This window comes from Plantibacter sp. LMC-P-059a, assembly GCF_030209505.1.
In the GTDB taxonomy this organism is placed as follows: Bacteria; Actinomycetota; Actinomycetes; order Actinomycetales; family Microbacteriaceae; genus Plantibacter.
In genome coordinates this window covers 112,481-227,823 of record NZ_JARVRZ010000002.1, presented here as the reverse complement: position 1 = coordinate 227,823, position 115,343 = coordinate 112,481, and the positions used below count along the sequence as shown (strand labels likewise).

Below are 115,343 nucleotides of genomic sequence, written 5' to 3'. Positions count from 1 at the left end.
GTGGCGCGTCGCCGCCCGTCCGCGAGCGTGGAGTCGGACACGCCGAGGCGTTCCTGAGTTAGGGAATGAAGAAGGATGTCGGAAGGGTCAGGAACTCGGGCCGGGGTTGGTGACGTCCGCGACACGCTCCGCCTCGCGCTCGGCGGCGGCGTCGCGTTCGGTCTCCGAACCGGGGTTCGTGATGTCTGCCTCACCGCTCGCCGCGGGGTCGTCAGCTTGGACGTCCGGGCCGGGGTTCGTCGTCGACGCCACGCGCTCGGCCGCCGTGTCGTCGATGGCCTCGTCGTGCGGACCCGGGTTGTTGATGTCGGCGTTCTGGTCACTCATGGGGTGCTCCTTCCGAGATCCGCCTGGGACGGACTCTGTCTCGCGCGTCGTCGCGCTGATCCGCTCTCACGGTAGGTCCGTGGGCGGGTGGGTGCAAGGGGTGGTGCCGCCCGCTCAGGCGCGGGTGGCGAAGGCGTCCACGCCGGTGAGTTCGGCGGAGAGCGCCCAGAGTCGGGCGGCCTCGTCCGGGTCGGTCGCGTGGTCGGCGACACCGGAGGCCGGGGACACGGCGGTGTCTGCCGGACCGGCGATGTCGCAGTCCTCGCAGAACACTCCGCCGAGGCCGTCGAGGGACGGAGAGGTCGCCGCCCAAACCTCGGTCGCCGCACCCTGCTCCGGAGACTTGAACCCGGAGACGAGGAGCTTGCCGTCGGCGTCGACCCAGCCGAGCGCCATCATCTCCTCGCGCGGCAGGTGACGCTGCAGCGGCGTCAGGATGCCGCCCGGGTGGACCGAGAACGCGCGGACGCCCTCCTCGGCGCCGAACGCGTCGAGCTGGACCGCGAAGAGCGCGTTGGCGGTCTTCGCCTGCCCGTACGCCTCCCACTTGTCGTAACCGTGCTCGAACTGGACGTCGTCCCAGCGGATGCCCGAGCGCTTGTGGCCACTCGAGGACAGCGCGACGACGCGCGATGAGCCGCCCTTCACGATGGCGGGCCAGAGGCGGTTGACGAGGGCGAAGTGGCCGAGGTGGTTCGTCGCGAACTGGAGTTCCCAGCCGGGGCCGACGCGCGTCTCGGGAGCGGCCATGACGCCGGCGTTGGTGATGACCAGGTCGATGCCACGACCGCTCGCCAGGAAGCGCTCAGCGAAGGCCTCGACGCTCGCGAGGTCCGCGAGGTCGAGTTCGTCCACCTCCACCCCGTCGATGCCGGCGAGTTCCTCACGGGCGGTGTCCGGGCGTCGTGCGGGGACGATCACGTGGGCACCGGCGTCGACCAGTGCGCGGACGGCCTCGCGACCGATGCCGGAGTAGCCGCCGGTGACGACGGCGAGCTTGCCGGAGAGGTCGATGCCCTCGAGCACCTCCGCCGCGGTGCTCGAGTGGCCGAAGCCGGAGCCGATGGGATGCTGCGGGGTGCGCGTGGGATTGGTCATGCCCTCACGCTACGACTCCGGCGACGACGGGGGAACCGGGTGGACCTGGGAACATGTGCAGGTACCGGCCCCGCTCAGCGGGTGGACAGGACGCGCACGGAGGGGAGCGGGTGACCGTGCAGCAGCGCGCGGAGCTCCTGCAGGCGTCGACGCGCGCCCCACATCGTGACCTTCTTCAGCGACTCCGAGACGATGCCGCCGCTCATCTTCGACTCACCGGACACGCGCTCGGTGAAGACGATGGGTGTCTCCACGACCCGCAGGCCGCGCTGCAGTGCCCGCCAGAGGAGTTCGACCTGGAAGCAGTATCCCTGGGATGCCACGTCGGCGAGGTCGATCCGGCGCAGCGCCTCGCTCCGGAACGCGCGGAACCCGCCCGTCGCATCGGCGACACCGATGCCGAGGGCCAGACGCGTGTAGAGGTTGCCGCCTCGGCTCAGCGCGAGCCGGTGGGCGGGCCAGTTCTCGACGACGCCACCAGGGACCCAGCGCGAGCCGAGGGCGAGGTCGTGCTCGTCGAGCAGCGCGATGAGTCTCGGGAGGTCCTCGGGGTGATGGGAACCGTCCGCGTCCATCTCGACGATGACCTCGTACCCGCGGGCGAGCGCCCAGGCGAACCCGGCGAGGTACGCGCCACCCAGCCCGTCCTTCACGGCCCGGTGGAACACGTGCACCTGTTGGTGCTGCGCGGCGAGCTGGTCGGCGAGGAAGCCGGTGCCGTCCGGCGACGAGTCGTCGACGACGAGGATGTCGACCCCCGGGACGGCCAGTGTCCGGTTGACGATCGGCTGCAGGTTGTCGAGTTCGTTGTAGGTGGGGATGACGACGAGGGAGCGGTTCACGTCGGTTCCTTTCGGGTCGGTTGGAGTGGTTCGGAGCGGAGCGGCCCCTCGACAGGCTCGGGGACCGGAGGAGGGGATCGGGGACCGGAGGAGGGCTTACGGGGTCTTGCCCACGAGCGAGGCGAAGACGACGTAGTTGTTGGCGTAGGTGTTCGCCGCGTCGTCGAAGGGGCCGTTGCAGGTGATGAGCCGGAGTTGCGCATCGGGCGTCGGTCCGTAGACCTCCTCGGTCGGGAAGGTCTTCTTCTCGACGTCGATCGCGCGGTCGACGGCGTAGGTGGCGGTCGAGCCGTCGGACATCGTCACCGTCACCTGGTCGCCCGCGACGAGCTGTTTGAGGTGGACGAAGACCGCCTCGCGGAGGGTCGTGTCGAGATGCCCGGCGATCACCGCCGGCCCCACCTGGCCGGGCAGGACGCCGGCGCGGTACCACCCGGCGTCCTCCCACTCGACGGGTGGCAGGAGCACACCGGACGCATCGCGGTCGAGCGGTTCGACCGCCGCGTCGACGCCGATCGCCGGGATCTGCACGCGGCTGACGCTCAGGGCGCTGACGTCGGCGGTCGGCGCCTGGGTCGCCGGGTCCTGTTTGGCCCCGGCGGCCCCGCGGTCGGTCGCCTCCGAGGAGGTGAGCGGCCCGTCTGCGGCGTTCGGCGACGACGGCGTCTGCCCGGAGTGCGTGGCGCCGCACGCCGAGAGGGCGAGCGCCGTGACGAGCGCTCCGGCGACGGCGAGGGCGTTGATCCTCGCGCGTGGTGCCCGGGTCATGAGCTGGCTCCGTTCGTGAGTGGCGGGCAGCCGTCGAGGTCGTCGGTCGTGAGCATCATGGGCGCGAGGGCGGCCCAGGCGGCACCGAAGTAGCTCGGCACCTCCTGCGCGAGTTCGTCGGCCGCTCGCAGGTCGTCCGCCGCCTCCGGCAGGTTGCCCACCGCGGCGCGCGCGGCGGCTCTGGCCTCCAGGGCGAGCGGGTGCTGGTCGGAGGTGAGCGGCGAACCACCGAGGTCGGTCTCCGCCCGCAGCTCCTTCGAGCGTGCGAGCGTCGAGACGAGTCGAGCGGCCGTCGCCTGGTCGGTGGGGACGCACGACTCGGCGTAGCGGATCGGGAGTCGGGCCGCGTCGTAGCCGTAGCGGACACTCTGTCCCGTCCCGGCGGCACCGGGCATCGCGTCGACCGTGCCGTCGGCGTGCACCTGCGCCCAGTCCGGTGGGAGCGGGCTCTCGTCGAGCAGGGCGGACGTGACCGCAGCGGAACCGGCCTGCAGCTCGGCCCAACGGGGATCGCCCGTCGCCGCGCCCAACACCGAGAAGGCGACGGGGGAGGCGTACGACGGGTTGTACGCGTAGGGTTCGGTCGCTGCGGCCCAGGTGCCGGGCAGCAGGATGCGACCCGCGGCGGTCTCGACGGTCATGCGGTCCGCGATCACCCCGGCGAGCTTGACGCCCGCGTCGGTGAAGCGCGGCTCGTCGAACCGCTTCCCGGCGATGACGAGGGCTCGGGCGGCATCGAGGTCGCCGTCGCTGGCTGGTTCCTCGTCGACGACCTTGCCGTCACTCCACCGCCAGGCGAGCAGTCCGTCCGGTCGCTGCAGGTTCGCCTCGGTCCAGTCCCAGATCCCGGTGAACGCCTGCTTGTCGCCGACGCCCGCGGCGATGAGCAGCCCGTAGGCCTGGCCCTCGCTCACGGTGTCGTCGCCCTGGTCGCGGCGCACGACCCGGCCGTCGTCCACCCAGTCCGCGAGGAACGCCTCGGCGGCCTGGGTGGCCGAGCGGTCCGTCGCGGTCGGCTGCGGACCGCTGCCGGCCTCGACGGTGCCGGGCGACGCCGCCGGCGGCCCTTGGTTCGCTGGGAACCCGGTGGCCAGCGAGGCGATCACGGCGGTGGCGGCGACCGCAGCGACCGCCGTCACCGCGATGCCGATCGTCTTCTTGGCGCTCATGCTCAGCTCGCCGCCGTCCCGATCTCCTGCACGAGCCGTACGAGCTTCGCGTCGAGGTCGTCGAACACGCTCTGCAGCGCCGACGAGTCCTTCGCGAGCCCGCCGCCACCGGTCTCGACCGGCCCCTCGGGCGCGTTCCCGGCGGCGGAGCTGTCGAGCACGGGCATCAGGGTGACGCCGCCGGCTGCGTTGTCGAGCACGAAGAGCGTGCTCACGGTGCCGGGTGCGAGGTTCACGGAGGCTTCGGCCGCCTGCTTGCCGCCGGTCAGTTTGAGATCCCACGGGCCGGCGGGGACGCTGGCGTAGTCGGTCGCCGTCCCGGTGGTGGCGCCCTTCGCGATGGGCATGCCGGTCGAGGTGCTGACGTCGACGCTCTTCACGTCGGTCGACGCCTGGATGAGCCTGATGCGCGCCGCACCCTCGGTCGGACCGGTGAGGTCGTCCTCGAAGACCTTCGTCTGGAGGTCCTTGTTGGGGCCGTAGGCGGCGACGGTCGCCGCCTCCCCGGCCGTGATGGTCACGTTGGTGCTGATGACCGGCTTCGTGCTGTCGGGGGACCCGGCGGGCACCATCGACACCACGTAGGTGCCGGCGGCGAGGTCGGTGTACGGCGAGACCTGTCCGTAGGCGACGTCGTCGAGTTCGAAGACGGCCGCGCCGCCGGAGAGTGCCGACAGCTTCACGTCGACGGACTTCGTGTCGGCGGAGAGGTGGCCGACGCGGATCCAGCCGCCGCCGGACGCGTCGGTCGTGGCGGCGTTCGCTGCGGTGGTGCCGAAGCCGATGAGTGCTGCCGTCGCGACGGCGGCGAGGCCGCTGAGGGCGATTCGCCTCGTGGTGGTGGTTCGCATGGTGGAACTCCTGTTCTTCGGGTGGTTCGGGGGTTCGGTCGGTTCGGGTGTCCGGCTGGAGCCGGAGCTCGGGTGGGTGGTCAGCGGACGACGTCGGGTTCGACGACGGAGTAGGTGACGCGGACGCCCGCCGCGGTCTGCTCGACCTGGTCGGCGGCGTACTCGCCCCGGATCGAGCGGATCGAGTCGGCCAGGCGGCTGTCGCCGGCCTCGTCACCGGTGCGGAGCACCATGGTCCGGCGCACGTCACCGGTCTCGCCGTCCAGCACCGGAGTGCTCTCGAGCCGGACCGGCGTCGTGGCGAGCACCTGTCCGAGGGCGAGCAGGGCGCGGGAGTCAAGCTGACCGTCGCTGAGCGTCTGCGCCGCCTTGGCCGAGACACTCAGCGCGGGGTTCTGGAGGAGCTGCGCACCGAGCGCCGCCCGAGCCGCCGTGCGTCCGGCAGCCCGCTCCGCTGCGGCGTCGAGCCCGTCGGCGTCGATGCGACGGACCTCGACGGCCTGCGTCCCGGAGCCGAAGGTCGCGACGAGTTCGGAGTTGTCGATCGCACCCTTCACCTCGGGGAACGTCGTCGGGAACGTGCGCATCGAGTCGGTGGTGACGATGTAGTCGGCGTCGCGCCAGCCGTTCGGCGACTTGGCCTGCACGGCGGAGTCGGTGTCCATCTTGTAGTACCAGATGACGTTGTCGCGGTCGAAGCCGCTCTCGACGAGGTCGACCCACATCGCGTCGTCGACGATCACCCGGGACTCCTGGGGCACGTTCGTCTGCACCCATTGCTGGGCCTGCCGGACGGGCTTGTCGAGGTCGGCGAGGAGGAAGCCGCGGAGCTGGGTCGCGGTGTTCGGGACGGCGACGACGGCTGCCGCGAGCACGGCGGCGATCCAGACGGCACCCGCCGCGCGTCCACCGGTGAGCCGACGGCGCGGTGCCCCGGCCTCGACCGCGGAGCGCCGACGGAGTCGACGGACGGCCACCCCGGTCACGCCCATGATGAGGATCGTCATGAACGGCAGCAGCATGATGACGTACGGCACGGGCAGGTACCCGCCCGGACGCAGCATGAACAGCCCGAGGAAGACGGTCATGGCCGCGATGACCCGCAGCCGCTTGACGAACAGTCCGGCGACGGCGGCGACCGCTCCGGCGACGAGGAGCGCCGCGTCCAACTGCCACCACATGCCGAGCGTCTTGGCCGACAGGCTTGCGGGGTCGAACAGCGAGCCGCTCGCGACGCGCGATCCGAGCTGGAAGAAGACGCCGCCGAGGAGGCTCACCCGGTCGGGGCCCGGGAAGAGTTCGCCCTTGATGGCGGCGAAGAGCACGTAGGTGAAGCCGATGACGACGACGATGGTCGCGGCGACCGGCAGCGTGTACCGCCGGGTCTCCTTGCGGGCCGCGCGCCACATGGTCCAGGCGAGGAAGGGCAGGGCGAGCAGGAAGGTCTCCTTGCTCAGCACGGCGATGCCGAACGCGGCGGCGGACCCGGCGAAGCCGACGAGCTGGTGCTTGCGGCTGGTGGCGAGGACGAGGGCGCCGAGGAGCCACGGCACCGCGACGTTGTCGAGGTAGACGGTGCGGTGGAACTGCACGGCGAGCGGCGAGATCGCGAACACCAGCGCGGCGACGGCGGCCATGGCCCGGCTGAGGTGCAGGCGTCGGGCGAGGACCCAGACGAGCACGACGGCGATCAGCGTCGCGACCAGCATGGCTTCACGCGCCGCGATCACGGCGATGTCGTAGCGGTCGAACGCACCGGTCAGCCCGGTGTACGCCGCGATCTGCAACCAGCCGAGCGGCGGGTGGTCGTACCAGTAGGTGTAGTGCGCGAGTTCACCGAGCTTCAGCACGCTCCATGCCTGGGCGGTGTACGTGCCCTCGTCGTCGATGCGCTGCGGGGATCCGCCCATATTCATCGCCTGCACGACGGCGGCGATGGCGAGCACGGGCAGGAGGAAGGCCAGGGTGCGACCGTGGCGCGACAGCCAGCGGCGCACGATGCCCGGGCCTCGTTGCGTCGGTGGCCCGGAGGCGAGCCAGCCGAGGCGCTCGCTCTCCAGGTGGAGTTGCGGACGGCCCGGGGCGGCCGGTCGTTCGAGGATGCCGGTCATCGGGTTGCTCCGTTCTGGAGGACGAGCTCGGGTGCGCGGTCGGGCAGATCGACGGCGACGGGTGCGGCTTCGGTCGCCTCGGCGACCTCGTCGCTGCGGTGGGCGCCGGTGTGCTCCGTCTTCTCCCAGGAGTGGTCGCCCTTCCACTCGCGGAAGACGGAGCGGACGGCTGCTGCGCCGAGGAAGATCTGGTACGGGAAGGTGCCGAGGATCAGCCGGGCGTAGTCGCGGAGGCGGACCTTCTGGCCGTAGAGGCGACCGAATTCGCCGAGCCCGGAGGCCTCCACCGCGAGGGTGACGATCGTCGGCGCGAGTGGGATGAAGGTGAGGAGCGCGATCGGGGCGGGCACCTTCGCGAAGAGCACCAGCAGGACCGAGACGGGGATGAGGAGTCCGGTCGCCGCCTGGAGGAACGGCATCGACAGCAGGTACCGGGCGAACATGCGCTGACGGAAGGTCGGCAGCTTCCGCCACTCGCCCTTCTTCAGCACCTGCAGGAAGCCCTGGTTCCAGCGCGTGCGCTGCTTGTACAGGGACTTCAGGGTGCCGGGCGTCTCCTCACGGGTGACGACCTCCGGGCTGTAGGCGACGACCACCGTCGCGCCGGCGCTCGAGAGCCGGACGCCGAGCTCGCAGTCCTCGGCGAGGCAACCGTCGTCCCACCCCTCCGACCAGTCGAGCCACGTCTTCTTCACGAACACGGTGTTCCCGCCGAGCGGGATGAAACGCGAGTTCGCGTGGAAGTGCAGGCGGGACCGGAACCAGAAGTAGTACTCGAGCACGTTCCGGAGCGACCACCAGCTGGACTGGAAGTTCATGAGCTGCACGCCGCCCTGCACGACGTCGGCGCCGCTCTCGGTGAAGCGGGAGTCGACGAGGGTGAGCAGGCGCGGATGCACCTCGTCCTCGGCGTCGAACACGCCCACGACGTCGCCACGGGCGATCTGCAGGGCCCGGTTGAGGGCCTTCGGCTTGTTCTTCGGCACGCTGTCGTCGACGACGACCTTGATCAGCTCGGGGTGCCGAGCGGCGGCCTCGCGGACGACGCGCTCGGTCCCCGGGTCGTCATGGCCGACGATCGCGATGATCTCGAAGTCGGGGTGGTCCTGTTCGGCGAGGCGGTCGAGCGTCTGGCCCATGACCTCCTCCTCGTGCCGGCCGGGGACGAGCAGGGTGAACGAGTGCTTCGCGGGCAGCGGGACCGCTGCGAAGCCCGTGTTCTTCAGGTGGCCGGTCGACCGCCAGGCGTGGAGCATCCAGTAGAGCGTGGTGACGGCGATGATCGTCAGCGCTGCGGCGAACAGCAGCAGGGTGCCGTAGCCGAGCCATTCGCCGACGCTCCAGGAGCCGGGATCGGCGACCGCCGTCGGGTCCACGAGGGTGCCGCGGTTCGGCAGTGGTTCCGCGGGTGCCGTGGGCTGCGGGGTGAGCAGGGGAGCGGGTTCGTCCGCACTGGCGAACGGGCGGGCGGACGCGTGGGTGAGCGCTCCGAGGAGCGGTGCGAGGACGGGTGCCATCAGGACAGGCCTCCAGAGGTCGGCAGAGCATGGGTCGGTGCGGATCGGCGAGTGGTCGTGGCTCGGACGGCCGGGGCGGGTGTCTCCGCGGCGGTCGGGTGCTCGGGCGTCGTCGGGGTCGCGGCGTGGTGCCTGCGGCTGCTCGCCGACCGGGCGGGCCGGAAGACGACGTACCGGTAGGCGAGGAACCGGAACACCATCCCGAGGACGAGCCCGACGCCGTTCCCGGCGATGTTGTCGGCGAGGGCGGTGGTGTAGCCGAGGATGTAGTGCGAGACGAACAGGCATCCCGCGGCGATCCCGAGGCCGAGGACGTTCATGAGGGCGAACAACGCCCCCTCCTTCCACACCCCGCGGCGGTGCTCGGTCCGGAACGTCAACGCCCGGTTGCCGAGCCACGCGACGATCGTGGCGACGGCGACGGAGATCACCTTCGCGCCGATCGGCTTGTCGTCGAGCACGGTGAACCGGAGCAGGTTGTACACACCGACGTCCACGACGAACGCGGTGCCGCCGACGAGGCCGAAGGTGACCAGCTGGGAGACGAGCTTCGGGAGACGCAACGGCTGGCGTGCACGGCGGGGACGCGCCCTGGGAGCGACGGATCGTTCGGGGAGGGACGACTTGCTCGGGTGCACGACGGAAGATTCGGGCTTCACGGTCATGCACGCCGTTCGGGCTCATCGCGAACCGTGGTTTGGTCGTGGACGCCGACGCCCAGAGCTTTGCCAGGTCCACGAAACAGGACCGAAATTCCTTGATTTTCCAGGGAAGTCGAGGTACTCGCGAGGCCTCGGGGGGGCAACACTCCGGCCCCCTGAATTGGGCTGTCGCCAGTCCGTCAACCGGCACGACGGCGATCACCCGTTCGCCTACGATGGGGACAACGCCCGTCGTGCTCGGGCGTCGTGCGGCCCGGATTCGCGGGCGCGCGGATGGCCGGCTCAGAGGGAGACATCTGTTGGGAAAGCTGATCTACGGGAGCTCGTCGCGGGAGCTCGAACTCGACGACCGGATGCTCGCGCACGTCAAGTCGATCGCCGTGATGAAACTGCGTCGCAATGAGTCCTTCACGATCTCCTGGCCCCGCTCGCTCGAGACCGGTGGTGGACGCGTGACGATCTGGGTGCACCCGTCGATCTCGCTGCAGTTCGAGTTCGACCAAGAGCAGCGTCCGGAACTCAACCGCAGCTGGCTCGAGTCGATGATGCAGGAGGCGAACAAGACGGGCGACCTGGCCATCGGTCGTGAGGTCCCCGAGGTCATGCCGACGAGACCGGCACCCGCGAGCGAGCCGCGGCCCCGGAAGTCCTCCGCGTGAGCGACCGGGTGATCGTCCTCACCGGGGCGAGCGACGGGATCGGCGCTGCAGCAGCGAAGGCCCTGACGGACGCCGGGGAACAGGTCGTCGTGGTCGGCCGGTCGCCTGAGAAGACCGCCGCCGTCGCCGAACGGGTCGGGGCGGCGTCGTTCATCTGCGACTTCGCCGAGCTGGCGCAGGTCCGCCTCCTCGCCGAACAGCTCCTCGAGCGCTACCCGCGCATCGACGTCCTCGCCAACAACGCCGGCGGCATCTTCGGTGCCGACCGTCGGGTCACGACGGACGGCCACGAGCAGACGTTCCAGATCAACTACCTGGCTCCGGCCCTCCTGACCCACCTGCTGCTCGACCGCCTCATCGAGTCGGACGCGACTGTCATCAACACCTCGAGCGTCGCCAACCGCCTCTTCGGGAAGCTGGACCTCGACGACCTCGACGCCGAGCGGTCCTACTCACCGACGCGCGCGTACGGCAACGCGAAGCTCGCGCAGATCCTCTTCACCAAGGAGCTCGACCGCCGCTACGGCACTCGAGGGCTGTCCGCAGCCGCGTTCCACCCGGGCGTCATCTCCACGAACTTCTCCAGCTCTCCGGACGGCGCGATGCGACTCCTGTACGCGACGCCGCTCGGCCGCCACCTCCTGAACACCCCCGAGGAGGGCGCCGACACCCTGTTCTGGTTGGCCGAGAGCCAGCCGGGCATCGACTGGAAGTCCGGCGGCTACTTCGTGAAGCGCAAGCCTGCGCGGGCCAACAAGCTCGCGTCCGACGTCGTCCTCGCGCGGCGACTCTGGGAGCGGACCGAGGAGATGCTCGCCGAGCACCACTGAGCTGACTTCTCGGCAGCCAGCTGCCCCAGCGGCTCGGCGTCCCGCCGACCGGCAGCCTAGGCTGGTGGGATGCGATGGAACGAGTGGACGGTGGGGCTCGCCGTCGCCGGGGTCCTCGCGATCGCCGCGGTGCTCATGCTCCTGATCCTCGGACCTGAAGCGCCGGTCGTGTGGGGGCTCGTCTCCGGCGTCCTGCTCGCCCTCGTCGTCGCCACCATGGCGTTCGTCAAGCGCGAGCGCTGACCGGCGCTCATACGCGAGGATGGACGCCATGACGACGAAGCGCATCCTGTTCATCGGCGGCAGCGGCATCATCTCCTCGGCGTCCGTCGCCAGAGCCGTGTCGCTCGGCCACCACGTGACGGTCCTGAACCGCGGTCTGTCCCACGTCCGCCCGCTCCCCGAGGAGGTCGAACTCCTCCGCGCGGACATCCGCGACACGGACGCCGTCACCGAGGTCCTCGGCTCCCGCGAGTTCGACGTCGTCGCGCAGTTCACGGCCTTCACGCCGGAGCACGTGCAGGCCGACATCGACCGGTTCGCCGGACGCATCGGTCAGTACGTGTTCATCAGCTCCGCCTCGGCGTACCAGAAGCCGCCACAGCGCCTTCCTGTGGTCGAGTCGACCCCGCTCCGCAACCCGTTCTCCCAGTACGCGCGCGACAAGATCTCCTGCGAGGACGTCCTCGTCCACGCCTACCGTGAGCAGGGGTTCCCGGCCACGATCGTGCGCCCCTCACACACCTACGACCGCACGCTCATCCCCACAATGGGCCGCCGCACGGACCTCGACCGCATGCGCGCCGGCAAACCTGTCGTCGTGCACGGCGACGGGACGACGCTCTGGACCATCACGCACACGGACGACTTCGCCGTCGGGTTCGTCGGGCTCCTCGGCCGCCGCGACGTGCTCGGTGAGGCCTTCCACATCACCGGTGACCACGCTCCGAGCTGGAACGACATCACCCGGTGGATCGCCGACGCGGCCGGGGTGGAGGCGCAGATCGTTCACGTCCCGTCCGACCTCATCGACGAGATCCACCCGGCACTCGGCCCGACGCTCCTCGGCGACAAGGCGTTCCCGATGATCTTCGACAACACCCGGATCCGGAGCCTCGTGCCCGAGTTCCGTCCGTCGATCCCGTTCTGGGACGGCGCGGCCGAGATGGTCGCGTTCCACGACGCGAACCCGCGGTGGCAGCCGGCCGACCCGGAGCTCGACGCCGCCTTCGACCGGATGGTCGCCGCCGTCGGTCACTGAGCCGCCACCGGTCGCTGAGCCGCCACCGGTCACTGAGCTTGTCGAAGTGCGCCCTTCGACAAGCTCAGGGACCGGGGTGGTCGCTCAGGGAACGGGGTGGTCGAAGCGCGGTCACTGAGCCTGTCGAAGTGTGGTTACTGAGCCGCCGTCGGTCACTGAGCCTGTCGAAGTGCTTCCGCAGCGCGGAGGTCCTTCCGGAGGATCTTGCCGGAGGCCGACTTCGGGATGACGTCGACGACCTCGACCCGGCGGATCTTCTTGTGCGGGGCGACGCGCTCCGCCACCCACGCCATGAGTGCCTCCCCGGAAACGTCTTGCCCGGCCTGCAGGACGATGAAGGCCTTCGGCACCTCCTGACCGTCCTCGTCGGAGACCCCGATGACGGCGGCGTCGGCGATCGCCGGATGGCCGAGCAGCAACGCCTCGAGCTCCGCGGGCGCCACCTGGTAGCCGTGGTACTTGATGAGCTCCTTCAACCGCTCGATGATCCGCACGGTGCCGTCGCCGCGGACGGTCGCGATGTCGCCGGTGTGGAGGAAGCCGTCATCCTCGAGCGTCGCGCGCGTGGCCTCCTCGTTGCCCAGGTACCCGAGCATGACGTTCGGCCCGGCGCACAGCAGCTCGCCGGGTGCGCTCTCCTCGTCCGAGCCTGCCGCGGGGTACTCGACCTCCACCCCGGTCTCCGGGTCGACGATCCGGCACTTCATGTTCGGCAGGCTCGTCCCGACGCTGTCGAGGGAGGCGCCCTCCGCCTGGAACGCGATCGCGTGACTCACCGGGCTGAGCTCGGTCATGCCGTACCCCTGCCGCAGGCGGCAGTCGAGGCGCTCCTCGACCGCCCGTCCGAGCGTCGCGTCCAACGGCGCCGCACCGGAGAAGATCGTGTGGACGCTCGACAGGTCGAACTCGTCGACGAGCGGGTGCTTCGCGAGCGCGACCGCGATCGGCGGGGCGATGAACACGTAGCTGCACCGGAAGTCCTGGATGATCCGGAGGAACTCCGCGAGGTCGAACCGCGGCATGGTGACGAGGGAGGCCCGGCACGCGAGCGCGAGGTTCAGCAGCACCGTCATGCCGTAGATGTGGAAGAACGGGAGGACCGCGAGGATCCGGTCGTCGGGCCGCATGCCCAGCTGAGGGATCGACTGCTGCACGTTGGCCACGAGGTTCCGGTGCGACAGCATCACCCCCTTCGGCCGCCCGGTCGTGCCGGACGAGTAGGGCAGCACCGCCACGTGCGTCGCGGGGTCGAACGAGACGTCCGGCGCGGGGAGGCGTCGGACGAGGAGGTCGGTGAGCGAGGCGTGCCCCTCGGCACCGTCGAGGACGACGACCCGGTCGGAGGGGATGTCGCAGGCGCCCGCCGCAGCCCAGGCCTGCGGCAGGAGGGCGGAGACGGTGAACAGCATCGTCGCTCCGGCGTCGCGGAGCTGCGCCTCGATCTCCTCCGCGTTGTAGAGGCCGTTCACCGTCGTCGCCGTCGCTCCGGCACGGAGGATCCCGTGGAACACGGTCGCGAACGCGGGGACGTTCGGGGCGTGGAGGGCGACGACGTCCCCGATGCCGATCCCGGCCGCCGCGAGGGCGCCTGCCAGCGCGTTGATCTGCGAGATGAGCTGCCGGTAACTCGTCTCGGCGCCGGTCGTGCCGTCCCGGAGGGCGATGCGATCGAGGTCGCTCGAGGCGATGCCGCCGAACAGGGTGTCGTAGACGCTCAGATCGGGGATCTCGACGTCGGGATGCGGGCTGGTGAACACGAGTGATCTCCTTCGAACACCGGTGATGGTGGAGTGAGTCTACTCACGCCAGGTGCTCGTTAGGCTGAGACCCGTGAACGCGCCCCGCCCCATCCTCGGTCTCCTCCTCGACGTCGACGGCCCCATCGCCAGTCCCATCACGCGGACGATCAACGTCCCGAGCATCGCGCAGGACCTCGCGACCCTCGCGAACGCCGGCATCCCGATCGCCTTCAACACCGGCCGCAGCGACGCCTTCCTCCGGGCGGTCGTCGTCCCGCCGCTGCTCGCCGCCGGGCTCGACGCCGACGTCCGGCTGTACGGCATCTGCGAGAAGGGCGCCGTCTGGTTCGGGTTCTCCGCGGCCGGTGTCGACGAGCTGCAGCTCGACGAGGAGGTGGCGATGCCCGACGGGTACGGGGCCGCCATCGAGCGCCTCGTCGACGAACGGTACGCGGAGACGGTCTTCTTCGACCACACGAAGCGCGCGATGGTCTCCGTCGAACAGCACGTGGAGGTGCCGGCGGCGGACTACGCGGTCGTACGCAAGCACTTCGACGACGACGCCCGAGCCGAGCTCGCCCGTCGCGGGTTCGGGGTCGACCACGCGCCCGGCCGCTACCCCGACGACGCCGGTCTTGTCCAGTACCGGATCGACCCGACCATCATCTCGACCGACATCGAGTCGGTGCGGCTCGGCAAGGACCTTGGGGCTCGGCGCGCGCTCGAGCTCCTCGAGGCCGACGGCGGTGCGCTCCCGCTCGCCTGGCGGACGGTCGGGGACTCCCGAAGCGACTACGCGATGGCCGACTGGCTCTTCGAACACGGCTACACGGTCGAACACGTCGACGTGCGGCCGGCCGACGGCGTCCCCGAGAAGCCGTACCCGATCCTGACCCACCCGACGCTCATCCACGACGAGGCCGGCGCGGCCTTCCTCGCCCGGTGGGTCGAAATGGTGCAGGGGACCGCGACGGACGACGCGGACGTGAGCTGACCATGGCCGACGGAGACCGCGCACCGAGGGGCCGTCACCACGGCCCGACGACGGAACGCGGCCTCGATCGCGTCGTCAACTTCAGTGACGCCGTCGTCGCGATCGCCATCACGCTCATCATCCTCCCGCTCGTCGATCTGGCGCAGGAGTACGGAGGCGGCCCCGTGGCCGCGTTCCTCGCGGAGAACTGGACGGGACTGGCTGCGGCCGGCCTGAGCTTCGTCGTCATCGCGAACTTCTGGCGCGACCACCACCGGATCTTCGAGCGCACCGTCGGCTACTCGAAGCGGCTCGTGTCGCTCAACTTCGTCTGGCTCGCCGGCATCGTCTTCCTGCCGCTGCCCACGGTGCTCCTCTTCGACTCATCGGGGGACGACCGCGGTGCCCCCATGCTGTACATCGCGACGATGCTCGTGTCGATGGTCGCGGTGCGACTGCAGCAGCTGGTGATCCAGCGGGACGGGCTGCTCAGTGAGGAGGCCGCGGCGATGCCGCCCCGCCCCTGGGCGCTCGTCTGGGCGCCGACCGGGCTCATGCTGCTCGCGTTCATCCTCGCGGCGACGGTACCCGGGCTCGGCACGCAGGCGCTGTTCCTGCTCCTACTGTCCATCCCGCTCGGCTGGGTCGGGGGTCGGCGGCACCGCGGCGGTGGCGGCGCCTGAGCGATCTCCGGTCCGTGAGCGTGTTCTGACCCCTGAGCCATTCCGGTCCCTGAGCCATCTCCGTTCCCTGAGCTTGTCGAAGGGCGGATCAGCGTGTGCCCTTCGACAGGCTCAGGGACCGGGGCCCTTCGACAGGCTCAGGGACCGGGGGCCGGGTCAGGTCTGGCAGTGGGGGCACCAGTAGGTGTCGCGGAGCGCGGTCGGGTCGGCACCGAGTTTGCCGCGCTGGATCCGGGTCCCACAGCGCAGACAGCGCTGGCCGTCGCGTCCGTACACCCACGTCTTCCGGCCGGGCCGCGTGTCGCCCGTCGTGACCCGGTTGCGGCGGTCGCGGTTCGCGTTGATGAGGCGGTAACCGAGCCGGACGGCGCCCGGGAGGTCGACCTCGGCGCTCGGTCTCGTGGGCAGCACGCCGCGGATGAAGCACAGCTCGTTGACGTACTCGTTGCCGAGCCCGGCCAGATTGCGCTGGTCGAGGAGGGCGACGTGGATCTCGCGGCCGTCGGCCTCGAGGTTCCGGATGGCGCGAGCCTCGTCCCAATCCGGACCGAGGAGATCGGGGCCCAGCCAGCCGAACCGCTCCTCGTCCTCGCGGGACGGGAAGACCTCGACGAGGCCGAGCTCGAAGCCGACGGTGACCCAATGCTCGGTCGACACGATCGCGCGGGCCTTCCACGCCGGGCGCCGCCAGTGCTCGCCCGGCTGGTAGACGTGCCACAGCCCCTCCATCTTCAGGTGGGTGTGGAGGGTGTGGTCGCCGATGTGGTGCAGGAGGTGCTTGCCGCGCGGGATGACGTCGTGGACCACCTCGCCGCGGAGGTCGACGGTCGCGAAGGCGGGGACGCGGAGGTCGAAGCCGGAGACGACCTCGCCGGCCAGCGCCTGTCGCAACCGATGCGCGGCCTGGAAGACCGTGTCACCCTCTGGCATGAACCGCTCCGTCCGTTCCGGCTACGGTGCCACCGGCACGGTGCCCGGCGCAACCCGTGGCGGCGACCAGCCACCCCGGTTCAGCCACGCCGGAGCCGCAACCCGCGTGGTGTCTCGACGAAACCGGCCTCGCGCAGGGCGTGGCCCGTCGGGGTGCCGAGGACGAAGGTACCGTTCACCTGTTCGATCCCGAGTTTCTCGATGCGCCCCGCCGTCACCGTCGACGCGAGGGACCGCGCGCCGGCGCGGAGCTGGTCCTCGTCCTCCGTGAACACCAGCGCGGTCTTGCCACCGCGTTCGAGGTAGTAGACGGGCGCACCGTCGACGAGGACGATGAGCGCGCCGGCCTTCCGCCCCGGCCGGTGCTTCACGCCGGTGACCTCCTGGCTGGGCCAGCCGAGTGCGGCGCCATACGGGTTCGCGGGGTCGGTCGCGGCGAGTGTCACAGCGGCGAGCGGCGGGTCGTCGTCGGTGCGGATGAAGCTCCGCAGTCGGTCGACCGTGCCCGAGGAGGCGAACTGGGCACCCCCGAGTCGCTCCACGAAGTACCCGCGTCGGCAACGGCCGTTCTCCTCGAACTGCTTCAACACCCGGTAGGCGAGGGCGAAGCCGCCGACGACGCCTTCGGCCACCACCGAACCCCGGGTGACGACGCCGTAGCGCTCCAGCAGGGTCTCGCCGGTCGCGACGGCCCGGATGGTGGCGTCCTGCTCGGCGAGCGGCAGGATCGACCACCGGCCTCCGAGGGTCTGGCTCGCGCGCGTGGACATCGATGGGCGCTGCAGGTTGCGTCCGCGGTACAGCTTCGCGCGCGGGGTCTGCCGCTGCACCCGGTGGGCCGAGGTACCGCCTCCGGACCCGACGAGCGTGCGCAGTGGGGAGAAGGTGTCGTTGGTCACCAGCCCTGCCCACACGAGCTCCCAGAGGGCGTCGACGAGGAGCTTGTCGTCCGTCGACCCGACCGATTCCGCGAGCTGCCGGAAGAAGTACGCGCCGCCGCCGCCGAGGGTCGCGAGCAGCTCCGTCTGCAGGGCGTCCGGCGTGTGCGGGGTGGGGGTCAGTGGCAGCGTGAGTGGCGCCGTATCGGCGAGGTGGAGGGCGACCCAGCCGTCGTTGCCGGGGATGGAGCCGCTGCCCGACCATACGACCTCGCCCGTCGCGGTGAGCTCGTCGAGCATGGCCGGGCTGTAGTCGGCGACCCGCGAGGGCAGGATGAGCGACTCCCAGGCCGAGGCCGGGATCGGCGCGCCGGCGAGCTGGTCGATGACGGTCGCGACGCCGTCGACGCCCCGGAGTGTCCCGCCGAGGTGCTGCCACACGGGCAGGAACCGGGCGAAGGCCTGCTGCTCGACGGGCTCGACCTCGTGGCGGAGCGCGGCGAGCGAGCGGATGCGCAGCTTGCGGAGGACGCCGGCGTCGCACCACTCGGTGGCGTCGGTCGGGCCGCGGTCGGCGTCGTCCCCCGTCTGCTGCCGGCCGGCGGGGAGGAACTCACCCTTGACCACGCGTCCGGCGTCGGCGAGTCGAGCGAGGGTGTGCTGGACCACGGCCGTGCCGAGCCCGAACCGCCTGGCCGCCTGCCCGGTGGTGAACGGCCCGTGGGTGCGGGCGTACCGGGCGAGGAGGTCGCCGAGGGGATCGGTGACCGGCTCGGTGAAGGCCACCGGGACACCGATCGGCAGGGGCGTCCCGAGGGCGTCGCGGAGACGGCCCGCGTCCTCGATGGCGGCGAAGCGTTCCTCCCCGGCGATCGGGACGCGGATGACGCGCTTCGTGCGTTCGAGCTCGGCGACGGCTGCGGCGGAGCGCGCCGGGTCGGGGACCCAGGCGTCCGGGTCGTCACCGCGGCTCGCCTCGCCGTCGGTCGACACGGCGACCCCGTCGAACATCGTGCGGGCCGCGATCTCGTCCACGGTGAGCGGACCAAGCATCCGCAGCGCGTCGGCGACACCCTCGACCCCCTTGAGTCGTCGCTCCGGGTCGAGTCGTTGCAGTTCGAGGGCGGTCTGCTCGATGACGCCGGGGTCGAGGAGTTCGCGGAGCTCCACCCGACCGAGCAACTCGCCGAGCATCGTGCTGTCGACCGCGAGAGCCGCAGCCCGGCGCTCGGCGAGCGGGCTGTCGCCCTCGTACATGAACGCGCCGACGTAGCCGAAGAGCAGGGACCGGGCGTAGGGCGACGGCTGATCGGTCGTGGTCTCGACGATGCGGATCGCGCGTGACTGCAGCTCGCGCGCGAGGTGGTCGAGAGCCGGGAGGTCGTAGACGTCCTGCAGGCACTCGCGCAGCGTCTCGAGGATGATCGGGAAGGTCGGGTACTGCTTCGCGACCTCGAGCAACTGGGCCGAGCGCTGGCGTTGCTGCCACAGCGGCGAGCGCTTCTGCGGCGAGTAGTTGGGGAGCAGGAGGGCACGCGCGGCGCACTCTCGGAACCGGGAGGCGAACAGGGCGGACCCGCCGACCTCCTGCGTCACGAGGGCGTCGAGCTCCTCCGGCTCGAAGACGAAGAGTTCGGCTCCCGGCGGCTCACTCTCGGTGTCGGGAAGCCGCACGATGATGCCGTCGTCGCTCGCCACCGCCGAGCCGTCGACGCCGAGCCGCTCCTGCACCCGGGCGCCGACCGCGAGCGCCCAGGGTGCGTGCACGCGGAGTCCGTAGGGGGAGTGGAGGATGACGCGCCAGTCACCGAGTTCGTCGCGTGAGCGCTCGACGACGAGCGTGGTGTCGTTCGGGACGACGCCCGTCGCTTCGCGCTGTTCACGGACGTAGGCGACGAGGTTGCTGATGGCCCGTTCGTCGAGTCCGGCAGCCTCCAAGCGCGGGGTCGAACCGGTTCCCGTGGTGTCGAGCTCGCGCACGAACGCGCCGATGGCACGACCGAGTTCGGCCGGGCGTCCGATGCCGTCTCCCTTCCAGAACGGCAGCCGCCCCGGCTGGCCGAACGCCGGGGTCACGAGCACGCGGTCGTGGGTGATCTCCTGGATGCGCCAGCTCGTCGCACCAAGGGCGAAGACGTCGCCCACGCGGGACTCGTAGACCATCTCCTCGTCGAGCTCTCCGACGCGAGCCCCGGCACCGGATTCGCCGACCATGAACACGCCGAAAAGGCCGCGGTCGGGGATGGTGCCACCACTCGTGACCGCGAGGCGCTGGGCCCCCGGTCGACCCGTCAGGACCCCGGCGTCACGATCCCAGACGATGCGCGGGCGCAGTTCCGCGAAGGCGTCGGAAGGGTAGCGCCCGGCCAGGAGGTCGAGGGTCGCCTCGAAGGCCGAACGGGGCAGGGAAGCGAACGGAGCGCTGCGCTTGACGGTCTCGAACCAGTCCTCCACGCCGAGCTCGTCGAGTGCGACCGCCGCGACCGTCTGCTGCGCGAGGATGTCGAGCGGGTTCGACGGGACCTCGATCGCCTCGATGAGCCCGGCCTCCATCCGCTCCGTCGCCACCGTGGTGCTGATGAGGTCGGCACGGTGCTTCGGGAACAGGACACCCCGAGAGACCTCGCCCACCTGGTGGCCGGCGCGTCCGACGCGCTGCAGACCGCTGGCGACGCTCGGCGGGGACTCCACCTGGATGACGAGGTCGACCTCGCCCATGTCGATGCCGAGCTCGAGGCTGGAGGTCGCGACGACGCACCGCAGCCGACCGGACTTCAAGTCCTCCTCGATGCCGGCGCGCTGCTCCTTCGAGACGGAGCCGTGGTGGGCTCGGGCGAGCAGCGGGATGTCGTCGTCGCTCGCCTCCGTGGCGGGGCGGGCCGCTGCGGCCGCCACACTCGCCGAGCCGCGGGTCTGGCCACTCTGCGCCATGAGCTGGGCGGGCGGGCGCCCGGCGCCCGGCGTCACGAGGGCGCTCTCGCTGAGCCGGGCCTCGTTGATCTCGTTGAGTCGGGCGGTGAGACGCTCGGCGAGCCGCCGTGAGTTGGCGAAGACGATCGTGGAGCGGTGGGCGAGCACGCGGTCGACGATGGCCTCCTCGACGTGCGGCCAGATGCTGCCGACGCGGTCCTCGCCGCCGCCGTCGCTGTTCGGGGTGTAGCCGGTGAAGCCGCCGCCACTGCCGTCGTCGTCGGCCTCGCCCGGTGTCCGCATGCCGGCGTCGGGATCGGTCATGTCGTCGACGGGGACCACGACCCGGAGGTCGAAGGTCTTGGCCGCGGGAGGCGAGACGATCTCCACGGGCGCGCGGCCGCCGAGGAACCGTGCGACCTCCTCGGCCGGGCGCACGGTTGCCGAGAGCCCGATGCGCTGGACGGGCTTGTCGAGCATGGCGTCGAGCCGCTCCAGCGAAACCGCGAGGTGCGCGCCGCGTTTCGTCGAGGCGACCGCGTGGATCTCGTCGATGATGACGGTGTCGACCGTGCGGAGGGTCTCGCGGGCCGCGCTCGTCAGCATGAGGAACAGCGACTCGGGCGTGGTGATGAGGATGTCGGGTGGCTCTTTGGCCATGGCGCGGCGGTCGGCCGACGGGGTGTCGCCCGAACGGACGCCGACGCTGATCGTCGGCGGTTCGGTGCCGAGGCGTCGTGCCGCCTGGGCGATGCCCACGAGCGGCGTGCGGAGGTTGCGCTCGACGTCGACCCCGAGCGCCTTCAGCGGGGAGATGTAGAGCACGCGGGTGCCGCGCGAGCGGTCGCGCTGGGCGGCGGCCGCCTCCGCCTCGTCGGCCTCGAGACCGCTGAGCGGCACGCCCGTCCGCCGCTTCGCCCCGTGTTCCGCGATCGCCTCGGACAGCAGGCGGTCGATCGACCACAGGAAGGCGGAGAGCGTCTTGCCCGATCCGGTCGGTGCCACGACGAGGGCGTTGGCACCCCGCGAGATCGCCTCCCACGCACCCGCCTGAGCCGGCGTGGGCGCGACGAACGCCCCCTCGAACCAGTCGCGTGTGGCGGGGGAGAAGCGCTCGAGCACCTCGGTCATGGGTTCCATCATCCAGCACACCACCGACACCGCGACCGGCATCGCGTCCGGTGGGCGGGGCCCCTATGATCGCGGTGTCGACCGGGGGACGCCGCGTCGAACCGCCGCCCGCCTGGATCGCCGTTCGGCTCCATGCGGTATGAAGGAGCTATGAGCGTTCGCACCCCAGATCCCAACCCGGAACCCGATCTCCCCGGCAATTCCAATCCGGGCTGGCTGTCGGACGTCGAACTCGAGGAGATCCGCCGCCGCCTCCCGCTGCTCTATGTGGAGGCCGTACCCGTCCGGGTCGACGGCTTCGGCGTCGTGACGGAGGTCGGCGTGCTGCTGCGGGCCACCGCTCTCGGCGAGATGACGCGCACGCTCGTCTCCGGTCGCGTCATGTACGGCGAGACCATCCGCGACGCGCTCTTCCGCCACCTCGAGAAGGACCTCGGTCCGATGGCGTTCCCGCTGCTCCCGGCGTCACCCGTGCCGTTCCAGGTGGCCGAGTACTTCCCGCTCCCCGGGCTTTCGCCGTACTCCGACGACCGGCAGCACGCCGTCGCGCTCGCGTACGTCGTGCCGGTGACGGGGACGTGCGAACCGCGGCAGGACGCCCTCGAACTCACGTGGATGACGCCCGAGGCGGCGTCGTCCGATGCGATCGCCGCCGAGATGGAGGGTGGCCGCGGCGCCCTGCTGCGCGCGGCCCTCGCCTCCGTCGGCCGGCTGCGCTAGCCCTTCGACAGGCTCAGGGACCGGGAGAGCGGTTCGGGGACCGGCCTTTCGACAGGCTCAGGGACCCGGGCTGGCTCAGTGCCGGGCGGGGTCAGCGGGTGAGGCGGACCTCGTCGATGGTCTCGCCGAGGAACGGCTCGGTGCGCGCCGCACCGTCGGCCTGGAACCCGTTGCGCTCGTAGAAGCGGTGCGCGCGCGGGTTGTCGGCGGCCACCCAGAGGTAGGCGGGCTGGCCGTCGGGGATCGCGGCGTCGAAGAGCTGCTGCCCGATGCCCGTGCCGTGCCAGGCGTCCAGCAGGTAGATGAAGTACAGCTCACGCTCGCGCGGCATGTCCTCGTCGCGGCCGGGGCCCGAACCCGAGAACCCGACGATCTCGCCGTCGACGAGCGCGGCGAAGTGCGTGTACTCGGGACCCTGCGCGGCCCAGTGGGTCCACAGCTCGGCCATACGGCGAGGGGAGAGGTTCGCGAGGGTGGCGGAGCTGATCAGGTGGTCGTAGGTCTCGTGCCAGGTGGTGGCGTGCACACGCCCCAAGGACTCGGCGTCGACGTCTCGGATCGGGCGGACGACTGCGGTGGCGTTCATGGTGGAACCGTATCCCGACAGCACCCGTCCGGCGAAATCGGGGCCGCGGGAACGGCGAAGCGCCGCCCACCCGGAGGTGGACGGCGCTTCGATCGAGCGGGTCGCTGCTAGTTGCTGCTGGACGCGCGACGGTTCGTTCGCGGACGCGAGGACTCCGCCGGAGCGCCCGAGTTCGCGGCGTAGCCGGTGCTGTAGTGGGTCCGGCTGCCACCGGTGGCTGCACCGGCACCGGCGCGGGCGCCACCGGAACGGCCGGCACCGGAGCGCTGACCACCCTGGCCACCCTGACCGCCGGCGGGACGACCGCCACGACGACCGCCGCCGCCCTGACCGCCCTCACGGGGTGCACCGTCGCGGCTCGCGCCGGCACGGGCGCCGTCGCGGTCGCGGTGACCGTTGCCGAGGCCGTTGCCGTCGCGTGCGGCGCGCTTGCGCTGCGCGTTGGCGCCCTGCGAGCGACCACCGCCGCCACCACCCTGCGGCTGCACGGCCGCGCGGGGCGCCGGCTTCACGTAGGCGGCGACGTCGCCGATGAGCTCGAGGACCGCCGGGGAGGTCGCGGTGACCGCCTGCGGGGTGACGTTGATCTCGGCCTTGCGGAGGAGCTTCTTGAGGTCGTCCATCTGGCCGGGGATCGCGAGGGTGACGACGTCACCGGCGCTGCCCGCACGAGCGGTGCGGCCCGAGCGGTGCAGGTACGCCTTGTGCTCGGTCGGCGGGTCGACGTGGATGACGAGCTCGACGTCGTCGACGTGCACACCGCGGGCGGCGACGTCGGTGGCGACGAGGACCTTGGCGGTCCCGGCGCTGAAGGCAGCGAGGTTGCGGTCGCGGGCCACCTGCGAGAGGTTGCCGTGCAGGTCGACGGCGGGGATACCGGAGTCGGTGAGCTGCTTCGCAAGCTTCTTCGCGTGGTGCTTCGTGCGCATGAAGAGGATGCGACGGCCGCTGCCGGAGGCGAGGGCCTGGATGAGGTCCTTCTTCGACTCGACCGAGGGGGTCGTGAAGACGTGGTGCGTCATGGCGGCGACGGGCGAGTTCGCCTCGTCCACCGAGTGGAGCACCTCGTTCTGGAGGAACTTGCGGACGAGCTTGTCCACGCCGTTGTCGAGCGTCGCCGAGAACAGCAGACGCTGTCCGCCGCGAGGCGTCTTGTCGAGGATGCGCGTGACGACCGGCAGGAAGCCGAGGTCGGCCATGTGGTCGGCCTCGTCGAGGACGGTGATCTCCACGGCGTCGAGGTTCACGAAGCCCTGCTTCATGAGGTCCTCGAGGCGGCCGGGGCAGGCGATGACGATGTCGACGCCGGCGCGGAGGGCCTCTTCCTGACGCTTCTGCGAGACGCCGCCGAAGATCGTGGTGGTCTTCAAGGAGTAGGCGTCCGCGAGCGGCTGCATGACCGCCGCGATCTGGGTGGCGAGCTCACGCGTCGGCGCGAGGACCAGGCCGAGCGGGCGACCCGGGCGGCGCTTGCCGCCGGCGAGTGCGCCGCCGAGCCGGGCGACCATCGGGATGCTGAACGCGAGCGTCTTGCCGGAGCCGGTCTTGCCGCGGCCGAGGACGTCGCGTCCGCCGAGGGTGTCGGGGAGCGTGTCGATCTGGATGGGGAACGCGCTCGTCTTGCCGTCCTTCGCGAGGGAGGCGACGAGTGGTGCCGGGACGCCGAGGGCGTCGAAGGTGATGGGGGCTGCTTCGGTCATGGGTGTGTGTCTCTTTCAGGCACGGCCACGAGCTTCGATGACGGCTGCCGGGCGCACAAGTGCTGCAGTGGCGGGCACGGCCGTCGTGATTCCTCACGGGCTGCATCGCTCACGCGAGTGATCGCATGGGTGATACGGCGTGCTTCCGTCGGCGTCGTCGCTGGTGGGAGGTGGCGAAGGCGCAGGATCGCGCATCCGTTCGCCGTATGAAGTGTCATCGACCCTGGCATGCACCGCTGGGATGCCATGTAGGGGAGAGAGGGAGCGTTCTACGACGCAAGCGAACCCCGCACCGGATGGTGCGATCGAACGCGAGTGGTCCAACCCTAGCGCATGAGGCTCCACGCTCGCTGAGTGGCGCTCGTTACGGCGGTGTTTCCATCTCCTGGGATCGGTCGTCGGCGCTTGACAGTCCGCTGGAGCGGGTGAGTAATGTGTCACCCACCACAAACCGGTATCGGTGTACTGTGTCACACGGTACAGAAAGGCCTGTCGCCCATGAGCTTCGACGAAGACGCCCGAACAGCGAGCGCCGCCGTGCGCGCGGATCGCGAGGCAGGTGCCGTCCACCCTCTTGCCGGACACCGTGTCCCCGTGGCCGCCGGCCGGGTCCGGTTGGGCGAGGGTGAACTCGGTGCGTGGCAGCGTCGGAACCGCCGGGCGACCGCGCCGCACGCGATCGAGCAGCTCCGACTCGCCGGCAACCTCGACAACCTCGCGAGGGTCGCCGATCCGGCCGACGCGACGGGCGCCTTCCGAGGCCGCTACCCGTTCCTCGACACCGACGTGTTCAAGACGCTCGAGGGGCTCGCCTACCTGCTCGCCGAGGACGGCGACGAGGACGAGGTCACCCGGACGGTCCGCGACTTCTACGAGGAGGCCGTCGCCGTCATCCAGGCGGCCCAGCGTGAGGACGGCTACCTCAACTCCTACTTCCAGGCGCCCGAGATCGACAAGGAGCCCTGGGAGGACCTGGCGTGGGGGCACGAGCTCTACAACCTCGGTCACCTCATCCAGGCCGCCGTCGCCGCCCAGCGGAGGCTCGGCGACGGGCGTCTGTTGGACGTCGCGCGAGCGTTCGCCGATCTCGCCGTCCGGCGGTTCGGACCGGACGGCGACCCGCAGGTGTGCGGGCACCCCGAGGTGGAGATGGCGCTCGTCGAGCTGTTCCGTGAGACGGGCGAGCGGTCCTACCTCGAGCTGGCGTCCGCCTTCGTCGACCGTCGCGGCCACGGCACCGTCGAACTCCGGGTCTTCCCGGCGGAGTACTTCCAGGACTCGGCGCCGCTCCGCGAACTGGACTCCGTGACCGGCCACGCCGTGCGGATGGCCTACCTGGCCGCCGGTGCCGCGGACGTCGCGCTCGAACAGGGCGACGACGGCCTCCTCGCAGCCCTGCAGCGTCTGTGGGACGACATGGTCGAGACGAAGCTCTACTTCACCGGCGGGCTCGGCAGCCGCCACTCCGACGAGGCGATCGGCGACCGCTACGAGCTGCCCTCCGAGCGCTCGTACAGCGAGACCTGCGCCGCCATCGCGGTCATGCAGTGGTCCTGGCGGATGTACCTCGCGACCGGTTCTTCGGCCGTGCTCGACACCTTCGAGACCGTCCTCTACAACGCCTACGCCGCCGGACTCTCGGCCGACGGCACCGCGTTCTTCTACGACAACCCGCTCCAGCGTCGCCCGGACCACCTCCAGCGTTCCGGGGCGGAGCCCGACGGCGGACTGCTCCGTCGCAGCTGGTTCGGCTGCCCGTGCTGCCCGCCGAACATCGTGCGCTGGACCGCCGAGCTCCAGGACCACCTCGCCGTGGTCACCCCGGTGGGGATCGAGCTCGCCCAGTACACCGCGGCGACCATCGAGACCGAGCGCTTCAGCTGCACGGTCGACACCGCGTACCCGTGGGACGGGTCGGTCGTCGTCACGGTCGACGCCGCCGAGGAAGCCGAGGTCGAGCTCGCCCTGCGGGTGCCCGGTTGGGCGACGGACGCCACGCTCCGTGTCGCCGGCGAGGCCGGGGACGCCCGACCGGTCGACGGCTGGATCCGTCTCAGCCGCCGGTGGACGGCGGGTGAGCGGGTCGAACTCGACCTCCCCATGCCGGTCAGGGCGCACGGCGCGCACCCTTCGGTCGACGCGCTCCGCGGATCACTGGCGTTCGCGCGCGGACCGGTCGTCTACTGCGCCGAGCAGGAGGACGGCACGACCGACCTCGACCTGCTCCGCCTCTCGCCGGCGGACGCCGATCGCGCCGTCGTCGAGCACCGTCGCATCCTCGAGACCGAGCGGATCGACGCGGTCGCGCTCCTCCTCCCGGCCATGGCGGACGCGCCGGCGCCGGCCGTGCTCTACCCGGCGCTCACCGGCGGCGGCTCGACGCCCGCCGGAGCGACGCCACCGCCCGCCGAGCCGATGCGCGAGACCACCGCGACCCTCATCCCCTACGCCCTGTGGGGCAACCGCGGACCCGGCGCCATGCGCGTGTGGTTCCGCGCCCGCTGACCTTCCTCGACCCGTTCCCCTCGCACCGCTCCACCCTCTCCATCCGCGGGCATCCGCCCGATCCACACGAAAGCAGAGCGTCATGAAGCAACGATTCTCCATCCCCGCCCTCGCGGCGGCGGCCGTCCTCCTCCTTGCGGGGTGTACCTCCGCGGGCTCGGGCTCGGCAGGTGAAGGCCCCTCCAGCACCCCGGTCAAGGGTGGCACCGTCGACGTCCTGCTGAACGCGGACTTCTCCCACCTCGACCCGGTCCAGGGCTTCGACGGCGGCGTGAACAACTTCTACCGCCTCATCTACCGCACGTTGACGACGCAGTCCACGGGTGAAGGGGCCAAGGGCACCGAGATGGTCCCCGACCTCGCGACCGACCTCGGCACCGTGAGCGACGACGGCCTCCAGTGGACCTTCACGCTCAAGGACGACCTCAAGTTCGAGGACGGAACGCCCATCACGAGCGCCGACGTCAAGTTCGGCGTCGAGCGCTCCTTCGACCCGGCCATCGCCGTCGGCTCGCCCTACGCCCGCCTCACCATCGCCGGCGCGGACACGTACGAGGGTCCGTACATCACCGGTGACCTGCCGTCCATCCAGACGCCGGACGACAAGACCATCGTCTTCACCCTCAAGGAACCCTTCGCCGACTTCGCGAGCGTCGTCGGGCAGAACAGCTTCGTCCCGTTCCCGGCCGACACCGAGCGGGTGACGACCACGAGCCTCGACAAGATGCCGATCTCCTCCGGCCCCTACAAGGTCGAGAGCTACGAGCGCGGTTCGCAACTGAAGCTCGTCCGCAACGACGAGTGGGACGCGAAGACGGACGACGTCCGCAAGGCCTACCCCGACGGCTTCGACTTCACCTTCGGGCTCGACGCCTCGACCATCGACGAGCGCATGATCGCCGGCCAGGGTGACGACGCGAACGCGATCGCCGGTTCCGTGCAGGCGGCCTCCATCTCCCGGATCCAGACGCCCGCGCTGAAGGCGCGCACCATCTCCGGCCTCCAGGGCTGCACCACGTACATGGGCCTGAACACCACGAAGCCCAACATGGACAACCCGCTGGTCCGCCAGGCCATCGCCTACGCCATCGACCGCGAGTCGGTGAAGGACGCCTCGGGCGGTTCGCAGCTCGCGGACATCGCGACCACCATGCTGCCGCCGACCGTCGCCGGTCAGACCGACTTCGACCTGTACCCCAGCAAGGACAACGCCGGCGACCCGGAGAAGGCCAAGGAACTCCTCGCCGAGGCAGGCCTCCCCGACGGCTTCTCCTTCACCCTCGACATCCGTAGCCAGCCCAAGATGCAGGCCCAGGCCGAGGCGGTGCAGCAGGCGCTCGCGAAGGCGGGCATCACGGTGAACTTCAACCTCATCGACACCTCGACCTACTACGAGGTCATCGGCACGACGTCGCAGCAGAACGACGCCGCCATCACCGGCTGGTGCCCGGACTGGGCCTCCGGCTCGACCTTCCTGCCGCCGCTGTTCGACGGCTCGCAGATCTTCCCGAAGGGCAACTCGAACATCGCCCAGCTGAACGACCCGGCCGTCAACGAGCGCATCGCCGAGATCCGCGCGATGACCGACACCGATGAGGCGAACGCCGCCTGGGGCGCCCTCGACGAGCAGATCCAGAAGCTCGTCCCGACCGTGCCGCTGCTCTTCGAGAAGACGGTCATGGTCGTCGGCGCCAACGTCGCCGGTGCGTACTCCCACGCCGGCTACTCCGGCGGTATCGACTACGTGTCCGTCGGCCTGTCCTCGGCCGGCAAGTAGTCGGAAGGCCGGTAGCCGCAGATGTCGTCGTCCGTTCCCAGTGAGCTGACCACCGTCGCCGAGGAGGTGGGTGCACCGGCCGGTGCGCCCACCCCCGCGCGGCGGGTGATCGCCACCCTCCGCAAGAGCCCCCCGGTGCTGCTCAGCGTCACCTTCATCGTGCTCGTCGTGCTGCTCGCGATCCTCGCCCCGCTGATCACCGCCATCAGCGGCTGGGGTCCGTACACCTTCGACAAGTCGGCGGTGGACTCCGACCTCGGTGGCGTGCCGGTCGGTGCGCTCGGCGGGATCTCCGGCGAGCACTGGTTCGGGGTCGAACCCGGGAACGGACGCGACATCTTCGCGCGCATCGCCTTCGGTGCGCAGGTGTCGCTGTCGATCGCCGTCTCGGCGACGATCGTCACGACCGTGCTCGGCGTCGTGCTCGGCATGCTCGCCGGCTTCTACGGCGGGTGGGTCGACCAGGTCGTCTCCCGCGTCATGGACTTCCTCATGGCGTTCCCGTCGCTCATCTTCATGATCGCGCTCCTGTCGGCCCTGCCGGCGGGCAACCGGCCGGTCCTCCTGGTCGTGGTGCTGAGCATCTTCGGCTGGCCGTACACGGCCCGCGTGGTGCGCGGTCAGGCGATGTCGCTGCGGACGAGCGAGTTCGTCGAGTCGGCGCGCGCCTCGGGTGCCGGGGGCATCCGCATCGTGTTCCGCGAGATCCTGCCGAACCTCCGCGGCACCATCATCGTCCTGGCAACGCTCGCCGTGCCCGGCTTCATCGGCACGGAGGCCGGACTGTCCTTCCTCGGCGTCGGCGTCACCCCGCCCACACCGAGCTGGGGCCAGATGATCGCGAGCGCGGTCGGCTGGTACGCGGTCGACCCGATGTACTTCCTCATCCCCGGTACCTTCCTGTTCCTCACCGTGCTGTCGTTCACCGTGCTCGGCGACCACCTGCGCAAGGCCCTCGACTCGGGAGACGCCGCCTCATGACCCTCTACCTCCTGCGTCGCATCGCTTCGGCGATCGGCATCCTCCTGCTCATCAGCCTCTTCACCTACATGATCTTCTTCCTGCTCTCGCCGGACCCGGCGGTGCAGATCTGCGGCAAGACCTGCACGCCGGACCGGATCGACCAGATCCGTGCGCAGCTCGGGCTCGACCAGCCGTTCTGGCAGCAGTACCTCGAGTTCCTGCGGGGCCTCGTCATGGGGCGGAGCTACGGCGAAGGTGCTTCGGCCGTGTCCTGCGCGGCACCGTGCCTCGGCTTCAGCTTCCAGACCAACGAGTCGGTCATGGACATGATCGTCGCGCGCTTCCCCGTGACCGTGACCGTCGCCGTCGGCGCCGCGGTGCTCTGGCTGCTCGTCGGCGTCAGCGGTGGCCTGCTCAGCGCCGTCAAGCAGGGCACCGGCTGGGACCGCGGGGCGATGATGGTCGCCCTCGCCGGCATCAGCCTCCCGAACTACTTCCTCGCGCTCCTGCTGCAGTACGTGCTCGTGGTGCAACTGCAGATCCTGCCGTTCCCGCAGGCTGTCCCGTTCGCCGAGGACCCCGTGCGCTGGTTCCAGAACTACCTGATGCCGTGGATCGTGCTCGCCCTCGGCTACGCGTCGATGTACGCGAGGCTCGTCCGCGCCAACGTCATCGACACGCTCGGCGAGAACTTCATGCGGACCGCCCGCGCGAAGGGCCTGCCGGCGCCGCTCATCCTGCGCCGCCACGCCCTGCGACCGGCGCTCACCCCCGTCGTCACCCTGTTCGGCATGGACTTCGCCGGACTCCTCGGCGGTGCGCTCATCACCGAGACCGTCTTCGGCCTGAACGGCGTCGGCAAGTTGGCCGCCGACTCGATCGCGAAGAACGACCAACCCGTGATCATGGGTGTCACCCTGCTGGCGGCGTTCTTCGTCGTCATCGGCAACGTGGTGGTCGACGTCGTGTACACGGTCCTCGACCCGAGAGTGAGAGTGAAGAGCGCATGAGCCCCACCGTCACCAGGACCATCTCCCTGCCCGTCCCCGGGGCGTCGCTCCTCGAGGTCGACGACCTCACCGTCACCTTCCCCACCACCAGCGGCGACGTCGACGTGGTTCGGAAGGCGTCCTTCTCCGTCCAACACGGGCAGACGCTCGGCATCGTGGGCGAGTCCGGCTCCGGCAAGTCGATGACCTCGCTCGCCATCATGGGCCTGCTCCCGAGCGGCGGGCGCACGACCGGCAGCGTCCGGCTGAGCGGCCACGAACTCGTCGGACGGAGTGACCGCGAGATGCGTCGCGTGCGCGGCGACCGGATCGCGATGGTCTTCCAGGACCCGCTCTCCTCGCTCAACCCGTACTACACGGTCGGGCTGCAGATCGAGGAGGCGTACCGCGCGCACCGCGGGGGATCGCGGAAAGCCGCCAGAGCCGTCACGATCGACGCGCTCGAGCGCGTGCGCATCGCGGACGCCGCCAGGCGCGTCGACCACTACCCGCACCAGTTCTCCGGCGGCATGCGTCAGCGCATCATGATCGCGATGGCGCTGTGCCTGGAACCCGACCTCCTCATCGCCGACGAGCCGACCACCGCCCTCGACGTCACCGTCCAGGCCCAGATCCTCGAGCTGCTGTCCGAGCTGCAACGGGAGACCGGCGCCGGGATGATCTTCATCACCCACGACCTCGCCGTGGTCAGCCAGGTCGCCGACGATGTACTCGTCATGCGCGGCGGCGACCCCGTCGAGACGGGCAGCGCGGAGGAGATCTTCTCCCACCCCAGGGAGCCGTACACCCGAGCCCTCCTCGACGCCCTCCCGCGGATCGACGACGCGTTCACCGAACGGCCCGCGAGGACCACCACCACCGGAGAGGCACGAGCATGAACGACACCGGGGTGCTCCTCCGCGCCGAGGGGCTCACGAAGGACTTCACGACGAAGGGCGACGGCGCGATCCGCGCACGGACCACCCGGTTCCGTGCCGTGGACGACGTCGGGTTCTCGGTGCGCGCCGGCGAGACGCTCGGCATCGTCGGCGAGTCGGGCAGCGGCAAGTCCACGACCGCCCGCATGATCGCCAAACTCATCGAGCCGACCGCCGGCACCATCACCTTCGACGGCGAGGACGTCACCACGGCCAAGGGGGCTGCGCTCGCCGCGTTCCGCACGAAGGTGCAGGTCGTCTTCCAGGACCCGTTCTCCTCCCTGAACCCGCGGCACACCGTCGAACGGATCGTGTCCGCGCCACTCGACTACCAGGGCATCACGCCGAAGCAAGGCAAACGCGCGCTCGTGCGGGACCTCCTCGACCGGGTCGGCCTCAACCCCGACCACCTCCAGCGCTACCCCCGGCAGTTCTCCGGCGGGCAGGCCCAGCGCATCGGGATCGCCCGTGCGCTCGCCGTCTCCCCGAAGCTCGTCATCTGCGACGAGGCGGTCTCGGCGCTCGACGTCTCGGTGCAGGCGCGCATCATCGACCTGCTCCGCGACCTGCAGGCCGAACGCGGGCTCAGCTACCTGTTCATCGCCCACGACCTCGCCGTGGTGCGGCAGATCGCCCACGACGTCGCCGTGATGCACCGGGGTCGGGTCGTGGAACAGGGGAGCCGCGAGGCGATCTTCGACGACCCGCAGGACGAGTACACGAAGACCCTGCTCGCCGCCGTGCCCACGATCGACCCGAGCTGGGAGGCCGCCCGTGCCACCATGCTCGAACAGGAGCGGACGTCCACAGGCGCCGCCGGAAGGACCGACGCATGACCCACCGCACCACCACGTATCTGCTCCCCGGGATCGCGGTCACCGACCACACCGTGGACGTCCCACTCGACTGGCGGAACCCGGACGACGGGCGCACCATCTCGCTGTTCGCACGCGAGCTCGTCGACCCCGTCCGGCGCTGGGAGGAGCTGCCCGTCCTGGTGTTCCTCCAGGGCGGTCCAGGAGGCAAGGGCCCACGCCCGGTGTCGCGCGACGGCTGGATCGCCGAGGCGCTCCGCTCGCATCGCGTGCTCCTGCTCGACCAGCGCGGCACCGGCCGGAGCACCAGGATCGACGGTCGGGCCATCGCGGCGATCGGCGACGCGACCGAGCAGGCCGCGTACCTCGAGCGCTTCCGGGCGGACTCCATCGTCGACGACGCCGAGTACCTGCGCCGCGCCGTCTTCGGCGGCCGTCGGTGGTCGACGCTCGGCCAGAGTTACGGCGGATTCCTGACCCTCACCTACCTGTCCCGTGCCCCTGAGGCCTTGGCGGCCTGCTACGTCACCGGCGGTCTCGCGAGCGTCCGGCCCTCCGCCGCCGAGGTGTATCGACGCACCTACCCGCGCACGGAGCGGAAGAACCTGGCGTTCGCCGAGCGCTACCCGCAGGACGTCGACACCGTCTCCCGGATCGCCGACCGACTCGCCGAGGACGAGGTGCTCCTGCCCGACGGGGACCGGCTGACGGTCCGCCGCTTCCAGAACCTCGGCATCGACTTCGGCATGAAGCCGGGGTACGAGCGGCTGCACTGGCTGCTCGACGAGGCGTTCGACGCCGGTGACCGCCTGAGCGACACCTTCCTCGCCCAGGTGTGGGGGAGGACCTCCTACGTCGACAACCCGCTCTTCATCGCCCTGCAGGAGAGCATCTACGGCTCGGCGGGCTTCGGTGCCACCGGATGGGCCGCGCAGGCCGAACGCGATGCCCGCCCCGCCTTCGCCGAGACGGCCAGACCGCTCCGCTTCACCGGCGAGATGGTCTACCCGTGGATGTTCGAGGAGATCCGCGCGCTCCGGCCGTTCCGGGACGCCGTCGAGCTCTTGGCCACCAAGTCCGACTGGGATCCGCTGTACGACCCGGACACGCTGCGGGCGAGCACGGTGCCCGTGGCTGCGGCCGTGTACTACGACGACATGTACGTCGACGCCCAGCTGCAGTTGGAGACGGTCGACGCCGTGGGCGGGGCGACCGCCTGGGTGACGAACGAGTACGAGCACGACGGGATCCAGGACGCCGCCGTGGTGCGGCGCCTGTTCGCGATGGTGGACGAGCGCGGCGGACGTCGCGATGACGAGGAGCACGCATGATCGACCCAGCCGACACGACCGCGCAGGTGGCGGGCATCGCCCCGGCGACCGCCGAGGCACCTGCCGCGTCGATGCCGAGGCCCGCGACCCCGGACCCGCGGTTGCCCCGACTGACCGAGGTGCCCGCGTTCCGCGAGTTCCTCAGCACCGGGTGGGGCACGCCGGACCGCACACCCCCGGTGGAGCCGGGGATCGCCGCAGCGGCGGCGGCGCATCGGGAGCGGTTGAGCGCCGCCTTCCCCGGTCGGACCCTCGTGATCGCGTCCGGCAGGGCCCCCGTCCGCGCCAACGACTCGAACTACGACTTCCGGCCGAACAGCGACTTCTTCTGGGCAACGGGGTGTTCCGCGGAGGACGCCGTCGTGGTCCTGCGACCGAGCGGTTCCGGGCACGATGCGACGCTGTACATCCCCGCTCCGGCGCACCCGGGCGAGACGGGCTTCTTCGCCGACGCCAACCACGGTGAGCTGTGGGTCGGGTCAGCCCCTGGGCCGTCCGACTGGTCGGCCGTCCTCGATCTGCGGGTCGACCTGCTGTCGGCGCTCCCGGACGCCCTCCGCGGTGTCGAGCGCCCGCACCTCGCCGGGAGCCTGACGTCGCGGCACGAGGCGCTCGCGCCGCTGACCCTCTCGCCGGAACTCGGTCGCGTCCTGTCCGAGCTCCGGATGATCAAGGACGAGTGGGAGATCGCCGAGCTGCGCCGGGCCGTGGATTCCACCGTCGGCGGGTTCTCCGCGGTGATCCGTGAGCTGCCCACCGCGGTGGCGGGCGGCGGGGAACGGTGGCTGCAGGGCACCTTCGACCGCCACGCCCGCACGACCGGGAACGGACCCGGGTACTCCACCATCGTCGGCAGTGGCGCCCATGCCCCGACCCTGCACTGGGTGCGCTGCGACGGACCCGTCCGGGACGAGGACGCCATCCTGCTCGACATGGGCGTGGAGACGCGCGCGTTCTACACGGCCGACGTGACCCGCACCTTCCCGGTGTCCGGCACCTTCAGCCCCGAGCAGCGCAGCGTGCACGACCTCGTCGAGGCGTCCCACCGGGCCGGCATGGCGGCGGTTCGGCCAGGGCGTGACTTCACCGACTTCCACCACGCCGCGATGGAGGTCATCGCGCAGGGCCTCCACGACTGGGGGCTGCTCCCGGTGTCGGTCGACGAGGCGCTGAGCGCGACCGGCCAGCAGCACCGCCGGTACCTCGTGTGCGGCATCGGCCACCACCTCGGGCTCGACGTGCACGACTGTGCGATGTCGTCCTATGGGGCCTATCAGGGCGGGTCGATGGCGCCGGGCATGGTGCTCACGGTCGAACCAGGCCTGTACTTCCACGCCTTCGACGAGACGGTGCCGCCCGAGCTCCGTGGCATCGGGATCCGGCTGGAGGACGACCTCCTCGTGACGGCGACCGGTGCCGAGGTGCTCTCGGACGCCCTGCCCATCGACGCGTCGGGCATCGAAGCGTGGATGCGCGCCCACTAATCTGAGGCGACGACGGTGGGAGACGAAGGATGGGAGTCGCGATGAGCATGACGGCGATCCGGCCGGCCGAGCAGCGGTTGAGCCTGCGAGCACAGGTGGAGCGGGCGGTGTCTGCCGCGATCATCTCGGGCGAGCTCGCGCCGGGCACGATGCTCTCGGTGCCGACTCTCGCGGTGCAGTTCAACGTCTCGGCGACGCCCGTCCGCGAGGCCATGCTCGACCTCGAGAAGCGCGACTTCGTCGAGGCCGTGCGGAACAAGGGCTTCCGGGTCACGGTCGTCAGCGAGGCGGCCCTCCGCAACACCGCCGAGATCCGGCAGCTCTTGGAGCCACCGGCGATGGAGCGGCTCGCCGAGAGCTTCGAACCGGCGTCCCTGCCCGAGCTGCGTCGCCAGGCCGACGCCATCGTGGCCGGCGCACGCGACGGCGACCTGACCCGATACCTCGAGGCCGATCAGGCCTTCCACCTCGCGCTCACGGCCATGCTCGGCAACCCGCTGCTGGTCGAGCTCGTCGAGGACCTCCGCGGGCGCACCCGACTGGTGGGGCTGTCGGCCATGCTCGATTCCCAGCAGCTCGACCGCTCCGCGGCCGAGCACCACGAACTCCTCGACACCCTCGAACGCGGCGACGGCGCGGCAGCCCGCGACCTCATGCACCGCCACATCGGCCACACCACGGGCTGGTGGGCGGGCAAGCCGGAGTCCGACGCCGAGTAGGGCGACGACCCTCTCGCCGTCCGGACGGGTCCGGCTGCATTGCACGCTTGCCCCGCCGGTGAATGTGTGACACATTACTGATCAGGCCTTCCCGCATTGATCGAAAGGACTGCCCATGACCCGCATCGTCGTCGTCGGCGCCGGCATCGTCGGTGCGGCCTGCGCGCGGATCCTCGCCCGGCGCGGCGCCGAGGTGGTCGTGCTGGACCGCTCGGCCGCTGCCGGTGGGACGAGCGGTGCCGGCGAGGGGAACCTCCTCGTCTCCGACAAGGGACCGGGGCCGGAACTCGACCTCGCCCGGTACGCGTCGCGACTCTGGCCCGTCATCACCGCCGAGCTCACGGACGAACTGGGACCGACCTTCCCGAGCGTCGAGTTCGAGCGCAAAGGCGGGATCGTCGTCGCCACCACCGAAGCCGGCGCGCAACCACTGCTCGACTTCGCCGCCTCGCAGCGCACCGCGGGGGTCGACGCCAGGCCGCTCACCGAGGCGGAGCTCCTCGCTGCCGAACCGTCGATCACCCGGGCGTCGACCGCTGCCGTCCACTACCCGGAGGACGCCCAGGTCCAGCCGGTCATCGCGACCGAGGCCCTGCTGGCGTCGGCGCGGCTGGCAGGCGCGGTCGTCCGGACCGGCGTCACGGTGACGGGCGGCCTCCGGAGCGCGACCGGTCGGCTCACGGGCGTGCGGACCTCCGCCGGCGACGTGTCTGCCGACGTGGTCCTCGTCTGTGCCGGCCCCTGGTCGGCGGAGGTCGGCGCAGTCCTCGGTGCACCCGTCCCGGTCCGCCCCCGCCGCGGCATGGTCCTCGTCACGACCCGCATGCCGCACCGCGTCCACCACAAGGTCTACGACGGCGACTACTTCGGCGCCACCCAGTCGAGCGACGCGTCGCTCCAAACGTCGAGCGTCGTCGAGTCGACGGCCGCGGGGACCGTCCTCATCGGCTCGAGTCGGCAGCAGATCGGCTTCGACGCCCGACTCGACGTCGACGTGCTCCGCGAGGTCGCCGGCAAGTCGTTGCGCCTCTTCCCGTTCCTCCGCGACGCCTCGGTGATGCGCAGCTACGGCGGGTTCCGTCCGTACATGCCCGACCACCTCCCGGTCATCGGCCCGGACCACCGGGTGGACGGCCTCTGGCACGCCACCGGCCACGAGGGCGCCGGCATCGGCCTCGCCCTCGCGACGGCGGAACTCATCGCCGCCCGGCTGCTCGGTGGAGCCGCCGCCCTCGACGACACCCCCTTCCAACTCGACCGCCAGGGGCTCGTCGCCCACCTCGGCGTCGACCGAGCGGCGGAGGTCGCCTGATGGTCTCGAGACGACTGCCGGCCACGAGCGACCGCATCGTGCCTGGCACGGAGGACGCGGTGAGGGTCGAACTCGACGGCACCCCCGTCGACGGCCTCCGCGGCCAGACGATCGCCGGCGTCCTGCTCGGTTCCGGCGTCCTGGCCTGGCGTCGCACGAGCGGTTCCGGGAAGCCCCGCGGCGTGTTCTGCGGCATCGGCGTGTGCTTCGACTGCATCGTCACGGTGAACGGCCAGCGGGACGTGCGGGCGTGCCAACGTCGGGCGAGCGACGGTGACCGCATCGAGACCCAGCACGACGCCCTGCCCCGACCGGTGTCCGAGCCCGAGCCCGAGCCCGAGCCGCTCGAGGGTCGACCATGAGCGCCCGGCAGCGCGACGTCGTCGTGGTCGGAGCCGGCCCGGCCGGCCTGCAGGCCGCCCTCGCCGCCCGAGCGCTGGGCGCGTCGGTGACGCTGCTCGACGCCTCCGACGAACTCGGCGGTCAGTACTGGCGGCACCTGCCGGCGAGTCGTCCGTCCGCCGCCGAGGCGTCCCTGCACCACGGCTTCGAACGCTTCCTCACCATGCGCGCCGCGCTCGACGCCGACGCGGGCTGCACGGTCGTGACCGAGGCCCAGGTGTGGGCGATCGACGTCGACCGCGACGCCCCCGCCGACGACGCCACGGCGACCGGGCTGCGCCTCCACGTCCTCGTCGGCCCGCCGGACGGCGCCGACCGCACGCCGCTCACCCTCCGGCCCGACGCGCTCGTCCTCGCGACCGGCGCGCACGACCGCACCCTCCCGTTCCCGGGATGGGACCTCCCCGGCGTGTTCTCGGCCGGTGCCGCCCAGGCCCTCGCGAAGGGCGAGCGCGTGGCCGTCGGTCAGCGAGTCGTCGTCGCGGGTGCCGGACCGTTCCTCCTGCCGGTCGCCGCCTCGCTCACCGCGACCGGATCGCGCGTCCTCGGCGTCTACGAGGCCACGACCGTCGGCGGACTCGCCGCCGGGTGGCTCCCGAAGCCGTGGCAGTTGCTCGGCGTCACCGGGAAGGTCGGCGAGCTCATCGGCTACGTCGGCGGCCACCTCCGGCACCGGATCCCGTACCGCGTCGGTCACGCCGTCGTCGCCGCGCACGGCACCGATCGGGTCGAACGGGTCACCATCGCGGCCGTCGACGCCGACTGGTCGCCGATCCCCGGAACCGAGCGCACCGTGGAGGCCGACGCCGTCTGCGTGAGCCACGGCTTCACCCCACGACTCGAACTCGCGATCGCCGCCGGCTGCGCCCTCACCCCGACCCGGTTCGTGGAGGTCGACGCCGAGCAGCGGACGAGTGTCCCGACCGTCTTCGCCGCCGGGGAGATCACCGGCATCGGCGGGGTCGACGCGGCGCTCGCGGAAGGCGCGATCGCGGGACACGCGGCCGCCGGCGGTCTGCCCGGAGCCTCCGGTATCCGCTCGGCCGTGAGCCGTCGCGACACCTTCCTCGCCTTCACCGAACGCCTCGAACGGGCGCACGGCATCCGCGAGGGGTGGAGCGACTGGCTCGAGGACGACACCACCATCTGCCGCTGCGAGGAGGTCGACCACGGTGCCCTCCGCGGCACGGCGACCGCCACCTGCGCGACCGGCCTGCGCTCGCTGAAGCTCAGCACGCGCGCGGGCCTCGGGATCTGCCAGGGCCGGATGTGCGGCCGGACGGTCGAGGAGCTGCTGCACCGCGTCGCCCTGGAGTCCGGCGGCGACGGGCTCATCGACGGCGTCTCGAGCGACCGCCGGCCCATCGCCTCCCCGATCCGCATCGGCGAACTCGCCGCGCACGGGCCGGAACCCGTCCCGCATGAACCGACGTCGACCCCGTCGACCGAACCCCTCGGCTGACCGACCGGTCGCCGCGTCACACCCTCGGAAAGGAACCACCCATGGCCCAGCAGTTCGACCTCGGCGGCGTCATCGTCGCGACCACCCTCGCGTTCAAGGAGGACGCGTCAGCCCCCGCCGGCCTGGCCGTCGACTACGACCGCTTCGCCGAGCACTGCAACTGGCTCATCGAGAACGGCTGCCGCGGCGTCGGCCCGAACGGCTCCCTCGGCGAGTACTCCTCGCTCACGGACGCGGAGCGTCGCAAGGTGATCCAGGTCGCCGTGGACACCGTCGGTGACCGGGGACTCGTCGTCGCCGGCGTGCACGGCGTGGGCTGGCACCAGGCGCAGCAGTGGGCCGAGTACGCCAAGGAGGACGGCGCCGACGGTGTCCTGCTCCTGCCGCCCACCATCTACCGGGCCAACGACGACGAGGTCATCGAGCACTACAGCCGCGTGAACGAGGTCGGCCTGCCGATCATGGCCTACAACAACCCCATCGACACCAAGGTCGACCTCACGCCCGACCTCCTCGTCGAGCTCGCGAAGCTCGAGCACGTCGTCGCGGTGAAGGAGTTCTCGGCGGACATCCGTCGGGTGCTGGAGATCCAGGACAAGACCGACCTCGACGTCATCGCCGGAGCCGACGACCTCCTCTTCGAGTCCCTCGTCGCCGGTGCCGTCGGCTGGTTCGCCGGGTACCCCAACGCGTTCCCGCGCGAAGCGGTCGAGCTGTACACGCTCGTCACCTCCGGCCGGGTGGACGAGGCCCGCACCCTGTACCGCGAGCTCGTGCCCGTCTTCGGGTGGGACTCGAAGACCGAGTTCGTGCAGGCCATCAAGCTGTCGATCGACATCGCCGGCGAGAGCTACGGTGGACCGACGCGGCCGCCGCGCGGCCCGCTCAGCGCGCTGCAGACGGAGCAGGTGACGACGCAGACGCGTCGCGCGCTCGACTACCTCGCCGCCCGCTAGCAGCACCCAGAGCGCCGAACACCTGCACACCCGAGCACCGAGGAGCACCCGATGAAGTCCTCCCGCATGATCAGTGCGGTCGACTCGCACACCGAGGGCATGCCGACCCGCGTCGTCACCGGCGGGGTCGGCGTGATCCCCGGCGCGACGATGAACGACAAACGGCTGCACTTCATGGAGCACCTGGACGACCTCCGGCTGTTCCTCATGAACGAGCCGCGCGGTCACGCGGCGATGAGTGGCGCGATCCTGCAGCCCTCGACGCGCGCCGACTGCGACTGGGGCGTCGTGTACATCGAGGTGTCCGGATGCCTGCCGATGTGCGGACACGGGACGATCGGGGTCGCCACGGTCCTCGTCGAGACGGGCATGGTGGAGGTGGTCGAGCCGGTGACGACGATCCGGCTCGACACCCCCGCCGGCCTCGTCATCGCCCGGGTCGACGTGAGCGACGGACACGCCGACCGGGTCACCATCGAGAACGTGCCCAGCTACGTCGAACGCCTGGACGCCGTCATCGAGGTGCCGGGGCTCGGCACCGTGCCCTACAGCCTCGCCTTCGGGGGCAACTTCTACGCCATGGTCGACCTCGACGCCGTCGGTCTGCCGTTCGACCGCGACCGCCAGCAGGACATCCTCGACGCCGGCCTGCGGATCATGGCAGCGATCAACGAGCAGGCGCCGCCCGTCCACCCGGAGATCGAGGGGCTCGACCACTGCCACCACGTCGAGTTCATCGCACCGGGCTCCGACGCCGTGCTCTCGCGGCACGCGATGGCGATCTTCCCCGGGTGGTTCGACCGCTCCCCGTGCGGCACCGGCACCTCGGCGCGCATGGCCGAACTCTGGGCTCGCGGCGAGCTGCCGCTCCACCAGGACTTCGTCAACGAGTCCTTCATCGGCAGCCGCTTCACCGGCCGCCTCATCGCTGAGACGACGGTCGCGGGCCGGCCGGCGGTGATCCCCACCATCTCGGGTCGGGCCTGGGTCACGGGCATCGGCTCGTACCTGCTCGACCCCGCCGATCCGTTCCCGACCGGCTTCCAGTTCTGACCCGCTCCACGATCCCGGAGGATCACATGTCGACCACCTCTTCTCCCGCCACCGAGACGACCCCCGAGCAGCTCGAGACCGTGCTGGCTGCCGCTGCGACCGCCGCACCCGCGTGGGCCGCGACGCCGTCCACCACGCGTGCCCGCGCGCTCGTCGCGGTCGCGGACGCGTTGCTCGCGCACGCCGACGACCTCGTCCCCGTCGGGATGCGGGAGACGGGCCTCGCCGAGGCTCGCCTGCGCGGAGAACTGCTGCGCACCGCCGTGCAGCTGCGCCTCTTCGCCGACACGGTCGTCGACGGTTCGTACCTCGACGTCCGGATCGACGAGGCCGACCCCGACTTCGCCCTCGGCGCCCGGCCCGAGCTGCGACGCGTCCTCGTGCCGCTCGGTCCGGTGCTGAACTTCGCCGCGAGCAACTTCCCGTTCGCCTTCTCGGTGGCGGGTGGCGACACCGCGGCGATCCTCGCGGCCGGCTGCCCGGTCATCCTCAAGGTCCACGACGGGCACCCCGGGCTCTCGCTCGCGACCGCCGCCGTCGTCGAGGACGCCCTGCGGGCGAGCGGGGCGCCGGACGGCGTCTTCCAGACCATCGTCGGCCAGGACGCCGGCGTGACCGCCTTGCGCGACGAGCGGGTGCGCGCGGGCTCCTTCACCGGGTCCCTCCGCGCCGGGCGCATCCTCGCCGACATCGCCGCCGCACGGCCGGTCCCGATCCCGTTCTTCGGCGAGCTCGGCAGCGTGAACCCGGTCTTCGTCACCGGGCAGGCGGTGGAGGAGTCGGGCGAGGCGATCGCGACGGGGTTCGTCGGGAGCGTCGCGGGCTCGGCTGGACAGCTCTGCACGAAGCCCGGGTTCGTCTACCTGCCGGAGGCCGCGGGCCTCGACGACACGATCCGGACCGCGGCCGAGGCCGTGCCGGAGCACCGTCTCCTGAACGACCGCATCACCGCCGGATACGCCGAGCGCCGCGACACGATCCTCGGTACCCCCGGCGTCCGCGTCATCGCGGAAGGCTCGCTCCGGGTCGACGCCGACGGCGACGGCTGGGCCACGCCGACGATCGTCGCCGTGTCCATCGACGCCCTGCGGACCGGCCGTGACCGCCTGCTCGACGAGGCGTTCGGGCCGCTGTCGATCCTCGTCGAGGTTCCGGCCGACACACCACTCGCGCCGCTCGTGGCGGAGTTCTGCGAGGGCAACCTCACGGCGACCCTGCACGCCGGTGCGGAGGAGATGAGCGACGACCTCGTCGAGCTCGTCGGACAGTTGTCGGCTCACGCCGGTCGGGTGCTCTTCGGCGGCTGGCCGACCGGCGTTGCCGTCACGCCGGCCATGCAGCACGGCGGACCGTGGCCGGCGACGACGAACGACTCCAGCACCTCGGTCGGGACGGCGGCGATCACCCGTTTCCTGCGGCCGGTCGCGTTCCAGAACATGCCGGACCGCTTCCTGCCGGCGGTCCTGCGCAGCGACGCCGTCGGAATCCCGGCGGCCGTGGCTCCCGCCGGTGCGTCGAAGCAGTGGGGTGAGGCCGCGACGGCCTGAGCTGTGGCGGCGCGGTCGGCCGGGTGATCGGAGCCTGATGGCCCGGTCGCCGGGCCCTCCGGTCAGCTCGAACGGCTAGATGGCGCCTTCGACCGTCGCGCCGACCTCGTCGTCCTCCTCGTCGCCGGGGAGCGGCGGGTCGTAGGCCCAGGTGGGGGCGAGCGCCTTGATGCGGGCGCCGCGCCACTGCCAGGTGGCCCAGAGCGGGTACCAGTAGAGCGGGGCGATGGCGCCGGTGATCACGAGGCGGTCGCGGTACAGCGTCTTCGTCGGGTCCTGCTTGTCGCGCGAGACGGCCATCTGGTGGTCCCAGCCGGCGAGCTTGCTGAGGGGGCCGGTGATCGGGTCGCCCTGGTCGTGGAGGATGCGGGTGCCGTCGCGGCGTTCGAGGAACTCCAGGTCGATGATCTGGTCGCCGAGCGGAACGGCGCCGGCGGCCTTCACCCGGACGCGGTGCGCTCCCGGTTCCCAGACGGTCGGGAAGCCGGCGGCGTCCAGCGCCTCGAGCCCCATCATCGGGCTGTACAGCTCCCGCAGGACGGCCGGGGAGCGGAGCGCCCGCCAGGCGACGTCGACATCACAGTCCAGGACGAGTTTCAGCATCACGCGCATGCCTCAGTGTCGCATGTGCGGCTCGGCGGCTGCAGGGGGTGCGCCGGTAGGGAAGACTGTGCCTATGGCGATCCGGTACTGGCTGGGCGTGATCCAGCGGGATCACGTCGTCCTCGGGGTCCGGCACGGCTTCCTGCAGATCAACCACGGGCAGCGCGGCGGTCTCGAGCAGATGCGGGAGTCCGACGGGATCGTGTACTACTCGCCGCGGGTCAGCACACCGGACGGCCAGCCCTTGAAGGCGTTCACGGCGATCGGTCGGATCGCCGACGACACCGTGTACCAGGCCGTGGTGCCGCGTCCCGACGGCGCGGATTGGCGTCCGTGGCGTCGGAGCGTCGACTGGTACCCGGACGCCGTGGAGACGCCCATCCGGCCGATGCTGGCGCTGCTCGACTTCACGAGCTTCACCCGTGACTGGGGCATGCAGCTCCGGCGTGGGCTCATCGAGCTCAGCCGTCACGACTTCGAGCTCATCCGCACCGAGATGCGCCCACCCCACCCCGACGACCGTCGGTTCCCCACCGCCTCCCGCTGACCCTGCCTCTCCCGGCGCCAGCGCGGTGCGCTGACGTCACCGCGGGTCTGGCGCGTGAGCGCGCCCCTCTGGAGACCCGCGCTCACGTCCGGTGGCCCGCGCTCGCGTCAGCGCACCGCGCCGGCGACCACCCCCGGGGAGGTCTTCGAACGCAACACTCGTGGGGTGGATCGGGGCGGCTGGATACGATGAACGGGTGAGTATCGCAGCCGCCACACCGCCGCCCGTCCACCCGCCCTTCGCGCAGACCAAGTACCAGGTCCGGTTCGACTGGGGCGTCGCGGGAGCCGGCCGGGTCGAGACGGCGGACGTCGCGGTGATCGTCGACGTGCTGCACGCCACGACCTCCCTCGAGCAGCGGGTGAGCGCCGGCGAGACGGTCGCGGCCTCCGAGCTCGACGACCGAGGTGAGACGGCGCAGATCGCCGCGCTCCTCGCCGACACCGGTGCGACGGTCGTCGCGGCGTGCCTCCGCAACCGCTCGGCGGTCGCGGACTGGATCATCGCGAAGCAGGCTGAACTCGGTCGGCGCACGAGCATCGTCGTCATCGCGGTCGGTGAACTCGACGACACGGCCGAGACGCGGTTCGCCGTCGAGGACCTCTTCGGTGCCGGCGCCGTGATCGAGGCGCTCGGGCTCCGCGGCATCGACTTCACCTCGCCGGAGGCAGCTGCCGCCGCTGCCGCCTTCGAGGGCCTGCGCAACGGCGTCGGTCACCTCCTGTCGGCGTCGGCGACGGCCCAGCAGCTCGCCCAGTCCGGCCACCCGCAGCACGTGCAGGCCGCGCGCGAGGTCGACGTGTCAAGCGTCGTCCCGGTCCTGGACGGAGCCGTGTTCCGGGCGTAGTCTCTGGCCATGCGCGCACTCCTCGGAACCACCGTCCTCGCCGAAGCCCCCGAATCGGAGCTCATCAAGATCGAGGGAAACTGGTACTTCCCGCCGTCGAGCCTCAACCGGGAGCGCTTCGTCGAGACCGACACCCAGTACCACTGCCCGTGGAAGGGTGACGCCCAGTACTGGGGCGTCACCGACGGTGGCGAGGTCAAGCCCGATGTCGCCTGGTCGTACCCGACCCCGTATCCGACCGCGTTCGACCGCGTCGGCAAGGACTTCTCCGGGTACGTCGCGTTCGGGAACGAGGTCACGGTCGTCGACTGATGGCCGACTGGGGCGACCGCCCGCAACCGCCTGAGCGCGGCGCGGAGCGCGAGACGATCGAGGGCTTCCTCGATCTGCAGCGCGCCAGCATCGTCTGGAAGGCGCGTGGGCTCACCGACGAGCTCGCGGCCAAACGACTGCTGCCGAGCATCACGACGGTGTCGGGCGTCATCCGGCATCTCGCCGATGTCGAGCGCAGCTGGTTCCGCGAGGACATGGACGGTCAGTCCGACGTCCCTGCGCGGTGGACCGATGACGACCCCGACGGCGAGTGGCAGGTCACGGCCGAGGACAGCCTTGCCGAGATCATCGCGGACTACGAGGCGGCGTGTGCGGAGTCCCGCGAGGTGGCGTCCCGATACGGACTCGACGACCTCTGCCGGGGGAACGACGAACGGTTCACGCTGCGGTGGATCGAACTCCACATGATCGAGGAGACCGCCAGGCACCTCGGCCACCTCGACGTCCTCCGCGAACTGCTCGACGGCCGCACGGGCGAGTAGCGGCCCGCGGCCGCCGAGCTGCGGCGCGTCAGGCGCTGACGAGCATCGAGCGGTCGCGGCCCCGAGAGACCCGCACGCCCACGGTGACGACGGCGACCACGACCGCGGCGATCGACGCCGCCACGCCGGCTTCGGTCGACAGCAGTTCACCGGTGAACCGGCCGACGGCCACCCAGGCGAGGCCCCAGCAGAGCGACAGCATGGGGGCGATGCGTCCGCGACCGACGACCGCGAGCAGGACCCCGACCGCACCGGCGACGGCGAGGACGATGATCGCCCAGACGCCGGCAACCGGGCCGTCGGCACTCCCGATCCCGGATCCGACGAGCGCCGCGGTGAGGTTCGCCGCCGTCGCGACGCACACCCAACCGAGGTAGAGGCCCATCGTGCCGTCGGTGACGATCGCGTCGGCGACGCCGCTCGGCCGGGTGCGGAGCACGATCACGAAGATGCGCGCCAGGACGCCGAGGAGCGCGACGATCACGAACACGCTGAGGACCAGGAATCCCGCCTGCACGACGAGGATCCACGCCGCGTTCAGCAGGAGACTCGCTACGACCCAGGAACCAAGCCGACGGTGGCGCTCGCGGGTCGTCTGCGAGGGCAGGAACTGCCAGACCGCGTAGGCGACGAGCCCGAGGTAGATGACGCCCCAGATGGAGAACGCCGGCCCGTCCGGGGCGATCGGGGTCGATGAGGCGCTCAGGGCTCCGTTCGCCGCGTTCTGGATCTGCGTGCCACCGGCGGCACCAGACCCGATGTACGAGCCGATGATCGCGAGGACCGCGCTGACGGCCACGGCGCTCTGGCGGATGCGGTCCGCGGTGGTGGGTCGTTCGGTGCCGGTCATGGCATGCCTCCAGAATTGTGCAGCTAGCTGATCAATTCAGCGTACGCCACCTGAGGGCACCTCGGTGGAGCTTGCGCCAGCGGCTCAGAGGAGCTTGCGCAGCGTCCGCAGGTTGCGCGTGGTGAGGTGCGGCTTGAACCGGGCCTTCGACGACTCCTTCGCGAACGGGGTGTCGGTGCTCGAGCCTTTCGGGACCTCCCAGTAGAGGACGCCGTCACCGGGGGAGACGCGGTCCGGCTGGTCTCCGGCCGTCTCGGCGTACGCCAGCAGGGCGTCGAGGGAGGCCTGCTCCGAGGAGAACATGACGTACGGCTGGACCTGCTCGGTCTCCGGCCACGGGTAGGCGCCGACGACCTCCGCGAGCGCCCGCTGATGGCTGAGGACGATCCAGGCCTCGTAGCCGAAGGCCTCGGCCAGGGCCTGCTCGATGCGGAGTTTGAGCGCGCCGCGAGTGTCGGTCGTCGCGGCACCGGGTGCCTGCTCGGGATCGGTGAAGACCACGTTGCCGCTCGCGAGGACGGTGCGCACCTCCGTGCACCCGATCGAGCGGAACACCTCGGCGAGGTCCGCCGAGCGGATCGTGACACCGCCGACGTTCACCCCGCGCAGGAGCGCGACCCAGCTGTCGGTGCGGACCGCATCGACCGTCACGAGCCGACGGCCGGCTCGGTCGGAGTCGATCCGTCGAACGCGGCCGCACGACGGCGCATCGCCGGGGTGACCTCGCGGTGCACCCAGCTGAGGAGGAACCGTTCGTCGTAGGAGCGCGAGCACTTGCCACAGGAGGTGGCACGGCTCGGGCGCCGGTGCCGGTACAGGACGTGTCCGGACGGACAGGTGCCCACCCAGGGGGCGAGCTCGTCCGCGGTCTGGCCCTCGTGGAGTCGTGAGCCTTCGTAGCCGAGTTCCTCGGCGACCTTACGCCACTTGGGCCCGTGTCCGGCCCGCGCCCCGGCGAGTGCGTGGGCGACCTCGTGCAGCAGGATCTGGTGGATCTCGTCGTCGTCGTAGCGGGCGGCGAGGTACCGGGAGACGGTGATCCGCTTCGTCGTGAAGTTGCAGAGACCGGCTCGGCGCTTCGCGTTGTCGAATCCGAAGGTCCACACCGCCGGGTCGAGGTGCAGCACGATGAGGGCCTGTGCCCACGCCGTGACCCGACTCAGTTCTGCCATGCCTGGATGGTACCCCCGGCGACCGACACGGACGGGCAGGAACCGGGCCTTCCCGCCGCGTGGCGAGATCAGGTCATCGCGGTGCGAGCGGCTCGAGGGGGAGCTCGACGATCCGGTCGTCGTCGGCGCCCGGTGAACCGCGGCCGTCCGTGTTGTTGGTGAGGATCCAGATCGTCCCGGGCGGGCCGGCGACGACGTCGCGGATCCTCCCGAACTCGCCGACGAGGTAGGGGACGGCGTCCACGACGCCGACGAGGGTCGTGCTCCCGGCGGGCACGTGCACGCCGTCGGTGATCCCGTACAGGCGCTCGCCGCGGAGGGACGCCATGAAGATGGTGTCGTCGACGATCGCCAGGCCGCTCGGGCTGGCGTCCTCGGTGGCCCACTGCGCGACCGGGTCGATCAGGCCGTCCGCTCCGGCGATCCCTTCGGCGATCGGCCAGCCGTAGTTGCCGCCGGGCGTGATGCGGTTGAGCTCGTCCCAGGTGTTCTGTCCGAACTCGCTCGCCCAGAGTCCGCCGTCACGATCCCAGGCGAGGCCCTGCGGGTTGCGGTGTCCGAAGGAGTAGACGGGTGAGCCGGGGAAGGGGTTGTCAGCCGGTACCGCGCCCTCCGGGGTGAGCCGGAGGATCTTGCCACCGAGGCTGTCGCCGTCCTGCGCGAGACTCCGGTCGCCCGCGTCTCCGGCGGTGGCGTAGAGCATGCCGTCCGGGCCGAACGCGATGCGGCCGCCGTTGTGGTTGCCTGCCCGCGGGATGCCCACGAGCACCTCCTCGACCGCGCCGAGGGCATACGAGCCGGCCTCGCCGGTGAGCGGTATCCGCACGATGCGGTTGTCGGAGGCCGTCGTGAGGTAGGCGTAGACCCACGTGCCGTCCTCCGTCGACGGTTCCGGGGTGAGCACGGCGAGACCGAGCAACCCACCCTCACCGCCGGCGGCGACGCCTGGGACGACACCGAGCTGACGGACGTCTCCGCCGCTGACGAGTTCGAGGATGTCGCCGGCGTCGCGCTGACTCACGAGCGTGCTGCCGGAGGGGAGCCTCACCATCGACCAGGGCGCTTCCAGGCCGCCGACGACGGTGGTGGCGGCACCGGTCGGCGCGACGGGCCCGATGGGATCCGCGGGCGCCGACGCCGACTCGCTCGGCACGGGGGAAGGGGAGAGCGCCGCCGTGCCCGGCGAGCGGGGGTCGGCCTCCGTGCAGGCCACGAGCGCCAGCGCGGCGGCGAACAGGGTGGTGAGCGCGGCGGGCGCACGCAGGCCCCGTCGTGTCGGCGTCTGCGTGCTGGCCATGGTCAGCCCTTCGTCTGGAAGATGCCCTGGGCGGGGTTCGGGGAGGGGACGGCGGTCTCGTCCGTCACCACTTGCGCACCCGCGACGAAGGCACGTAACTCAGCGCCCGCGACGGCCTTGGCCGGGTGGGGCCCGGCGGCGAGGAGTCGCGGAAGGAAGTCGAGTGGGAGGGCGGTGTTCGAGCCGACGAGGACGACGTTGCCGAAGCGCCGTCCCTTGAGGATCTGCGTCTCGGCCAGCGCGGCCACGTGCGCGACCGAGGCCGACAGGGTGGCGGCCTGCCCGCGGGCGAATGCGAGGCCGCGGCCATCGGCGACGTTCACGACGATCACGCCGGTCGGCGAGAGCAGCTCGACCGCCGAGGCGTAGAACTCCGTGCTCGTCACGTGCGCCGGCGTGTTCGCACCGCTGAAGATGTCCACGACCACGAGGTCGACGGTGCCGCGGAGGCCCGGGGGGAGCTTCGCCACGATCTCTCGTGCGTCGCCGTAGCGGACCCGGATCTGCGCCCGCTTCGACCAGGGCAGGTGCTCGCGCACGAGGTCGATGAGTTCCCGTTCGAGTTCGACGACCTGCTGGCGCGATCCCGGCCGCGTCGCCTCCACGTACCGGGGGAGGGTGAGCGCGCCGGCACCCAGGTGGACGGCCGTGATCGGCTGACCGGGGTCGGCGATCTCGTCGATGATGTGACCGATGCGCTGGATGTACTCGAAGAAGAGCTCCTCGGGCTGGTCGAGGTTGACGTGCGACTGCGGGGTGCCGTCGACCACCAGCTGATAGGTGCCGGGCACGAAGCGGTCGGCCTCGATCCTGGCCAGGTAACCGCTGACGCCGAGTCGTACCTGTGCCTCGTCCATGCCCCCAGCCTAGACTTCCCGCAACAGGACGAGGCGGAGCGGGAAGGGTGCGGCCGTGGCCCAGGTGGACCTCAACAGCGACCTCGGCGAGGTCTGGCGCGGTGTGGCGACGGCCGACGACGAGGCGATGTTCGCCCTGATCACGAGCGCGAACATCGCCTGCGGCTTCCACGCCGGTGACGACCGGTCCATGCGCGACGCCGTCCGCCGCGCGACGGCCCACGGGGTGTCCCTCGGCGCCCATCCCTCCTACCGGGACGAGGCGGGCTTCGGCCGACGCGACCAGGACGTCCGGCCCGAGGTGCTCGAGGCCGAGGTCCTCGAGCAGCTCCGGGCCTTGGGCCGGGCGGTCGACGAGGTCCGCGAGGTCGACGGCGACGGACCCCGGCTCGCGTATGTGAAACCGCACGGCGCCCTCTACAACCGCATCGCCCACGATCGGGTTCAGGCGGTGGCGGTCGTGCGGGCGGTGGTCACGGCCTCCGAAGAGCTCGGGCGGTCGCTCCCTGTCCTCGGTATGCCCGGCTCCGTCGTCGAGGGAGAGGCCCGAGCCGCCGGGCTCCGGTTCGTCGCGGAGGCCTTCGTCGACCGCGGCTACCGCTCGGACGGCTCGCTCGTCCCACGTGATCAGCCGGGGGCCCTGCTGACCGACGAGACGGAGGCCGCCCGCCGCGCCGTCGCCCTCGTCCTGGACCGTCGGATCACCAGCGTCGACGGCGTCGAACGGGATCTCGAAGCCCTCTCGCTTTGCATGCACGGCGACACCCCGGGAGCAGTGTCGATGGCGACGGCGGTCAGGGCGGCCCTCCTGGCGGCCGGCGTCGAGCTGGTCGCACCGTGGTGAACGCGGACACTCCGGCCGGTCCCGTCCTCCGGGCGATGGGGGAGGAGGCGGTCCTCCTCGAACTCGGATCGCTCGACGACGTCCTCCTCGTCCACCGGGCGCTCGCCGCGTCTCGTCCGCACGGTCTCGTCGACCTCGTACCCGCCGCCCGGACCGTGCTCGCGGTGACGGACGCGCGAGGCCCGGCGCTCGCCGCGGTCGGCGCCTGGTTGCTCGCGACGGCGGAACGGGTGCTGCGGCCGGACGGGGGAGACGCGATCGGATCCGCCGCCGTGGCTTCGGAGCGGCCGGAGGTGGTCATCCCGGTCCGCTACGACGGCACCGACCTCCAGGAGACCGCGGCACTTCTGGGGATGGACGCCGATGGGCTCGTCGCGAGGCACACCGGTTGCGTCTGGACCGTGGCGTTCAGCGGGTTCGCACCCGGCTTCGCCTACCTCGTCGGCGGAGCGGCGTGGACGCTCGAGGTCCCGCGACTGAGCGTGCCGCGCACGGTCGTCCCCGCCGGTGCCGTGGCGCTGGCCGGGGGGTTCAGCGGGGTCTATCCGCGGGCCTCTCCGGGCGGATGGCGCATCATCGGGAGCACCGACTCCGTGCTGTGGGACGCCACGGCGGATCCACCGGCGCTGCTCGTCCCCGGGGACCGGGTGCGGTTCGTGCAGGTCACCGCATGATGGGCGGCACCCTGCTCGTGGAGGCCGCCGGGCCGTCCGCCACGGTCCAGGATCTGGGGCGCCCTGGTGCAGCCTCGCTCGGGGTCGGCACGTCCGGCACGCTCGATCGCGGAGCGCTGCGCCTCGCCAACCGCCTCGTCGGCAACCCGGAGGGCCGTGCGGGGCTGGAGATCGTGCTGGGTCCGTTCGCCGCCGTCCCGGACGTCGACCTGTGGGTCGCGGTGACCGGCGCCTGGGGCCCGATCACGGTCGACGGTCGACCGGTCGACGGGCATCGCGCCGTCCTCGTGCCGGCCGGTTCCAGGCTCCAGCTCGGCGCCGCGACGCACGGCCTGCGCTCCCTCCTCGCCGTCCGAGGCGGCTTCGACGGCCCGCAGCTCCTCGGCTCGCGGTCGACCGACACCCTGGCGGGCCTCGGCCCCGAGCCAGTGGCCACCGGCGATCGCCTCGCCGTCCTGCCGACCCCGCGCCGTCGCATCCCGGTGCTCGACATCGCCCCCTGGACGCGGCCGGACGCCGGGGAGCGGCTCGTGCGCATCACGCCGGGACCACGCGCGGACTGGTTCGACGACGACTCCCGTCTACGACTCCTCGAGCAACCCTGGACCGTGACGGCCGACGCCGACCGGATCGGGATGCGCCTCGACGGGACGCCGCTCCAACGAAGGGACCCGGGCCGCGAGCTGCCGAGCGAGGGCATGGTCGCGGGTGCCGTGCAGGTGCCGCCGAGTGGTCTGCCGACCATCCTCCTCGCCGATCACCCCGTCACCGGCGGATACCCCGTCATCGCGGTCGTGCGGCCGACGGACCGCGACCTCCTGGCGCAGCTGCGGCCCGGCCAGCGGGTGCGGTTCAGTCGCACCTGACGGGAACAGCGGGGTCCGCCCGGCGGTTATACCGGAAAGTCGAAAACTCGTCAAGGAAACAGTAGACACGCCGCAGATTCCGGCATATAGTTGTTCTTTGCGCTCCCAGAATCTCTATGCCTTCATATTGCGGTCGGCTGGTGTGCGGGTTCAACCCGCCACATGTTCTCTTTCTGGTGAGTAACTCCACTGACGACCAGTAACTCGGCCCCCAACAGGCCTCCGGAGGTTATCCCCTTGGCTGCTGCGCGCAACGCAACCACCAACTCACCCAAGAACGGCCGCGGAGCATCCCGCCTCTCGTTCGCGAAGATCACCGACACGCTGACGGTTCCAGACCTCCTGGCTCTGCAGACCGAAAGCTTCGACTGGCTGGTCGGCAACGACGTGTGGAAGGCACGCGTCGCTGAAGCCACCCAGGCCGGCCGGCAGGACCTGCCGACGAAGAGCGGCCTCGACGAGATCTTCGAGGAGATCTCTCCCATCGAGGACCTCGGCGAGACGATGCAGCTCTCTTTCGCCAACCCGTACCTCGAGCCCGAGAAGTACTCCATCGACGAGTGCAAGGAACGCGGCAAGACCTACGCGGCCCCGCTCTACGTCGAGGCCGAGTTCATGAACCACCTCACCGGTGAGATCAAGACGCAGACGGTCTTCATGGGCGACTTCCCGCTCATGACGGAGCGCGGTACCTTCATCATCAACGGCACCGAGCGTGTCGTCGTCTCGCAGCTCGTCCGCAGCCCGGGCGTCTACTTCGAGTCGGCTCAGGAGAAGACCTCCGACAAGGACATCTTCTCCGCTCGCGTCATCCCGAGCCGCGGTGCCTGGCTCGAGTTCGAGATCGACAAGCGCGATCAGGTCGGCGTCCGCATCGACCGCAAGCGCAAGCAGTCCGTCACCGTGTTCCTCAAGGCACTCGGCATGACGAGCGAGGAGATCCTCGAGGAGTTCAAGGGCTACGAGTCCATCGAGCTCACCCTCGAGAAGGACACGATCCTCACCAAGGAGGACGCGCTCCGCGACATCTACCGCAAGCTCCGTCCGGGCGAGCAGGTCGCTGCCGAGGCCGCGCGTGCGCTCCTCGACAACTTCTACTTCAACTCGAAGCGCTACGACCTCGCCAAGGTCGGCCGGTACAAGATCAACAACAAGCTCGGTCTCGACAAGCCGCTCAGCGACTCCGTCCTGACGAACGACGACATCGTCGCCACGATCAAGTACCTCGTCGCCCTCCACCGCGGAACGGCCACCCTCCCGGGTGTCCGCAACGGCAAGCCCGTCGACCTCCGTCTCGACACGGACGACATCGACAACTTCGGCAACCGTCGCATCCGCGCCGTCGGCGAGCTCATCCAGAACCAGGTCCGCACCGGCCTGTCCCGCATGGAGCGCGTCGTCCGCGAGCGCATGACCACGCAGGACATCGAGGCGATCACGCCGCAGACCCTGATCAACGTGCGCCCCGTCGTCGCCGCGATCAAGGAGTTCTTCGGAACCTCGCAGCTGTCGCAGTTCATGGACCAGAACAACCCGCTCGCGGGCCTGACCCACAAGCGTCGTCTCTCGGCGCTCGGCCCCGGTGGTCTGTCGCGTGAGCGTGCAGGCGTCGAGGTGCGAGACGTCCACCCGTCGCACTATGGCCGCATGTGCCCGATCGAGACCCCGGAAGGCCCGAACATCGGCCTGATCGGTTCGCTCGCATCGTTCGCGCGGATCAACTCGTTCGGGTTCATCGAGACCCCGTACCGTCGCGTCGTCGACGGCCGGGTCACCGAGGACATCGACTACCTGACCGCGATGGAAGAGGACAACTTCATCGTCGCGCAGGCCAACGCTCCCCTGAAGAGCGACGGCCACTTCCAGGAGGACCGCGTCCTCGCCCGGAAGAAGGGCGGCGAGGTCGACCTCATCCCGTCCGAGGAGATCGGCTACATGGACGTCTCCCCGCGCCAGATGGTGTCGGTCGCGACGTCGCTCATCCCGTTCCTCGAGCACGACGACGCGAACCGCGCACTCATGGGTGCGAACATGCAGCGTCAGGCCGTCCCGCTCCTCATGTCGGACTCGCCGCTCGTCGGTACCGGTATGGAGGGCTATGCGGCCATCGACGCCGGTGACGTCGTCACGGCCGACAAGGCCGGCGTCGTGCAGGAGGTGTCGGCAGAGTCCGTCACGATCCAGCTCGACGAGGGTGGCACGCAGACCTACTACCTGCGCAAGTTCGACCGCTCCAACCAGGGCACGAGCTACAACAACCGCGTCATCGTCTCCGAGGGTGCACGCATCGAGGCCGGCGAGGTCATCGCCGACGGCCCCGCCACGGAGAACGGCGAGCTCGCGCTCGGCAAGAACCTCCTCGTCGCCTTCATGACGTGGGAGGGTCACAACTTCGAGGACGCGATCATCCTCAGCCAGAACCTGGTGAAGGACGACATCCTCTCCTCGATCCACATCGAGGAGTACGAGGTCGACGCGCGCGACACCAAGCTGGGCAAGGAGGAGATCACCCGTGATCTCCCGAACGTCAGCCCGGAGCTGCTCAAGGACCTCGACGAGCGCGGCATCATCCGCATCGGTGCCGAGGTCCGCCCCGGCGACATCCTCGTCGGCAAGGTCACGCCGAAGGGTGAGACCGAGCTCTCCGCCGAGGAGCGCCTGCTCCGCGCCATCTTCAACGAGAAGAGCCGCGAAGTCCGCGACACCTCGCTGAAGGTGCCCCACGGTGAAGCCGGAACGATCATCGCGGTCAAGGTGTTCGACGCACAGGACGGCGACGACGAGCTCGGCTCGGGCGTCAACCAGCGTGTGGTCGTCTACATCGCCCAGAAGCGCAAGATCACCGAGGGCGACAAGCTCGCCGGCCGTCACGGCAACAAGGGTGTCATCGCGAAGATCCTGCCCGTCGAGGACATGCCGTTCCTCGAGGACGGCACGCCGGTCGACGTCATCCTCAACCCGCTCGGCATCCCCGGTCGAATGAACTTCGGCCAGGTCCTCGAGATCCACCTGGGTTGGATCGCGAAGCAGGGCTGGAACGTCGAGGGCAAGCCGTCCTGGGCGAAGAAGCTGCCCGCGGCCGCCCACTCGGCGGAGCCGAACACCAAGGTCGCGACCCCGGTGTTCGACGGCGCTTCCGAGGAGGAGATCGCCGGTCTGCTCGACTCGACCAATGTCACCCGCGACGGTGACCGCCTGATCGGTTCCTCCGGAAAGGCCCGTCTGTTCGACGGCCGCTCCGGCGAGCCGTTCCCGGCGCCGGTCTCGGTCGGCTACATGTACATCCTCAAGCTGCACCACCTCGTGGACGACAAGATCCACGCGCGTTCGACGGGTCCGTACTCGATGATCACGCAGCAGCCGCTCGGTGGTAAGGCTCAGTTCGGTGGACAGCGCTTCGGTGAGATGGAGGTCTGGGCCCTCGAGGCCTATGGAGCCGCGTACGCGCTCCAGGAGCTCCTGACCATCAAGTCCGACGACATCCTCGGCCGCGTCAAGGTGTACGAGGCCATCGTCAAGGGCGAGAACATCCAGGAGCCGGGTATCCCCGAGAGCTTCAAGGTGCTCATCAAGGAAATGCAGTCGCTGTGCTTGAACGTCGAGGTCCTCTCGGCCGACGGCACCGCGGTGAGCCTGCGCGACACCGACGACGACGCCTTCCGCGCCGCCGAGGAGCTCGGGATCAACATTTCCTCCAGGTTCGAGTCGTCGTCCATCGACGAGATCTAAGCCTGACCACTGTAGAGACTGACGAAACCTTTCATAGGAGATACATTGCTCGACGTCACAACTTTTGACGAGCTTCGCATTGGTCTGGCCACCGCAGACGACATCCGTGCCTGGTCGCACGGAGAGGTCAAGAAGCCCGAGACCATCAACTACCGCACCCTCAAGCCCGAGAAGGACGGTCTGTTCGGTGAGCAGATCTTCGGTCCTTCCCGCGACTGGGAGTGCGCCTGCGGCAAGTACAAGCGGGTCCGCTTCAAGGGCATCGTGTGCGAGCGCTGCGGTGTCGAGGTCACGAAGTCGTCGGTGCGCCGTGAGCGCATGGGCCACATCGAACTCGCCGCCCCGGTCACGCACATCTGGTACTTCAAGGGTGTCCCTTCGCGCCTCGGCTACCTGCTGGACATGGCGCCCAAGGACCTCGAGAAGGTCATCTACTTCGCGGCCTACATGGTCATCGATGTGGACGAGGACGCACGTCACCAGGACATGCCCGGCCTTGAGAACGAGCTCCGCCTCGAGATCAAGACGCTCGGCGACCAGCGCGACTCGCGCATCGCAGACCGCCTGAAGAAGCTCGAGGACGACCTCGTCGCCCTCGAGGAGGAAGGCGCCAAGAGCGAGCAGAAGCGTCGCACCAAGGACGCCGCTGAGAAGGAGATGAGCCAGACCCGCAAGTCCTACGACGAGCAGATCGCTCACCTCGAGCGCGTCTGGGAGGACTTCCGCAACCTCAAGGTCGGCGACCTCAAGCCCGAGGACTCCGTGTTCCACGAGCTGCAGGACCGCTTCGGCCTGTACTTCGAGGCCTACATGGGTGCCGAGGCGGTCAAGAAGCGCCTGCTGTCCTTCGACCTCGCCGCCGAGTCCGAGCTGCTCCACCACCAGATCGCGGAGGGCAAGGGTCAGAAGAAGATCCGCGCCATCAAGCGTCTGCGCGTGGTCAACTCGTTCCTCATCACCGGCAACTCGCCGGCCGCGATGGTGCTCGACGTGGTCCCCGTGATCCCGCCGGAGCTCCGTCCGATGGTGCAGCTCGACGGTGGCCGCTTCGCGACCTCCGACCTCAACGACCTCTACCGTCGTGTGATCAACCGCAACAACCGTCTGCGTCGTCTGCTCGACCTCGGGGCTCCCGAGATCATCGTCAACAACGAGAAGCGGATGCTGCAGGAGGCCGTCGACGCCCTGTTCGACAACGGTCGTCGTGGTCGCCCCGTCACCGGTACCGGCAACCGCGCCCTGAAGTCCCTCAGCGACATGCTGAAGGGGAAGCAGGGTCGTTTCCGCCAGAACCTCCTCGGAAAGCGCGTCGACTACTCCGGCCGTTCGGTCATCATCGTCGGCCCGCAGCTGAAGCTGCACCAGTGTGGTCTGCCCAAGCAGATGGCGCTGGAGCTCTTCAAGCCGTTCGTCATCAAGCGTCTGATCGACCTGAGCCACGCTCAGAACATCAAGGCAGCGAAGCGCATGGTCGAGCGCAGCCGTCCCGAGGTCTGGGACGTGCTGGAGGAGATCATCCGCGAGCGCCCCGTGCTGCTGAACCGTGCGCCAACGCTGCACCGTCTCGGCATCCAGGCGTTCGAGCCTCAGCTCGTCGAGGGCAAGGCCATCCAGCTGCACCCGCTCGTGTGCGCCGCGTTCAACGCGGACTTCGACGGCGACCAGATGGCTGTCCACCTCCCGCTGTCCGTCGAGGCCCAGGCCGAGGCGCGCATCCTGATGCTCGCGTCGAACAACATCCTGAAGCCGTCCGACGGCCGCCCGGTCACCCTGCCCACGCAGGACATGATCATCGGCCTCCACCACCTCACCACCCTCAAGGAGGGTGTCGAGGGTGAGGGTCGTGCCTTCTCGTCGGTCGCCGAGGCGATCCTCGCGAAGGACCAGGGCTCGCTCGACCTCAACGCCAAGGTGCGCATCCGTCTGACCGACGTGACGTTCGCCGAGGGCACGGGGCCCGAGGGCTACGAGGGTTCCGGCGTCGCACTCGTCGAGACCACGCTCGGTCGCGCACTCTTCAACGAGGCGCTGCCGGCGGACTACCCCTACGTCGAGGACGTGGCGGACAAGGGCAAGCTGTCCTCGATCGTCAACGACCTCGCGGAGCGGTACCCGAAGACGGTCGTCGCGGCCACGCTCGACAACATCAAGGACGCCGGTTTCCACTGGGCGACGCGTTCCGGTGTGACCGTTGCGCTCAGCGACGTCCTGACCCCGCCGAACAAGCGGGAGATCGTCCAGGGCTACGAGAAGCAGGCCGCCAAGGTCCAGAGCCAGTTCGACAAGGGTCTGACCACGGATGCCGAGCGTCGTCAGGAGCTCATCAAGATCTGGACGGAGGCCACCGAGAAGGTCGCCGAGGCCATGCGCGCGAACTTCCCGGCGGACAACACCATCAACCGCATGGTGTCGTCGGGTGCTCGTGGTAACTGGCTGCAGATCCGCAACATCGCGGGTATGCGAGGCCTGGTGAACAACCCGAAGGGTGAGATCATCCCTCGCCCGATCATCTCCTCCTACCGTGAGGGCCTGTCGGTCGCGGAGTACTTCATCGCGACCCACGGTGCTCGTAAGGGTCTGGCTGACACGGCGCTCCGTACCGCCGACTCGGGATACCTCACGCGTCGTCTCGTCGACGTCTCGCAGGATGTCATCATCCGCGAAGACGACTGCGGCACGACCAAGGGTCTCGAGCTCGCGATCGCGAACGCCGACAGCTCGGGTGAGCTCGTGCGCGACCCGAACGTGGAGAACTCCGTGTTCGCCCGTTCGCTGGCCGCCGCTGCGGTCAACCCGAAGGGTGAGGTCGTCGCCGAGGCTGGCGAGGACGTCGGTGACGTGCTCATCGACAAGCTCGTGTCGGCCGGTGTCGAGAACATCAAGGTGCGCTCGGTCCTGACCTGCGAGTCGACCGTCGGTGTGTGTGCAGCCTGCTACGGCCGCTCGCTCGCCACGGGCAAGCTCGTCGACATCGGCGAGGCCGTCGGCATCATCGCGGCCCAGTCGATCGGTGAGCCCGGTACCCAGCTGACGATGCGTACCTTCCACACCGGTGGTTCCGCGTCGGCAGACGACATCACGCAGGGTCTGCCCCGCGTGCAGGAGCTGTTCGAGGCGCGTACCCCCAAGGGTGCTACCCCGATCGCCGAGGCCGCCGGTCGCATCACGATCGACGAGAACGACAAGTCGCGCAAGGTCATCCTGACGCCCGACAACGGCGACGAGCCGGTCGTCTACCCGGTGCTGAAGCGTGCGGTCCTCCTCGTCGAGGACGGACAGCACGTCGAGCTCGGTCAGAAGATCCACGTCGGTGCGGTCGACCCCAAGGAGGTCCTGCGTGTGCAGGGCGTCCGCGAGGTCCAGAAGCACCTTGTCGGTGGCGTCCAGGGCGTGTACCGCTCGCAGGGTGTCCCGATCCACGACAAGCACATCGAGGTCATCGTGCGCCAGATGCTGCGGAAGGTGACCGTCGTCGACCACGGCGACACCGACCTGCTGCCCGGCGAGCTCGTCGACCGCCTGCGCTACGCCGAGCTCAACCGCTCGGCCGTGTCGGAGGGTCGTCGCACCGCGTCGGCTCGCCAGGAGGTCATGGGTATCACCAAGGCCTCCCTCGCGACCGAGTCGTGGCTGTCGGCCGCTTCCTTCCAGGAGACCACGCGTGTCCTCACGCAGGCCGCCATGGAAGGCAAGAGCGACCCGCTGGTCGGCCTCAAGGAGAACGTCATCATCGGTAAGCTCATCCCGGCCGGTACCGGCCTGGCGCGCTACCGCAACGTGACGGTCGAGGCCACGGAAGAGGCGAAGGCGGAGCGTTACCCGAACCGCATCTTCGGTGAGGACGGCGCGTTCAACGAGTCCGACCTGAGCTTCGTCGACTTCGACAGCTTCAGCTCCGACGACTTCACCCCGGGGAACTACAACTAGGGGTTGAACGACTCAACCGGAAGGCCCGCCCTGCATCATGCAGGGCGGGCCTTCCGCCGTTTGTGGGGGACACCCGAGTTGTGCGGGCGGGCCGGGGCCGACATGCTGAGGGGATGAGCGATCAGCCCGAGCAGCCCACCGGTTCGTTCCAGCCCTTGGAACCTGACTCGGCAGCGGCGCAGCCGGACGTCCGGTACGGCGCACCGGCGCCGAAGCGGAAGCGGAACCCCCTCGTCATCTGGCTGAGCGTGCTGGCCGCGGTGCTCGTGATCGCGCTCGTCGTCGTGATCGGACTCCTCGTCGTCGGTCAGGGCGGTACTCCCGCGGCGGACGCCACCGGCACGCCGACCGTGACGGCCACTGCGGACCCGACTCCGGCGCCGACCGCGACGGACGCCGCCGTGACGCCCGCCGCGCCCGTGCGGCCTACCGACTGCACGCAGCTCTTCCCCGCCGGCTACATCGACTCGGTGACCGAGGGCGGGATCCTCGAGCTCAACCCGGCGTGGGCACAGCCGGATCTCGCGACGGAGTTCATCGGGTCGAACGACAACGCGCTCGTGGCCGTCATCTCGGCGAACACCGACCGCCTCAACTGCATCCTCGCCAAGTCGAGTGGTGGTGGGGACCTCGGGATCACGACGAACGTGCTGGTGGTCGACGACGCCACGCAGACCGCTGCGATCGCGCGGATGAACGAGGCCGGCTTCACCTGCTCCGAGGAGACCGGTGGCACGATGTGCTTCACCGAGACGACCGAGGACGCCGGCACCTACGGGGAGCGCCACTTCCTCCGCGACGGGACGTGGATCGCGACCCGCTGGTCGAACACGTCCATCACCGGCTGGACGCAGACGATCGTCTCCACGCTCTTCCCCGCCTGAGACCCGGGTCCCGCTTCCGGCTAGGCGATGCTCCAGTAGTACACGTCCGCGCCGGGGTGCAGGACGGTGATGGCCTCGTCGACGGTGCGGTAGTCGGTGTCGTCGGTGTGCCCGGCGTAGTACACCTGGGTTCCGGCGTCCGTGGTCTCGACGCGGGACACGATGCCCGTGTGGTCCCGGTCGCCACTGTTGTCCCAGTCGAACTGCACGATGTCGCCGACCTTGACCTGGTCACGCTGGGTGTCGTCGAGCGCGGTGGCGAGGTCCGGGCGCCCCTCCAGGTAGTTCATGAAGAACGTGGAACTGACCCAGGCCTTCGAGAAGTCGAAGTCCTCGCCCGTCCCCTCGGCCCACCAGTCCTCGTGCATCGTCCACCCGCGCTCGATGAGACTCTGGCTGGCGAAGTTCGCGCAGTCGGTGTCGGGGAGCGAGCCGTATTCGGCGAGGTTGTAGTCGTCCCAGTGCGCGAAGACGTAGGCCATCTGTGTGTCGACGGGACTCATGATGTCGTAGCGGTAGCTCAGGGTGTCGCCGTCGATCCGGAGGTCGTCCGCGTACACGGCGATGCCGACGTCGGCGGGGGAGAAGTCCGAAGCAGGCGGCACAGCGACCGTCACCTCGGTGCTCGTCGCCGACAGGATCTCGGCGTCCTGCGATCCGAAGACGACGCGCGTGACGCCGTCCACGTCGGTTCCGCTGACGGTCACCGTGCTGCCGCCCGCCACGGGGCCGGTCGTCTCGGAGATCGCCGTGACCGCCGTGGCGTTCACCGTGGACGCGGGGACCGACAGCGCCGGATCGCCGTCCGGTTGCGCGGCGGCGCCTGAGCGAGGCGAGCCGGCGCCGTTCACCGCGAGCGGCGCGATGACCGCGGTGGCGAGGAGCAGGGCGGCACCGGCAGCAGCACCGGCGACGACGCGGCGTCCGCGGAGGGGCAGGCCGCGGTATCGGGCCGAGAGGCGACGGTGCGGCGAGTGGGCACGGGCGTCGTCGCGCTGGGCGTGGGGGAGCTGCTCTGGCATGGTGCCTTTCCGGGGGATACGCCGTGGGGAGCGGCGTCGCGGGATCGGCGTTGATCCGACAAGTGTCTGTTGTGAGTCCCACTCAACCGCGCGGAGCTGAGGGGACCGTTTTCTTCGGATATGAATCAGACCTGAATCGCGATCGATGGGAGTGCCGCGTGCTCGGCGAGCTTGCCGGGCATCCCGGCCCGGTGTTGCTACCGTGGCGGACGGAGCGCCGTGCGGGCGCTCCTGAACAGGCTTCCGCCGAAGGAGTACGCGATGAGCACCCAGAACCCCGAGCCCGGATCGTCGACCGACCCGACCACTCCGGCGGCTGCCCAGACCGCGTCTGGTACCGCCCGTCCCACCACCGCGAGCGGTGACCCCGTGGTCGAGCGCGACATCCTCTCCGAAGACACCGTCCAGCAGGACACGATCACGACGGCGGACGGCGTCGGCGCCGACCCGGTCGTCGAGGACCGGCGCGCGGCAGCTCGCAGTGACGCCGACGCCGGTGTCCGCGAGACGCGCCCGTACCGCCCGCACACCCCGCAGCGCGCGTACTCGAACGTCGATGACGACGACGACACCACGTCCACGTCGACCACTGCGGCGACGTCCCAGCAGGCCGACACCGGCGCGCACCCCTACCCGGCGGCGGCCTACGAGCCGGTCGCGCGCTCCGGCGCGAGCGACACCGCCGCCGCGACGGAGACGGAGCAGCAGCAGGCCTTCCCGCTCTACGTCCAGGCGCCGTCGGAGCCGGAGGTCCGCGGCAACCGCGGCTTCGGCATCCTCATCGGTCTGCTCGGCACCATCATCTTCGCCGGTCTGTACGCAGCCGCCGTCGCGGGCCTCCAGCTCGTCCTCGAGGGCGACGGCACCTTCGTCCAGAACCTCATCACGATCTCCACCAGCTGGCCCTTCCTGCTGGCGACCGCCGGGTTCTTCCTGTCCTGGGTGGTCACGGCCACGATCGTCAACCGTTCCGGCTGGGTGCACTGGGTGCTCGGCGGCTTCATCATCGGACTGGTCGTCTTCCTCGCTTGGGTCGGCGGATTCCTCATCCAGGAGCGCGCGTGGACGCTGAGTGTCGATGAGGTGCTCGCCGAAGTGACCGGCGTCGCGTTCACCTTCGGACCGGTCCTCGCGTTCGTCGTCGCCCGCGAGATCCCCGTCTGGTTCGGCGGCTGGATCGCCGCCCGCGGACGCAAGGTCCGTGAGGCCAACCTCGAGGCCCGCGCCGAGTACGAGCGTGTCCTCGAGGCCGGACCGACCACCGCCCGCTGAGCATGACCGACCGCGAGCGGGAGCACGGGGCACCAGGGCCCTGGTGGGTCGCTCCGTTCGCGGCGATTACTTATGTCGCGCTCGTCGTCTGCGCGTTCGGCTTCATCAGTCTGCTGGCGGATCTCGACGTGGTCACCGATCCGGACGCGGGGCCGCTGACCGGCCCGTTGATGGTCGTCGTGGCCGCACTCGTGGTGCTCTGGGCGATCATCCGCGAGACGCGCCGGACGCCGGTGCGCGTCTCGGTGGGATCGGCCGTCCTGGCCGGGCTGCTCGCGTGGCTCGCCTACGGGGTCAGTGGCGGGATCTTCGATGCGGTGGCGAGTCGGGACGGAGCCGATGCTGCCGCGTTCGCGGTCGCGACGCTGACAGGGCCGTTCTCGGTGACCGTCGGGGTGCTTGCCCTCGTCATCGTGCTCGCCGCAGCCGCGGTGGCGACCTCGTCGACCGGCGGCCGGCCGACACCGCGGTGGCCGTGGGAGCACGGCGGCATCTGATCGCGGCGGGCTCACGCGCCGACGCGTCGCTTGCGCGATAATCGTTGCGTTGCTGCCGTCGGCCGACGGCGCCTGGGGAGGAACCACCGATGCGATCACCCGACCCGACCGACACCGGTCTGGAACTCGACCTGGCGGGCACCGCCGACGAGCTCGTCGCGCTCGTCCAGCAAGCGGTCGCCGCCTCCGGTGCGGATGCCCAGACGACCAGGCACTACGTCGCGATCGACGGTGGGACGAACGCCGACATCCGCTTGCGCGTGGTCTCCGTGGACGACCCGGCGCCGCTGCTCGCCTTCGCCATCACGACGGCCCCGTCCGCCCGTGGGACCGCAGCGGCGACCTTTATCCTGCAGCACGGCGTCCAGAAGAAACGGCGTCAGCGCACGCTTCTCGGCGAGCAGCCGTTCCTCGCGTTCCTGCACGCGCTGGCCGCGCTCGTGGCGGAGTCGGATCCGGGCGCGTCGGCGACGGTGCGCGTGCACGGCGCGAGGACCGAGCTCGCCCCGATCGCCGCGGAGTCGTCGACCGGCGCCTCTTCCCTGCCCGACGCCGCGCCCTCCGCCGCCCCGACCGGCGCGGCGCCCGGCGCCTCCGCGTGGCTGGTCTCCTCCGGTGGCGAGCCCGCCGATGGCACCGATTCCTTCGTCGCTCCTCCGGGAGAGGCGCCGAGCTTCCTCGCCCAGCCAGTCGACGCGCCACCGGCTCCTGACGTGCCAGCGCCCGATGCCCACGCGGCGCCCCCGGAACCGCCTGCGCCCGCCGTCGCTCCGTCGGACCGGGAACCGGAACGTCAGCCGGACGCCGTCCCCGTCGTCGCCGCCCCACCGCTCGGTGCGCCGCAGTTCCGCCAGCCGCCGGCGGCGATCCCGCAATCGTCGCCGGACGACTCCTCGACGTCCTCGGTGGCACCGGAACTCCAGATCACCGTCCCGCCCGGACTGATCGCTTCGGCACCGCCCGTGTCCGACCGGCCCGCGTCGGCCTCGAACCCGATGCCGACGCCCGCCGGCCCCGGCGCGGCACCCCACGCCGATCTCGGCGCGACGGTCGTCTCCTCGTCGTCGCGGGCCGGCGATTTGGCCCTCGAGCTGCCCGACGGCGAACGCATCCGGCTCCGCGGCCCGGTGCTCCTCGGGCGCAACCCCTCGGCGCGTCCCGAGCAGCCCGACGCCGAGCTGCGGTCACTCGTCGATCCGCGGATGTCCGTGTCGAAGACGCACACGGCGGTCGTGCCCGGACGTCGATCGCTCCGGGTGACCGACCTGCACTCGACGAACGGCACGACCATCACGGACGCGTCCGGTGCCGTCACCGTCTGCCAGCCGGGCGAGGCCTATGTCGTCGAGGCGGGTTCGACGATCGGGATCGGCGAGTTCCCCATCCGGGTGATCGCCGGTTGAAGCCGTTCCGGCGCATGGGGAGTGCTCCCCATCGTCGCGCTGGACGCTCTCGGATACGCTGAACGACGTACCCGCCGGACGAGCAACCGGTGGGCGGTGCAGGCCCGCTGCGCCGGTTCCATGAAGGGGAATGATGAGCGAGCAACCACTCGTCGTACACGGGGCGGAGATCCTGTCCGTCGCCGCGCCACTGACACCGAGCGGCTCCGGCCTGCCGCAGAACATCCCACTCGACTTCTCGGGCAGCTGCAGCAGCGCCGTAACCGCCGCCGCTGAGAGCTTCGCGATGTGGGTGTCCGTGCATGTCTCCCTCGCCGGTTCGGCGATGGTCGAGGCCGGCAAGTCGGCGAGCGACATCGTCAGCACGTGGGATTCGACCGACACGCAGTTGGGCGGGCAAGGCTGATGGCGAACTGGACAGCCGACACCCCCGGTCAAATCGACTCCGGGTCCCTGGCGACGACGGCGACGACGCTCCAGACGACGGAGACGAGTCTGACCGAGGCGCGCGACGCCGCTGTGACGGCGCAGGGTGGCATCACCGATTCGATCTGGAGCGGAGAGGCCGCGACCGCCTGGGTCAACTCCCTGTCGACGCCGATCGGCAAGATCAATGCGGTGGTTCCGGAGATGGCGGCGGTCCGCGCGGCGATCGCCACGTACACCACGACCGTCGAAGATATCAGGACGCGTGCGACGAGCTACAAGGAGACGATCGTCCAGGCGACGCTCCTGGCCACGGTGCAGTACATGGATGCGATCGGCGGGCCGGATCCGGCACAGCAGGCGCTGCGCGACGAGCAGCACCAGACGGCCCTGAACGACAAGGCGAAGGCCGAGAGCCTCCTGGAAGCGCTCTCCACAGAGCGTGAGGAAGCCGACGCCCAGCTTGTCACCGCGCTGTCCACGCCTGGTGGCGACAACTGGGACGCCCAGCAGGCGGCCCTCGCGGCCATCGGCATCACCTCCGCCGCCGGCCTCACGCCGGACGCGATCGCCAAGGGCATGGCCGAACTCGGTTCCGAGCTCGCCAAGAACGGGATCTACGACGCCGAAGACGCCGCGAAGCTGCAGTCGCTCTACGCGTTGTACGGCAACGACCCCGTCGTCATGTCGAAGATGAACCTCGCCATGGGCGGCGAGGACGTCATCTCGCTGATCGACGCGATCGACAACGCCGGCGAGAACGGATGGTTGGCTCCCGGCGCGGCTCTGCTGCTCGCACAGTCGGTCCGCGGCGGCCTCTCCGTCGGTTCCCAGCGTTGGAACGAGGAGACCGGCGACAAGTTCGCGCAGGAACTCTACAGCGGGTCCGCATCGGTGCACGGCACTGACAGCTGGACGAGCCTCGCGTTCCTCTTCGGCGACGAGCAGGACAACCCGATCGGCGTCACCACGACCGTGGGCTTGGCTGACATCGCTGATGCGAACGAGCGCGGTCTCCCTGGCGTCTACGACGGGCAGCCGTGGCCGGGACAGGGCATCATGGGGCCCGGTGGCTTCCTCAGCCTCGCCGAAGCCGAGCAGGCCGGTTACGACATCAACCGGCTGGGTGACTGGACCTCGCGCGTGTTCAGCACCTTGGGCGAGTATCCCGACGCGGCCATGGACTGGCTGACCTCGACCGAACACGACCCGTACGCAGACTCGCTGGTGGGCACGGACGCGCCGTATCGCTCGGAGGATCTCGGCGCGAACCGGGTGGACTACTGGTACGGCCGTCGGGATTCCGGCCTCGACGGCTTCGAAGGTGTGCTCGCGATGTGGGAGGGAGCGCAGTCGCTCCCGGGCGGGCCGACGGACCCGACGGACTATGACCCGACCGCGTGGGCTCGTGCGTCGACCCTGACCCATGACGTGCTGTACGAGCTGGTCGGTGAGCCCCGCGCCTCGACCGACGCAGAAGAGTACGTCGCGGGCAATCCGCATTTCCTGAGCGAGAACTTGAGCGAGCTGGGGAGCGTCAAACTCGTGCAAGCCCTCGCGCCTCAGATTCCGGGACTCGTCGAGCACCCGATGTCGGCGGACAGCGGGCAGGGATCGTCGCCGACGACGCCGGAGGACCCGTACGGTATCCAGGGCGATCCACGGCAATACGCCAACCTGTCGCCTGAGGCGCTTGCTCGAATCCTCGGCATCGCTGCGAGTACGGACGCCGGCGCGGAAACGCTCCAGGCCGTCGTCACCGATTACCAGAACACGGTGCTCGGTGCGGCTGAACTCGGCGTGTACAACCCGGTCGATGCGGCGGCTCGCGTCTCTGTCCTGCAGTCCGTCGTCGACGGCAGCACCGCCGGTGTCAACCTCGGCGAAGCTGCTCGTCACGACGAAGCGGTCCAGTCGGCAATCAGCGTGGTCGAGACCGGTGTGGGGATGCTGCCCATTCCCGGCCTCGACAAGCTGGTGGGAACGCTCGGCGACGCGGTGGCCGAGAAGATCGCGAGCGAGGGAATCGGATACATCAGAGGCCAGCTCACGGACGCGGCCACAGGTGCCGCTGGTGATGCGTGGGCGGGGTCCTACGATGACCTCCTCACGACATTGGAAGATGGGAAGGACGATCGCCTGCATGCCACGCAGATCGGCTTCGCTCAGATGCTGCTGGAGCTATCGCCGGAGTCGGGCCTCCAGCCGCCGGTCTCCGACGACCCCGATGTCTGGTGGGCATGGGTCGACAGCCATCGAGATGGCCTTGACGACCTCATCAGCCAAGCAGCCAACAGCTCTGACAAACTCGACGTGCGGGCGACGTCGTTGTTCGAGAAATACAACACCTTCAGCGGTTATGCGAACTATCCACAGGATTGATGCTCGGCGAACGATCGCGGCGGTTCTCGCCGCGATCGTCGTGGGCTCGCTGACCGCGTGCACGCCGACGACGCAGCAGCCGTCCGTGGAGCCCACCACGGTATGGCAGTCCGGAGCTCCGAGTGGATCGTTGGAGGACGACCCGTGGGTCGGAGCCGTACGGGCATCGCTCGAGGCACAGGCAAGAGCGATCAACCGGAACGACTTCTCGCGACCGACGCTGAACGCCACCACGGCGTACGATCTGCGATCCAGGCTGTACGGTGCGTCCCTTGACCGCTTCACGAACAGCGGGAACACCGAGGTCTTCCCTGGCCCGCTTCCGTTCGCTCCAGTCGAAGTCACAGATGGAGCGGACGCATCCGCCGCCGCCGTTCGCGGATGCGTCGCCCAGCAGTGGGCGAGCAAGGAAGGGACCCCACCGGAAACGCTCGACGCTCGAGGCATCGAGTATCGGCTGGAACGCGACGGAGACGCCCGGGTCGTCACGTCGACCGCCAACCTGCCGGACCTCGACTGTTCGACGGTCGAGCTGCCCGTCGCTCTCTTCGACCCGGCTCCTGAGCCCTCGACCGTGGACGACATCGGGAAGATCGTCCGGCCGACTCGGGATTGAGGACGGCCGGCGTGGAGCCGCGTCGTGTACCCGACACCCGTCGCTAGGCTGATCGAGGTCGCGCCGAGCGGCCCGCACCTCCAAGGGGACCCTGCATGCGCATCAAGCTGACGTTGACCAGGCCGTCGGGTTCGTCCGCCGACATCGTCGTGACCACCGATGCGGCGGCGAGCATCGCCGAGGTCGCATCGACGATCGCGCGCGTCGACCCGCAGGGGCCCGACTCCGCGAACGCCGACTTCACCTTGCACGCGCGTCTGCCGGGGTCGACCGAGACGCTCCCGCTCCCGCCCGAGGCACCCATCGGTGAGGCCTGGGTGGGCTCCGGTGCCGTCATCGAGCTCGCCGACGCCGGGGTCTACTACTCCGCAGCACGCACCGGCCAGGCGCCCGCCGTCGCGGTCGTCCGCGTGCTGTCGGGCGACGACGCCGGCCGTGAGTTCACCCTGCCGGCCGGGAGCTGGACCATCGGGCGCGAGGCGAGCTGCGACGTGGTCCTCGACGACCCGCTCGTCTCCAAGCGGCACGCGCGGCTCGAGGTCGGTGGCGAGATCGAACTCGTCGACCTCGGTGCGGCGAACGGCATCGTCGTCGACGGTGGCATCGTGCCGCGGCTCAAGGTGGTCGAGCCGGAGCGGGTGCTCATCGGCGACACCGAGGTCGAGATCGGCTTCGCCGGGACGGTCGGTCGCGCCGGTGTCGTCCCCAAGGCCGGGCCCGTGTACTTCAACCGCTCCCCGCGGGTCGAGCAGCGGTACGCGGGAGAGACCTTCCCCGCGCCCGAGCCGCCGACCGAGCGTGAGAACCAGCCGTTCCCGCTCCTCGGCATGCTCACACCGATGCTGCTCGGTGGCGCGATGTACTTCTTCACGAAGAACCCGTTGTCGCTCATCTTCATCGCCATGACGCCGCTCATGCTCATCGGCAACTACTTCACCGGCCGAGGTCGGAACAAGCGCAAGCTCAAGCAGCAGATCAAGATCTTCGACGAGCGGCTCGAATCGCTCGGCAAGCAACTCGCCGCGGAACGTGAGATCGAGCACGACGTCCGCATGCGCGAGGCGCCGTCGACCTCGGAGGCGTTGAAGCACGCCCTCACCCGCGGCCCGCTGCTGTGGACGCGCCGCCCGGAGCACTGGTCCTTCCTGAACCTCCGGCTCGGCGTCGGCACCATGCCGTCGCGGAACGAGGTGTCGGCGAAGGCGCGCGACAGCTTCCTGCCGGAGTTCCAGGAGCGACTCGAGAAGCTCAAGGACGAGTACGCCACGGTCGCCGACGTCCCCATCATCGACAACCTCTATGACGCCGGCGCACTCGGCATCGCCGGATCGCCGCAGACCGCCGGCGGCGCCGTGAACGGCATCCTCGTGCAGCTGACGGCACTCCACTCGCCGGCCGAGGTCGTCGTCGCCGCCATCGTGTCGCCCGCCTGGTCGAACGCCCTGTCATGGGTGAAGTGGTTGCCGCACGCCTCCTCGTCGAACAGCCCGCTCGACGTCGGCCACCTTGCGGACAGCGTGTCGAGCGGCAACCAACTGCTGGCGGCCATCGAGGAACTCGTCCAGACCCGGCTCCAGGCGGCCCGGGCCGGGGACGCACGCCGCGGTGCCATCTCCGAGAAGCAGGCGGCGCAGGAACGCGGCGCCGACATCGGCACGAAGAGCTCGAACGACACCGGCACGAAGTCGCCGATCCCCGCGATCGTGCTCCTCATCTCCGACGACGTCGGCGTCGACCGCGCGCGCCTCGTCCAGCTGGCGGAGATCGCCGCGGACGCAGGCGTCTTCCCGATCTGGATCGCCGACGAGGTCGTCTCCCTGCCGGCCGCCTGCCGCACCTTCCTGCGGGTCCCCGAGGCAGGAGCAGGTGTCGACGCACCCGCGACCGTCGGCATGGTCCGGCTCGGGTACTCGGTCGACGACGCCCGCCCGGAGTTCATCGACCCCGTGACGGCCCTCGACTACGCCCGCCGCATGGCGTCGGTGATCGACGCGGGCGCCCTCGTCGAGGACTCGAGCGACCTCCCGCGTTCGGTCTCGATGGTGACGCTGCTCGGTTCGGAGCTGACGACGTCGAGCGACGCCGTCGTCGACCGCTGGCGACAGAACTCCTCGATCCACGACCGCACCCCCGGGCTTCCGCCGAAGCCCCGCCGGGCCGGCCAACTCCGCGCGACCGTGGGCTCCGGCGGTGTGGACGCCATGCACCTCGACCTCCGCTCCCAAGGCCCGCACGCGCTCGTCGGTGGGACGACGGGTGCCGGGAAGAGCGAGTTCCTGCAGGCCTGGGTCCTCGGGATGGCGGCGGAGTACAGCCCCGACCGCGTCTCGTTCCTCTTCGTCGACTACAAGGGCGGTTCGGCCTTCGCCGACTGCGTGACCCTCCCGCACTGCGTCGGCCTCGTCACCGACCTCAGCCCCCACCTCGTCCGCCGAGCCCTGACGAGCCTCCGCGCCGAGCTGCACTTCCGCGAGCACCTGCTCAACCGGAAGAAGGCCAAAGACCTGTTGGAGCTCGAGAAGCGCGGCGACCCGGACTCGCCGCCCGCCCTCGTCCTTGTCATCGACGAGTTCGCGGCGCTCGTCGGCGAGGTCCCGGAGTTCGTCGACGGCGTCGTCGACATCGCCCAGCGCGGTCGGTCCCTCGGCATCCACCTCATCATGGCGACGCAACGCCCGGCCGGCGTCATCAAGGACAACCTGCGCGCCAACACCAACCTCCGGGTCGCCCTGCGCATGGCCGACGAGTCGGACAGCCAGGACGTCGTCGGCGTCAAGGACGCGGCGCACTTCGACCCAGGTGTGCCCGGCCGTGGCATCGCGAAGACCGGGCCAGGACGCCTGAGCATCTTCCAGTCCGGGTACGCCGGCGGGTGGACGAGCGACGAACCCGAACGCTCCGACATCGAGGTCCGCGAACTGCGGTTCGGTGGCGACACCCGGTGGGAGGAGCCGCGAGCCGCGGACGCCGAGGAAGAGCGCGACCTAGGCCCGACCGACCAGCAGCGACTCGTCGCCAGCATCATCGCAGCAGCCGACCGTGCGTCGATCCCCGCGCCGCGGCGACCGTGGCTCGACGAGCTGGCGCCCGTCTACGACCTCAGCAAGCTCCGGCAGCGGTCCGACGCCGAACTGCTCATCGGCGTCGCCGACCTGCCCGACTCGCAGGAGCAGCGCCCCGTGTACTTCCGCCCCGACGTCGACGGTCACATCGCCGTCTTCGGTACCGGTGGTTCCGGCAAGAGCACCGTCCTGCGCACCCTCGCCACCGCTGCCGGCATCACCCCGCGAGGTGGCCCGGTCGAGGTGTATGGGCTCGACTTCGGTGCGGGGAGCCTCCGCATGCTGGAGGCGCTGCCCCACGTCGGTTCGATCATCCCCGGCGACGACCAGGAGCGGGTCATCCGGTTGCTCCGCCACATCAAGGAGATCATCGACGACCGCAGCGTCCGGTACGCGGAGGCGAACGCGTCCTCCATCACGGACTACCGCCGGGTGTCCGGCCGGAACGACGAGCGCCGCATCCTGCTGCTTGTCGACGGGTTCCAATCCTTCCGGCAGGAGTACGAGACGACCCTCGGGCTGTCCTCCTGGTACACGCTGTTCCAGCAGCTCATCACCGACGGCCGCCAGCTCGGGGTGAACATCGCGTTCTCCGCCGACCGGCCGGGGTCCGTGCCGACGAACATCAGCGCGGGTGTGCAACGCCGCGTGGTGCTGCGGCTGGCGGACGAGACGGGGTACCAGCTCCTCGGCGTGCCGAAGGACGTCCTCGGGCCGGAGTCGCCCGCCGGACGCGCGATCGTCGACGGACTCGAGGTCCAGGTCGCGATCCTGGGCGGTTCGCCGGTGCTGTCGGAGCAGTCGCTCGCGACGGTCAAGCTCGCCGAGGCGATGGCGAGGGCCGGTGCCACGATCACGGCGCCACCGATCGGTGCGCTCCCGAAGGAGATCGAAGCACGCGAGCTCCCCGACCGCGTCGGCGACCGCCCGACGCTCGGTATCGGCGACGCCGACCTCGCGCCGCTCGGCTTCGACCCCTCCGGTGCCTTCCTCGTCGGCGGTCCGCCCGGAAGCGGCCGGACGAATGCGGTCGCGGCACTCGTCGGTGCCATGCGGCGCTTCGACCCATCGACCCGGTTCGTCTACTTCGGCTCCAAGCGGTCTGACCTCCTCCGCGAACTGCGGTTCGACGAGTCGGCCGTCACCCCGGAGACGATCGTCGAGCAGGCGAAGGCGTTGTCGGCGGCGATCGCGGCGGAGACGGTCACCACGCGGACCGTCGTCGTCATCGAGACGATCTCGGACTACCTCAACGGCATCGCCGACCCGCCGCTCGTCGAGCTGATCAAGGCCATCAAGCGCAGCGACCACCTGGTGATCGCCGAGAACGAGGTGTCCGGCTGGTCCTCCTCCTGGCCGCTCATGGGCGAGATCAAGAGTGCCCGCCGAGGCATCCTCCTGCAGCCGGAGCAGATGGAGGGTGACCTCGTCCTCCGGACCACGTTCCCGCGGCTCGCCCGCAAGGACTTCCCGCCCGGGCGCGGGATGTACGCGAACCGTGGCGCGCTGTCGCGCGTGCAGGTGCCGATCGCCCCCGAGTTCCCGCTCGTCTGACGGCCGAGAGACGCCGGCGGGGAGGGCATGGGGAGTGCTCCCCATGTGTTCCCGACAGGCGTTGTGGTTACATGATGAAGGCACCGACGGTGCCGGTGACCACAACGAAGGAGCAAGAGACATGGCCAACATCAACGTCAACTACAGCGAGATCAAGCAGGCCGCCGTCAACCTGACGACGGGCAAGGGCGAGGTCGAGACGACGCTCAACCGCCTGCAGACCCTCATCAACAACCTCGTGTCCTCCGGGTTCCAGACCGACACCGCGTCCGGCACCTTCAACGAGACCTACACGGCCTTCACGCAGAGCGCGACGGTCACCATCCAGCACCTCGACAAGCTGTCGGGCTACCTCAACAACGCTGTGACCACGCTCGAGCAGACCGACGCGGCGCTCGCCGCCGGCGCCGGCCAGTAGTCACCACCGTCGGCTTCGCTCTGCGCGCCCTCCCGACACCTCGTCGGTGAGGGCGCGCGGGTCTTTGTCGACCCCCTCATCCGACGAGCCGACGAGGAGCGAGCCGTGTACGGCGACACCCAGCAGATCAGACTCCGGGCCACCGAGCTCCGGGCCCTCGCGACGGAGGTCCGGGGCAGGGCGGGCGAGCTACGGTCCGCCGCGGAGCTCTCGTGGACCTCGACGGCCGCGGACACCTTCATCGAGCAGCTCGGCACCCGCGCGGTGTCGCTCGAGACCTCCGCGACGCAACTCGACGACGCCGCGACCAAGCTCGACGAGCACGCGACCGCGGTCGACCACGTGAAGCAGTTGATCGAGGACGCCGCCCGCTGGGTGGGTGATCGCTGGAACGACGCGGTGAACCTCGTCTCCGGGGCCGTCGAAACCGTGAAGGACGGTGCCGCGAAGGTGTTCGAGTTCTTCGGCCAGGAGGTCCCGGACTTCCTCGTCCACCAGGCGAAGGACATCGTCGCCTCCACCCCGTCGCTCCCGAGCCCGGGCGATCGCAGCTGGCTCGACCTCGCCGACCTCTACCGCAGCCGAGGATGGACCCCCTGATGACCACTACACGCACCAGGCCGGCTCCCGCCGCCGCCGCGTTCCTCCTGTCCGCCGACGAGCTGCACGTGCTCGAGCACCGGACCCCGCACCTCGTGCTGCCCCACGCTTTCCACACCGAGTGGGGCTCCGAGGTGTCAGCAGAGGAGATCCGCGAGCGCGAGCTGCGAGCCGTCGCCCGACTCCGAGAGCGACGACTCCTCGCCCACGGCAACGGCGGCGTTCCAGACGACCTCACCGCCGACGTCGATCCCGATTTCGCCGCCTTCCTGTCGATGCCCCAGTTCGCGACGGCGGCCGTCGACGCGTCGTGCTGGACCTTGGACCGGACGGCGATCCAGTCCGTCTCCGTGATCGGTGCGCACGCCCTGGCGTTGTTGCGGACGCAGCGGGTCGATCACTCGGATGCCTCGCTCGCTGAGCACGGCACGGCCGCACGCGATGAGGACGCCATCGAGATCCGCGCCTTCGACACCGCCGGGTTGGCCCAACAACTCCTCCGGCCACTCTCCGCCCTGCACGATGTCCCCGACTCCCGGGGCCGCTCGACGGACGTCGTCGTCCTCCCGCTCGCCGATGCCGAGGCGCTCGTGCTCGCCCTCCGCCAGGACCGACCCGATGTCGTCGGCGCGGTCGTCGAGCAGCTCCACAGTCCGCAGGCCGCGTCCCTCCTCGGTGGACTCGCCAAGCGCATCGACGGTGGGTTCCGGCTCGACGCGCTGTCCCGGCTCGGAAGTCCAGCACGCCGGTGGACGGACACCTGGCTCCGGAGCTCCGACGGGTGGGTGGCCGTGACGGTCGACACCCCGGACATCGATCCGTCGCGCACGGATCCGACCGCCGTCGCCGAGGCGAGCCGGGTCTCGCTCCGGGCCGTTCGGCGTGCGGACATCGTCGCCGAGGTGCTCACCATCGCGGCCCAGATCCAGGGAGCACGGGCATGAGCGACATCACGGTCTCCGGCGGCACGGGCGGCGTCGGCGCGAAGCTCGACGACATGCGTCTGCAGGCCCAGCAACTCGCCACGCTCTCGAGTGAGCTCATCGGCCGCTCCGGGACGGCCGCCGCGAAGGCCGTCGACGGCGATCTGCTCGAGTCGATGCTGCTGTCCCCGATGACTGGGGCGGCGGCGGAGGGCGCCATCGTGCTGGCCTCCGGTTCCCTGCTGCTCGTCGCGACCGAGACCGGCGTCTCTGCCGTCTTCCTCGAGGGCGCCGTGGTCGCGTACGAGACGGCCGACCAGATGATCGCCGCGGCGACGGTCGCGCTGCACAACGGTGTCGCCTTCGTGATCGGCGTCCTGGCGGTGCCGGTGGGCCTCGTCGTCGCGGCGGGCGTGGTGGTGGTCGGTGGGGCGTGGATGCTCACCGTCGCCGGTGTGAACGTCGTCGTCGAGGGGGTTGACTCGCTGGTGGAAGGCGCCCAGCAGACGCTGGATCAGATCGGCGACAACCCCTGGTTGTTGCTGTCGCCCGCCGGAGTCGCCGCAGCGTTCGCGACCAACTCGGTGTCCGCCTACTCGCCGCAGGAGGTCGTCGACCGGACGGCGGCGACCTACGCCGACGCGCTGTCGAGGCTGCAGGACCTCGCCCCGGTCGCGGCTCAGGCCGCCAACGAGTGGTTGGGCGAGAACGCCTGGATCGCGGACATCCTCACCGACGGTGCTCCGGGTCTCCTGGCCGGCCTCACGTTCCTCCCCGGCCTGGTCCCCGGCTTCAACGGGCTCATGTCGGTCCTCACCGGCCAGGGCTGGCCGCCGCTCACGTATGAACAGGCGATCGCGGCCATCGCCGGTGGTGGCGGCCGGTTCGGACTCTTCGAGGACGGCCAGGGCGGCCTCGCCATGGACCCGGACGACCCGACGCAGCCGCTTGCCGTGCCTCGGGACCGGACGGTCACCGACCTCGGTGACCTCATGCAGGGCTCGGCCGATATCGATCAGGGTGAGGAAGAGCTCAGCAACATCCGCGTGATCCAGTCGGCCGGACCACCGCCGAGCTGGACCGTACAGATCCCGAGCACGCAGGTCTGGGACCCGCACGGCGGAGCGATCTCGAACGACCTCACCTCGGACATCGCGGCCATGCAGGGCGGACAGACCGCGCTCAGTCAGGCGGTGAAGGACGCGATGGCCGCGGCCGGCATCTCGCCGACGGACCCGGTGATGCTCGAGGGCTTCAGTCTCGGCGGGATCACGGCCGGACTGTTGGCCTCGGATCCTGATCTCGGGTACAACGTCACCCACGTCGTCACCGCGGGTTCACCGATCGCCCGGTTCGACATCCCCGACGACGTCCAGGTCCTCTCGATGGAGTTCAACGAGGACCCCGTCGCGCGTCTCGACGGACAGGGGAACCCGGATTCGGCGAACTGGACGACCGTGCAGGGTGACGCCCCGAGACTCGGCGGCGTAAATCCGGAACAGCAGGATCCCGGGATCGCGGGTGCCCACAATGCACAGCGGTACGAGATCATGGCGGATCAGACGACGTCGTCGGGAGACCCGAGCGTCGAGTCGTACCTGGACTCGGCGAGTGGCTTCTTCAGCGGTGATCAACAGGTGACCGACTACAGTCCTACGCGGAGATGATCGAATGCGGCCTGCCACCGGGTCGCCCCTCCGCAGCCCGTTCCGACCGTGAGGCCCTCCATGCGCATCAGTACCATCGTCCGATCCGGGGCCGTGTCGGTCGTCCTGTTGGGGCTCCTCACCGCTTGCGGGACCGGAGCACCGACGGCGCAGCGGAACCCGACCCGCAGCCCTGAGCGGCCCCTGGCGGCCGTCGAGGAAGCGGTCGCGGAGGTCCCCGGTGCCGACTTCCGTGCCGCCCGCGCCTGGGACGGCACGACGGCCTACGTCACCGCGACGCTCTCGGCCACTGACGCGTTCACCGGCGACCCCGGCGCCCTGGTGGACTACTCCCTCGCGCAGCTCGCCTCGCAGGACGAGCTCGACCGCGGTCGGTTCGTGCGGTTCGCGTTCGACGCCCCCGGGCAGACCGTCGAGTCGACGATCGCGATCCTCGCGACGCTGGACATCGCGTCCGAGCAGTACGCCGGCGGTGATTCCGTGGAGCTGTCCAGCGCCGACCTCGACGCCCGGTACGGATCCTGGCCAGGCGAGGTGCCGACGCTCCCCGCTGCGTTGGGAGGCGCGGGATGACGACGATCGAGACACCCCGATCCACCCACGTCCTGCGGAGCGAGGGCCGCACCGACACCGGCCTCGTCCGTCGACTGAACGAGGACGCCTTCTACGCGGGCGCTCCGGCCTTCGTCGTCGCTGACGGCATGGGCGGGCACGAACGCGGTGAGGTCGCCAGTCGGGAGGTTGCCGCAGCGCTCGAACGGGGCATCCCGGTCGGCACCCCCACGACGACCGAGGCGGTGGTGACGACGATCGTCGCGGCGAACGCCGTCATCCGGAGCATCCCGACGCCGAACGGGGTCATCGGCACGACGGTCGCGGGTCTCGCGCTCGTCGCGCTGTCGCCGCAGACCGATCTGCACTGGATGGTCTTCAACGTGGGGGACTCCCGGGTCTACACGTGGACGGACGGCGTGCTCCGGCGGATCACCGTCGACCACTCGGCCGTCCAGGAACTCATCGACGCCGGTTCCCTGACCGAGGCGGAGGCGCGCGAGCACCCCGACCGCAACATCGTGACGAAGGCGATCGGCGTCGAGGCCGGCATCGACCCGGACGTCTGGTTGCTCCCGGTCGCGGGACGGCAGCGGTTCCTGCTCTGCTCCGACGGGCTCACCGGCGAGCTCACCGACGCGGGCATCGCCGAGGTCCTCTCGCAGGGGTTCGAGGGTGCCGCAGACCGCCTCGTGGAGCTCGCGCTCGCCGCCGGCGGACGGGACAACGTGACCGCGCTGGTCGTCGATGTCGTGTCGACCTCGCTCATGTCCAGCGGGCCCGGCTACGATGACGCGGGTGGTCTCGGGTATCTTGAAGAGACGATGCCGCGAGGCTAGAGGAGTGGCCGTGTACTCGTACGAAATGGAACCGGCCGAGGTCCGCCGTTGGCTCGCTGTGGCGGCGCCCGGCAGGCTCGTGCTGGTCGATGCCCAGGGCGACGACGCCGCGGCTGCGGCCTTCGCCGCAGACCTCCCCGGTGACGCCTCGCTCGCGTTGATCGTCGACCGCCTCGCCGCCGGTGGCCTCTCGAACACGCCCGCGTTCGCGGCGGCCGTGTGGGACGAATCGGGCGCGACGGTCATCGTGCGCGGACTCGCTGCAGCGGTCGTGACGAGCGATGCCGGGACTGAGACGGTCCTGGGCGCCCGGGCGACCACCTGGGTCGAGGAACACCACGCCGACGCGGTCAGCGTGACGCTCCGCAGCGACCAGCCGAACCCTTCCGGTGTCCGGCTGCCGCTCGGGTCCGGCGCCGTGTGGACCACGTCCATCACGGCGACCCTCGACGAGGATGCGACCGCCGCCGTCCCCGCTCCGGCTGCAGACGAGCCCCGGTCGACCGAGTCGTCGACCAGCGCGCCGACCGCGGCGGAGCCGCTTGCCGCCCCGCACGTCCCATCACCTGCGGAGCCTGCCGCGTCGACGTCGGCCGCGCCGGCCGACCCGGAGGACGAGGTGGGCGACGACGAGTCGGACCCTGAATCACCCGTCGAGCCGGCACAGCCGCTCCACGTCGTCCCGTCCGTCTCCGACACCCAGTTCTTCCACGACGAGGACGACCCGGACGCGCCCCAGGCACCCCCGGAGGAAGCCGTCGACGAGGGCTACGACTTCCTGTTCGGCCAGACCGTGCTCCGGCCGGTGGGCGCGGCTGCCGTCGACGAGGCCGGCGACGCGGAACGCGCGGCGACCCAGCTGGCCGCCGAGCAGCAGGCTGCGGCGACGGCAGTGCCCGACGCCCCGGTCGCGGAGGCGACGGAGCTCGGCGACCACGACGGTCACACCATCCTCGCGGAAGACCTGGCGGCCCTCCGTGCACGTCGAGCGGCCGAGACCCCGCCCGCGCGGTCGACCACCCCGGCGGCCACACCGCTCACCTACCTCGAGCTCCCCGGGGGCACCCGGCAGTCGCTCGCGTCACCGGTCGTCCTCGGTCGGGCACCGAGCGTCTCCCAGGTCCCCGCATCGGTCGTCCCGACGCTCGTCACCCTCGCGGGCGACGACATCTCGCGGAGCCACGTCCGCGTGGCGGTCGAGGGCGGCACGGTCGTCGTCACGGACCTGCACTCGCGGAACGGCACCCAGGTCGTCCTCCCCGGACAGGCGCCGCAGTCGCTCCGGCCGGGGGAGTCGACCCCCGTGATCGTCGGAACCGTCATCGACCTCGGCGGCGGCGTCGCACTCCGCGTCCGAGAGGGCTGACGTGCGTCGTTCCCCCTCACAACCGCCGGCCATCCCCGGACTGCGGTTCGAACGACAGCTCGGAGCGGGCGGGTTCTCCGACGTCTTCCTGTACGAGCAGCAGCTGCCGAGGCGTCAGGTGGCCGTCAAGGTCCTCCTCGCCGAGCACCTCAGCGAGCAGACCCGCGAGGCGTTCGTCGCCGAGGCGAACCTCATGGCCCAGCTGTCGGCGCACCCGTACATCGTCACGATCTACACGGCGGACGTCGCTCCCGACGGCCGGCCGTACCTCGCCATGGAGTACTGCGCCGGGCCGAGCCTCGCCGAACAGGCCAAGCTGCGCCGGTTCCCCGTCGCCGACGCGCTGCGCACCGGTGTCCGCCTCGCCAGTGCGGTCGCCACCGCGCACGCGGCCGGGATCCTGCACCGCGACATCAAGCCGGCCAACGTGCTCACGAACGCCTACGGCTGGCCCGCGCTCACCGACTTCGGCATCTCGCAGGCCGTCGAGCTCGAAGTGCCGTCCGCCGTGGAAGGCCGCCCGGGGGACGTGGGTTCGACCGGGGCCTCGGGTACCCAGACGGTCGGTCTGTCGATCCCGTGGTCGCCGCCCGAGATGTTCGAGGACGAGCCACGACCCGACGTCCGGTCGGACGTCTTCTCGCTGGCCGCCACCGTCTACACGCTGCTCGCCGGACGGACGCCCTTCGAGATCCCGGGCCAGTCGAACGGCGCGGCCGACCTCATCAGCCGCATCGAACGAGGGACCGTCACCCCGCTCGGTCGCGACGACGCACCCGCTTCGCTCGTGGCGACGCTGCAGAAGGGTCTCGCGAAGGACCGTACGAACCGCTTCGACAGCGCCGTCGACTTCGCCCGCGCGTTGCAGCGGGTCGAGATGGAGCTCGCCTACGCGCCGACGCCCATCGACATCCCGAACCTCGTGCAACCGCCGTCGCAGGCCCCGCGGCAGGACACGACCGGCAACCCCTCCGAGGAGACCCGCGTCCGGCAGGTGCCGTCCGTGGAAGCCCAGCCCCGGCCGGGTGTGCAGCCAGCCCTCGGCGACGAGACGGTGGTGCGGTCGGCCGGTCCGCTCGTCCAACCGATCCAGCCGTCGGCACCCATCGTCATCGGTGCCTCCGCGCAGGCACCCTCCGAGACGATCCGTCGCGACCGCCTCGAGCCGGCCACGACCGAACCGACGACGGACCCGACGGACGACGCCGCGAGGCTCGCCAAGCGCCGCCGCCTGACGCGGTGGCTCGTGGTCGGTGGCGTCGCCGTGCTCGCCGTCGGTGGGATCGCCGCCGGCATCGTCTGGCAGGGAGCCGTCACCGACCCGAAGCCGACGGCCGCGGCGACCGGCGCACCGATCCAGTTGAGCGACGTCCCCTCGCCGAAGGCGTTCGGGGTGAACATCAGCGAGGACGGCAGTGTCGTCACGTTCATCTGGGACAACCCGGACCCGCAGGACGGCGACACGTACATCTACCAGGTGACGAGCGGCGGCAAGGACTCGCCGAAGGTCCCGACCTCGACCTACGCGGTCGATCTCAAGCCGAGCGCCCCTGGCGCGCAGCTCTGCATCGAGGTGGTGATCGTCCGAGCGGGCGTCACCTCACCGGACCCCCTCGAGATGTGCTCACAGCAGTGACCTCGACGGGATGCCCTACGGGCGCGGCGGGAACGGACACGACGACCATGGACAGCAAGGGGAACAGACGATGACCACGGACGAGGCGACGAGGAAGACCGCGGTACGCGTCGAGTTCTGCGGCGAGCAGTACGACGTCGACGCACGGCAGCCGTTCCTCATCGGGCGGGAGGGCGACCTCGTCGTCGACGAGAACCCGTTCCTGCACCGCACCTTCCTCAGCATCACCTTCGACGCCGGGCTCTGGTGGCTCACGAACATCGGCAACACCCTCTCCGCGACGGTGACCGACACCACCGGCAACGTGCAGGCCTGGCTCGCTCCCGGCGCGCGCCTGCCGATCGTCTTCCCCGAACTCCAGGTGCTCTTCAGTGCTGGGACGACGACCTACGACTTCACGATCACCTCGGACCTCGAGTACTTCAGCCCGTCGCAGCTCTCGACGACCACGGCGGGCACGACGACGGTCGGACCGATCCACCTGACGAGCAGCCAGCGCCTGCTGATCGTGGCGCTCGCCGAGGACGTCCTCCGGCAGGCATCGCCCGGGCGTGGCGAGATCCCGGCCTCGGCGGCGGCGGCCGCCCGGCTCGGCTGGAGCCAGACGACGTTCAACCGCAAGCTCGACAACGTCTGCGACAAACTCGACAAGTTCGGCGTCCAAGGCTTGCGCGGTGGACCGGGCAAGTTGGCCACGGGACGCCGTGCTCGGCTCGTCGAATACGCGGTGTCGACCCGACTCGTGGACGCCAGCGACCTGCCGCTCCTCGACCACGCCGAGCAGGCCGCGGTCGACGAGGGACAACCGGCTCGGGGTTGACCCTCGCAACCGTTTTCCAAGCCTCACTTGTTTGTTAGAGTGACTCCGCGTTTGCAGCGCGGTCGCTCGACCGCGCGTTGACCGAACACACCTGGGGGATCGTGAGCAACTGGAGCGGCTGGCTGCGCAAGCGCAAGACCGCGGCCTCGATCACAGCCCTGTCGGTCCTCGTCGCCGTCCCCGTGACCGCCGCCCTCATCCACCAGGGATTCCCGGTGACGGAGGTGGACCTCGAGTCCCGCGACGTCTGGGTCACGAACGGCGAATCGCTCCTGGCCGGGCGCCTCAACGACCAGATCTCCGAGCTCGACGGCGCGGTCTCGACGGCGTCGAACAACGCCGACATCCTGCAGAACGGCGACGACGTCTTCCTCCAGGACAAGGCGCTCTCCTCACTCGAGCGCATCGACCCGGCGTTCACGAGCCTCATCCAGCGGGTCTCGCTGCCCACCGGTGCGACGGTGCACTACGGCGGTGACCGCCTGTCGGTCGTCGCGGGGGAGACGGGCAAGCTCTGGTCGGTCGACGCCGCCGGCGAGCTCCGCTTCGACCCCACCGAGACGAAGCCGATCGTCTCCATCGGCAAGGCGGGACAGGCGGTCGTCACCTCGAAGGGCACCATCCTCGCGGTGGCGCCCACCAAGGGACGCCTCTACCGGATCCTGCCCGACGGCACGAAGACCGAGTCGAAGCTCCCGAAGCTCAAGGACTACCAGCTGAGCGCCGCCGGTGAGCAGGCGGTCATCCTCGATCTCAAGTCCGGAGACCTCATCAAGCAGGACGGTTCCGTCGTCGAGCTTCCGGGTGATCCGCTCAAGATCCAGGAACCTTCGGCGACGGACGACAGCGCCGTCGTCGCGACCGGTGACTCCCTGGTCCGCATCCCGCTCGGTGGCGGCGACCCAGAGGTGCTCGATGCGGACGTCCTCACCGCGGCGACGAGCGCGGACGAGGTCACCGCACCCGTCAACCTCGACGGCTGCATGCACGGCGCCTGGGCATCGTCCAGCCGGTACGCCGCCGAGTGCGCCGACAAGAAGCCGGTCATCGAGGACATCAACCCGGAGACCATCGGGCAGCAGCTCGTGTTCCGCGTCAACCGCTCGGTGATCGCCCTCAACAACGTCCAGACCGGCAACTCCTGGCTCGTGCAGGCGAACATGCGTCTCGTCGACAACTGGGACGAGGTGACGCCTCCGCAGGAGGAGGACGGCGAGGACGGCGACGAGAAGGCCTCCGAGCAGTCCTTCGAGGACACGCTCGCCGAGCGCACCGAGGAGAACCGTCCGCCGATCGCCCGCGACGACGCCTTCGGGGTCCGTCCGGGCCGCGCGACGGTCCTGCCGCTCCTCGACAACGACTCCGACGCCGACGGCGACGTCCTCACCATCCAGAACACGAGCGATGTCGCCGCCGAGACCGGCAAGCTCGAATCCATCGACGGTGGTCGGGCCCTCCAGTTCACCCCGGCGGAGGGCTTCGTCGCAGGCACGACCTCGTTCCGCTATTCCGTCAACGACGGTCGCCCGGGCGGGGTCGCTGAAGCGATCGTGAGCCTCGCGATCAAGCCCCCGGAGGTCAACGAGCCCCCGACGTCCCATCGAGAGGCCGCGGTCTCGGTCGAGGCCGGGCAGACGGTCACGTACAACGTGCTCGCCGACTGGCGCGACCCCGACGGCGACGACATCTTCCTCCAGTCGGCGTCGCCCGCATCCAGCGACCTCGTGCGGTTCACGCCGGACGGCTTCGTCACGTTCACCCATGCCTCGCCCGAGATGGGCCCGCGCGACGTCAAGTTCGTGGTGTCCGACGGCGTGACCTCGGCGGAGGGCACGCTCAAGGTCGACGTGCAGCCGGCCGGTGCCCTGAGCCCGATCGGTACCCCGGACTTCGTGTCGACGTTCGTCGGAGAGTCCGCCCAGGTCCTCCCGCTCGCGAACGACCAGTCCCCGAGCGGTGCGCCGCTCGGCCTCATCGGCGTCGACGCCCTGCAGGGTGGGCTCGTGTCGTCGCCGAGCCTCGAGAAGCAGTCGGTCACCGTCTCCTCCAACGAGCCGGGCACCTACTACCTCAAGTACACGCTCGGCGCCGGCATCGCGTCGAGCATCGGACTCATCCGCGTGGACGTCCTCGAGAAACCGACCGATGTGCGGCCACCCGTCGCGGTGAAGGACGAGGGCTACCTCCGCCCGAACGAGACGATCACGATCCCGGTCCTCGCCAACGACGAGTCGCCTGGCGGGCAAGTGCTCGCCGTGCAGTCCGTCTCCGTCCCCGACGAGTCGGCGTCGCTGTCCGTCGAGGTCCTCGACAGCGCGGTCATCCGGGTCTCGTCCTCGGCGCCGATCGAGCGGCAGCTCCAGTTCACCTACGTGGTCTCGGATGGCACCTCGACGGCGACGGCGGCTGTGACCGTCGTGCCCGTGCCACCGTTGCCGAAACACCAGGCGCCGGTCGCCACCGATGACGCGATCGTCGTGCGAGCCGGAGACATCGCGAACGTCGCGGTGCTCGAGAACGACTACCACCCGGACGCCGCCGTCATGCTCGTCGACCGCGCACTCGTCGACCCGCCGACCGCCGGACTCGCGTTCGTCGACGACGACGAGGTCCGGTTCCAGGCCCCGAGCGAACCCGGCACGTACACGACCACCTACCGCGTCTACGACACCTTCGGTGAGGCCGACACCGCGACGGTCACGTTCAACGTGGTCGGCGAGGACAAGAAGAACAACCAGCCGCCCGTCCCGCAGTTGCTCACCTCGCGCGTGTTCGCCGGCGCGACGGTCCGTGTCGACGTCCCGCTCGACGGCCTCGACCCGAACGGCGACTCCGTCGTGGTCGACGACATCGCGTCCGCGCCGCTCCTCGGTCGGGTCATCGAGCAGGGGAGCACCTGGTTCGTCTACGAGGCGGCACCCGACTCTTCCGGCACGGACACCTTCCAGTACCGCGTGAAGGACACCTACGGCGCGGTCGCCGTCGGCACGATCAAGATCGGCGTCATCGGCCGGCCGGAGGTCGACGGGCAGCCGAACGCCGTCGACGACTACGTCGAGGTGTTGCCGGGCAAGGTCGCTTCCGTCCCGGTGCTCGGGAACGACTCAGACCCGAACGGCTACACCCTGAAGCTCGCGCCGAAGCTGCTGTCGGTCGACGACGGCCTGACCGCCGAGGTCAGCAAGAGCCGCGTCGTCATCGAGGTGCCGGAGGAGGAGGCGTTCTTCACCGTCCGCTACCAGATCACCAACGGCAAGGGCGGGATCGACAGCGCCTACATCCAGGTCAAGGTGACGAAGGACGCGAAGCCGCAATACCCCGAGGCCGACGACCACGTGCTCGAAGACGCCGACATCGTGGGCAAGTCGACCATCGACGTCGATGTGCTCGACGGTGCGCAGAACCCCGGCGGTGTCGTCGGCGACCTGCAGCCGAGCCTCGAGGGGGCGAACGCCGCCTCCGGTGAGGTCCGCGACGGCGACACGATCCGCGTCACGCTCACCGACCGTCGGCAGGCGATCGCCTACCGCCTGACGGATCCGGTGACGCAGCTGAGCGGTGCCGCGTTCATCATCGTGCCGGCGGCCACCGACGGCGAGCCACCGCGGATGAAGAGCCCGCTGCCGGAGCAGATCGTGAAGGTCAACGAGACGCGCACCTGGAAGCTGTCGGACATCGCCGAGGCGCCGTCCGGCAAGCCGGTGACGATCGCCTCCGAGGGCAGCGTCGTGAACTTCCGCGGCAACGGCACCTCGAGCTACGTCGACGACGCGACGATCACGTTCACCCCCGCCAAGGACTACCGCGGTCCGGCGTCGGTGAGCTTCGAGGCGACCGACGGCCGCGAGAGCAAGCTGCTCACCCTGCCGATCACGGTCGGCGACCCCGACCTCGAGGACGTGCCGCCCACCTTCACGCCGGTGACGGTCCCCGTCGAGGCCGGCGATCCGGCCATCGTCGTCGACCTGCGTGCCTCGAGTGACCACCCCAACCCCAAGATCCTCGCCGCACTGTCCTATCAGGGCCTCACCGGGGCCTCGGCCGGGATCCAGGCCACCCTGTCCGGCTCGCAACTGTCCGTCTCGGCGCCACAGGGTACGCAACCCGGGACCTCCGCGACGCTGAACTTCACGGTGACCTACAAGGAGTACTCGATCCCCGGTTCGGTGCAGGTGCAGGTCGTGTCGTCGACGCGACCGCTGCCGCGGGCCATCGACGACCGCGTCGAGGAGGGCCGCAAGAACAAGGCCGAGCCGGTCAACGTGATCGCGAACGACTACAACCCGTTCCCCGACACCCCGCTCAAGGTGCTCGACGCCACCGTGGAGAGCGCTCCGGCCGGCGGGGCGACGGCCACCATCTCCGGCGGAACGGTGACGGTCACCCCCGGTTCGTCCAAGAGCGGCACGGTGAGCGTGATCTACACGATCCAGGATGCGACGAACGACCCGAACCGACGGGTCCAGGGACGCATCACCGTGGTCGTGAAGGACGTGCCCGATCCGCCTTCGCTCAGTCTGAAGAGTGCGAAGAGCGGCAAGATCACGGTCGTCGTCGGCGGTTCGCCGGCGAGCAACGGTTCGCCGATCGAGTACCACGCGGTGAAATGGAGCGGCGGCGGCGAGAAGCAGTGCGCCCCCGGCAACGACTGCACCTTCGACGTGACGAACGGCCAGAACTACACGTTCACCGCTTACGCGGAGAACTCCGTCGGCCCGAGCGCGGGCTCGAACGAGGTCTCCGCCACCGCCTACGGCGTCCCGAGCGCGCCGCAGAACGTGTCGCTCAGCTCGTCCGGCGACGCTCCCGCCAAGCTGTCGATGCGCTGGTCCGCACCGGCCGACACCGGTGGCAGGATCGACTCCTACGCCTGGCGTCTCGTCAAGGGGTCCAGCGTCGTGTACCAGGGGTCGACGGGGGGCACGAGTGCGTCTCAGGACGGCGTCGCCGCCGGCACGTACCAGCTCTACGTCTCCGCGACCGGTCCTGGCGGGACCGGACCCGAGGGGGGCCCGGCTGAGGTCACGGTCAAGGACCCGCCACCGCCAGACCCTCAGGGCAACATCAGCAAGGGTCCAGGTCCCATCCGCTGCGTCAGCGACGGACGCGTGGGCTGTTACCCCGTGGTCATCAATTGGAGTGACCTCCCGGCAGGCTCCTATCGACTCGATCTCTATGAGAACGGCTCTGTGGTGAGCACCCTCGCCAGTGTCGACGCCGGAGCAAGCGGGAGCGCCCAGTTCACCCGTCACTACGGCAAGACGGACTTCTCGCTGTTCGTCCGGTTCACCCGCCTCTCGGACGGCAAGTACTACGACCTGGCAAAGACCAACGGCACCGACTGGTGACCGACTCGTCGCCACCACCCCTGACACCCGAAAGCAGCCCACCCCTATGACTGTCACGCAGGAACAAGCCACCTGGTTCGCCGACGCGTTCGGCAAGCTCGTCGGCAACGTCGAGCAGGCCATCCTCGGCAAGGAGCACGTCATCAAGTTGGTCGTCACGGCGATGCTCTCCGAGGGGCACGTGCTCCTCGAGGACTACCCGGGCACGGGGAAGACGGTGCTCGCGAAGGCCCTCGCGAACACCCTCGACGGCACGAGCTCCCGCATCCAGTTCACGCCGGACCTCCTGCCCTCCGACGTCACCGGGGTGACGATCTACGACCAGGGCAAGGGGATCTTCGAATTCCACAAGGGACCGATCTTCGCCTCGATCGTGCTCGCCGACGAGATCAACCGCGCCTCGCCGAAGACGCAGTCGGCGCTCCTCGAGGTCATGGAGGAGGGCATCGTCACGATCGACGGGACGAGCTATGACGCCGGCAAGCCCTTCATGGTGATCGCGACGCAGAACCCGATCGAGCAGGCCGGTACCTACAAGCTCCCCGAGGCGCAGCTCGACCGCTTCCTCATCAAGACGACGCTCGGCTACCCCGACCGCCAGACCTCGGTGAACCTCCTCCTCGACGCGTCCAACCGGGCCCGGGCGACGAAGGTCCAGCCGATCATCGCCTCCAGCGCGGTCATCACCATGGCGCAGCTCGCGACGGAGGTGCACGTCGACGGCAGCATCCTCGAGTACGTCGCCGACGTCGTCGCCGCCACGCGCGACGACCAGGACGTCGCGCTCGGCGTCAGCATGCGCGGCGCATTGGCGCTCGTGCGCGCGGTGAAGACCTGGGCCATCTCCCAAGGCCGCACCTACGTGACCCCGGACGACGTCAACGACCTCGCCCAGGCCGTTCTGGCACACCGCATCATCGTCGACCCCGAGTCCGACTTCGCCGGCGTGACGGCCCAGGACATCGTCTCCCGGGTCCTCGTCAGCATCGCTCCGCCGGCCTACCGCGCAGCATGAGCGAGACCCTCGAGCAGCGCGCCACCCCCGCGCCGGACGGACCCGACGCGGTCCGGGCGGCGGCGGTCGGCGCGCCGGTCGAGGGCTCACCGGACGGCGCCGGGCAGTCGGCGGACGCGGCGCCCGCGGCCGCGCCGAAGCCGTTCCGTCGCATCGTCGACGGCGTGGGTGCCGTCGTCGGCCCCTGGGCGAAGGTCGCGTGGGACGCCGCGAAACCCGTGCTCGACGTCGTCAGTGGTCTGGGCTGGGTGGTCCTCGCCATCGGCGTCGTCGCGACCGTCGCCGGCTTCATCCTCGGGTGGGCGGAGCTCGTGTTCCTCGGCTTCGTGCCCCTCGCCGCGATCCTCGCCTCCGCCGCCTACCTGTTCGGCCGGTCGACCTTCCGCATCTCCATCCACCTGAACCCCAGCCGCGTCACCGTCGGCGAACGCGCCATCGGGCAGGTCCTCATCGCCAACCCCGGCGGCCGTGCGACGACACCGACCCGCCTCGAGGTCCCGGTCGGATACGGGCTCGCCGAGTTCGCGATCCCGGCGATCCCGAAGGACGGCGAGCACGAGGAGCTCTTCGCCGTCCCCACGAACCGGCGTGCCGTGATCCCGGCCGGCCCCGCCGTCTCCGTCCGCGGTGACCAACTCGGGCTCCTCCGCCGAGAGGTCCGCTGGACGGAACCGGTCGAGCTCTTCGTGCACCCGGAGACCACGCGGCTGCACCCGACCGCCGCCGGACTCATCCGTGACCTCGAGGGCCTCGTCACCAAGACGATCACGAACAACGACATCTCCTTCCACGCCCTCCGCGGCTACGTCGCCGGCGACGACCGGCGCTACATCCACTGGAAGTCCTCCGCGAAGACGGGCCAGCTCATGGTGCGGCAGTTCGAGGAGACGCGGCGGTCGCAGCTCACCATCGTGATGACGACCGACTCCCGCTACTACGCCGACGACGAGGACGAGTTCGAGTTGGCGGTGTCTCTCACCGCGTCCATCGCGACCCAGGTGATCCTTGACCAGGTGCCGATCAGCGTCGTGACCGACCGGCTCGCCCTCCGGACCCACACGGTGACCTCCTTCCTCGACGACAGCTGCCGCCTGCAGTTGGCCGAGGGGACGTTCGAGACGCCGCGGACCTTCGCCCGCGAGACCACGAAACGGCTGCCGGCTCCGAGCGTCGTCATCATCGTGGCCGGTTCGCGGCTCGAGGCCCAGGAGTACCGGGGTATCCAACGGCTGTTCGGCCCCGACGTCAACGTCTTCGGCATCCGCGTCGAACGGGGTGCGCGAGCGAGTATCAAGGACGTGGCCGGCATGAACGTGATGACGGTGGGCGCCCTCGGCGATCTCGCCAAGGTCATGTCGAGGGCCCTGTGAGCGGCGTTGACGAGCGCACGACCGTGCGTCCGCCGTCCGCGGCCGCCGACGTCGACGTGCAGGGGATCGTCCCGACGTTCGTCGCCCCGTGGCCGCTGCCCGGTCGATCCTGGATCGACCTCGCGGTGGTGTTCGTCCTCGCCGCCATCGGCCTGCTCGGCTTCGGTGCCGCCCTCAGCGGCACCGGGTTCCTCCTCGCCGGCCTCGGCGGTCTGGTGCTCGGTCTCGCGGTGGGGGTCGCCTCGCACGCGTTGCGGTTGAACGCCATCCTCACGGGGCTCTCGACCGTCCTCGTGTTCTACCTCTTCGGCAGCGCCCTCGCCATGCCGTCCGCGGCGACGTTCGCGGTCCTCCCGAACCTGCGCACGCTCGGCGGGATCAGCATCGGTGCGGTCTTCGGGTGGAAGGACTTCGTCACCCTCCAGACGCCGCTGAGCGCGCCCGCCTACATCATGACCCTGCCGTATGTGGCGGGGCTCCTCGTCGGCGTTGTGTCCGCCGTGCTCGCCGTGCGCTGGCTGCCGCGTCGCCCGCAGATCGCGGTCCGCTGCGCCGTCGTCCTGGTCGGCCCGACCGTCCTGTACACGGTCGGCGTCCTCCTCGGCACCCAGACGCCGTTCCTCGCCGCAGTCCGGGGGATCGCCTTCGCGCTGATCGCCCTCCTCTGGCTGGGCTGGCGACCGGGAGCCGGACGCGGGGAGAACGCCGCCGCGTCGACCACCGCGGTCCTCCGTCGCAAGAAGATCGTCGGCACCGTGGTCCTCGCGGCCGTCGCCGTGGTCGTCGGCGGGGGTGCGGCCGTCGTGGCCTCGCCGCCCGCGGACTCGCGCTTCGTCCTGCGCGAGGTCGTCACGCCGCCGTTCGACCCCCTGGAGTACCCGAGTCCGCTCGCCGGGTTCCGCGAATACACGAAGGACCTCGCCGAGACGAAGTTGTTCACCGCCACCGGGCTCGAGCCGGGGGACCGCATCCGGCTCGCAGCGATGGACAGTTACGACGGGCGCCTCTGGACCGTGTCCGGGCCCTCGACGGCCACCGACGGGTCCGGTGCCTTCGAGCTCGTCGGTGATCAGCTCCCGGGGCCGCAGCTCATCACGAAGGGCGGCGACCGACGCGTGTCCATCGACGTCACCGGGTACGACGACATCTGGGTGCCGAGCGTCGGCTACCCCAGTGCGTTCACCCTCGACGGCAAAGCGTCGGAGCGATCCGAGGACGTCCGCTACAACGCCGAAAGCGGGGCCGCCGTCATCACCTCGGGCCTCGGGGAGGGCGACGACTACGAGGAGCGGACCACGACGCAGGCGGTGCCGAGCGACACGTTCCTCGCGACGACGCCGACCGCCCCGGTGGACCTGCCCCCGGTCACCAACATCCCCGACATCGTCGTCGCGAAGGCCTCCGAGTTCGTCGGGACCGAGACGACGCCCATGGGACAGCTGCGGAGGATCGAGCAGACGCTCCGCACCACGGGGTTCCTCAGCCACGGCCTCGCCTCCGACAGCTCGCCGTCGCGGGCCGGCCACGGCGCCGACCGCATGTCGGAGCTCTTCACCCGGACGCCGATGGTGGGCGACGAAGAGCAGTACGCCTCGGCGTTCGCGCTCATGGCCCGCTCGCTCGGGTACCCCGCACGGGTCGTCATGGGCTTCGCGCCCGAGGTGACCGAGGGTCAGGGGTCGGTGCAGGTCGTGGGTGACGACGTCACCGCGTGGGTCGAGGTGCCGTTCGAGGGCTACGGCTGGGTCGCCTTCTCGCCGACTCCGGACGAGACCGAGATCCCGCAGGACCAGGACCCGAAGCCCAAGACCGAACCGCAGCCGCAGGTGCGTCAGCCGCCGCGCAGCGACAACCTCGACGACAGCCTCCTGACCGAAGCGTCGATCGACGACGGCGACGACGATGACAAGGACGATGGACTCGTGATCCCGGAGTGGGTGTGGTGGGTCGCCCTCGTCGTGGGTGTGCCGGTGTCGCTGTACGTCATCCCCCTCCTCGCCATCGCCGGCGCGAAGCGTCGCCGCACGAAGCGACGGCGATCCGGGAGCGGCGACCGCCGTGCCGCCGGCGCCTGGGACGAACTCGTCGACCGATACGTCGAACTCGGGTACAGCGTGCCGGCGGCGGCCACCCGGTCGAGTACGGCGAACGCCCTCGGCACACAGGAACCGGGGGGAGCCACGACCCTGACGTCCCTCGCCGGGACGACCGACGATGCGGTGTTCTCCGGCCGAGACGTCGACGACGCGACCGCCGAGGAGCTGTGGCGTCGGTCCGAGGCGGAGTCGACACGTGCCCAGGGTGCGCTCGGGTGGTTCGCCCGCCAGCGGAGCCGGTTCCGGTATCGCGCGAAGCGCAGTTTCGTGAGTCGTCTGCAGCCGCCGTCGTCCCTCCGGGCACGACGGGCGGGCGGGCAGCGCGCCGACGGTCGTCGCTGAGGTCCGATCGGCCGTCGAGGCGCTACCCTCGGTGAGTATGGAGCGCTCGCTCGAGACCACGGTGAGCCAGGCCGTCGACGCCTGGTTGCGGTGGTTGCCGCGCTGGCATCCCGCCGCCCACCGCGGACGCACCAGGATCTGCCGACGGTGCATCGGGTCGCCGGTGCTCCGCGCCGCGGGCCTCGTGGACGACGTCCCGCATCAGGTGCAGCACGGCCTCGCGACCCGCATGAAGACGATCGTCGACCACGTGGTCGCGGAGTACACCGACCGGAACCTGCCGATCCTGCGCGCGGAGCTGCGGGCGGCCGACCTCCGCGAGGCGCAACGGGCCTACCGGCCGGGGGAGGGGCTCGACCCGGAGTTCGACGGACTCCAGCTCGACCCAGATCCGGATCCCGGCCAGCCGTACCTGTTCACGCTCACCGAGCTCGGGGCGTCCCAGGCGCGAGCCGTGCCGCCCCCGCCGCCGCTGTCGGACGACGCGAAGGAGGCGTTGCGCACCGAGATCGCCCTGGCCGACCAGTGCGCGAACGAGACCGGTCGCCGGGTGTGCGAACTCCTCATCGTTCACCGCCGGGCCATCCACGACGCGATCGAGCGGTATGTGGAACCGCAGGTGGCGGCGCTCCTCGACGACCTCGCGCTCGAACTCGATTCGCCGACGTCCCCCTGGTAGTCGCCTCCCCCTGGGAGGCGTCGGGGTCTTCCCGGACACATGAGGGGAGATCTCCCCATCGTGCTGTCCAACAGGCGTCACTATACTTTCGAGCACTTGTCAGCAGCACGATCCATGCTCATTGGGGGCGCAACACCATGACCGGTCCAGGAGATCAGAACCCGCAGCAGCCCCAGTGGCAGCAGCCGCCCGCTCAGCCCGAGCCGCAGCAGGGATGGCAGGGCAACGGCCCGCAGTCCTCCGCCTCGGGCCAGCAGCCGACGGGGCAGTCCGGCCAGCAGTCGCCCTACGGGCAGTCGCCGACGCAGCCCTCGGGGTCCGCCGGCCAGCAGTCCGGCCAGTACGGCCAGCAGCAGGGCCAGTACAGCCAGCAGACCGGGCAGTACGGTCAGCAGTCGGGCCAGTACAGCCAGCAGACCGGGCACTACGGTCAGACGGGTCAGTACGGTCAGAGCGGTCAGTACGGTCAGACCGGCCAGACGGGTCAGTACGGCCAGCAGGACACCGGCCAGTACGGCCAGCAGCCCACCGAACAGTACGCACAGGCCCCGGGCGGGTACGGTCAGGCACCGTACGGCCAGGGCGGCGGTTCGTACGACGGCGGTGCTGGTCAGCCGCCCAAGAAGAAGCTGTCGAAGAAGGGCCTGACCGGCATCATCGCCGGTGGCAGCGCGCTCCTGCTCATCATCGTCGGCGGCATCGTCGGCGTGAGCATCGGCAACTCGCTCCACGCCCCCGAGGTCACGGTCAAGGGTTACCTCGACGCGCTGAAGGCGGGCGACGCCGAGGAGGCGCTGAAGCTCTCCGGCACCGAGGTGACCGCGGCCGACGTGCTCCTGACCGACGAGGCGTACAAGGAGGCATCCGGCAAGGTCTCCGGGTACACGATCGGCAAGACGACCACGAGCGGCGACACCGCCACGGTGCAGGCACGACTCACCCAGGGCGGAGAGAGCGTCGACCAGGAGTTCACGCTCACGAAGGTCGGGAAGGACGCCGTGCTCTTCGACAAGTGGAAGCTCGAGGCGCCGGAGCTCAGCACCGTCCAGGTCGACGTGGTCGCGCCGGACGACGCCGTCGCGACCGTCGGCGGGGTCGACTTGACCGACGTCGAGCCGATCGCCGAAGGCTCCTACCAGCTGCGGGCGCTCCCGGGCACTTACGACGTCGCCCTCAGCGAGAGCGACTGGTACTCGGCGGAGGCCACGACCGCGACCGCCCTCGGCTACGGGCAGACGGCTGAGCCGGCCACCCTCTCGGTCGCGCTCACCGACGCCGGGACGACCGCGATCGAGGAAGCCGTCAACACGTACATCGACGGCTGCGGGGCGTCGACCGAGATCGCCCCGACCGGTTGCCCCTACGAGATCCGCAACGCCACCGGGTACACCCCCTCCGGCGTGACCTGGACCTTCGACACCCGCCCGACCTTCACGGTCGGTGAGTTCAACGGCACCGGGTGGAGCGTCGAATCGGAGACCGTCGGGCGCATGTCGATGACGTGCACCCTCACGGACCCGGCCACCGGCCAGACCGGCCCCGGCGGCGGCGGTCCCGTCGACTTCAACGTCGGCGGCACGGTCGAGGGCTTCACGGACGAGGGCGCGACGTTCGTCCCCCTGCCGTAGACCCAGAGCTGGACGACCCCTGGGAGCACGGCTTCCAGGGGTCGTCGTCGTTTGACCGCAGAGCCACCTCGGGCTAGTCTTGGTTGGGTGTGCGCACTGTCGTGCGCTCTCGTGCTGTCCACCGTCTCCGGAGGGTGGCTCGCGGAGCGGACGCCCGACTCGCACCATCGGGTGGATCCCGGCCGGGCTGGTCCTGGCAGTCGATCGCCCCCACGGCATACCCACCATCCAAGCGACGCGCATTCGCGCGGCGCCGGTGGGTCCATACGACCTCGTGATCCGGGAGACCGGCCCACGAATGCTGCAGTACCACTGTCACCGTGCAGTCATCATCAAGGAGCTAGTAGTGCCAACCATTCAGCAGTTGGTTCGGAAGGGCCGCAGCCCCAAGGTCGTCAAGACCAAGGCGCCCGCCCTGAAGAGCAACCCGCAGCAGGCGGGTGTGTGCACCCGCGTGTACACCACCACCCCGAAGAAGCCGAACTCGGCGATGCGCAAGGTCGCCCGCGTGAAGCTGCGCAACGGTACCGAGGTCACCGCGTACATCCCCGGTGAGGGTCACAACCTCCAGGAGCACTCGCTGGTCCTGGTCCGTGGCGGTCGCGTGAAGGACCTCCCGGGTGTCCGTTACAAGATCGTCCGTGGCGCCCTGGACACGCAGGCCGTCAAGAACCGCAAGCAGGCTCGCAGCCGCTACGGCGCGAAGATGGAGAAGAAGTAATGCCTCGCAAGGGTCCAGCTCCGAAGCGCCCCGTCGTCGCCGATCCCGTTTACGGCGCCCCCATCGTCAGCCAGCTCGTCAACAAGATCCTGCTGGACGGCAAGAAGGGCCTCGCTGAGCGCATCGTCTACGACGCACTCGAAGGCGTCACCGCCAAGAACCAGCAGGATGCCGTCGTCACGCTCAAGAAGGCGCTCGACAACGTCCGGCCGACCCTCGAGGTGCGTTCGCGCCGCGTCGGTGGTTCCACCTACCAGGTGCCGGTCGAGGTCAAGCCTCACCGCGCCAACACCCTCGCTCTCCGCTGGCTCGTGAGCTACGCGAAGGGCCGCCGCGAGAAGACGATGACCGAGCGTCTCCAGAACGAGATCCTCGACGCATCGAACGGTCTCGGTGCAGCCGTCAAGCGTCGTGAAGACACGCACAAGATGGCCGAGTCGAACAAGGCGTTCGCGCACTACCGCTGGTAGTCGCCGCCCGATGCGGGGGCGGACGATCCGTCCGCCCTCGCATCATCGAGTGAATCAGCTCACCCCTACCTATCCCCGGAGGACCCCGTGGCACAAGACGTGCTCACCGACCTGAACAAGGTCCGCAACATCGGCATCATGGCCCACATCGATGCCGGCAAGACCACCACCACCGAGCGCATCCTGTTCTACACGGGCGTCAACCACAAGATCGGCGAGACCCACGACGGTGCGTCGACGATGGACTGGATGGCGCAGGAGCAGGAGCGCGGCATCACGATCACGTCCGCCGCGACGACCTGTTTCTGGAACAAGAACCAGATCAACATCATCGACACCCCCGGCCACGTCGACTTCACGGTCGAGGTCGAGCGTTCGCTCCGCGTCCTCGACGGCGCCGTCGCCGTGTTCGACGGCAAGGAGGGCGTCGAGCCCCAGTCCGAGACCGTCTGGCGTCAGGCCGACAAGTACGACGTCCCGCGCATCTGCTTCGTCAACAAGATGGACAAGCTGGGCGCCGACTTCTACTTCACGGTCGACACCATCATCAGCCGCCTCGGCGCCAAGCCGCTGGTCATCCAGCTGCCGATCGGTGCCGAGTCCAACTTCGAGGGCGTCGTCGACCTGGTCGAGATGCGCGCACTCACCTGGCGTGGAGACGCCAAGGGTGACGTCGAGATGGGCGCCAAGTACGCCATCGAGGAGATCCCGGAAGACCTCAAGGAGAAGGCGGCCGAGTACCGCACCGCGCTCCTCGAGGCCGTCGCCGAGACCGACGACGCACTCATGGAGAAGTACTTCGGTGGCGAAGAGCTGACCGTCGCGGAGATCAAGGCCGCGATCCGCCAGCTCACCATCACGAGCACCATGTACCCGGTCCTCTGTGGCTCGGCCTTCAAGAACCGCGGCGTCCAGCCGATGCTCGACGCGGTCATCGACTACCTGCCCTCCCCGCTCGACGTCCCCGCCATCGAGGCGCACGACGCTCGCGACGAGGAGAAGGTCGTGGAGCGTCACCCCGACTCGACCGAGCCCTTCACCGCGCTCGCGTTCAAGGTCGCCGTGCACCCGTTCTTCGGTCGCCTGACGTACGTCCGCGTCTACTCGGGTCGTCTCGACTCGGGTGCGCAGATCATCAACTCCACCAAGGGCAAGAAGGAGCGCATCGGGAAGATCTTCCAGATGCACGCCAACAAGGAGAACCCGGTCGACTTCGTCACCGCCGGTCACATCTACGCGGTCATCGGCCTGAAGGACACCACCACCGGTGACACCCTGTCCGACCCGCAGAACCAGGTCGTCCTCGAGTCGATGAGCTTCCCGGAGCCCGTCATCGAGGTCGCGATCGAGCCGAAGACCAAGGCCGACCAGGAGAAGCTGGGCACCGCGATCCAGAAGCTGGCCGAAGAGGACCCCACGTTCCGCACCGAGCAGAACACCGAGACCGGCCAGACCGTCATCAAGGGCATGGGCGAGCTCCACCTCGACATCCTGGTCGACCGCATGAAGCGCGAGTTCAACGTCGAGGCCAACGTGGGCAAGCCCCAGGTCGCGTACCGCGAGACCATCAAGCGCAAGGTCGAGAAGTACGGCTACACGCACAAGAAGCAGACCGGTGGTTCGGGTCAGTTCGCGAAGATCCAGTTCGATCTGGAGCCGATGGACGTCACTCCGGAGACGACCTACGAGTTCGTGAACGCCGTGACCGGTGGTCGCATCCCGCGCGAGTACATCCCCTCGATCGACGCCGGTTTCCAGGACGCCCTGCAGGTCGGTGGCCTCGCCGGCTACCCGGTCGTCGGTGTCAAGGCGATCGTCACCGATGGCGCGGCGCACGACGTCGACTCCTCGGAGATGGCGTTCAAGATCGCCGGCTCGATGGGTCTCAAGGAGGCCTACTCCCGGGCCAACCCCGTCCTCCTCGAACCGCTCATGGCGGTCGAGGTCCGTACTCCTGAGGAGTACATGGGCGACGTCATCGGTGACCTGAACTCCCGTCGTGGACAGATCCAGTCCATGGACGACGCCACCGGCGTCAAGGTGATCCGTGCCAACGTCCCGCTCTCCGAGATGTTCGGCTACATCGGCGACCTCCGGTCGAAGACCTCTGGTCGTGCCGTGTACTCGATGACCTTCGAGAGCTACGCGGAGGTCCCGAAGGCTGTCGCCGACGAGATCATCCAGAAGAACAAGGGCGAGTAGTCACTCACTCTCTCTTCACCGCGGTCCGGCCGGGTGTGCGAACACCCAGCCGGATCGCGTAACATGAATACACATCCCTGCAGTGTGTCGGGCATCGAATGGTGCCCGCCGCCCCGCACAACGTCCTGAGGAGGACTCACAGTGGCAAAGGCCAAGTTCGAGCGGACCAAGCCGCACGTCAACATCGGAACGATCGGTCACGTCGACCACGGCAAGACCACGCTCACCGCGGCGATCTCGAAGGTCCTGGCGGACAAGTTCCCGTCCGCGACCAACGTGCAGCGCGACTTCGCGTCGATCGACTCCGCGCCCGAAGAGCGTCAGCGTGGTATCACGATCAACATCTCGCACGTCGAGTACGAGACGCCGAAGCGCCACTACGCGCACGTCGACGCCCCGGGTCACGCCGACTACATCAAGAACATGATCACCGGTGCTGCGCAGATGGACGGCGCGATCCTGGTCGTCGCCGCCACTGACGGCCCGATGGCACAGACGCGTGAGCACGTGCTGCTCGCCAAGCAGGTCGGCGTCCCCTACCTGCTCGTCGCGCTGAACAAGTCCGACATGGTCGACGACGAGGAGATCCTGGAGCTCGTCGAGCTCGAGGTCTCCGAGCTCCTCGCCTCGCAGGGCTTCGCTGAGGACGCTCCTGTCGTCCGCGTTTCGGGCCTCAAGGCGCTCGAGGGCGACGAGAAGTGGGTCCAGAGCATCCTCGACCTCATGGACGCCGTGGACGAGAACGTCCCGGACCCCGTGCGCGACAAGGACAAGCCCTTCCTCATGCCGATCGAGGACGTCTTCACGATCACCGGTCGTGGAACCGTCGTCACGGGCCGCGCCGAGCGTGGCACGCTCGCGATCAACTCCGAGGTCGAGATCGTCGGCATCCGTCCGACGCAGAAGACGATCGTCACGGGTATCGAGATGTTCCACAAGCAGCTCGACGAGGCATGGGCCGGCGAGAACTGTGGTCTCCTGCTCCGTGGCACGAAGCGTGAAGACGTCGAGCGCGGCCAGGTCGTCGTCAAGCCGGGTTCGGTCACGCCGCACACGAACTTCGAGGGCACCGCGTACATCCTGTCCAAGGATGAGGGTGGGCGTCACAACCCGTTCTACGCGAACTACCGTCCGCAGTTCTACTTCCGCACCACCGACGTCACCGGCGTCATCACGCTGCCCGAGGGCACCGAGATGGTCATGCCTGGCGACACCACCGACATGACCGTTGAGCTGATCCAGCCCATCGCCATGGAGGTCGGCCTCGGCTACGCCATCCGCGAGGGTGGCCGCACGGTCGGCGCCGGCACCGTCACGAAGGTCCTCGCGTAAGCATCAGCTGACGCAAGTACCTGATCGGCCGTCCGCGGTCGAGTCGGTTCCACGAAGGGCCCGGAGCGTATGCTCCGGGCCCTTCGTCGTTCCCCGACGCTCGCAGCACATGTTCAGCGCTGACGTGTAATATATAAGACGTCTGTCAATCCGGGCAGGCATCACCCACCCGAGGTCCACGTGTCCCGCTCGTCCTTCACTCCACGCCGCCGCTCCCGACCCCGCGTCCTGATCCCCTGCCTGCTCGGGGTGTCGTCGGTCCTCCTGGGCGCTGGAGTCGCCACGATCTCCGCAGCGACGCACGCACTGGGCGTCCGTGATGAACTCGTCGCCGCGCTGCCCGAACTCGAAGCGGTGCGTGCCGGCGTCGGGGGAGGCGGTGCGGAAGGCGTCGACACCGAGGCCTTGGATCGCCCGGGGCGCGCGGTGGAACGTGCCCTCGAAGCCACCCGGGGCGCGGACTGGTGGATCGCCGAACGCGTTCCCGTCGCCGGTGCGAACTTCGAGGCTGTCCGAACCGCGGTCGAGGCGGCGCACGTCGTGGTCGACGAGGTCCTCGAGCCGGTGCTGGCCCTCCCGCTCGACGGTCTCGCGGTGGACGGACGCCTGGACACCGTGCGGCTGGGCGACATCGCCCGCACGTCCGCCCGGGCGCTCGAGCGACTGGAGGAGCAGGTCGCGCGGCTCGACCGCCTCGACCGCTCGGCGCTGCTCCCGCAGGTGTCCACGGCGCTCGACGGCGTCGATGGACCACTGCAGGAGGCCTCTTCGCTCAGCGCCAGCCTGGCGCCGGTGCTCCGCGCGCTGCCCGGCCTGCTGGGGGACGATGGGCCGCGCGACGTGGTGGTCCTCTTCCAGAACTCGGCTGAGAGCCGTGCACTGGGCGGTATCGCCGGGGCGTCCGTGCTCGTCCATATCGAGGGCGGGGTGCTCGACGTGACCCGGACGCTCTCGGCCGCCGACTTCGTGTCCCATGCCGATCCGGTCCTGCCGCTCCCGGCGGACACCGATCAGCTCTATCGGAGTGACGGCTACGCGCTCGCCGGCACGTCCATCCACGAGGTGACCTCCCGCCCGGACTTCCCCTACGGAGCGCAGGTGGCGTCCCAGCTGTGGCAGGAGAGCCAGGGGGTCGAACCCGACCTCATCCTCGCGGTCGACCCGGCCGCGCTCTCCTACCTCCTCCGGGCGACCGGCCCGGTCGCGATCGCCGATGGTTCGGAGATCACGAGCGACACCCTGGTCGGGCGGCTCCTGAACGGCGTCTATCGCGAACACCCGGGCCTCACGGACGAGGCGAACCGCGCTCAGGACGCGACCTTCACCTCCGTGGTGGAGGCGCTCGTCACCCAGCTGCAGAGTGGTGCTGTGGACGTCCCGCAGGCGGTCGAGGCGTGGGCCCAGGCGGTCGAGGAGCATCGGCTGCTCGCCTGGAGCCCCGACCGGGTCGAGGAGCGGGCGCTGGTGCTCGCCGGGGTCGGGGGAGCCCTGCCAGGGCGCTCGCGCGGTGAGGTCCCCTTCGGTCTGTATCTCGCCGACGCGGTCGGTTCCAAACTCGAGTACTACCTGCATCAGCGCGTGCGCGTCGCTGCGGGCTCCTGTGCTGCAGACGGCACGCGTCCGGCGACCGTCTCCTCCGCGTTCACCAACACGATCGACACCGAGGCGGCGCTCGGTTCGGAGGAGTTCGACTACATCGCGGGGTTCTACGGACGGGAGGGGCTCGAGCGAGGCACGATCCGCCTCCGCATGATGGCCTATGCCCCTGACGACTCCGCGATCCGCGCGGTCCGAGTGGACGGTGTGGAGGTCCCGTACGTGTCGGGGACCGACGACGGACGGCCGGTCGCGTACGCCATCGTGAGCATCCCGCCCGGCGCGACGGTCACGGTCGAGGTGGAGGCGTCGGTCGAGGGTTCGATCGTGGACGAGGTGGTCTTCGACGGGACCCCGGGGGTGCATCCGGTCGAGGTCGAGAACGCCGTCGACGCCTGCTGAGGAGCGGCCCGGAGGCCGCTGGAACTCCCGAGACTGAGCGGATCCTGACCATCCTGAGATCGCGACACGCCCGGGTTGCACGCATGGTGGATCCGTGGCAAACTAGTCCAGTTCAGTATTTCGGACGAGCGTGCCTGTGCGCGCTCCGGCGGATCACTGCCAGGTAGTGCATAGGAGCTCCCAAACGCGGCAACGCGACAGGGATCGAGCCTAGGCCGCGGGTAGCAGAACACCAATCACTTCATCGCAATCCAGGTCGTAGCAGTGCTGCGCCCGGCCCAGACCACGAGTCGGGGTGGAGGCCGGTGGATGACCACGAGGGTCGCAAGACGCGAGTGGTCGTTGACAGCAGAACAGTGGTGCGACACCAGTAGTGCCAATGGCGTGGAGCAACCGAACGTTGCAAAGCGCACGATATGCGTCCAATACGGAGAGATCCGCACGACGCGAGACAGAGAGTGAGTCACACATGGCGGGACAGAAGATCCGCATCCGACTGAAGTCGTATGACCATGAGGTCATCGATACTTCGGCGCGCAAGATCGTCGACACGGTCACCCGTGCAGGCGCAACCGTCGTCGGCCCCGTGCCGCTTCCGACGGAGAAGAACGTGGTCTGCGTGATCCGTTCGCCGCACAAGTACAAGGACAGCCGGGAGCACTTCGAAATGCGCACCCACAAGCGTCTGATCGACATCATCGACCCGACCCCGAAGGCCGTCGACTCGCTCATGCGTCTCGACCTGCCGGCGGACGTCAACATCGAGATCAAGCTCTGAGCTCGGTAGAGACGGAAGGAAGACATGTCTAACACCAAGACCAGCAAGGGTCTGCTCGGCACCAAGCTCGGCATGACCCAGGTATGGGACGAGAACAACAAGCTCGTTCCCGTCACCGTCATCGAGATCACGCCCAACGTGGTCACGCAGGTTCGCACCCCCGAGGTCGACGGCTACGACGCCGTGCAGATCGCGTACGGCCAGATCGATCCCCGCAAGGTCAGCAAGCCTGACGCGGGTCACTTCGACAAGGCCGGCGTGACGCCGCGTCGTCACCTCACCGAGGTCCGCACCGCCGACGCATCCGAGTACTCGCTCGGCCAGGAGCTCACCGTCGACGGTGTCTTCGAGGCCGGCCAGAAGGTCGACGTCGTCGGCACTTCGAAGGGTAAGGGTTTCGCCGGTGTCATGAAGCGTCACAACTTCAAGGGAACGGGCGCCTCTCACGGTGCACACCGCAACCACCGCAAGCCGGGCTCCATCGGCGCCTCCTCGACCCCGAGCCGTGTCTTCAAGGGCATGCGCATGGCCGGTCGTATGGGTGGCGAGCGCGTCACCGTGCTGAACCTCCGGGTTCACGCGATCGACGCCGAGAAGGGCCTGCTGCTCGTCAAGGGTGCCGTTCCCGGCGCTCGTGGCCGCATCGTATTCGTCCGCACCGCAGTGAAGGGAGCGTAGTTCCATGGCTATCGCTACTCTCGACGTGCTCGACACCAAGCTCAAGAAGGCCGGCACCGTCGACCTTCCTGCCGAGGTGTTCGACGTTCAGACCAACATCCCGCTCATCCACCAGGTGGTCGTCGCGCAGCTCGCTGCCGCACGCCAGGGCACGCACAAGACCAAGCGCCGCGGCGAAGTGTCCGGTGCAGGCCGCAAGCCGTTCAAGCAGAAGGGCACGGGTAACGCTCGTCAGGGCTCCATCCGCGCTCCTCAGATGACCGGCGGTGGCATCGTCCACGGTCCAGTGCCCCGCAACTACTCGCAGCGCACCCCCAAGAAGATGATCGCCGCAGCCCTGCTCGGTGCCATCTCCGACCGCGCTCGTGGCAGCCGCCTCCACGTCGTCGACTCCCTCTCGTTCGGCGAGAAGCCGTCGACGAAGGTCGTCTCCGAGTACCTGACGAACGTCGCTTCCTCGAAGCACGTCCTGATCGTCCTCCAGCGCGACGACGAGCTCAGCCACCGCAGCGTCCGCAACCTGCAGAACGTGCACGTGCTGTCGTACGACCAGCTGAACGCATACGACGTGCTCGTCTCCGACGACATCGTCTTCACCAAGGCCGCCTTCGAGGCATTCGTCGCCAGCAAGACCGGCGCCAAGGCCGCAACCGAGGAGGTCTCGGCATGACCGCGATCAACAAGGACCCCCGCGACGTCATCTTCGCGCCGGTCGTCTCCGAGAAGAGCTACAGCCTGATCGACGAGGGCAAGTACACCTTCCTCGTCGACCCGCGCTCGAACAAGACCGAGATCAAGCTCGCCATCGAGAAGATCTTCGGTGTCGAGGTCGCTTCGATCAACACCCTCACCCGTCAGGGCAAGACCCGTCGCACCAAGTTCGGCACCGGCAAGCGCAAGGACACCAAGCGCGCCATCGTGTCGCTCAAGTCGGGTTCCATCGACATCTTCACGGCTGTTGGCTAAGACGGCCGGGAACGAAGAGGAATAAGAAATGGCTATTCGTAAGTACAAGCCCACGACTCCTGGTCGTCGCGGTTCGTCTGTCGCGGACTTCGCGGAGATCACCCGTACGACGCCGGAGAAGTCGCTGCTTCGTCCGTTGTCGAAGACCGGTGGTCGCAACAACCAGGGCCGCATCACGACGCGTCACATCGGTGGTGGCCACAAGCGCCAGTACCGTCTGATCGACTTCCGTCGCAACGACAAGGACGGCGTCAACGCCAAGGTCGCTCACATCGAGTACGACCCCAACCGCACGGCACGTATCGCGCTGCTCCACTTCGTGGACGGCACCAAGCGCTACATCCTCGCTCCGAACAAGCTGAGCCAGGGCGACATCGTCGAGTCGGGCGCCGGCGCGGACATCAAGCCGGGTAACAACCTGCCCTTGAAGAACATCCCGACCGGTACCGTCATCCACGCGATCGAGCTCCGTCCCGGTGGCGGCGCGAAGATGGCCCGCTCCGCGGGTGCATCGGTGCGTCTCGTCGCGAAGGACGGCCCGTACGCGCAGCTTCGCCTGCCGTCCGGCGAGATCCGCAACGTCGACCTGCGCTGCCGCGCCACCATCGGTGAGGTCGGCAACGCCGAGCAGTCGAACATCAACTGGGGTAAGGCCGGCCGTAAGCGCTGGCTGGGCGTCCGCCCGACCGTCCGTGGTGTCGCGATGAACCCGATCGACCACCCGCACGGTGGTGGTGAGGGCAAGACCTCCGGTGGACGTCACCCGGTCAGCCCGTGGGGCCAGAAAGAAGGCCGCACGCGCCACCCCAACAAGGAAAGCGACAAGCTCATCGTTCGTCGTCGTACCGCCGGCAAGAAGCGTAAGTAGGAGTAAGAGAAGATGCCACGCAGTCTCAAGAAGGGCCCCTTCGTCGACGACCACCTGCTCCGCAAGGTCGTCACGGCGAACGAGGCCAGCAACAAGAACGTGATCAAGACCTGGTCGCGTCGATCGATGATCATCCCGGCCATGCTGGGTCACACCATCGCCGTCCACGACGGTCGCAAGCACATCCCGGTGTTCGTCACCGAGACGATGGTCGGGCACAAGCTCGGCGAGTTCGCGCCCACCCGCACCTTCCGTGGACACGTGAAGGACGACAAGAAGGGCCGTCGCCGCTAACGCGGTGACGTGAAGGAGGAAGAGAAATGGTGGAGTCGATCGCCCGCGTGCGACACATCCGCGTCACCCCCCAGAAGGCCCGTCGTGTCGTCGCGCTCATCCGTGGCAAGCAGGCTCAGGAGGCCTTGGCCATCCTGAAGTTCGCACCGCAGAGTGCCAGCGAGCCCATCTACAAGCTCGTTGCCTCGGCCATCGCGAACGCTCGCGTCACGGCCGACAAGGACAACGTGTTCCTGGACGAGCAGGACCTGTACATCGCGAAGGCGTACGTCGATGAGGGTGCAACCCTCAAGCGTTTCCGTCCCCGTGCACAGGGCCGCGCGTTCCGCATCCTCAAGCGCACCAGCCACATCACCGTCGAGCTCTCGACGCCTGATGAGACTGCCGGCGCTGCCAAGGCCAAGAAGGTGAGCAAGTAATGGGTCAGAAAGTCAATCCATACGGCTTCCGTCTGGGAATCACGACCGACCACGTGTCGCGTTGGTTCTCCGACAGCACGAAGAAGGGTCAGCGTTACAGCGACTTCGTCGCGGAAGACGTCAAGATCCGCCGTTTGCTGGCGACCTCGCTCGACCGCGCTGGAGTCAGCCGCATCGAGATCGAGCGAACCCGTGACCGCGTCCGCGTCGACATTCACACCGCCCGTCCGGGCATCGTGATCGGTCGTCGTGGCGCCGAGGCCGAGCGCATCCGTGCCGACCTCGAGAAGCTCACGAAGAAGCAGATCCAGCTGAACATCCTCGAGGTCAAGAACCCCGAGGCCGACGCTCAGCTCGTCGCGCAGGGCATCGCCGAGCAGCTCTCCGCACGTGTGGCCTTCCGCCGCGCGATGCGTAAGGGCCTGCAGGGCGCCCAGCGCACGTCCACCGTCAAGGGTGTCCGTATCCAGGTGTCCGGCCGTCTCGGCGGCGCTGAGATGAGCCGTTCCGAGTTCTACCGCGAAGGCCGTGTGCCGCTGCACACGCTCCGCGCGAACATCGACTACGGCTTCTACGAGGCGAAGACCACGTTCGGCCGCATCGGCGTGAAGGTCTGGATCTACAAGGGCGACATCACCAACAAGGAGCTTGCTCGCGAGCAGGCCAACCAGAAGTCGACGCGTCCCGAGCGCCGTGACGGTGGCGACCGCCCCCGTCGCAACGCCGGTCCGAGCAGCGCCCCCAAGGCAGCTGTTGAGGCGCCCGCCGCCGCAGGAGTTGAGGCATAACCATGTTGATCCCACGCAAAGTCAAGCACCGGAAGCAGCACCACCCCGGCCGTTCCGGCCAGGCCACCGGTGGCACCAAGGTGTCGTTCGGTGAGTACGGCATCCAGGCCCTGACGCCCGCTTACGTGACCAACCGTCAGATCGAGTCCGCTCGTATCGCCATGACGCGTCACATCAAGCGCGGCGGCAAGGTGTGGATCAACATCTACCCCGACCGTCCGCTGACCAAGAAGCCCGCCGAAACCCGCATGGGTTCCGGTAAGGGTTCGCCCGAGTGGTGGGTCGCGAACGTCAAGCCGGGTCGTGTGCTGTTCGAGGTCGCCGGAGTCGATGAGACCCTGGCCCGCGAGGCGCTCACCCGTGCAATCCACAAGCTGCCCCTCAAGGCACGCATCATCAAGCGCGAGGAGGGCGACGCATAATGGCGATCGGATCCAAGGAGCTCACCCCCGTCGAGCTCGACACCTTTGAAGACCAGCGCCTCGTCGAGGAGCTCCGCAAGGCCAAGGAAGAGCTGTTCAACCTGCGCTTCCAGTCGGCCACGGGGCAGCTCGAGAACCACGGCCGCCTGCGCGCCGTGAAGCGCGACATCGCTCGCATCTACACGGTCATCCGTGAGCGCGAGCTCGGCATCCGGGCCACGCCGACCGTCGAGGTCGTCGAGGCCAAGGCCGAGAAGAAGACCAAGAAGGCCAAGGCCGCACCGAAGTCCGAGGACACCGCTGCAGCCGACGCCGAGACCATGAAGGAGGCCTAGACATGGCTACCGCTACTGACAAGGCCCCCGAGGGTCACGAGTCGGCCGAGCACGACGTCAAGGACGCCGCTGCTCGTGGCTACCGCAAGACCCGTCGTGGTCTGGTGACCAGCGACAAGATGGAGAAGACCATCGTCGTCGAGGTCGAGGACCGCGTGAAGCACCCGCTCTACGGCAAGGTCATCCGCCGCACCTCCAAGGTCAAGGCTCACGACGAGGCGAACTCCGCCGGCATCGGCGACCTCGTCCTGATCAGCGAGACCCGCCCGACCAGCGCCACCAAGCGCTGGCGCCTGGTCGAGATTCTCGAGAAGGCCAAGTAGGCCTCGCGGCTTACTGAGAGGAAAGCGAACAATGCTTCAGCAAGAATCACGAGTCAAGGTCGCCGACAACACCGGTGCCAAGGAGCTCCTGACCATTCGTGTGCTCGGTGGCTCCGGCCGCCGCTACGCGGGTCTCGGTGACACCATCGTCGCGACCGTCAAGGACGCGATCCCCGGTGGCAACGTCAAGAAGGGCGACGTCGTCAAGGCGGTCATCGTCCGCACCCGCAAGCAGACCCGTCGTCCCGACGGTTCCTACATCAAGTTCGACGAGAACGCCGCTGTCATCCTGAAGGCTGACGGGGACCCCCGTGGTACCCGCATCTTCGGACCGGTCGGTCGCGAGCTTCGTGACAAGAAGTTCATGAAGATCGTCTCGTTGGCGCCGGAGGTTATCTAAGTCATGGCAAAGATCAAGAAGGGCGACCTGGTTCAGGTCGTCTCCGGCCCGAAGCAGGACCGCGGTGGTTACCGCGGCAAGCAGGGTCGCGTCATCGAGGTCCTGGCGGACAAGAACCGGGTGATCGTGGAGGGCGTCAACTACGTCACGAAGCACTCCCGTGTCGGCCAGACCCAGCGTGGGACGAAGACCGGCGGCATCGAGACCGTCGAGGCTTCGATCCACATCTCCAACGTCGCGCTCGTCGACCCGGAGACCAAGGGCCCGACCAAGGTCGGCCACCGCAACGAGGAAGTCACGAAGGACGGCGTCACCAAGACGGTCCGCGTTCGTTACGCCAAGAAGTCAGGTAAGGACCTCTAATGACCGACACAGAAGTGGCGACTGGCAAAATCCAGCCCCGTCTCAAGCAGAAGTACCGCGCTGAGATCCTTCCGCAGCTGCAGAAGGACTTCGGCTTCACGAACGTGCACCAGGTGCCCGGTCTCGTGAAGGTCGTCGTCAACACCGGTGTGGGCGAGGCAGCCCGTGACAGCAAGGTCATCGACGGCGCTGTTTCGGACCTCACCAAGATCACCGGTCAGAAGCCGCAGGTCACCAAGGCACGCAAGTCCATCGCACAGTTCAAGCTGCGCGAGGGTCAGCCCATCGGCGCCCACGTCACGCTTCGTGGCGACCGCGCCTGGGAGTTCCTGGACCGCCTGCTGAGCCTCGCTCTTCCGCGTATCCGCGACTTCCGCGGCCTCTCGGACAAGCAGTTCGACGGCAACGGCAACTACACCTTCGGTCTCCAGGAGCAGTCCATGTTCCACGAGATCGACCAGGACAAGATCGATCGCGTCCGCGGCTTCGACATCACCGTCGTGACCACGGCCAAGAACGACGACGAGGGTCGCGCGCTGCTCAAGGCGCTCGGCTTCCCGTTCAAGGCAGCTGAGTCCAAGTAGGCTGAGCTTCTGCCCGGTCCTCGGTGTATGTCGAGGACCGGGCTTCCGCCCGTTCGGGGCACTCCTGCCCAGAACGGTTCAACCACCACAGGTCGGCACCCTTGCACAGGATGTCGAAACCTGGTGAACAAAGGAAACACTCGATATGACCATGACAGATCCGGTCGCAGACATGCTGACCAGACTGCGCAATGCGAACTCGGCGCACCACGACACCGTGTCGATGCCGCACTCCAAGCTCAAGGTGAACATCGCCGAGATCCTCAAGTCCGAGGGCTACATCTCCGGCTGGGAGGTCGCTGACGCGGCCGTCGGACAGACGCTCTCGCTGAGCCTCAAGTTCGGCCCGAACCGCGAGCGCTCCATCGCTGGCATCAAGCGCGTCTCGAAGCCCGGCCTCCGCGTCTACGCGAAGTCGAACGAGATCCCCAAGGTCCTCGGCGGCCTCGGCGTCGTCATCCTGTCCACCTCCAGCGGACTCCTCACGGACCGCCAGGCCGAGAAGAAGGGCGTGGGTGGGGAAATCCTCGCCTACGTGTGGTAGCCAGTCATGTCTCGTATTGGAAGACTCCCCATCGACATCCCGGCAGGCGTCACCATCGACGTCGCCGGCCAGAACGTCACCGTCAAGGGCCCGAAGGGTGAGCTCTCGCTCGTCGTCGCCAGCCCCATCGAGGTCAAGCTCGAAGACGCACAGCTGCTGGTCACGCGTCCCGACGACGAGCGCAACTCGCGTTCGCTCCACGGCCTGACCCGCACGCTCATCGCGAACCAGATCATCGGCGTCACCCAGGGCTACTCCAAGGGCCTCGAGGTCGTCGGTACCGGTTACCGCGTCGCACAGAAGGGCAGCGCCGTCGAGTTCGCGCTCGGCTTCTCGCACCCCGTCACCGTCGAGCCGCCGGTCGGCATCACGCTGACCGTCGAGGGCAACAACAAGCTCACGGTCGCCGGTATCGACAAGCAGGCCGTCGGCGAGGTCGCCGCCAACATCCGTAAGATCCGCAAGCCCGAGCCGTACAAGGGCAAGGGCGTGCGCTACGCCGGCGAGATCGTGCGTCGCAAGGCCGGAAAGGCTGGTAAGTAACCATGGCTCGTCCAACGAAGACTGCCGCACGTGGCCGTCGCCACGCGCGTCTGCGCAAGAAGGTCGAGGGCACCGCGGTCCGTCCGCGCCTCGTCGTCAACCGTTCAGCCCGTCACGTGTTCGTGCAGGTTGTCGATGACACGAAGGGTCACACCCTCGTCTCCGCCTCGACCATGGAGGACACCCTCCGGACGTTCGACGGCGACAAGACCGCCAAGTCGCGCAAGGTCGGCGAACTCATCGCCGAGCGTGCAAAGGCAGCCGGCATCGAAGATGTCGTATTTGACCGTGGAGGCAACCGCTACGCAGGTCGCGTGGCAGCAATTGCCGATGGTGCTCGAGAGGGCGGATTGAACCTGTGAGCGAAGACAACAAGCAGCTGCAAGAGCCTGTCGCAACCGTGGCCGAGGCCCCGGTCGAGACCGCGGCGTCGACGGCACCGACCGGTGACCGCGAGCCGCGCGAGGCGCGTCGCGGAGGCCGTGAGCGCAACCCGAACCGTGACCGCGGAAGCCGCGACAGCGACAAGAGCCAGTTCCTGGAGCGCGTCGTGACCATCAACCGTGTCTCGAAGGTCGTGAAGGGTGGTCGTCGCTTCAGCTTCACCGCCCTCGTGGTCGTCGGAGACGGCAACGGCATGGTCGGCGTCGGCTACGGCAAGGCCCGCGAAGTGCCCCTCGCGATCGCGAAGGGCGTCGAGGAGGCGAAGAAGAACTTCTTCCGCGTCCCGCGCGTCGGCTCGACCATCCCGCACCCCACCCAGGGTGAGGCGGCAGCCGGTGTGGTGCTCCTGCGCCCCGCCGCCGCCGGTACCGGTGTCATCGCCGGTGGTCCGGTCCGCGCCGTCCTCGAGTGCGCCGGTATCCACGACGTCCTGAGCAAGTCGCTCGGTTCGTCCAACACGATCAACATCGTCCACGCGACCGTCACGGCGCTGAAGCAGCTCGAGGAACCTCGTGCCGTCGCAGCCCGTCGTGGTCTCGAGTTCGACCAGGTCGCTCCGGCCCGTCTGCTCCGCGCAGAGGCAGAGGCCGTTCAGGCGGCCGCTGCTGCGAAGGTAGGTGCCTGATGGCCCAGCTGAGGATCACCCAGATCAAGGGCAGAATTAGTGAGAAGCAGAACCAGCGCGACACGCTTCGCAGCCTGGGTCTCCGTCGCATCGGTGCTGTCGTCGTCCGTCCGGACAACGCACAGAACCGCGGCTACGTGAACACTGTTGCTCACCTCGTACAGGTTGAGGAGATCGACTAATGGCTGAGAAGAACGAAACCACTGAGGAGAAGGCCCCCAAGGCCGCTGCGAAGGCAGCTCCGAAGACGGCCGCTGCGAAGTCCGAGCCGAAGGCGAAGGCGGCCCCCAAGGCTGCTGCTGCCAAGAAGCCCGCGACGGACGAGCCCGCCGAGAAGCGCGAGCAGGTCCTGAAGGTCCACCACCTCCGTCCCGCTGCCGGTGCCAAGAAGGCCCGGATGCGCGTCGGTCGCGGTGAGGCGTCCAAGGGTAAGACCGCTGGTCGCGGTACCAAGGGCACGAAGGCCCGCTACAACGTCAAGGTCGGCTTCGAGGGTGGGCAGATGCCGCTGCACATGCGCACCCCGAAGCTCCGAGGCTTCAAGAACCCCTTCCGCGTCGAGTACCAGGTCGTGAACCTGGAGAAGCTCGCCGAGCTGTACCCCAAGGGTGGCGACGTCACCACGGTCGACCTCGTCGCCAAGGGTGCCGTCCGGAAGAACGAGAAGGTCAAGGTTCTCGGAAACGGTGACATCTCGGTTAAGCTGAATGTCGCGGTCGACAAGGTCTCCGGCTCAGCTGAGCAGAAGATCGTGGCAGCCGGGGGCAGCGTCAAGTAGCCCTCGGCCGGCTCCGCACAGGAGCTCACTCGGGTGGCCGGCATCATGCCGGTCACCCGGGCCGACCCCGCACCATCCCACAGGAGGCCCCTTTTGTTCACCGCCATCGGCCGGATCTTCCGGACCCCGGATCTTCGTCGGAAGATCGGGTTCACACTCGGAATCATCGCCATCTACCGGCTCGGGTCCTTCATCCCAGCTCCGTTCGTGAACTTCCCGAACGTGCAGCAGTGCCTCGCGAACCAGCAGGCAGCCGGAGCTTCGGGCCTCTACGAGCTCGTCAACCTCTTCAGCGGTGGCGCTCTCCTCCAACTCTCCATCTTCGCGTTGGGCATCATGCCCTACATCACCGCGTCGATCATCGTCCAGCTGCTCCGCGTGGTCATCCCGCACTTCGAGACGCTGCACAAGGAAGGCCAGTCCGGCCAGGGCAAGCTGACGCAGTACACCCGCTACCTCACCATCTTCCTCGGCATCCTCCAGTCGACGACGCTGATCACCGTCGCGAAGAGCGGTGCACTGTTCGGGAACCAGGGCGGCGTCTGTGCCGACCTCATCACCGCCCAGGGCGGCACCTGGTACGGCATGCTCCTCATGGTCGTCACCATGACCGCCGGCACCGGCCTCGTCATGTGGATGGCCGAGCTCGTCACCGAGCGTGGTGTCGGCAACGGCATGTCCCTCCTCATCTTCACGTCCATCGCCGCGACCTTCCCCGGTTCGCTCGCCGCCATCTGGACCGCGAAGGGACCGGAGGTCTTCCTCCTCGTCCTCGCCGTCGGGCTGGTCATCGTCGGGCTCGTCGTGTTCGTCGAACAGTCGCAGCGCCGCATCCCCGTGCAGTACGCCAAGCGCATGGTCGGACGCCGCACCTACGGCGGCAACAACACCTACATCCCCATCAAGGTCAACATGGCCGGTGTGGTGCCCGTCATCTTCGCGTCGTCGATCCTGTACCTGCCGGCCCTCATCGCGCAGTTCAACCAGCCGACGACCGGTACGCCGGCGCCGTGGGTCCTCTGGATCCAGCAGTACCTCACCAAGGGCGACCACCCGCTGTACATGCTCATGTACTTCCTGCTCATCGTCGGGTTCACCTACTTCTACGTCGCGATCACCTTCAACCCCGAAGAGGTCGCCGACAACATGAAGAAGTATGGCGGCTTCATCCCCGGCATCCGCGCGGGTCGCCCAACGGCCGAGTACCTCGACTACGTGCTGACACGGGTCACGCTCCCCGGCTCGATCTATCTGGGGTTGATCGCGCTCCTGCCACTCATCGCTCTGGCGCTCGTCGGCGCGAATGCGAACTTCCCCTTCGGCGGCGCATCGATCCTCATCATCGTCGGCGTGGGCCTCGAGACGGTGAAGCAGATCGACTCGCAGCTCCAGCAGCGCCACTACGAAGGACTCCTGCGTTGAGCGCGTCCGGAAAGCCCCGTCTGCTCATCGTCGGTCCTCCCGGGTCCGGCAAGGGCACGCAGGCAGCCTTCCTGTCGGAGCGCTTCGGCATCCCGGCGATCTCGACCGGAGACATCTTCCGCGCGAACATCAAGGGCGGTACCCCGCTCGGCAAGCAGGTCCAGGAGCTCGTCCGTGGGGGCGGCTACGTCCCGGACTCGCTGACCAACGAGATCGTCCGCGACCGCCTGCACCAGCCGGACGCCCTCGACGGGTTCCTGCTCGACGGCTACCCGCGCACGACCGACCAGGTCGTCGCACTCGACGCGCTCCTCGCTGAGAACGGGACGAGCCTCGATGCGGTCGTGCAGTTGCAGGCGGAGACCGAAGAGGTCGTCGTCCGGCTCCTGAAGCGTGCCGAAGCGGAGGGCCGCCCCGACGACACCGAAGAGGTCATCCGCCACCGGCTCGAGCTGTACGCGAAGGAGACCGCTCCGCTGATCGAGGTCTTCACGGCGCGCGGACTCGTCGTCGCGGTGGACGGACTCGGCGAGGTGTCGGAGGTGACTGCGCGGATCGATGCCGCGCTGGCAGCTCGCGGCATCATCGTGCCCGCCGTCTGACGCAGAACGCCTCCAGTACGGTGTTCCGGAAGTCGATCTACAAGACCCCCGAGCAGATGCGCGCGATGATCGCGCCCGGGCTCGCGACTGCGGCGTCGCTCGACGCCGTCCGCGAACGGATCGCTCCCGGCGTCACGACCCTGCAGCTCGACGCGGTGGCCGAAGCGGCCATCGTCGCGGCCGGCGGTCACTCCAACTTCAAGCTCGTCCCGGGGTACCGGCACACGGTCTGCACCTCGGTGAACGACGACGTCGTGCACGGGATCCCCGGCGCTCGGGTCCTCGGCCCGGGCGACATCGTCTCGGTCGACAGCGGTGCGGAGATAGACGGCTGGAACGGCGACTCGGCGATGACGGTCGTCCTACCCGACCCGAGCCGGCCGGAACTCGTCGCCGAGCGCGAGCGGTTGTCGGCCGTGACCGAAGGGTCGCTGTGGGCGGGTATCGCGGAACTCGCGACGGCGCGTCACCTCAACCAGGTCGGTGCAGCCATCGAGGAGTACGTCGAGGACCATTCCCCTGAGGGACGTCCGTACGGCATCCTCACCGACTACGTCGGTCACGGCATCGGTCGCACGATGCACGAGGCGCCGCCGGTCTTCAACTACCGCGTCCGCCAGCGCGGCCCCGAGGTGAAGCCCGGGCTCGTGGTGGCCATCGAGCCGATGGTGGTGGCGGGGAGCCCGGACACCTTCGTCCGCGACGACGAATGGACGGTCGCCACGCTCGACGGTGCGGCTGCCGCGCACTGGGAGCACAGCGTGGCCGTGCACCGCGACGGGATCTGGGTGCTGACGGCTCCCGACGGTGGCGCCGCGGCATTGGCCGCGTTCGGCGTCACGCCGGTCCGCCCCGCCTGACCGCCGCGCCGCCGTGCGCCGGCTCCACCACCGGTAGAGTTGCTCGTCATGAGTGCTCCGATCGTGTTCCTGCTCGACGTCCTGCCCGCAGACGCCGTCGTCGACGAGGCGACGCTCGAGGCGTCGATCACCTCCGGCGGTGACGGCTCGGATGTCCTGAGCGTCTTCGATCTCGGGCCCGCGCGCGGCGACGGCATCTTCGAGACGATCGGTGTGGTCGGGCGCCGCGCGCAGTCGGTCGAGGCGCACCTCGCCCGGCTGACCGAATCGGCGGCCATTCTCGACCTGCCGGCGCCGAACCACGCGCAGTGGCGGTCCGCCGTCGCGCGCGCGGTCGCAGCACTTCCGGACGCCGAGCAGAGCGCCGTGCGTCTGGTCCTGACACGGGGGAGCGGTGAGCGCCCGACGGCCTGGGTCTCGGCGACGCCTGCCGGTGGATTCCCTGAACGCGAGACCGGGATCGACGTCGTGCTCCTGGATCGTGGCCTGTCGAGTGACGTCCAGGAACGGTCACCCTGGCTGCTCGCGGGCGCGAAGACGCTCTCGTACGCGGTCAACATGGCGGCCCTCCGGGAGGCGCACCGTCGCGGGGCGGACGACGTGCTCTTCGTGAGCAGCGACGGGTTCGTGCTCGAGGGGCCGACCTCGACCGTGGTCGCCCGGATCGGGGGCACCTTCGTCACGCCGCCCGCGACGAGCGGCATCCTCCCCGGCACCACACAACTGGCGCTCTGGGAGCACCTCGAAGCGGAGGGACACCCGTGCGAGGACCGCATGCTGACCCCGGACGACCTGATGCAGGCCGATGCGGTGTGGTTGCTCTCGAGCGTGCGGCTGGCTGTCCCCGTCACGGCCGTCGACGGCCGGCCGGTCGGCATCGACCGAGGGCTCACGGCGGAGCTGAACGCCGCGCTCCTCGCGCGGACCGAGTGACGACGAGCGCCTCTCGACGTTGAGTTGGTGAAACGCGGAAACATAGCATAGAATCGATCTTTGGTGCTTTCTGCATGCCTTCGGCGAGCCGACATCCGCACCGCAATCCATCCGCACGACCAGTGCGACTCAACCTGAGCGACAGTGAGGCTATGGCCAAAAAAGACGGCGTCATCGAGATCGAGGGCCAAGTGGTCGAGGCTCTGCCCAACGCGATGTTCCGCGTTGAGCTGACCAACGGACACAAGGTACTTGCCCACATTTCGGGCAAAATGCGTCAGCACTACATCCGCATCCTCCCAGAGGACCGCGTGATCGTGGAACTGACCCCCTACGACCTGACCCGTGGTCGGATCGTCTACCGCTACAAGTAGGTCGCGCTGTAAGTAACGGCCGGACGCGCCGCCACCAACCGGTGTCGGGCCCGGCACGACGACAGCGAAAAGAGAGAACTATGAAGGTCAAGCCCAGCGTCAAGAAGATCTGCGACAAGTGCAAGGTCATCCGTCGCAACGGCCGCGTCATGGTCATCTGCGAGAACCCGCGCCACAAGCAGCGCCAGGGTTGATCTCAGAGGACCTGCAGCACGCAGCCCTGAGCACCACAGC

Annotated in this window: 105 protein-coding genes and 1 pseudogene; 84 read left to right on the top strand and 22 right to left on the bottom strand. The window is 69.5% G+C overall.

Translation table 11 applies throughout. The annotated features are described in order from the left end of the window. Positions 1-87: 87 nt before the first annotated feature. The 9 genes from QRN27_RS04485 to QRN27_RS04445 form a co-directional block, all read right to left on the bottom strand. Positions 88-327: a hypothetical protein gene (locus tag QRN27_RS04485; RefSeq protein ID WP_285040883.1), complete on the bottom strand. Its 240-nt coding sequence runs from the start codon at positions 325-327 to the stop codon at positions 88-90. Between the two features lie 114 nt (positions 328-441). Next, on the bottom strand, positions 442-1,425 hold the full coding sequence (locus tag QRN27_RS04480; protein ID WP_285040882.1) for an SDR family NAD(P)-dependent oxidoreductase: 984 nt from the start codon (positions 1,423-1,425) through the stop codon (positions 442-444). Positions 1,426-1,499: 74 nt separating this feature from the next. Next, entirely contained in the window at positions 1,500-2,267 is a 768-nt protein-coding gene (locus tag QRN27_RS04475; protein WP_285040881.1) for a polyprenol monophosphomannose synthase, read from the bottom strand. 96 nt (positions 2,268-2,363) lie between these two features. Further along, a complete protein-coding gene (locus tag QRN27_RS04470) occupies positions 2,364-3,035 on the bottom strand; it encodes a class F sortase (protein WP_285040880.1) in 672 nt (223 codons plus the stop codon). Beyond that, complete coding sequence (locus QRN27_RS04465) at positions 3,032-4,204, bottom strand: glycosyl hydrolase family 8 (protein ID WP_285040879.1); 1,173 nt, start codon at positions 4,202-4,204, stop codon at positions 3,032-3,034. The genes QRN27_RS04470 and QRN27_RS04465 overlap by 4 nt, the downstream gene beginning before the upstream one ends. 2 nt (positions 4,205-4,206) lie before the next feature. Then, the gene (locus QRN27_RS04460) at positions 4,207-5,055 is read right to left on the bottom strand and encodes a DUF4397 domain-containing protein (protein WP_056008349.1); all 849 of its coding nucleotides are present in this window, start codon (positions 5,053-5,055) and stop codon (positions 4,207-4,209) included. 80 nt (positions 5,056-5,135) lie between these two features. Next, complete coding sequence (locus QRN27_RS04455; RefSeq protein WP_285040878.1) at positions 5,136-7,166, bottom strand: ArnT family glycosyltransferase; 2,031 nt, start codon at positions 7,164-7,166, stop codon at positions 5,136-5,138. After that, positions 7,163-8,683 carry a glycosyltransferase family 2 protein gene (locus QRN27_RS04450; protein ID WP_285040877.1) on the bottom strand — a complete coding sequence of 507 codons (1,521 nt, stop codon included), beginning with the start codon at positions 8,681-8,683 and terminating at the stop codon, positions 7,163-7,165. Before QRN27_RS04450 ends, QRN27_RS04455 begins: the two co-directional genes overlap by 4 nt. Further along, positions 8,683-9,348 carry a GtrA family protein gene (locus QRN27_RS04445; protein ID WP_285040876.1) on the bottom strand — a complete coding sequence of 222 codons (666 nt, stop codon included), beginning with the start codon at positions 9,346-9,348 and terminating at the stop codon, positions 8,683-8,685. Before QRN27_RS04445 ends, QRN27_RS04450 begins: the two co-directional genes overlap by 1 nt. Before the next feature lie 296 nt (positions 9,349-9,644). On the opposite strand from QRN27_RS04445, the gene QRN27_RS04440 reads away from it, so the two are divergent. The 4 genes from QRN27_RS04440 (at position 9,645) to QRN27_RS04425 (ending at position 12,095) form a co-directional block, all read left to right on the top strand. Continuing rightward, entirely contained in the window at positions 9,645-10,004 is a 360-nt protein-coding gene (locus QRN27_RS04440; protein ID WP_285040875.1) for a DUF7882 family protein, read from the top strand. Continuing rightward, complete coding sequence (locus QRN27_RS04435) at positions 10,001-10,834, top strand: SDR family NAD(P)-dependent oxidoreductase (protein ID WP_285040874.1); 834 nt, start codon at positions 10,001-10,003, stop codon at positions 10,832-10,834. Before QRN27_RS04440 ends, QRN27_RS04435 begins: the two co-directional genes overlap by 4 nt. A 69-nt stretch (positions 10,835-10,903) precedes the next feature. Next, positions 10,904-11,077, top strand: a complete 174-nt coding sequence (locus QRN27_RS04430) for a hypothetical protein (RefSeq protein ID WP_285040873.1) — start codon at positions 10,904-10,906, stop codon at positions 11,075-11,077. Positions 11,078-11,105: 28 nt separating this feature from the next. Beyond that, positions 11,106-12,095 (top strand): SDR family oxidoreductase, encoded by a 990-nt coding sequence (locus QRN27_RS04425; protein ID WP_285040872.1) that lies wholly within the window; start codon positions 11,106-11,108, stop codon positions 12,093-12,095. Positions 12,096-12,247: 152 nt separating this feature from the next. On the opposite strand, the gene QRN27_RS04420 is transcribed toward QRN27_RS04425, so the two are convergent. Then, positions 12,248-13,852, bottom strand: coding sequence for an AMP-binding protein (locus tag QRN27_RS04420; RefSeq protein ID WP_285040871.1), 1,605 nt, complete (start codon positions 13,850-13,852; stop codon positions 12,248-12,250). A 73-nt stretch (positions 13,853-13,925) separates the two neighbouring features. Here QRN27_RS04420 and QRN27_RS04415 point away from each other — a divergent pair, with 73 nt between their 5' ends. Both QRN27_RS04415 and QRN27_RS04410 read left to right on the top strand, forming a co-directional pair. After that, complete coding sequence (locus QRN27_RS04415) at positions 13,926-14,828, top strand: hypothetical protein (RefSeq protein WP_285040870.1); 903 nt, start codon at positions 13,926-13,928, stop codon at positions 14,826-14,828. A gap of 2 nt (positions 14,829-14,830) precedes the next feature. Continuing rightward, positions 14,831-15,490: a TMEM175 family protein gene (locus tag QRN27_RS04410; protein ID WP_285040869.1), complete on the top strand. Its 660-nt coding sequence runs from the start codon at positions 14,831-14,833 to the stop codon at positions 15,488-15,490. 156 nt (positions 15,491-15,646) lie between these two features. On the opposite strand, the gene QRN27_RS04405 is transcribed toward QRN27_RS04410, so the two are convergent. Further along, positions 15,647-16,420 (bottom strand): DNA-formamidopyrimidine glycosylase family protein, encoded by a 774-nt coding sequence (locus tag QRN27_RS04405; RefSeq protein ID WP_194669256.1) that lies wholly within the window; start codon positions 16,418-16,420, stop codon positions 15,647-15,649. An 80-nt stretch (positions 16,421-16,500) separates the two neighbouring features. Continuing rightward, complete coding sequence (locus QRN27_RS04400; RefSeq protein ID WP_285040868.1) at positions 16,501-21,339, bottom strand: ATP-dependent helicase; 4,839 nt, start codon at positions 21,337-21,339, stop codon at positions 16,501-16,503. Between the two features lie 150 nt (positions 21,340-21,489). On the opposite strand from QRN27_RS04400, the gene QRN27_RS04395 reads away from it, so the two are divergent. Next, positions 21,490-22,059 carry an NUDIX hydrolase family protein gene (locus QRN27_RS04395; protein ID WP_056008317.1) on the top strand — a complete coding sequence of 190 codons (570 nt, stop codon included), beginning with the start codon at positions 21,490-21,492 and terminating at the stop codon, positions 22,057-22,059. Between the two features lie 91 nt (positions 22,060-22,150). Here QRN27_RS04395 and QRN27_RS04390 read toward each other — a convergent pair whose 3' ends face one another. Both QRN27_RS04390 and QRN27_RS04385 read right to left on the bottom strand, forming a co-directional pair. Beyond that, positions 22,151-22,645, bottom strand: a complete 495-nt coding sequence (locus QRN27_RS04390; RefSeq protein WP_285040867.1) for a GNAT family N-acetyltransferase — start codon at positions 22,643-22,645, stop codon at positions 22,151-22,153. Between the two features lie 107 nt (positions 22,646-22,752). Further along, positions 22,753-24,345 carry a DEAD/DEAH box helicase gene (locus QRN27_RS04385; protein WP_194669259.1) on the bottom strand — a complete coding sequence of 531 codons (1,593 nt, stop codon included), beginning with the start codon at positions 24,343-24,345 and terminating at the stop codon, positions 22,753-22,755. Between the two features lie 498 nt (positions 24,346-24,843). Between QRN27_RS04385 and QRN27_RS04380 the strand changes: the two genes are divergently transcribed. From QRN27_RS04380 to QRN27_RS04310, 15 genes are all read left to right on the top strand, one after another. Further along, complete coding sequence (locus QRN27_RS04380) at positions 24,844-26,850, top strand: glycoside hydrolase family 127 protein (protein ID WP_285040866.1); 2,007 nt, start codon at positions 24,844-24,846, stop codon at positions 26,848-26,850. 82 nt (positions 26,851-26,932) lie between these two features. Continuing rightward, on the top strand, positions 26,933-28,627 hold the full coding sequence (locus QRN27_RS04375; RefSeq protein ID WP_285036663.1) for an ABC transporter substrate-binding protein: 1,695 nt from the start codon (positions 26,933-26,935) through the stop codon (positions 28,625-28,627). 21 nt (positions 28,628-28,648) lie between these two features. After that, a complete protein-coding gene (locus tag QRN27_RS04370; RefSeq protein WP_285040865.1) occupies positions 28,649-29,608 on the top strand; it encodes an ABC transporter permease in 960 nt (319 codons plus the stop codon). After that, positions 29,605-30,600: an ABC transporter permease gene (locus tag QRN27_RS04365; protein WP_056008304.1), complete on the top strand. Its 996-nt coding sequence runs from the start codon at positions 29,605-29,607 to the stop codon at positions 30,598-30,600. The genes QRN27_RS04370 and QRN27_RS04365 overlap by 4 nt, the downstream gene beginning before the upstream one ends. After that, positions 30,597-31,478: an ABC transporter ATP-binding protein gene (locus QRN27_RS04360; protein WP_285040864.1), complete on the top strand. Its 882-nt coding sequence runs from the start codon at positions 30,597-30,599 to the stop codon at positions 31,476-31,478. Before QRN27_RS04365 ends, QRN27_RS04360 begins: the two co-directional genes overlap by 4 nt. Beyond that, entirely contained in the window at positions 31,475-32,353 is an 879-nt protein-coding gene (locus QRN27_RS04355; protein ID WP_285040863.1) for an ABC transporter ATP-binding protein, read from the top strand. Before QRN27_RS04360 ends, QRN27_RS04355 begins: the two co-directional genes overlap by 4 nt. Further along, on the top strand, positions 32,350-33,663 hold the full coding sequence (locus QRN27_RS04350) for an alpha/beta fold hydrolase (RefSeq protein WP_285040862.1): 1,314 nt from the start codon (positions 32,350-32,352) through the stop codon (positions 33,661-33,663). Before QRN27_RS04355 ends, QRN27_RS04350 begins: the two co-directional genes overlap by 4 nt. Continuing rightward, positions 33,660-35,147 carry an aminopeptidase P family protein gene (locus tag QRN27_RS04345; protein WP_350224086.1) on the top strand — a complete coding sequence of 496 codons (1,488 nt, stop codon included), beginning with the start codon at positions 33,660-33,662 and terminating at the stop codon, positions 35,145-35,147. Before QRN27_RS04350 ends, QRN27_RS04345 begins: the two co-directional genes overlap by 4 nt. A 41-nt stretch (positions 35,148-35,188) precedes the next feature. Continuing rightward, positions 35,189-35,866 (top strand): GntR family transcriptional regulator, encoded by a 678-nt coding sequence (locus QRN27_RS04340; protein ID WP_285040861.1) that lies wholly within the window; start codon positions 35,189-35,191, stop codon positions 35,864-35,866. Between the two features lie 115 nt (positions 35,867-35,981). After that, positions 35,982-37,178, top strand: a complete 1,197-nt coding sequence (locus QRN27_RS04335) for an NAD(P)/FAD-dependent oxidoreductase (RefSeq protein ID WP_285040860.1) — start codon at positions 35,982-35,984, stop codon at positions 37,176-37,178. Then, complete coding sequence (locus QRN27_RS04330) at positions 37,178-37,540, top strand: (2Fe-2S)-binding protein (protein ID WP_285040859.1); 363 nt, start codon at positions 37,178-37,180, stop codon at positions 37,538-37,540. Before QRN27_RS04335 ends, QRN27_RS04330 begins: the two co-directional genes overlap by 1 nt. Then, positions 37,537-39,042, top strand: a complete 1,506-nt coding sequence (locus tag QRN27_RS04325; protein WP_285040858.1) for an FAD/NAD(P)-dependent oxidoreductase — start codon at positions 37,537-37,539, stop codon at positions 39,040-39,042. The genes QRN27_RS04330 and QRN27_RS04325 overlap by 4 nt, the downstream gene beginning before the upstream one ends. A gap of 41 nt (positions 39,043-39,083) precedes the next feature. Continuing rightward, the gene (locus QRN27_RS04320) at positions 39,084-39,998 is read left to right on the top strand and encodes a dihydrodipicolinate synthase family protein (protein WP_056008281.1); all 915 of its coding nucleotides are present in this window, start codon (positions 39,084-39,086) and stop codon (positions 39,996-39,998) included. A 51-nt stretch (positions 39,999-40,049) separates the two neighbouring features. After that, positions 40,050-41,051 carry a proline racemase family protein gene (locus QRN27_RS04315; RefSeq protein WP_285040857.1) on the top strand — a complete coding sequence of 334 codons (1,002 nt, stop codon included), beginning with the start codon at positions 40,050-40,052 and terminating at the stop codon, positions 41,049-41,051. 26 nt (positions 41,052-41,077) lie between these two features. Continuing rightward, entirely contained in the window at positions 41,078-42,598 is a 1,521-nt protein-coding gene (locus tag QRN27_RS04310) for an aldehyde dehydrogenase (NADP(+)) (RefSeq protein ID WP_285040856.1), read from the top strand. A gap of 75 nt (positions 42,599-42,673) precedes the next feature. Here the strand turns inward: QRN27_RS04310 and QRN27_RS04305 are convergent, their stop codons facing one another. After that, complete coding sequence (locus tag QRN27_RS04305) at positions 42,674-43,201, bottom strand: hypothetical protein (RefSeq protein WP_285040855.1); 528 nt, start codon at positions 43,199-43,201, stop codon at positions 42,674-42,676. A 73-nt stretch (positions 43,202-43,274) separates the two neighbouring features. Between QRN27_RS04305 and QRN27_RS04300 the strand changes: the two genes are divergently transcribed. The 4 genes from QRN27_RS04300 (at position 43,275) to QRN27_RS04285 (ending at position 45,410) form a co-directional block, all read left to right on the top strand. Then, positions 43,275-43,748 (top strand): EVE domain-containing protein, encoded by a 474-nt coding sequence (locus QRN27_RS04300; RefSeq protein WP_285040854.1) that lies wholly within the window; start codon positions 43,275-43,277, stop codon positions 43,746-43,748. Positions 43,749-43,944: 196 nt separating this feature from the next. Then, the gene (locus tag QRN27_RS04295; RefSeq protein ID WP_285040853.1) at positions 43,945-44,595 is read left to right on the top strand and encodes a 2-phosphosulfolactate phosphatase; all 651 of its coding nucleotides are present in this window, start codon (positions 43,945-43,947) and stop codon (positions 44,593-44,595) included. Positions 44,596-44,604: 9 nt separating this feature from the next. After that, positions 44,605-44,907 (top strand): DUF427 domain-containing protein, encoded by a 303-nt coding sequence (locus QRN27_RS04290; RefSeq protein WP_056008269.1) that lies wholly within the window; start codon positions 44,605-44,607, stop codon positions 44,905-44,907. Beyond that, the gene (locus QRN27_RS04285; protein WP_285040852.1) at positions 44,907-45,410 is read left to right on the top strand and encodes a DinB family protein; all 504 of its coding nucleotides are present in this window, start codon (positions 44,907-44,909) and stop codon (positions 45,408-45,410) included. The genes QRN27_RS04290 and QRN27_RS04285 overlap by 1 nt, the downstream gene beginning before the upstream one ends. A gap of 28 nt (positions 45,411-45,438) precedes the next feature. On the opposite strand, the gene QRN27_RS04280 is transcribed toward QRN27_RS04285, so the two are convergent. From QRN27_RS04280 to QRN27_RS04260, 5 genes are all read right to left on the bottom strand, one after another. Beyond that, positions 45,439-46,260: a TspO/MBR family protein gene (locus tag QRN27_RS04280; protein WP_285040851.1), complete on the bottom strand. Its 822-nt coding sequence runs from the start codon at positions 46,258-46,260 to the stop codon at positions 45,439-45,441. An 84-nt stretch (positions 46,261-46,344) separates the two neighbouring features. Continuing rightward, on the bottom strand, positions 46,345-46,911 hold the full coding sequence (locus QRN27_RS04275; RefSeq protein ID WP_285040850.1) for a DUF1697 domain-containing protein: 567 nt from the start codon (positions 46,909-46,911) through the stop codon (positions 46,345-46,347). Then, positions 46,908-47,432: a SprT-like domain-containing protein gene (locus QRN27_RS04270; RefSeq protein ID WP_285040849.1), complete on the bottom strand. Its 525-nt coding sequence runs from the start codon at positions 47,430-47,432 to the stop codon at positions 46,908-46,910. Before QRN27_RS04270 ends, QRN27_RS04275 begins: the two co-directional genes overlap by 4 nt. A gap of 73 nt (positions 47,433-47,505) precedes the next feature. After that, positions 47,506-48,729, bottom strand: coding sequence for a PQQ-dependent sugar dehydrogenase (locus QRN27_RS04265; protein WP_285040848.1), 1,224 nt, complete (start codon positions 48,727-48,729; stop codon positions 47,506-47,508). Between the two features lie 2 nt (positions 48,730-48,731). Next, a complete protein-coding gene (locus tag QRN27_RS04260) occupies positions 48,732-49,586 on the bottom strand; it encodes a spermidine synthase (RefSeq protein ID WP_285040847.1) in 855 nt (284 codons plus the stop codon). A 55-nt stretch (positions 49,587-49,641) separates the two neighbouring features. On the opposite strand from QRN27_RS04260, the gene QRN27_RS04255 reads away from it, so the two are divergent. The 6 genes from QRN27_RS04255 to QRN27_RS04230 all read left to right on the top strand — a co-directional run bounded on the left by QRN27_RS04255 (position 49,642) and on the right by QRN27_RS04230 (position 60,510). Further along, a complete protein-coding gene (locus QRN27_RS04255; RefSeq protein WP_285040846.1) occupies positions 49,642-50,430 on the top strand; it encodes a LamB/YcsF family protein in 789 nt (262 codons plus the stop codon). Then, on the top strand, positions 50,424-51,104 hold the full coding sequence (locus QRN27_RS04250; protein WP_285040845.1) for a 5-oxoprolinase subunit B family protein: 681 nt from the start codon (positions 50,424-50,426) through the stop codon (positions 51,102-51,104). Before QRN27_RS04255 ends, QRN27_RS04250 begins: the two co-directional genes overlap by 7 nt. Further along, a complete protein-coding gene (locus QRN27_RS04245) occupies positions 51,101-51,970 on the top strand; it encodes a 5-oxoprolinase subunit C family protein (RefSeq protein WP_350224085.1) in 870 nt (289 codons plus the stop codon). Before QRN27_RS04250 ends, QRN27_RS04245 begins: the two co-directional genes overlap by 4 nt. 237 nt (positions 51,971-52,207) lie before the next feature. Continuing rightward, positions 52,208-55,699 carry a DNA-directed RNA polymerase subunit beta gene (gene rpoB / locus QRN27_RS04240; RefSeq protein WP_056008244.1) on the top strand — a complete coding sequence of 1,164 codons (3,492 nt, stop codon included), beginning with the start codon at positions 52,208-52,210 and terminating at the stop codon, positions 55,697-55,699. A 45-nt stretch (positions 55,700-55,744) separates the two neighbouring features. Beyond that, positions 55,745-59,626, top strand: coding sequence for a DNA-directed RNA polymerase subunit beta' (locus tag QRN27_RS04235; RefSeq protein ID WP_056008241.1), 3,882 nt, complete (start codon positions 55,745-55,747; stop codon positions 59,624-59,626). A gap of 113 nt (positions 59,627-59,739) precedes the next feature. Then, positions 59,740-60,510 carry a hypothetical protein gene (locus tag QRN27_RS04230; protein WP_285040844.1) on the top strand — a complete coding sequence of 257 codons (771 nt, stop codon included), beginning with the start codon at positions 59,740-59,742 and terminating at the stop codon, positions 60,508-60,510. Between the two features lie 20 nt (positions 60,511-60,530). On the opposite strand, the gene QRN27_RS04225 is transcribed toward QRN27_RS04230, so the two are convergent. Beyond that, positions 60,531-61,532, bottom strand: a complete 1,002-nt coding sequence (locus QRN27_RS04225) for an amidase domain-containing protein (protein ID WP_285040843.1) — start codon at positions 61,530-61,532, stop codon at positions 60,531-60,533. A 261-nt stretch (positions 61,533-61,793) separates the two neighbouring features. On the opposite strand from QRN27_RS04225, the gene QRN27_RS04220 reads away from it, so the two are divergent. The 4 genes from QRN27_RS04220 (at position 61,794) to QRN27_RS04205 (ending at position 65,110) form a co-directional block, all read left to right on the top strand. Then, positions 61,794-62,804 carry a hypothetical protein gene (locus QRN27_RS04220; protein ID WP_285040842.1) on the top strand — a complete coding sequence of 337 codons (1,011 nt, stop codon included), beginning with the start codon at positions 61,794-61,796 and terminating at the stop codon, positions 62,802-62,804. A gap of 2 nt (positions 62,805-62,806) precedes the next feature. Further along, positions 62,807-63,301 (top strand): DUF6121 family protein, encoded by a 495-nt coding sequence (locus QRN27_RS04215; RefSeq protein WP_285040841.1) that lies wholly within the window; start codon positions 62,807-62,809, stop codon positions 63,299-63,301. An 89-nt stretch (positions 63,302-63,390) separates the two neighbouring features. Then, entirely contained in the window at positions 63,391-64,704 is a 1,314-nt protein-coding gene (locus tag QRN27_RS04210) for an FHA domain-containing protein (RefSeq protein ID WP_285040840.1), read from the top strand. A 133-nt stretch (positions 64,705-64,837) separates the two neighbouring features. Continuing rightward, positions 64,838-65,110 carry a hypothetical protein gene (locus QRN27_RS04205; RefSeq protein ID WP_157580223.1) on the top strand — a complete coding sequence of 91 codons (273 nt, stop codon included), beginning with the start codon at positions 64,838-64,840 and terminating at the stop codon, positions 65,108-65,110. A 28-nt stretch (positions 65,111-65,138) separates the two neighbouring features. On the opposite strand, the gene QRN27_RS04200 is transcribed toward QRN27_RS04205, so the two are convergent. Next, positions 65,139-65,363 carry a hypothetical protein gene (locus QRN27_RS04200; RefSeq protein WP_285040839.1) on the bottom strand — a complete coding sequence of 75 codons (225 nt, stop codon included), beginning with the start codon at positions 65,361-65,363 and terminating at the stop codon, positions 65,139-65,141. A 91-nt stretch (positions 65,364-65,454) separates the two neighbouring features. On the opposite strand from QRN27_RS04200, the gene QRN27_RS04195 reads away from it, so the two are divergent. From QRN27_RS04195 to rpmJ, 48 genes and pseudogenes are all read left to right on the top strand, one after another. Continuing rightward, entirely contained in the window at positions 65,455-67,512 is a 2,058-nt protein-coding gene (locus QRN27_RS04195; protein WP_285040838.1) for a hypothetical protein, read from the top strand. A gap of 711 nt (positions 67,513-68,223) precedes the next feature. Beyond that, positions 68,224-72,744 (top strand): type VII secretion EssC family protein, encoded by a 4,521-nt coding sequence (locus QRN27_RS04190; RefSeq protein ID WP_285040837.1) that lies wholly within the window; start codon positions 68,224-68,226, stop codon positions 72,742-72,744. Between the two features lie 121 nt (positions 72,745-72,865). Next, positions 72,866-73,162 (top strand): WXG100 family type VII secretion target, encoded by a 297-nt coding sequence (locus QRN27_RS04185; protein WP_056008215.1) that lies wholly within the window; start codon positions 72,866-72,868, stop codon positions 73,160-73,162. 63 nt (positions 73,163-73,225) lie between these two features. Next, positions 73,226-73,762, top strand: a pseudogene (locus QRN27_RS04180) (putative T7SS-secreted protein); the annotation flags it as partial. Continuing rightward, complete coding sequence (locus tag QRN27_RS04175; protein WP_285040835.1) at positions 73,762-74,706, top strand: hypothetical protein; 945 nt, start codon at positions 73,762-73,764, stop codon at positions 74,704-74,706. The pseudogene QRN27_RS04180 and the gene QRN27_RS04175, both read left to right, overlap by 1 nt. Further along, a complete protein-coding gene (locus QRN27_RS04170; protein WP_285040834.1) occupies positions 74,703-76,352 on the top strand; it encodes a hypothetical protein in 1,650 nt (549 codons plus the stop codon). The genes QRN27_RS04175 and QRN27_RS04170 overlap by 4 nt, the downstream gene beginning before the upstream one ends. A 60-nt stretch (positions 76,353-76,412) precedes the next feature. Further along, complete coding sequence (locus tag QRN27_RS04165) at positions 76,413-76,925, top strand: hypothetical protein (RefSeq protein ID WP_285040833.1); 513 nt, start codon at positions 76,413-76,415, stop codon at positions 76,923-76,925. After that, a complete protein-coding gene (locus tag QRN27_RS04160) occupies positions 76,922-77,743 on the top strand; it encodes a PP2C family protein-serine/threonine phosphatase (protein WP_285040832.1) in 822 nt (273 codons plus the stop codon). Before QRN27_RS04165 ends, QRN27_RS04160 begins: the two co-directional genes overlap by 4 nt. 10 nt (positions 77,744-77,753) lie before the next feature. Continuing rightward, positions 77,754-79,109 (top strand): FHA domain-containing protein, encoded by a 1,356-nt coding sequence (locus QRN27_RS04155; protein WP_285040831.1) that lies wholly within the window; start codon positions 77,754-77,756, stop codon positions 79,107-79,109. A 1-nt stretch (position 79,110) separates the two neighbouring features. After that, entirely contained in the window at positions 79,111-80,745 is a 1,635-nt protein-coding gene (locus QRN27_RS04150) for a serine/threonine-protein kinase (RefSeq protein WP_285040830.1), read from the top strand. A gap of 70 nt (positions 80,746-80,815) precedes the next feature. Next, the gene (locus QRN27_RS04145; protein ID WP_194669298.1) at positions 80,816-81,565 is read left to right on the top strand and encodes a hypothetical protein; all 750 of its coding nucleotides are present in this window, start codon (positions 80,816-80,818) and stop codon (positions 81,563-81,565) included. Positions 81,566-81,642: 77 nt separating this feature from the next. Further along, a complete protein-coding gene (locus QRN27_RS04140) occupies positions 81,643-86,913 on the top strand; it encodes an Ig-like domain-containing protein (RefSeq protein ID WP_285040829.1) in 5,271 nt (1,756 codons plus the stop codon). 46 nt (positions 86,914-86,959) lie between these two features. Next, positions 86,960-87,928: an AAA family ATPase gene (locus QRN27_RS04135; RefSeq protein ID WP_056008184.1), complete on the top strand. Its 969-nt coding sequence runs from the start codon at positions 86,960-86,962 to the stop codon at positions 87,926-87,928. Beyond that, entirely contained in the window at positions 87,925-89,298 is a 1,374-nt protein-coding gene (locus QRN27_RS04130) for a DUF58 domain-containing protein (protein ID WP_285040828.1), read from the top strand. Before QRN27_RS04135 ends, QRN27_RS04130 begins: the two co-directional genes overlap by 4 nt. Further along, complete coding sequence (locus QRN27_RS04125; RefSeq protein WP_285040827.1) at positions 89,295-91,736, top strand: transglutaminase-like domain-containing protein; 2,442 nt, start codon at positions 89,295-89,297, stop codon at positions 91,734-91,736. The genes QRN27_RS04130 and QRN27_RS04125 overlap by 4 nt, the downstream gene beginning before the upstream one ends. A gap of 37 nt (positions 91,737-91,773) precedes the next feature. After that, the gene (locus QRN27_RS04120; protein ID WP_285040826.1) at positions 91,774-92,415 is read left to right on the top strand and encodes a spermidine/putrescine ABC transporter substrate-binding protein; all 642 of its coding nucleotides are present in this window, start codon (positions 91,774-91,776) and stop codon (positions 92,413-92,415) included. Positions 92,416-92,552: 137 nt separating this feature from the next. After that, a complete protein-coding gene (locus tag QRN27_RS04115; RefSeq protein ID WP_285040825.1) occupies positions 92,553-94,043 on the top strand; it encodes a zinc ribbon domain-containing protein in 1,491 nt (496 codons plus the stop codon). 346 nt (positions 94,044-94,389) lie between these two features. After that, complete coding sequence (gene rpsL / locus QRN27_RS04110; RefSeq protein WP_056008169.1) at positions 94,390-94,764, top strand: 30S ribosomal protein S12; 375 nt, start codon at positions 94,390-94,392, stop codon at positions 94,762-94,764. After that, positions 94,764-95,234 (top strand): 30S ribosomal protein S7, encoded by a 471-nt coding sequence (gene rpsG, locus QRN27_RS04105; protein ID WP_056008166.1) that lies wholly within the window; start codon positions 94,764-94,766, stop codon positions 95,232-95,234. The genes rpsL and rpsG overlap by 1 nt, the downstream gene beginning before the upstream one ends. A gap of 87 nt (positions 95,235-95,321) precedes the next feature. Then, complete coding sequence (fusA, locus tag QRN27_RS04100) at positions 95,322-97,436, top strand: elongation factor G (RefSeq protein ID WP_194669304.1); 2,115 nt, start codon at positions 95,322-95,324, stop codon at positions 97,434-97,436. A 141-nt stretch (positions 97,437-97,577) separates the two neighbouring features. Beyond that, positions 97,578-98,768, top strand: a complete 1,191-nt coding sequence (gene tuf, locus QRN27_RS04095) for an elongation factor Tu (RefSeq protein WP_056008160.1) — start codon at positions 97,578-97,580, stop codon at positions 98,766-98,768. Positions 98,769-99,017: 249 nt separating this feature from the next. Then, positions 99,018-100,766: a DUF4012 domain-containing protein gene (locus QRN27_RS04090; RefSeq protein WP_285040824.1), complete on the top strand. Its 1,749-nt coding sequence runs from the start codon at positions 99,018-99,020 to the stop codon at positions 100,764-100,766. Positions 100,767-101,235: 469 nt separating this feature from the next. Then, entirely contained in the window at positions 101,236-101,544 is a 309-nt protein-coding gene (gene rpsJ / locus QRN27_RS04085) for a 30S ribosomal protein S10 (protein WP_005050520.1), read from the top strand. A 24-nt stretch (positions 101,545-101,568) separates the two neighbouring features. Then, positions 101,569-102,222 carry a 50S ribosomal protein L3 gene (gene rplC / locus QRN27_RS04080; protein WP_056008154.1) on the top strand — a complete coding sequence of 218 codons (654 nt, stop codon included), beginning with the start codon at positions 101,569-101,571 and terminating at the stop codon, positions 102,220-102,222. 4 nt (positions 102,223-102,226) lie between these two features. Next, positions 102,227-102,892 carry a 50S ribosomal protein L4 gene (gene rplD / locus QRN27_RS04075; protein ID WP_194669306.1) on the top strand — a complete coding sequence of 222 codons (666 nt, stop codon included), beginning with the start codon at positions 102,227-102,229 and terminating at the stop codon, positions 102,890-102,892. Beyond that, positions 102,889-103,188, top strand: coding sequence for a 50S ribosomal protein L23 (gene rplW, locus QRN27_RS04070; protein WP_056008147.1), 300 nt, complete (start codon positions 102,889-102,891; stop codon positions 103,186-103,188). Before rplD ends, rplW begins: the two co-directional genes overlap by 4 nt. Before the next feature lie 28 nt (positions 103,189-103,216). Continuing rightward, a complete protein-coding gene (rplB, locus tag QRN27_RS04065) occupies positions 103,217-104,056 on the top strand; it encodes a 50S ribosomal protein L2 (RefSeq protein ID WP_056008143.1) in 840 nt (279 codons plus the stop codon). Positions 104,057-104,068: 12 nt separating this feature from the next. Next, complete coding sequence (rpsS, locus tag QRN27_RS04060) at positions 104,069-104,350, top strand: 30S ribosomal protein S19 (protein WP_056008140.1); 282 nt, start codon at positions 104,069-104,071, stop codon at positions 104,348-104,350. 26 nt (positions 104,351-104,376) lie between these two features. Next, positions 104,377-104,769, top strand: a complete 393-nt coding sequence (rplV, locus tag QRN27_RS04055) for a 50S ribosomal protein L22 (RefSeq protein ID WP_056008137.1) — start codon at positions 104,377-104,379, stop codon at positions 104,767-104,769. Next, complete coding sequence (gene rpsC, locus QRN27_RS04050) at positions 104,769-105,557, top strand: 30S ribosomal protein S3 (RefSeq protein ID WP_056008134.1); 789 nt, start codon at positions 104,769-104,771, stop codon at positions 105,555-105,557. The genes rplV and rpsC overlap by 1 nt, the downstream gene beginning before the upstream one ends. Before the next feature lie 2 nt (positions 105,558-105,559). Next, on the top strand, positions 105,560-105,979 hold the full coding sequence (gene rplP / locus QRN27_RS04045; protein ID WP_056008131.1) for a 50S ribosomal protein L16: 420 nt from the start codon (positions 105,560-105,562) through the stop codon (positions 105,977-105,979). Next, on the top strand, positions 105,979-106,314 hold the full coding sequence (gene rpmC / locus QRN27_RS04040; protein ID WP_285040823.1) for a 50S ribosomal protein L29: 336 nt from the start codon (positions 105,979-105,981) through the stop codon (positions 106,312-106,314). The genes rplP and rpmC overlap by 1 nt, the downstream gene beginning before the upstream one ends. 2 nt (positions 106,315-106,316) lie before the next feature. After that, a complete protein-coding gene (gene rpsQ / locus QRN27_RS04035; RefSeq protein ID WP_056008125.1) occupies positions 106,317-106,637 on the top strand; it encodes a 30S ribosomal protein S17 in 321 nt (106 codons plus the stop codon). 31 nt (positions 106,638-106,668) lie between these two features. Next, positions 106,669-107,037: a 50S ribosomal protein L14 gene (gene rplN, locus QRN27_RS04030; RefSeq protein WP_056008123.1), complete on the top strand. Its 369-nt coding sequence runs from the start codon at positions 106,669-106,671 to the stop codon at positions 107,035-107,037. 3 nt (positions 107,038-107,040) lie between these two features. Continuing rightward, a complete protein-coding gene (rplX, locus tag QRN27_RS04025; RefSeq protein ID WP_056008121.1) occupies positions 107,041-107,400 on the top strand; it encodes a 50S ribosomal protein L24 in 360 nt (119 codons plus the stop codon). Further along, entirely contained in the window at positions 107,400-107,984 is a 585-nt protein-coding gene (gene rplE, locus QRN27_RS04020; RefSeq protein ID WP_056008119.1) for a 50S ribosomal protein L5, read from the top strand. Before rplX ends, rplE begins: the two co-directional genes overlap by 1 nt. Positions 107,985-108,129: 145 nt before the next feature. Next, on the top strand, positions 108,130-108,528 hold the full coding sequence (gene rpsH, locus QRN27_RS04015) for a 30S ribosomal protein S8 (protein WP_056008118.1): 399 nt from the start codon (positions 108,130-108,132) through the stop codon (positions 108,526-108,528). A 6-nt stretch (positions 108,529-108,534) separates the two neighbouring features. Next, positions 108,535-109,071 (top strand): 50S ribosomal protein L6, encoded by a 537-nt coding sequence (gene rplF / locus QRN27_RS04010; RefSeq protein WP_056008113.1) that lies wholly within the window; start codon positions 108,535-108,537, stop codon positions 109,069-109,071. A gap of 2 nt (positions 109,072-109,073) precedes the next feature. Then, positions 109,074-109,433, top strand: coding sequence for a 50S ribosomal protein L18 (gene rplR / locus QRN27_RS04005; RefSeq protein ID WP_056008110.1), 360 nt, complete (start codon positions 109,074-109,076; stop codon positions 109,431-109,433). Then, positions 109,430-110,140: a 30S ribosomal protein S5 gene (gene rpsE / locus QRN27_RS04000; RefSeq protein ID WP_056008107.1), complete on the top strand. Its 711-nt coding sequence runs from the start codon at positions 109,430-109,432 to the stop codon at positions 110,138-110,140. The genes rplR and rpsE overlap by 4 nt, the downstream gene beginning before the upstream one ends. Further along, the gene (rpmD, locus tag QRN27_RS03995; RefSeq protein WP_079001710.1) at positions 110,140-110,322 is read left to right on the top strand and encodes a 50S ribosomal protein L30; all 183 of its coding nucleotides are present in this window, start codon (positions 110,140-110,142) and stop codon (positions 110,320-110,322) included. Before rpsE ends, rpmD begins: the two co-directional genes overlap by 1 nt. Further along, entirely contained in the window at positions 110,322-110,918 is a 597-nt protein-coding gene (gene rplO, locus QRN27_RS03990; protein ID WP_082455896.1) for a 50S ribosomal protein L15, read from the top strand. The genes rpmD and rplO overlap by 1 nt, the downstream gene beginning before the upstream one ends. Before the next feature lie 93 nt (positions 110,919-111,011). Further along, on the top strand, positions 111,012-112,340 hold the full coding sequence (gene secY, locus QRN27_RS03985; RefSeq protein ID WP_056008105.1) for a preprotein translocase subunit SecY: 1,329 nt from the start codon (positions 111,012-111,014) through the stop codon (positions 112,338-112,340). Then, positions 112,337-112,942 (top strand): adenylate kinase, encoded by a 606-nt coding sequence (locus QRN27_RS03980; RefSeq protein ID WP_285036759.1) that lies wholly within the window; start codon positions 112,337-112,339, stop codon positions 112,940-112,942. Before secY ends, QRN27_RS03980 begins: the two co-directional genes overlap by 4 nt. 20 nt (positions 112,943-112,962) lie before the next feature. Beyond that, positions 112,963-113,802, top strand: coding sequence for a type I methionyl aminopeptidase (gene map, locus QRN27_RS03975; RefSeq protein WP_285040822.1), 840 nt, complete (start codon positions 112,963-112,965; stop codon positions 113,800-113,802). Positions 113,803-113,850: 48 nt separating this feature from the next. Further along, on the top strand, positions 113,851-114,735 hold the full coding sequence (locus QRN27_RS03970; RefSeq protein WP_285040821.1) for an aminodeoxychorismate lyase: 885 nt from the start codon (positions 113,851-113,853) through the stop codon (positions 114,733-114,735). Positions 114,736-114,887: 152 nt separating this feature from the next. Then, a complete protein-coding gene (infA, locus tag QRN27_RS03965; RefSeq protein WP_017885304.1) occupies positions 114,888-115,109 on the top strand; it encodes a translation initiation factor IF-1 in 222 nt (73 codons plus the stop codon). 80 nt (positions 115,110-115,189) lie between these two features. Continuing rightward, complete coding sequence (rpmJ, locus tag QRN27_RS03960; protein ID WP_021759549.1) at positions 115,190-115,303, top strand: 50S ribosomal protein L36; 114 nt, start codon at positions 115,190-115,192, stop codon at positions 115,301-115,303. The last annotated feature ends 40 nt before the right edge of the window (positions 115,304-115,343 follow it).

What these genes read in the sequence shown, in the direction of transcription:
- QRN27_RS04120 (WP_285040826.1), top strand. Translation starts at nt 91,774, where the DNA reads ATGGAGCGCTCGCTCGAGACCACGGTGAGCCAGGCCGTCGACGCCTGG.
- rpsC (WP_056008134.1), top strand. Translation starts at nt 104,769, where the DNA reads ATGGGTCAGAAAGTCAATCCATACGGCTTCCGTCTGGGAATCACGACC.
- QRN27_RS04360 (WP_285040864.1), top strand. Translation starts at nt 30,597, where the DNA reads ATGAGCCCCACCGTCACCAGGACCATCTCCCTGCCCGTCCCCGGGGCG.
- QRN27_RS04335 (WP_285040860.1), top strand. Translation starts at nt 35,982, where the DNA reads ATGACCCGCATCGTCGTCGTCGGCGCCGGCATCGTCGGTGCGGCCTGC.
- rpsQ (WP_056008125.1), top strand. Translation starts at nt 106,317, where the DNA reads ATGGCTACCGCTACTGACAAGGCCCCCGAGGGTCACGAGTCGGCCGAG.
- rplB (WP_056008143.1), top strand. Translation starts at nt 103,217, where the DNA reads ATGGCTATTCGTAAGTACAAGCCCACGACTCCTGGTCGTCGCGGTTCG.
- rplN (WP_056008123.1), top strand. Translation starts at nt 106,669, where the DNA reads ATGCTTCAGCAAGAATCACGAGTCAAGGTCGCCGACAACACCGGTGCC.
- QRN27_RS04400 (WP_285040868.1), bottom strand. Translation starts at nt 21,339, where the DNA reads ATGACCGAGGTGCTCGAGCGCTTCTCCCCCGCCACACGCGACTGGTTC.
- rpmJ (WP_021759549.1), top strand. Translation starts at nt 115,190, where the DNA reads ATGAAGGTCAAGCCCAGCGTCAAGAAGATCTGCGACAAGTGCAAGGTC.
- rplF (WP_056008113.1), top strand. Translation starts at nt 108,535, where the DNA reads ATGTCTCGTATTGGAAGACTCCCCATCGACATCCCGGCAGGCGTCACC.
- QRN27_RS03970 (WP_285040821.1), top strand. Translation starts at nt 113,851, where the DNA reads ATGAGTGCTCCGATCGTGTTCCTGCTCGACGTCCTGCCCGCAGACGCC.
- rplR (WP_056008110.1), top strand. Translation starts at nt 109,074, where the DNA reads ATGGCTCGTCCAACGAAGACTGCCGCACGTGGCCGTCGCCACGCGCGT.
- QRN27_RS04480 (WP_285040882.1), bottom strand. Translation starts at nt 1,425, where the DNA reads ATGACCAATCCCACGCGCACCCCGCAGCATCCCATCGGCTCCGGCTTC.
- QRN27_RS04325 (WP_285040858.1), top strand. Translation starts at nt 37,537, where the DNA reads ATGAGCGCCCGGCAGCGCGACGTCGTCGTGGTCGGAGCCGGCCCGGCC.
- rplO (WP_082455896.1), top strand. Translation starts at nt 110,322, where the DNA reads ATGGCTGAGAAGAACGAAACCACTGAGGAGAAGGCCCCCAAGGCCGCT.
- QRN27_RS04185 (WP_056008215.1), top strand. Translation starts at nt 72,866, where the DNA reads ATGGCCAACATCAACGTCAACTACAGCGAGATCAAGCAGGCCGCCGTC.
- QRN27_RS04485 (WP_285040883.1), bottom strand. Translation starts at nt 327, where the DNA reads ATGAGTGACCAGAACGCCGACATCAACAACCCGGGTCCGCACGACGAG.
- QRN27_RS04350 (WP_285040862.1), top strand. Translation starts at nt 32,350, where the DNA reads ATGACCCACCGCACCACCACGTATCTGCTCCCCGGGATCGCGGTCACC.
- QRN27_RS04405 (WP_194669256.1), bottom strand. Translation starts at nt 16,420, where the DNA reads ATGCCAGAGGGTGACACGGTCTTCCAGGCCGCGCATCGGTTGCGACAG.
- QRN27_RS04285 (WP_285040852.1), top strand. Translation starts at nt 44,907, where the DNA reads ATGGCCGACTGGGGCGACCGCCCGCAACCGCCTGAGCGCGGCGCGGAG.
- QRN27_RS04205 (WP_157580223.1), top strand. Translation starts at nt 64,838, where the DNA reads ATGAGCGAGCAACCACTCGTCGTACACGGGGCGGAGATCCTGTCCGTC.
- rpsS (WP_056008140.1), top strand. Translation starts at nt 104,069, where the DNA reads ATGCCACGCAGTCTCAAGAAGGGCCCCTTCGTCGACGACCACCTGCTC.
- QRN27_RS04465 (WP_285040879.1), bottom strand. Translation starts at nt 4,204, where the DNA reads ATGAGCGCCAAGAAGACGATCGGCATCGCGGTGACGGCGGTCGCTGCG.
- QRN27_RS04160 (WP_285040832.1), top strand. Translation starts at nt 76,922, where the DNA reads ATGACGACGATCGAGACACCCCGATCCACCCACGTCCTGCGGAGCGAG.
- QRN27_RS04305 (WP_285040855.1), bottom strand. Translation starts at nt 43,201, where the DNA reads ATGCTGAAACTCGTCCTGGACTGTGATGTCGACGTCGCCTGGCGGGCG.
- rpsG (WP_056008166.1), top strand. Translation starts at nt 94,764, where the DNA reads ATGCCTCGCAAGGGTCCAGCTCCGAAGCGCCCCGTCGTCGCCGATCCC.
- QRN27_RS04290 (WP_056008269.1), top strand. Translation starts at nt 44,605, where the DNA reads ATGCGCGCACTCCTCGGAACCACCGTCCTCGCCGAAGCCCCCGAATCG.
- QRN27_RS04265 (WP_285040848.1), bottom strand. Translation starts at nt 48,729, where the DNA reads ATGGCCAGCACGCAGACGCCGACACGACGGGGCCTGCGTGCGCCCGCC.
- QRN27_RS04455 (WP_285040878.1), bottom strand. Translation starts at nt 7,166, where the DNA reads ATGACCGGCATCCTCGAACGACCGGCCGCCCCGGGCCGTCCGCAACTC.
- QRN27_RS04460 (WP_056008349.1), bottom strand. Translation starts at nt 5,055, where the DNA reads ATGCGAACCACCACCACGAGGCGAATCGCCCTCAGCGGCCTCGCCGCC.
- rpmD (WP_079001710.1), top strand. Translation starts at nt 110,140, where the DNA reads ATGGCCCAGCTGAGGATCACCCAGATCAAGGGCAGAATTAGTGAGAAG.
- QRN27_RS04310 (WP_285040856.1), top strand. Translation starts at nt 41,078, where the DNA reads ATGTCGACCACCTCTTCTCCCGCCACCGAGACGACCCCCGAGCAGCTC.
- QRN27_RS04410 (WP_285040869.1), top strand. Translation starts at nt 14,831, where the DNA reads ATGGCCGACGGAGACCGCGCACCGAGGGGCCGTCACCACGGCCCGACG.
- QRN27_RS04340 (WP_285040861.1), top strand. Translation starts at nt 35,189, where the DNA reads ATGAGCATGACGGCGATCCGGCCGGCCGAGCAGCGGTTGAGCCTGCGA.
- QRN27_RS04195 (WP_285040838.1), top strand. Translation starts at nt 65,455, where the DNA reads ATGGATGCGATCGGCGGGCCGGATCCGGCACAGCAGGCGCTGCGCGAC.
- QRN27_RS04300 (WP_285040854.1), top strand. Translation starts at nt 43,275, where the DNA reads ATGGCGATCCGGTACTGGCTGGGCGTGATCCAGCGGGATCACGTCGTC.
- rplP (WP_056008131.1), top strand. Translation starts at nt 105,560, where the DNA reads ATGTTGATCCCACGCAAAGTCAAGCACCGGAAGCAGCACCACCCCGGC.
- QRN27_RS04320 (WP_056008281.1), top strand. Translation starts at nt 39,084, where the DNA reads ATGGCCCAGCAGTTCGACCTCGGCGGCGTCATCGTCGCGACCACCCTC.
- rpmC (WP_285040823.1), top strand. Translation starts at nt 105,979, where the DNA reads ATGGCGATCGGATCCAAGGAGCTCACCCCCGTCGAGCTCGACACCTTT.
- QRN27_RS04365 (WP_056008304.1), top strand. Translation starts at nt 29,605, where the DNA reads ATGACCCTCTACCTCCTGCGTCGCATCGCTTCGGCGATCGGCATCCTC.
- rplW (WP_056008147.1), top strand. Translation starts at nt 102,889, where the DNA reads ATGACCGCGATCAACAAGGACCCCCGCGACGTCATCTTCGCGCCGGTC.
- QRN27_RS04470 (WP_285040880.1), bottom strand. Translation starts at nt 3,035, where the DNA reads ATGACCCGGGCACCACGCGCGAGGATCAACGCCCTCGCCGTCGCCGGA.
- QRN27_RS04130 (WP_285040828.1), top strand. Translation starts at nt 87,925, where the DNA reads ATGAGCGAGACCCTCGAGCAGCGCGCCACCCCCGCGCCGGACGGACCC.
- QRN27_RS04210 (WP_285040840.1), top strand. Translation starts at nt 63,391, where the DNA reads ATGCGATCACCCGACCCGACCGACACCGGTCTGGAACTCGACCTGGCG.
- QRN27_RS04355 (WP_285040863.1), top strand. Translation starts at nt 31,475, where the DNA reads ATGAACGACACCGGGGTGCTCCTCCGCGCCGAGGGGCTCACGAAGGAC.
- QRN27_RS04170 (WP_285040834.1), top strand. Translation starts at nt 74,703, where the DNA reads ATGAGCGACATCACGGTCTCCGGCGGCACGGGCGGCGTCGGCGCGAAG.
- QRN27_RS04190 (WP_285040837.1), top strand. Translation starts at nt 68,224, where the DNA reads ATGCGCATCAAGCTGACGTTGACCAGGCCGTCGGGTTCGTCCGCCGAC.
- QRN27_RS04165 (WP_285040833.1), top strand. Translation starts at nt 76,413, where the DNA reads ATGCGCATCAGTACCATCGTCCGATCCGGGGCCGTGTCGGTCGTCCTG.
- rplV (WP_056008137.1), top strand. Translation starts at nt 104,377, where the DNA reads ATGGTGGAGTCGATCGCCCGCGTGCGACACATCCGCGTCACCCCCCAG.
- QRN27_RS04425 (WP_285040872.1), top strand. Translation starts at nt 11,106, where the DNA reads ATGACGACGAAGCGCATCCTGTTCATCGGCGGCAGCGGCATCATCTCC.
- QRN27_RS04375 (WP_285036663.1), top strand. Translation starts at nt 26,933, where the DNA reads ATGAAGCAACGATTCTCCATCCCCGCCCTCGCGGCGGCGGCCGTCCTC.
- QRN27_RS04430 (WP_285040873.1), top strand. Translation starts at nt 10,904, where the DNA reads ATGCGATGGAACGAGTGGACGGTGGGGCTCGCCGTCGCCGGGGTCCTC.
- QRN27_RS04445 (WP_285040876.1), bottom strand. Translation starts at nt 9,348, where the DNA reads ATGACCGTGAAGCCCGAATCTTCCGTCGTGCACCCGAGCAAGTCGTCC.
- rplD (WP_194669306.1), top strand. Translation starts at nt 102,227, where the DNA reads ATGGCTATCGCTACTCTCGACGTGCTCGACACCAAGCTCAAGAAGGCC.
- QRN27_RS04450 (WP_285040877.1), bottom strand. Translation starts at nt 8,683, where the DNA reads ATGGCACCCGTCCTCGCACCGCTCCTCGGAGCGCTCACCCACGCGTCC.
- rpsH (WP_056008118.1), top strand. Translation starts at nt 108,130, where the DNA reads ATGACCATGACAGATCCGGTCGCAGACATGCTGACCAGACTGCGCAAT.
- QRN27_RS04135 (WP_056008184.1), top strand. Translation starts at nt 86,960, where the DNA reads ATGACTGTCACGCAGGAACAAGCCACCTGGTTCGCCGACGCGTTCGGC.
- rpsJ (WP_005050520.1), top strand. Translation starts at nt 101,236, where the DNA reads ATGGCGGGACAGAAGATCCGCATCCGACTGAAGTCGTATGACCATGAG.
- QRN27_RS04215 (WP_285040841.1), top strand. Translation starts at nt 62,807, where the DNA reads ATGACCGACCGCGAGCGGGAGCACGGGGCACCAGGGCCCTGGTGGGTC.
- rplC (WP_056008154.1), top strand. Translation starts at nt 101,569, where the DNA reads ATGTCTAACACCAAGACCAGCAAGGGTCTGCTCGGCACCAAGCTCGGC.
- QRN27_RS04370 (WP_285040865.1), top strand. Translation starts at nt 28,649, where the DNA reads ATGTCGTCGTCCGTTCCCAGTGAGCTGACCACCGTCGCCGAGGAGGTG.
- infA (WP_017885304.1), top strand. Translation starts at nt 114,888, where the DNA reads ATGGCCAAAAAAGACGGCGTCATCGAGATCGAGGGCCAAGTGGTCGAG.
- rplE (WP_056008119.1), top strand. Translation starts at nt 107,400, where the DNA reads ATGACCGACACAGAAGTGGCGACTGGCAAAATCCAGCCCCGTCTCAAG.
- QRN27_RS04385 (WP_194669259.1), bottom strand. Translation starts at nt 24,345, where the DNA reads ATGACCGAAGCAGCCCCCATCACCTTCGACGCCCTCGGCGTCCCGGCA.
- QRN27_RS04145 (WP_194669298.1), top strand. Translation starts at nt 80,816, where the DNA reads ATGACCACGGACGAGGCGACGAGGAAGACCGCGGTACGCGTCGAGTTC.
- rplX (WP_056008121.1), top strand. Translation starts at nt 107,041, where the DNA reads ATGGCAAAGATCAAGAAGGGCGACCTGGTTCAGGTCGTCTCCGGCCCG.
- QRN27_RS04330 (WP_285040859.1), top strand. Translation starts at nt 37,178, where the DNA reads ATGGTCTCGAGACGACTGCCGGCCACGAGCGACCGCATCGTGCCTGGC.
- QRN27_RS04115 (WP_285040825.1), top strand. Translation starts at nt 92,553, where the DNA reads ATGACCGGTCCAGGAGATCAGAACCCGCAGCAGCCCCAGTGGCAGCAG.
- QRN27_RS04220 (WP_285040842.1), top strand. Translation starts at nt 61,794, where the DNA reads ATGAGCACCCAGAACCCCGAGCCCGGATCGTCGACCGACCCGACCACT.
- QRN27_RS04380 (WP_285040866.1), top strand. Translation starts at nt 24,844, where the DNA reads ATGAGCTTCGACGAAGACGCCCGAACAGCGAGCGCCGCCGTGCGCGCG.
- QRN27_RS04230 (WP_285040844.1), top strand. Translation starts at nt 59,740, where the DNA reads ATGAGCGATCAGCCCGAGCAGCCCACCGGTTCGTTCCAGCCCTTGGAA.
- QRN27_RS04260 (WP_285040847.1), bottom strand. Translation starts at nt 49,586, where the DNA reads ATGGACGAGGCACAGGTACGACTCGGCGTCAGCGGTTACCTGGCCAGG.
- QRN27_RS04390 (WP_285040867.1), bottom strand. Translation starts at nt 22,645, where the DNA reads ATGAACGCCACCGCAGTCGTCCGCCCGATCCGAGACGTCGACGCCGAG.
- QRN27_RS04270 (WP_285040849.1), bottom strand. Translation starts at nt 47,432, where the DNA reads ATGGCAGAACTGAGTCGGGTCACGGCGTGGGCACAGGCCCTCATCGTG.
- QRN27_RS04245 (WP_350224085.1), top strand. Translation starts at nt 51,101, where the DNA reads ATGATGGGCGGCACCCTGCTCGTGGAGGCCGCCGGGCCGTCCGCCACG.
- QRN27_RS04315 (WP_285040857.1), top strand. Translation starts at nt 40,050, where the DNA reads ATGAAGTCCTCCCGCATGATCAGTGCGGTCGACTCGCACACCGAGGGC.
- QRN27_RS04225 (WP_285040843.1), bottom strand. Translation starts at nt 61,532, where the DNA reads ATGCCAGAGCAGCTCCCCCACGCCCAGCGCGACGACGCCCGTGCCCAC.
- QRN27_RS04345 (WP_350224086.1), top strand. Translation starts at nt 33,660, where the DNA reads ATGATCGACCCAGCCGACACGACCGCGCAGGTGGCGGGCATCGCCCCG.
- QRN27_RS04175 (WP_285040835.1), top strand. Translation starts at nt 73,762, where the DNA reads ATGACCACTACACGCACCAGGCCGGCTCCCGCCGCCGCCGCGTTCCTC.
- QRN27_RS04280 (WP_285040851.1), bottom strand. Translation starts at nt 46,260, where the DNA reads ATGACCGGCACCGAACGACCCACCACCGCGGACCGCATCCGCCAGAGC.
- QRN27_RS04395 (WP_056008317.1), top strand. Translation starts at nt 21,490, where the DNA reads ATGAGCGTTCGCACCCCAGATCCCAACCCGGAACCCGATCTCCCCGGC.